Source organism: Nocardioides sp. GCM10023255, assembly GCF_042653125.1.
In the GTDB taxonomy this organism is placed as follows: Bacteria; Actinomycetota; Actinomycetes; order Propionibacteriales; family Nocardioidaceae; genus Nocardioides.
Genome location: NZ_JBHSHU010000001.1, coordinates 223,388 through 335,801, shown reverse-complemented (window position 1 = coordinate 335,801; position 112,414 = coordinate 223,388). Strand labels below are relative to the sequence as shown.

At 72.2% G+C, this 112,414-nt stretch carries 111 protein-coding genes and 1 tRNA gene (2 of these 112 cut by a window edge); 78 read left to right on the top strand and 34 right to left on the bottom strand.

Going from position 1 to position 112,414, the window contains the following annotated elements; translation table 11 throughout:
- Positions 1–418, bottom strand: the 5' end (the start) of a protein-coding gene (locus ACFO9I_RS01655; protein WP_379177151.1) for an A/G-specific adenine glycosylase. The gene continues 449 nt to the left of window position 1, outside the view; the window shows 418 of its 867 coding nt (coding positions 1–418); its start codon is at positions 416–418; its stop codon lies beyond the left edge, outside the window.
- 103 nt (positions 419–521) lie between these two features.
- On the opposite strand from ACFO9I_RS01655, the gene ACFO9I_RS01650 reads away from it, so the two are divergent.
- Positions 522–1,286 carry a hypothetical protein gene (locus ACFO9I_RS01650; RefSeq protein ID WP_379177149.1) on the top strand — a complete coding sequence of 255 codons (765 nt, stop codon included), beginning with the start codon at positions 522–524 and terminating at the stop codon, positions 1,284–1,286.
- Positions 1,287–1,310: 24 nt separating this feature from the next.
- Here ACFO9I_RS01650 and disA read toward each other — a convergent pair whose 3' ends face one another.
- The gene (gene disA, locus ACFO9I_RS01645; protein WP_379177382.1) at positions 1,311–2,393 is read right to left on the bottom strand and encodes a DNA integrity scanning diadenylate cyclase DisA; all 1,083 of its coding nucleotides are present in this window, start codon (positions 2,391–2,393) and stop codon (positions 1,311–1,313) included.
- Between the two features lie 122 nt (positions 2,394–2,515).
- Positions 2,516–3,937: a DNA repair protein RadA gene (radA, locus tag ACFO9I_RS01640; RefSeq protein ID WP_379177147.1), complete on the bottom strand. Its 1,422-nt coding sequence runs from the start codon at positions 3,935–3,937 to the stop codon at positions 2,516–2,518.
- Positions 3,938–4,069: 132 nt separating this feature from the next.
- On the opposite strand from radA, the gene ACFO9I_RS01635 reads away from it, so the two are divergent.
- Positions 4,070–5,101: a LacI family DNA-binding transcriptional regulator gene (locus ACFO9I_RS01635; protein WP_379177146.1), complete on the top strand. Its 1,032-nt coding sequence runs from the start codon at positions 4,070–4,072 to the stop codon at positions 5,099–5,101.
- Between the two features lie 118 nt (positions 5,102–5,219).
- Here the strand turns inward: ACFO9I_RS01635 and ACFO9I_RS01630 are convergent, their stop codons facing one another.
- The 3 genes from ACFO9I_RS01630 to ACFO9I_RS01620 all read right to left on the bottom strand — a co-directional run bounded on the left by ACFO9I_RS01630 (position 5,220) and on the right by ACFO9I_RS01620 (position 7,469).
- Positions 5,220–5,906, bottom strand: a complete 687-nt coding sequence (locus ACFO9I_RS01630) for a class I SAM-dependent methyltransferase (RefSeq protein WP_379177144.1) — start codon at positions 5,904–5,906, stop codon at positions 5,220–5,222.
- A 17-nt stretch (positions 5,907–5,923) separates the two neighbouring features.
- On the bottom strand, positions 5,924–6,562 hold the full coding sequence (locus ACFO9I_RS01625) for a VOC family protein (RefSeq protein ID WP_379177142.1): 639 nt from the start codon (positions 6,560–6,562) through the stop codon (positions 5,924–5,926).
- A gap of 127 nt (positions 6,563–6,689) precedes the next feature.
- On the bottom strand, positions 6,690–7,469 hold the full coding sequence (locus tag ACFO9I_RS01620) for a hypothetical protein (RefSeq protein ID WP_379177140.1): 780 nt from the start codon (positions 7,467–7,469) through the stop codon (positions 6,690–6,692).
- A 33-nt stretch (positions 7,470–7,502) separates the two neighbouring features.
- Between ACFO9I_RS01620 and ACFO9I_RS01615 the strand changes: the two genes are divergently transcribed.
- From ACFO9I_RS01615 to ACFO9I_RS01580, 8 genes are all read left to right on the top strand, one after another.
- Positions 7,503–8,438 (top strand): Ppx/GppA family phosphatase, encoded by a 936-nt coding sequence (locus ACFO9I_RS01615; protein WP_379177138.1) that lies wholly within the window; start codon positions 7,503–7,505, stop codon positions 8,436–8,438.
- Between the two features lies 1 nt (position 8,439).
- Entirely contained in the window at positions 8,440–9,231 is a 792-nt protein-coding gene (locus ACFO9I_RS01610; protein ID WP_379177136.1) for a sugar phosphate isomerase/epimerase family protein, read from the top strand.
- Between the two features lie 125 nt (positions 9,232–9,356).
- Positions 9,357–10,067 (top strand): ABC transporter ATP-binding protein, encoded by a 711-nt coding sequence (locus ACFO9I_RS01605; RefSeq protein WP_379177134.1) that lies wholly within the window; start codon positions 9,357–9,359, stop codon positions 10,065–10,067.
- Positions 10,064–10,801: an ABC transporter permease gene (locus ACFO9I_RS01600; RefSeq protein ID WP_379177132.1), complete on the top strand. Its 738-nt coding sequence runs from the start codon at positions 10,064–10,066 to the stop codon at positions 10,799–10,801. The genes ACFO9I_RS01605 and ACFO9I_RS01600 overlap by 4 nt, the downstream gene beginning before the upstream one ends.
- 82 nt (positions 10,802–10,883) lie before the next feature.
- Positions 10,884–11,813: a proline dehydrogenase family protein gene (locus tag ACFO9I_RS01595; RefSeq protein ID WP_379177380.1), complete on the top strand. Its 930-nt coding sequence runs from the start codon at positions 10,884–10,886 to the stop codon at positions 11,811–11,813.
- A 19-nt stretch (positions 11,814–11,832) separates the two neighbouring features.
- Entirely contained in the window at positions 11,833–12,645 is an 813-nt protein-coding gene (gene proC, locus ACFO9I_RS01590) for a pyrroline-5-carboxylate reductase (RefSeq protein WP_379177130.1), read from the top strand.
- Between the two features lie 29 nt (positions 12,646–12,674).
- Positions 12,675–13,577: a haloalkane dehalogenase gene (locus ACFO9I_RS01585; protein WP_379177128.1), complete on the top strand. Its 903-nt coding sequence runs from the start codon at positions 12,675–12,677 to the stop codon at positions 13,575–13,577.
- Positions 13,578–13,647: 70 nt separating this feature from the next.
- Positions 13,648–14,397, top strand: a complete 750-nt coding sequence (locus tag ACFO9I_RS01580; protein ID WP_379177126.1) for an alpha/beta fold hydrolase — start codon at positions 13,648–13,650, stop codon at positions 14,395–14,397.
- A 6-nt stretch (positions 14,398–14,403) separates the two neighbouring features.
- On the opposite strand, the gene trpS is transcribed toward ACFO9I_RS01580, so the two are convergent.
- Positions 14,404–15,363: a tryptophan--tRNA ligase gene (gene trpS, locus ACFO9I_RS01575; RefSeq protein ID WP_379177124.1), complete on the bottom strand. Its 960-nt coding sequence runs from the start codon at positions 15,361–15,363 to the stop codon at positions 14,404–14,406.
- A 229-nt stretch (positions 15,364–15,592) separates the two neighbouring features.
- Here trpS and ACFO9I_RS01570 point away from each other — a divergent pair, with 229 nt between their 5' ends.
- The 5 genes from ACFO9I_RS01570 (at position 15,593) to ACFO9I_RS01550 (ending at position 19,603) form a co-directional block, all read left to right on the top strand.
- Positions 15,593–16,780 carry an acetoin utilization protein AcuC gene (locus ACFO9I_RS01570; protein ID WP_379177122.1) on the top strand — a complete coding sequence of 396 codons (1,188 nt, stop codon included), beginning with the start codon at positions 15,593–15,595 and terminating at the stop codon, positions 16,778–16,780.
- Positions 16,781–16,965: 185 nt separating this feature from the next.
- Positions 16,966–17,172, top strand: coding sequence for a helix-turn-helix domain-containing protein (locus ACFO9I_RS01565; RefSeq protein ID WP_344153105.1), 207 nt, complete (start codon positions 16,966–16,968; stop codon positions 17,170–17,172).
- A 138-nt stretch (positions 17,173–17,310) separates the two neighbouring features.
- The gene (locus ACFO9I_RS01560; protein ID WP_008356322.1) at positions 17,311–17,412 is read left to right on the top strand and encodes a 30S ribosomal protein bS22; all 102 of its coding nucleotides are present in this window, start codon (positions 17,311–17,313) and stop codon (positions 17,410–17,412) included.
- A 12-nt stretch (positions 17,413–17,424) separates the two neighbouring features.
- Positions 17,425–18,468: an NAD-dependent epimerase/dehydratase family protein gene (locus ACFO9I_RS01555; protein ID WP_379177120.1), complete on the top strand. Its 1,044-nt coding sequence runs from the start codon at positions 17,425–17,427 to the stop codon at positions 18,466–18,468.
- Positions 18,461–19,603 (top strand): 1-acyl-sn-glycerol-3-phosphate acyltransferase, encoded by a 1,143-nt coding sequence (locus tag ACFO9I_RS01550; RefSeq protein ID WP_379177118.1) that lies wholly within the window; start codon positions 18,461–18,463, stop codon positions 19,601–19,603. Before ACFO9I_RS01555 ends, ACFO9I_RS01550 begins: the two co-directional genes overlap by 8 nt.
- Positions 19,604–19,677: 74 nt before the next feature.
- Here ACFO9I_RS01550 and ACFO9I_RS01545 read toward each other — a convergent pair whose 3' ends face one another.
- From ACFO9I_RS01545 to ACFO9I_RS01535, 3 genes are all read right to left on the bottom strand, one after another.
- A complete protein-coding gene (locus ACFO9I_RS01545) occupies positions 19,678–20,823 on the bottom strand; it encodes a DUF5667 domain-containing protein (protein WP_379177116.1) in 1,146 nt (381 codons plus the stop codon).
- Positions 20,824–20,956: 133 nt separating this feature from the next.
- On the bottom strand, positions 20,957–21,724 hold the full coding sequence (locus tag ACFO9I_RS01540; protein WP_379177114.1) for a sigma-70 family RNA polymerase sigma factor: 768 nt from the start codon (positions 21,722–21,724) through the stop codon (positions 20,957–20,959).
- Positions 21,725–21,856: 132 nt separating this feature from the next.
- Positions 21,857–22,744 carry an HAD family hydrolase gene (locus tag ACFO9I_RS01535; RefSeq protein WP_379177112.1) on the bottom strand — a complete coding sequence of 296 codons (888 nt, stop codon included), beginning with the start codon at positions 22,742–22,744 and terminating at the stop codon, positions 21,857–21,859.
- Between the two features lie 66 nt (positions 22,745–22,810).
- Here ACFO9I_RS01535 and ACFO9I_RS01530 point away from each other — a divergent pair, with 66 nt between their 5' ends.
- The 7 genes from ACFO9I_RS01530 (at position 22,811) to hemB (ending at position 30,491) form a co-directional block, all read left to right on the top strand.
- Positions 22,811–24,424, top strand: coding sequence for a class I adenylate-forming enzyme family protein (locus ACFO9I_RS01530; protein ID WP_379177110.1), 1,614 nt, complete (start codon positions 22,811–22,813; stop codon positions 24,422–24,424).
- Complete coding sequence (locus ACFO9I_RS01525; RefSeq protein WP_379177108.1) at positions 24,421–24,681, top strand: glutaredoxin family protein; 261 nt, start codon at positions 24,421–24,423, stop codon at positions 24,679–24,681. Before ACFO9I_RS01530 ends, ACFO9I_RS01525 begins: the two co-directional genes overlap by 4 nt.
- Before the next feature lie 218 nt (positions 24,682–24,899).
- Complete coding sequence (locus tag ACFO9I_RS01520; protein ID WP_379177106.1) at positions 24,900–25,568, top strand: redox-sensing transcriptional repressor Rex; 669 nt, start codon at positions 24,900–24,902, stop codon at positions 25,566–25,568.
- Entirely contained in the window at positions 25,565–26,857 is a 1,293-nt protein-coding gene (locus ACFO9I_RS01515) for a glutamyl-tRNA reductase (RefSeq protein WP_379177104.1), read from the top strand. Before ACFO9I_RS01520 ends, ACFO9I_RS01515 begins: the two co-directional genes overlap by 4 nt.
- Positions 26,854–27,804: a hydroxymethylbilane synthase gene (hemC, locus tag ACFO9I_RS01510; RefSeq protein WP_379177102.1), complete on the top strand. Its 951-nt coding sequence runs from the start codon at positions 26,854–26,856 to the stop codon at positions 27,802–27,804. The genes ACFO9I_RS01515 and hemC overlap by 4 nt, the downstream gene beginning before the upstream one ends.
- Positions 27,801–29,483, top strand: coding sequence for a uroporphyrinogen-III synthase (locus ACFO9I_RS01505; protein WP_379177100.1), 1,683 nt, complete (start codon positions 27,801–27,803; stop codon positions 29,481–29,483). The genes hemC and ACFO9I_RS01505 overlap by 4 nt, the downstream gene beginning before the upstream one ends.
- A gap of 6 nt (positions 29,484–29,489) precedes the next feature.
- Positions 29,490–30,491, top strand: coding sequence for a porphobilinogen synthase (gene hemB / locus ACFO9I_RS01500; protein WP_379177098.1), 1,002 nt, complete (start codon positions 29,490–29,492; stop codon positions 30,489–30,491).
- Positions 30,492–30,501: 10 nt separating this feature from the next.
- On the opposite strand, the gene ACFO9I_RS01495 is transcribed toward hemB, so the two are convergent.
- A complete protein-coding gene (locus ACFO9I_RS01495; RefSeq protein ID WP_379177096.1) occupies positions 30,502–31,671 on the bottom strand; it encodes a lytic transglycosylase domain-containing protein in 1,170 nt (389 codons plus the stop codon).
- Positions 31,672–31,927: 256 nt separating this feature from the next.
- On the opposite strand from ACFO9I_RS01495, the gene hemL reads away from it, so the two are divergent.
- From hemL to ccsB, 6 genes are read left to right on the top strand one after another with little or no spacing between them, the layout of a single operon-like run.
- Positions 31,928–33,292, top strand: a complete 1,365-nt coding sequence (gene hemL, locus ACFO9I_RS01490) for a glutamate-1-semialdehyde 2,1-aminomutase (RefSeq protein WP_379177094.1) — start codon at positions 31,928–31,930, stop codon at positions 33,290–33,292.
- The gene (locus ACFO9I_RS01485) at positions 33,289–33,969 is read left to right on the top strand and encodes a histidine phosphatase family protein (RefSeq protein WP_379177092.1); all 681 of its coding nucleotides are present in this window, start codon (positions 33,289–33,291) and stop codon (positions 33,967–33,969) included. The genes hemL and ACFO9I_RS01485 overlap by 4 nt, the downstream gene beginning before the upstream one ends.
- 2 nt (positions 33,970–33,971) lie before the next feature.
- Positions 33,972–34,577 (top strand): TlpA family protein disulfide reductase, encoded by a 606-nt coding sequence (locus ACFO9I_RS01480; RefSeq protein WP_379177090.1) that lies wholly within the window; start codon positions 33,972–33,974, stop codon positions 34,575–34,577.
- The gene (locus ACFO9I_RS01475; protein WP_379177088.1) at positions 34,570–35,331 is read left to right on the top strand and encodes a cytochrome c biogenesis CcdA family protein; all 762 of its coding nucleotides are present in this window, start codon (positions 34,570–34,572) and stop codon (positions 35,329–35,331) included. Before ACFO9I_RS01480 ends, ACFO9I_RS01475 begins: the two co-directional genes overlap by 8 nt.
- Positions 35,328–36,938, top strand: a complete 1,611-nt coding sequence (gene resB, locus ACFO9I_RS01470) for a cytochrome c biogenesis protein ResB (protein WP_379177086.1) — start codon at positions 35,328–35,330, stop codon at positions 36,936–36,938. Before ACFO9I_RS01475 ends, resB begins: the two co-directional genes overlap by 4 nt.
- Positions 36,935–37,954: a c-type cytochrome biogenesis protein CcsB gene (ccsB, locus tag ACFO9I_RS01465; RefSeq protein WP_379177084.1), complete on the top strand. Its 1,020-nt coding sequence runs from the start codon at positions 36,935–36,937 to the stop codon at positions 37,952–37,954. Before resB ends, ccsB begins: the two co-directional genes overlap by 4 nt.
- A 27-nt stretch (positions 37,955–37,981) precedes the next feature.
- On the opposite strand, the gene ACFO9I_RS01460 is transcribed toward ccsB, so the two are convergent.
- Entirely contained in the window at positions 37,982–38,179 is a 198-nt protein-coding gene (locus ACFO9I_RS01460; RefSeq protein WP_379177082.1) for a hypothetical protein, read from the bottom strand.
- A 44-nt stretch (positions 38,180–38,223) separates the two neighbouring features.
- Here ACFO9I_RS01460 and ACFO9I_RS01455 point away from each other — a divergent pair, with 44 nt between their 5' ends.
- Positions 38,224–38,490 (top strand): DUF4229 domain-containing protein, encoded by a 267-nt coding sequence (locus ACFO9I_RS01455; RefSeq protein WP_379177080.1) that lies wholly within the window; start codon positions 38,224–38,226, stop codon positions 38,488–38,490.
- A gap of 24 nt (positions 38,491–38,514) precedes the next feature.
- Here ACFO9I_RS01455 and ACFO9I_RS01450 read toward each other — a convergent pair whose 3' ends face one another.
- Positions 38,515–38,643 (bottom strand): hypothetical protein, encoded by a 129-nt coding sequence (locus tag ACFO9I_RS01450; RefSeq protein WP_379177078.1) that lies wholly within the window; start codon positions 38,641–38,643, stop codon positions 38,515–38,517.
- Positions 38,644–38,672: 29 nt separating this feature from the next.
- Positions 38,673–39,563, bottom strand: coding sequence for a 1,4-dihydroxy-2-naphthoate polyprenyltransferase (locus ACFO9I_RS01445; RefSeq protein WP_379177076.1), 891 nt, complete (start codon positions 39,561–39,563; stop codon positions 38,673–38,675).
- An 83-nt stretch (positions 39,564–39,646) separates the two neighbouring features.
- Between ACFO9I_RS01445 and ACFO9I_RS01440 the strand changes: the two genes are divergently transcribed.
- Genes ACFO9I_RS01440 through ACFO9I_RS01415 form a run of 6 tightly spaced genes read left to right on the top strand, consistent with a single transcriptional unit; the run spans position 39,647 to position 46,534 of the window.
- Entirely contained in the window at positions 39,647–40,696 is a 1,050-nt protein-coding gene (locus tag ACFO9I_RS01440) for an AMP-binding protein (protein WP_379177074.1), read from the top strand.
- Entirely contained in the window at positions 40,693–41,673 is a 981-nt protein-coding gene (locus ACFO9I_RS01435) for an o-succinylbenzoate synthase (RefSeq protein ID WP_379177072.1), read from the top strand. Before ACFO9I_RS01440 ends, ACFO9I_RS01435 begins: the two co-directional genes overlap by 4 nt.
- Positions 41,670–43,277, top strand: a complete 1,608-nt coding sequence (menD, locus tag ACFO9I_RS01430) for a 2-succinyl-5-enolpyruvyl-6-hydroxy-3-cyclohexene-1-carboxylic-acid synthase (RefSeq protein ID WP_379177070.1) — start codon at positions 41,670–41,672, stop codon at positions 43,275–43,277. The genes ACFO9I_RS01435 and menD overlap by 4 nt, the downstream gene beginning before the upstream one ends.
- 46 nt (positions 43,278–43,323) lie before the next feature.
- Positions 43,324–43,659, top strand: coding sequence for a hypothetical protein (locus ACFO9I_RS01425; protein WP_379177068.1), 336 nt, complete (start codon positions 43,324–43,326; stop codon positions 43,657–43,659).
- A 37-nt stretch (positions 43,660–43,696) separates the two neighbouring features.
- Positions 43,697–44,617, top strand: a complete 921-nt coding sequence (locus tag ACFO9I_RS01420; protein WP_379177066.1) for a helix-turn-helix transcriptional regulator — start codon at positions 43,697–43,699, stop codon at positions 44,615–44,617.
- A gap of 42 nt (positions 44,618–44,659) precedes the next feature.
- Positions 44,660–46,534 carry a cation:proton antiporter gene (locus ACFO9I_RS01415; RefSeq protein WP_379177064.1) on the top strand — a complete coding sequence of 625 codons (1,875 nt, stop codon included), beginning with the start codon at positions 44,660–44,662 and terminating at the stop codon, positions 46,532–46,534.
- Between the two features lie 22 nt (positions 46,535–46,556).
- Here the strand turns inward: ACFO9I_RS01415 and ACFO9I_RS01410 are convergent, their stop codons facing one another.
- From ACFO9I_RS01410 to ACFO9I_RS01395, 4 genes are all read right to left on the bottom strand, one after another.
- Positions 46,557–47,399, bottom strand: coding sequence for an alpha/beta fold hydrolase (locus tag ACFO9I_RS01410; protein WP_379177062.1), 843 nt, complete (start codon positions 47,397–47,399; stop codon positions 46,557–46,559).
- 78 nt (positions 47,400–47,477) lie between these two features.
- Positions 47,478–48,068, bottom strand: a complete 591-nt coding sequence (locus ACFO9I_RS01405) for a TetR/AcrR family transcriptional regulator (RefSeq protein ID WP_379177060.1) — start codon at positions 48,066–48,068, stop codon at positions 47,478–47,480.
- Positions 48,069–48,145: 77 nt separating this feature from the next.
- On the bottom strand, positions 48,146–48,646 hold the full coding sequence (locus tag ACFO9I_RS01400; protein WP_379177058.1) for a GNAT family N-acetyltransferase: 501 nt from the start codon (positions 48,644–48,646) through the stop codon (positions 48,146–48,148).
- A complete protein-coding gene (locus tag ACFO9I_RS01395; protein WP_379177053.1) occupies positions 48,643–49,251 on the bottom strand; it encodes a LysE family transporter in 609 nt (202 codons plus the stop codon). The genes ACFO9I_RS01400 and ACFO9I_RS01395 overlap by 4 nt, the downstream gene beginning before the upstream one ends.
- Positions 49,252–49,305: 54 nt before the next feature.
- Here ACFO9I_RS01395 and ACFO9I_RS01390 point away from each other — a divergent pair, with 54 nt between their 5' ends.
- The gene (locus ACFO9I_RS01390) at positions 49,306–49,941 is read left to right on the top strand and encodes an MBL fold metallo-hydrolase (protein WP_379177051.1); all 636 of its coding nucleotides are present in this window, start codon (positions 49,306–49,308) and stop codon (positions 49,939–49,941) included.
- A gap of 63 nt (positions 49,942–50,004) precedes the next feature.
- Here the strand turns inward: ACFO9I_RS01390 and ACFO9I_RS01385 are convergent, their stop codons facing one another.
- Positions 50,005–51,273, bottom strand: a complete 1,269-nt coding sequence (locus tag ACFO9I_RS01385) for an isochorismate synthase (RefSeq protein WP_379177049.1) — start codon at positions 51,271–51,273, stop codon at positions 50,005–50,007.
- Positions 51,274–51,331: 58 nt separating this feature from the next.
- The gene (locus ACFO9I_RS01380; RefSeq protein WP_379177047.1) at positions 51,332–52,447 is read right to left on the bottom strand and encodes a L,D-transpeptidase family protein; all 1,116 of its coding nucleotides are present in this window, start codon (positions 52,445–52,447) and stop codon (positions 51,332–51,334) included.
- A gap of 149 nt (positions 52,448–52,596) precedes the next feature.
- Between ACFO9I_RS01380 and ACFO9I_RS01375 the strand changes: the two genes are divergently transcribed.
- From ACFO9I_RS01375 to ACFO9I_RS01300, 16 genes are all read left to right on the top strand, one after another.
- On the top strand, positions 52,597–53,289 hold the full coding sequence (locus ACFO9I_RS01375) for a demethylmenaquinone methyltransferase (RefSeq protein WP_379177045.1): 693 nt from the start codon (positions 52,597–52,599) through the stop codon (positions 53,287–53,289).
- Positions 53,290–53,558: 269 nt separating this feature from the next.
- Complete coding sequence (locus tag ACFO9I_RS01370; protein ID WP_180935403.1) at positions 53,559–53,918, top strand: NADH-quinone oxidoreductase subunit A; 360 nt, start codon at positions 53,559–53,561, stop codon at positions 53,916–53,918.
- A gap of 148 nt (positions 53,919–54,066) precedes the next feature.
- Complete coding sequence (locus tag ACFO9I_RS01365; RefSeq protein WP_379177043.1) at positions 54,067–54,621, top strand: NuoB/complex I 20 kDa subunit family protein; 555 nt, start codon at positions 54,067–54,069, stop codon at positions 54,619–54,621.
- On the top strand, positions 54,618–55,346 hold the full coding sequence (locus ACFO9I_RS01360; protein ID WP_379177041.1) for an NADH-quinone oxidoreductase subunit C: 729 nt from the start codon (positions 54,618–54,620) through the stop codon (positions 55,344–55,346). The genes ACFO9I_RS01365 and ACFO9I_RS01360 overlap by 4 nt, the downstream gene beginning before the upstream one ends.
- A gap of 139 nt (positions 55,347–55,485) precedes the next feature.
- A complete protein-coding gene (locus tag ACFO9I_RS01355) occupies positions 55,486–56,829 on the top strand; it encodes an NADH-quinone oxidoreductase subunit D (protein ID WP_379177039.1) in 1,344 nt (447 codons plus the stop codon).
- The gene (gene nuoE / locus ACFO9I_RS01350; protein WP_379177037.1) at positions 56,826–57,617 is read left to right on the top strand and encodes an NADH-quinone oxidoreductase subunit NuoE; all 792 of its coding nucleotides are present in this window, start codon (positions 56,826–56,828) and stop codon (positions 57,615–57,617) included. The genes ACFO9I_RS01355 and nuoE overlap by 4 nt, the downstream gene beginning before the upstream one ends.
- Positions 57,614–58,924, top strand: coding sequence for an NADH-quinone oxidoreductase subunit NuoF (gene nuoF / locus ACFO9I_RS01345; protein WP_379177035.1), 1,311 nt, complete (start codon positions 57,614–57,616; stop codon positions 58,922–58,924). Before nuoE ends, nuoF begins: the two co-directional genes overlap by 4 nt.
- Positions 58,921–61,374 (top strand): NADH-quinone oxidoreductase subunit G, encoded by a 2,454-nt coding sequence (locus tag ACFO9I_RS01340; RefSeq protein WP_379177033.1) that lies wholly within the window; start codon positions 58,921–58,923, stop codon positions 61,372–61,374. Before nuoF ends, ACFO9I_RS01340 begins: the two co-directional genes overlap by 4 nt.
- Entirely contained in the window at positions 61,374–62,690 is a 1,317-nt protein-coding gene (gene nuoH, locus ACFO9I_RS01335) for an NADH-quinone oxidoreductase subunit NuoH (protein ID WP_379177378.1), read from the top strand. Before ACFO9I_RS01340 ends, nuoH begins: the two co-directional genes overlap by 1 nt.
- On the top strand, positions 62,690–63,265 hold the full coding sequence (gene nuoI, locus ACFO9I_RS01330) for an NADH-quinone oxidoreductase subunit NuoI (RefSeq protein ID WP_379177031.1): 576 nt from the start codon (positions 62,690–62,692) through the stop codon (positions 63,263–63,265). Before nuoH ends, nuoI begins: the two co-directional genes overlap by 1 nt.
- Entirely contained in the window at positions 63,262–64,062 is an 801-nt protein-coding gene (locus ACFO9I_RS01325) for an NADH-quinone oxidoreductase subunit J (protein ID WP_379177028.1), read from the top strand. The genes nuoI and ACFO9I_RS01325 overlap by 4 nt, the downstream gene beginning before the upstream one ends.
- Positions 64,059–64,358 (top strand): NADH-quinone oxidoreductase subunit NuoK, encoded by a 300-nt coding sequence (nuoK, locus tag ACFO9I_RS01320; RefSeq protein WP_180935411.1) that lies wholly within the window; start codon positions 64,059–64,061, stop codon positions 64,356–64,358. Before ACFO9I_RS01325 ends, nuoK begins: the two co-directional genes overlap by 4 nt.
- 54 nt (positions 64,359–64,412) lie before the next feature.
- Positions 64,413–66,311: an NADH-quinone oxidoreductase subunit L gene (gene nuoL / locus ACFO9I_RS01315; protein ID WP_379177376.1), complete on the top strand. Its 1,899-nt coding sequence runs from the start codon at positions 64,413–64,415 to the stop codon at positions 66,309–66,311.
- Entirely contained in the window at positions 66,308–67,849 is a 1,542-nt protein-coding gene (locus ACFO9I_RS01310; protein WP_379177026.1) for an NADH-quinone oxidoreductase subunit M, read from the top strand. The genes nuoL and ACFO9I_RS01310 overlap by 4 nt, the downstream gene beginning before the upstream one ends.
- A 92-nt stretch (positions 67,850–67,941) precedes the next feature.
- Positions 67,942–69,498, top strand: coding sequence for an NADH-quinone oxidoreductase subunit NuoN (gene nuoN / locus ACFO9I_RS01305; RefSeq protein ID WP_379177374.1), 1,557 nt, complete (start codon positions 67,942–67,944; stop codon positions 69,496–69,498).
- 74 nt (positions 69,499–69,572) lie between these two features.
- Positions 69,573–70,505: a polyprenyl synthetase family protein gene (locus ACFO9I_RS01300; protein ID WP_379177372.1), complete on the top strand. Its 933-nt coding sequence runs from the start codon at positions 69,573–69,575 to the stop codon at positions 70,503–70,505.
- A gap of 20 nt (positions 70,506–70,525) precedes the next feature.
- On the opposite strand, the gene rarD is transcribed toward ACFO9I_RS01300, so the two are convergent.
- Positions 70,526–71,434 (bottom strand): EamA family transporter RarD, encoded by a 909-nt coding sequence (gene rarD / locus ACFO9I_RS01295; RefSeq protein WP_379177024.1) that lies wholly within the window; start codon positions 71,432–71,434, stop codon positions 70,526–70,528.
- A gap of 126 nt (positions 71,435–71,560) precedes the next feature.
- On the opposite strand from rarD, the gene ACFO9I_RS01290 reads away from it, so the two are divergent.
- A complete protein-coding gene (locus ACFO9I_RS01290; RefSeq protein ID WP_379177022.1) occupies positions 71,561–72,004 on the top strand; it encodes a hypothetical protein in 444 nt (147 codons plus the stop codon).
- A gap of 78 nt (positions 72,005–72,082) precedes the next feature.
- Here the strand turns inward: ACFO9I_RS01290 and ACFO9I_RS01285 are convergent, their stop codons facing one another.
- Together ACFO9I_RS01285 and ACFO9I_RS01280 are read right to left on the bottom strand one after the other, a co-directional pair.
- Positions 72,083–73,177, bottom strand: a complete 1,095-nt coding sequence (locus ACFO9I_RS01285; protein WP_379177020.1) for a 2-oxoacid:ferredoxin oxidoreductase subunit beta — start codon at positions 73,175–73,177, stop codon at positions 72,083–72,085.
- A complete protein-coding gene (locus ACFO9I_RS01280; RefSeq protein WP_379177370.1) occupies positions 73,174–75,078 on the bottom strand; it encodes a 2-oxoacid:acceptor oxidoreductase subunit alpha in 1,905 nt (634 codons plus the stop codon). Before ACFO9I_RS01280 ends, ACFO9I_RS01285 begins: the two co-directional genes overlap by 4 nt.
- Positions 75,079–75,301: 223 nt before the next feature.
- Here ACFO9I_RS01280 and ACFO9I_RS01275 point away from each other — a divergent pair, with 223 nt between their 5' ends.
- The 4 genes from ACFO9I_RS01275 (at position 75,302) to ACFO9I_RS01260 (ending at position 78,982) form a co-directional block, all read left to right on the top strand.
- A complete protein-coding gene (locus ACFO9I_RS01275; protein WP_379177018.1) occupies positions 75,302–76,324 on the top strand; it encodes a sulfate ABC transporter substrate-binding protein in 1,023 nt (340 codons plus the stop codon).
- Between the two features lie 108 nt (positions 76,325–76,432).
- The gene (gene cysT / locus ACFO9I_RS01270) at positions 76,433–77,176 is read left to right on the top strand and encodes a sulfate ABC transporter permease subunit CysT (protein ID WP_379177017.1); all 744 of its coding nucleotides are present in this window, start codon (positions 76,433–76,435) and stop codon (positions 77,174–77,176) included.
- Positions 77,169–78,002, top strand: a complete 834-nt coding sequence (locus tag ACFO9I_RS01265) for a sulfate ABC transporter permease (RefSeq protein WP_379177015.1) — start codon at positions 77,169–77,171, stop codon at positions 78,000–78,002. Before cysT ends, ACFO9I_RS01265 begins: the two co-directional genes overlap by 8 nt.
- Positions 77,999–78,982 carry a sulfate/molybdate ABC transporter ATP-binding protein gene (locus ACFO9I_RS01260; RefSeq protein ID WP_379177013.1) on the top strand — a complete coding sequence of 328 codons (984 nt, stop codon included), beginning with the start codon at positions 77,999–78,001 and terminating at the stop codon, positions 78,980–78,982. The genes ACFO9I_RS01265 and ACFO9I_RS01260 overlap by 4 nt, the downstream gene beginning before the upstream one ends.
- Before the next feature lie 33 nt (positions 78,983–79,015).
- On the opposite strand, the gene ACFO9I_RS01255 is transcribed toward ACFO9I_RS01260, so the two are convergent.
- Both ACFO9I_RS01255 and ACFO9I_RS01250 read right to left on the bottom strand, forming a co-directional pair.
- Complete coding sequence (locus tag ACFO9I_RS01255; protein ID WP_379177011.1) at positions 79,016–80,095, bottom strand: hypothetical protein; 1,080 nt, start codon at positions 80,093–80,095, stop codon at positions 79,016–79,018.
- Positions 80,096–80,099: 4 nt separating this feature from the next.
- Entirely contained in the window at positions 80,100–80,591 is a 492-nt protein-coding gene (locus ACFO9I_RS01250; protein ID WP_379177009.1) for a YajQ family cyclic di-GMP-binding protein, read from the bottom strand.
- Positions 80,592–80,713: 122 nt separating this feature from the next.
- Here ACFO9I_RS01250 and ACFO9I_RS01245 point away from each other — a divergent pair.
- Positions 80,714–80,795: transfer RNA gene (locus ACFO9I_RS01245), tRNA-Tyr, on the top strand.
- 45 nt (positions 80,796–80,840) lie between these two features.
- Here ACFO9I_RS01245 and ACFO9I_RS01240 read toward each other — a convergent pair.
- Positions 80,841–81,950 (bottom strand): CapA family protein, encoded by a 1,110-nt coding sequence (locus ACFO9I_RS01240; protein ID WP_379177007.1) that lies wholly within the window; start codon positions 81,948–81,950, stop codon positions 80,841–80,843.
- A gap of 145 nt (positions 81,951–82,095) precedes the next feature.
- Here ACFO9I_RS01240 and ACFO9I_RS01235 point away from each other — a divergent pair, with 145 nt between their 5' ends.
- Positions 82,096–82,866 carry a ribosome hibernation promotion factor gene (locus tag ACFO9I_RS01235; protein WP_379177005.1) on the top strand — a complete coding sequence of 257 codons (771 nt, stop codon included), beginning with the start codon at positions 82,096–82,098 and terminating at the stop codon, positions 82,864–82,866.
- A 9-nt stretch (positions 82,867–82,875) separates the two neighbouring features.
- Here the strand turns inward: ACFO9I_RS01235 and ACFO9I_RS01230 are convergent, their stop codons facing one another.
- Together ACFO9I_RS01230 and ACFO9I_RS01225 are read right to left on the bottom strand one after the other, a co-directional pair.
- Positions 82,876–83,202, bottom strand: a complete 327-nt coding sequence (locus ACFO9I_RS01230; RefSeq protein WP_379177003.1) for a hypothetical protein — start codon at positions 83,200–83,202, stop codon at positions 82,876–82,878.
- Positions 83,105–84,031 (bottom strand): phosphodiesterase, encoded by a 927-nt coding sequence (locus ACFO9I_RS01225; RefSeq protein ID WP_379177001.1) that lies wholly within the window; start codon positions 84,029–84,031, stop codon positions 83,105–83,107. The genes ACFO9I_RS01230 and ACFO9I_RS01225 overlap by 98 nt, the downstream gene beginning before the upstream one ends.
- A gap of 79 nt (positions 84,032–84,110) precedes the next feature.
- On the opposite strand from ACFO9I_RS01225, the gene ACFO9I_RS01220 reads away from it, so the two are divergent.
- The gene (locus tag ACFO9I_RS01220) at positions 84,111–85,385 is read left to right on the top strand and encodes a hydroxyacid-oxoacid transhydrogenase (protein ID WP_379176999.1); all 1,275 of its coding nucleotides are present in this window, start codon (positions 84,111–84,113) and stop codon (positions 85,383–85,385) included.
- A 19-nt stretch (positions 85,386–85,404) separates the two neighbouring features.
- Here the strand turns inward: ACFO9I_RS01220 and ACFO9I_RS01215 are convergent, their stop codons facing one another.
- Positions 85,405–86,274 carry a TetR family transcriptional regulator gene (locus tag ACFO9I_RS01215; RefSeq protein WP_379176997.1) on the bottom strand — a complete coding sequence of 290 codons (870 nt, stop codon included), beginning with the start codon at positions 86,272–86,274 and terminating at the stop codon, positions 85,405–85,407.
- A gap of 168 nt (positions 86,275–86,442) precedes the next feature.
- On the opposite strand from ACFO9I_RS01215, the gene ACFO9I_RS01210 reads away from it, so the two are divergent.
- From ACFO9I_RS01210 to ACFO9I_RS01160, 11 genes are all read left to right on the top strand, one after another.
- Positions 86,443–87,396 carry a cyclase family protein gene (locus tag ACFO9I_RS01210; RefSeq protein WP_379176995.1) on the top strand — a complete coding sequence of 318 codons (954 nt, stop codon included), beginning with the start codon at positions 86,443–86,445 and terminating at the stop codon, positions 87,394–87,396.
- Positions 87,397–87,416: 20 nt separating this feature from the next.
- On the top strand, positions 87,417–89,081 hold the full coding sequence (locus tag ACFO9I_RS01205) for a class I adenylate-forming enzyme family protein (RefSeq protein ID WP_379176993.1): 1,665 nt from the start codon (positions 87,417–87,419) through the stop codon (positions 89,079–89,081).
- The gene (locus ACFO9I_RS01200) at positions 89,078–90,160 is read left to right on the top strand and encodes a phosphotransferase family protein (RefSeq protein ID WP_379176991.1); all 1,083 of its coding nucleotides are present in this window, start codon (positions 89,078–89,080) and stop codon (positions 90,158–90,160) included. Before ACFO9I_RS01205 ends, ACFO9I_RS01200 begins: the two co-directional genes overlap by 4 nt.
- A gap of 2 nt (positions 90,161–90,162) precedes the next feature.
- Positions 90,163–91,368, top strand: a complete 1,206-nt coding sequence (locus tag ACFO9I_RS01195) for an acyl-CoA dehydrogenase family protein (protein ID WP_379176989.1) — start codon at positions 90,163–90,165, stop codon at positions 91,366–91,368.
- A gap of 200 nt (positions 91,369–91,568) precedes the next feature.
- On the top strand, positions 91,569–93,755 hold the full coding sequence (locus tag ACFO9I_RS01190) for a malate synthase G (protein WP_379176987.1): 2,187 nt from the start codon (positions 91,569–91,571) through the stop codon (positions 93,753–93,755).
- The gene (locus ACFO9I_RS01185; protein ID WP_379176985.1) at positions 93,752–94,180 is read left to right on the top strand and encodes a GlcG/HbpS family heme-binding protein; all 429 of its coding nucleotides are present in this window, start codon (positions 93,752–93,754) and stop codon (positions 94,178–94,180) included. Before ACFO9I_RS01190 ends, ACFO9I_RS01185 begins: the two co-directional genes overlap by 4 nt.
- A 14-nt stretch (positions 94,181–94,194) precedes the next feature.
- Positions 94,195–95,709: an FAD-linked oxidase C-terminal domain-containing protein gene (locus tag ACFO9I_RS01180; protein WP_379176983.1), complete on the top strand. Its 1,515-nt coding sequence runs from the start codon at positions 94,195–94,197 to the stop codon at positions 95,707–95,709.
- A gap of 16 nt (positions 95,710–95,725) precedes the next feature.
- Positions 95,726–96,973: an FAD-binding oxidoreductase gene (locus tag ACFO9I_RS01175; RefSeq protein ID WP_379176981.1), complete on the top strand. Its 1,248-nt coding sequence runs from the start codon at positions 95,726–95,728 to the stop codon at positions 96,971–96,973.
- The gene (glcF, locus tag ACFO9I_RS01170) at positions 96,973–98,361 is read left to right on the top strand and encodes a glycolate oxidase subunit GlcF (RefSeq protein ID WP_379176979.1); all 1,389 of its coding nucleotides are present in this window, start codon (positions 96,973–96,975) and stop codon (positions 98,359–98,361) included. Before ACFO9I_RS01175 ends, glcF begins: the two co-directional genes overlap by 1 nt.
- A 29-nt stretch (positions 98,362–98,390) precedes the next feature.
- Complete coding sequence (locus ACFO9I_RS01165; protein WP_379176977.1) at positions 98,391–100,157, top strand: L-lactate permease; 1,767 nt, start codon at positions 98,391–98,393, stop codon at positions 100,155–100,157.
- Between the two features lie 31 nt (positions 100,158–100,188).
- Entirely contained in the window at positions 100,189–100,938 is a 750-nt protein-coding gene (locus tag ACFO9I_RS01160; protein ID WP_379176975.1) for an IclR family transcriptional regulator, read from the top strand.
- A 135-nt stretch (positions 100,939–101,073) separates the two neighbouring features.
- On the opposite strand, the gene fahA is transcribed toward ACFO9I_RS01160, so the two are convergent.
- Together fahA and ACFO9I_RS01150 are read right to left on the bottom strand one after the other, a co-directional pair.
- Positions 101,074–102,297, bottom strand: coding sequence for a fumarylacetoacetase (fahA, locus tag ACFO9I_RS01155; RefSeq protein ID WP_379176973.1), 1,224 nt, complete (start codon positions 102,295–102,297; stop codon positions 101,074–101,076).
- Positions 102,294–103,181 (bottom strand): hypothetical protein, encoded by an 888-nt coding sequence (locus tag ACFO9I_RS01150; protein ID WP_379176971.1) that lies wholly within the window; start codon positions 103,179–103,181, stop codon positions 102,294–102,296. The genes fahA and ACFO9I_RS01150 overlap by 4 nt, the downstream gene beginning before the upstream one ends.
- Positions 103,182–103,248: 67 nt before the next feature.
- On the opposite strand from ACFO9I_RS01150, the gene ACFO9I_RS01145 reads away from it, so the two are divergent.
- The 6 genes from ACFO9I_RS01145 to ACFO9I_RS01120 all read left to right on the top strand — a co-directional run bounded on the left by ACFO9I_RS01145 (position 103,249) and on the right by ACFO9I_RS01120 (position 109,794).
- Positions 103,249–104,490: a homogentisate 1,2-dioxygenase gene (locus ACFO9I_RS01145; RefSeq protein WP_379176969.1), complete on the top strand. Its 1,242-nt coding sequence runs from the start codon at positions 103,249–103,251 to the stop codon at positions 104,488–104,490.
- A 34-nt stretch (positions 104,491–104,524) separates the two neighbouring features.
- Entirely contained in the window at positions 104,525–104,818 is a 294-nt protein-coding gene (locus ACFO9I_RS01140; protein ID WP_379176967.1) for a DUF1905 domain-containing protein, read from the top strand.
- A gap of 97 nt (positions 104,819–104,915) precedes the next feature.
- Positions 104,916–107,300, top strand: a complete 2,385-nt coding sequence (locus ACFO9I_RS01135) for an FdhF/YdeP family oxidoreductase (protein WP_379176965.1) — start codon at positions 104,916–104,918, stop codon at positions 107,298–107,300.
- Positions 107,301–107,323: 23 nt separating this feature from the next.
- Complete coding sequence (locus ACFO9I_RS01130) at positions 107,324–108,319, top strand: pirin family protein (protein ID WP_379176963.1); 996 nt, start codon at positions 107,324–107,326, stop codon at positions 108,317–108,319.
- 64 nt (positions 108,320–108,383) lie between these two features.
- On the top strand, positions 108,384–109,112 hold the full coding sequence (locus ACFO9I_RS01125) for a flavodoxin family protein (RefSeq protein WP_379176961.1): 729 nt from the start codon (positions 108,384–108,386) through the stop codon (positions 109,110–109,112).
- Positions 109,113–109,212: 100 nt separating this feature from the next.
- Positions 109,213–109,794, top strand: coding sequence for a DNA-3-methyladenine glycosylase I (locus tag ACFO9I_RS01120; RefSeq protein ID WP_379176959.1), 582 nt, complete (start codon positions 109,213–109,215; stop codon positions 109,792–109,794).
- Between the two features lie 3 nt (positions 109,795–109,797).
- Here the strand turns inward: ACFO9I_RS01120 and ACFO9I_RS01115 are convergent, their stop codons facing one another.
- Entirely contained in the window at positions 109,798–110,247 is a 450-nt protein-coding gene (locus ACFO9I_RS01115; RefSeq protein WP_379176957.1) for a MarR family winged helix-turn-helix transcriptional regulator, read from the bottom strand.
- A 78-nt stretch (positions 110,248–110,325) separates the two neighbouring features.
- On the opposite strand from ACFO9I_RS01115, the gene ACFO9I_RS01110 reads away from it, so the two are divergent.
- Positions 110,326–110,673, top strand: a complete 348-nt coding sequence (locus ACFO9I_RS01110; protein ID WP_379176955.1) for a hypothetical protein — start codon at positions 110,326–110,328, stop codon at positions 110,671–110,673.
- Between the two features lie 62 nt (positions 110,674–110,735).
- Here ACFO9I_RS01110 and eda read toward each other — a convergent pair whose 3' ends face one another.
- Both eda and edd read right to left on the bottom strand, forming a co-directional pair.
- On the bottom strand, positions 110,736–111,368 hold the full coding sequence (gene eda, locus ACFO9I_RS01105) for a bifunctional 4-hydroxy-2-oxoglutarate aldolase/2-dehydro-3-deoxy-phosphogluconate aldolase (protein WP_379176953.1): 633 nt from the start codon (positions 111,366–111,368) through the stop codon (positions 110,736–110,738).
- Positions 111,355–112,414: the 3' portion of a phosphogluconate dehydratase gene (gene edd, locus ACFO9I_RS01100; protein WP_379176951.1), read on the bottom strand. Its footprint extends 809 nt past the window's final position; 1,060 of the gene's 1,869 nt are visible here — the last part of the coding sequence; its start codon lies off the right edge, out of view — the gene reads right to left on this strand; the stop codon is at positions 111,355–111,357. Before edd ends, eda begins: the two co-directional genes overlap by 14 nt.

The window sequence follows — 112,414 nt, the reverse complement described above, 5'->3', positions numbered from 1 at the left end:
GGACGTTGGTGTCGAGCACGACGTGCCGGCGGCCGTGCGCGAACGTCGCGATGGCGGCCGCCGTGTAGTCCCCGATACCGGGCAGCGCGCGCAGGGCGTCGTAGTCCGCCGGGACCGCGCCCTCGTGGTGCTCGACGATGGCGGTGGCGGCGGCGTGCAGCCGCAGCGCTCGGCGCGGGTACCCCAGCCGGCCCCAGGCCCGCACCGCCTCACCGGTGGGCTCCGACGCGAGCGCGGCGGGTGTGGGCCAGCGCTCCAGCCAGGCCTGGTGGACCGGCAGCACCCGGGCCACGGGCGTCTGCTGGAGCATGAACTCCGAGACCATCACCGACCACGGCGACGCGGTGGCCTCACGCCAGGGCAGCTCGCGGGCGTGGTGGTCGTACCAGTCGAGGATCGGTTCGTGCAGCGCGCTCATCGCCGCCATTGTGAGCGGTCCGCGACCCGTCGCGTGGGGCGGGTCCGGGTGACCTCGGTGTGGCACCGTGAAGCGGGGCCGCGCGCCGCATAGCGTTGCGCCCATGTCCTTCACCCGTGGTCCGCTCCCGGCCCGCGTGTACTGGCGGCGCCGCCTCCTCGTGCTCGGCACGGCCCTGCTGCTGGTGTTCGCGTTCGCGAGGCTGCTGGGTGCCGGGAGCGACGCGTCCTCCGACGCCGACGAGGCCGCCCAGGTCGCCGCCGACCGGACGACCGCGGCCACCGACCCGACCGGGACGGCCACCTCGACCGCCTCGGACGGCAGCACCGGCGGCAGCACGGGCAAGCCCGGCAAGCACCACAGCTCGAAGGCGCCGGTGCTCGCCGAGCCCGACGGGCCCTGCGCCGACTCCGACATCGCGGTGACCCCCGACGTGGAGGACGCGGTCGCCGGACGCGACGTGACCATCGTCCTCGAGCTGCGCACCATCGAGTCCGAGGCCTGCACGTGGCAGGCGTCGCGGAACTCGCTGACCCTCAAGATCTGGTCCGGCAAGGACGACATCTGGACCAGCCGCCAGTGCCCGCGTGCGATCCCCACCAACGACCTGGTGGTCCGGCGGGACACCTCGGCCCGCGTCGCGGTGACCTGGAACGGCAAGCGGTCCGACGACGAGTGCTCCCGGCTCACCGAGTGGGCGCTGCCCGGCTTCTACCACGTCGAGGCCGCGGCGCTGGCCGGTGAGCCCGACGAGGTGCAGTTCGAGCTCGAGACGCCGACGGCGCCCGTCATCACCCGGACGCCCACCCCGCACCAGGCCAAGAACTCGGGCCGCCCCGTGGCCTCGCCGTCGGGCTCGGCGCACTGACGCGCTGTTGCTCGCGGTGAGCGGTCAGACGTAGCGCTCGAGGATGGTCGACTCCGCGAGCCGGGAGAGTCCCTCGCGGACGCTGCGGGCGCGCAGCTCGCCGACGCCCTCGACCGCCTGCAGGTCGTCGATGCCCGCCGAGAGCAGCTTCTGCAGCGTCCCGAAGTGGTCGACGAGGCGGTCGACGACCGACGAGGGCAGCCGCGGCACCTTGGCCAGCAGCCGGTAGCCACGCGGTGCGACCGCGCCGTCGAGGTGCTCGCCGGTGCCGAGGCCGAGGGCCTTCGCGGCAGCCGCCGGGTCGACCAGCTCGGTGGGGGAGAGCGACTCGAGCCGGGTCAGCAGCGCCTCGGGGGTCTTGGTGCGCCGGCCGGCCGGCAGGTAGTCGCGGATGACCAGCTCGCGCTCGGCGTCGACGCCGGTGATCAGCTCCTCCAGCTGCAGCGACAGCAGGCGTCCGTCGGTGCCGAGCTCGAGGACGTAGTCCTCGATCTCGCGGGCGATCCGGGTGACCATCTCCAGGCGCTGGGCGACGACGGCGACGTCCCGGACCGTGACCAGGTCCTCGATCTCGAGGGCGGAGAGGGTGCTGGCCACCTCGTCGAGCCGCAGCTTGTAGCGCTCCAGGGTGGCCAGCGCCTGGTTGGCACGCGACAGGATCTGGCCGGAGTCCTCGAGGACGTGGCGGGTCTCCCCGACGTACGCCGCGATGATCTGCATCGACTGCGACACCGAGATGACGGGGTAGCCGGTCTGCCGCGCGACCCGGTCGGCGGTGCGGTGCCGGGTGCCGGTCTCCTCGGAGGGGATCGTGTGGTCGGGCATCAGGTGCACCGCGGCCCGGAAGATGCGGGTGACGTCCTTGTCGAGGATGATCGCGCCGTCCATCTTGGCCAGCTCGCGCAGGCCGGTGGCGGTGAACGGCACGTCGAGGGTGAACCCACCGGTGGAGATCGACTCCACGGTCTTGTCGTGGCCGAGCACGATCAGGGCGCCGGTGCGGCCGCGCAGGATCCGCTCGAGACCGTCGCGCAGGGCGGTGCCGGGGGCGATGGATGCGAGCGCTGCGCGCAGGCGCAACGTGTCGTCCGAGCGGTCGGTGCCCACCACGCCGTTCCCTCCGTTTCCGGCTGCGGCGTACGTCGGCCGCGTGGCCAGTCTAGGGCGTCCGGGCGTGTCGCCGGACCGGGGCGCGTGGTCGACGCGCCGAGGGCGGCCTCGGACCGGCCTCAGACCCGACGGGGGCCGGTCGCGTTCGTGGCGTTGTCGAGGAGCCGGAGCGCGGCCGCGATGTCGGGCACGGAGACCACGCGCAGCCCGTCGACCACCCGGGTGGCGATCCGGGCCTCCGCGATCCGGGGGATGCCGTCCGCGGGCGGCTCCTCGGGCACCACCGCCACCCGGAACCCGAGCCGGGCCGCCTCGGCGATGCGCTGCGGCAGGTCGCGGACCCGTCGCAGCTCCCCGGCCAGGCCGATCTCGCCCATGGCGACCATCCCCTTCGGGGCCGCTTGACCGCTGGTCGCGGAGGCGATGGCGATCGCGACCGCCAGGTCGCTGGCCGGCTCGGCGATCCGGGCCCCGCCCACGGTGGAGGCGAACACGTCGTGCGAGTGCAGCCGGATCCCGCAGTGCTGCTGCAGCACCGCGAGCACCATCGCCACCCGGGACCCGTCCAGACCCGAGGTGGTGCGGCGCGGTCGCTCGCTGGCGGTGGGGGTGACGAGGGCCTGGACCTCGGCGAGCATCGGGCGGCGCCCCTCCATCGACACGGCGACGCAGGTCCCGGGCACGCGGGCGTGGTGGTTCTCCACGAAGAGCCCGGTGGGGTCGGTGACCGCGCTGATGCCGTCGTTGGACAGGTCGAAGCAGCCGACCTCGTCGACCGGGCCGAAGCGGTTCTTCATGGCGCGGACCATCCGGAGCCGGGAGTTGCGGTCGCCCTCGAAGTGGAGCACGACGTCGACGACGTGCTCGAGCACCCGCGGCCCGGCGATGGAGCCGTCCTTGGTCACGTGGCCCACGATGACGGTCGTGATGTTGCGGGTCTTGGCCACCCGCACCAGGGCGGCGGCCACCTCCTTGACCTGGGTGACCCCGCCGGGGACCCCGTCGACCCCGGGTGCGCCGATGGTCTGGATGGAGTCGACGACCAGCAGGGTCGGGCGCACCTGCTCGATGTGGGTGAGCACGGCCCCGAGGTCGGTCTCGGCGGCCAGGAACAGCTCGTCGTGGACGCCGCCCGTGCGGTCGGCGCGGAGCCGGACCTGCGAGGCGGACTCCTCGCCGGTGACGTAGAGGGTGCGACGCTGGTAGCGCGCGGTCTGGGCGGCCACCTCCAGCAGCAGCGTGCTCTTGCCGACGCCGGGCTCGCCGGCGAGCAGGATCGCGGCACCCGGGACCAGGCCGCCGCCGAGGACCCGGTCGAGCTCGGGCACCCCGCTGGAGCGGAACGTGGAGTCCTCCACCGAGACCTGCCCGATGGGCACTGCCGGACGGGTCACCGGGGTCGCGGCCGCGCGGGTCGAGGGGACGGCGGCGGCCTCCGCCACCGACCCCCAGGCCTGGCACTCGCCGCAGCGGCCGACCCACTTCGAGGTCTCCCACCCGCACTCGGTGCAACGGAAGGTCGGACGCGGCGGCTTCGGCATGGCGGGAACGCTAGGGCACGGCACCGACAGGGCTGCTGCACACGTACGGGTGAACCGGCGGCCGGTCTGGTTATGATCCGCTTGGAACGTTCCAGTCCGGGGGGCGGACGCGACGTGCGGGAGGACGGTCGGATGACGAGGAGCCTGGGGCGCATCCCTGCGCCGCCGCCGACGCTCGCCGACGTGGCCGAGCGCGCTGGGGTCTCGCGCCAGACCGTCTCGAACGCCGTCAACAACCCCGACCTGCTGCGCAGCGACACCCTCGTCCGGGTCCAGGAGGCGATCGACGAGCTGGGCTACTCGCCCAACCGCGCCGCCCGGAACCTGCGGACCAGGGCTTCGCACCTGATCGGGATGCGGATCAACCCCGCGCAGGAGGGCACCGCCAACGCCACCATGGACCGCTTCGTCCACTCGCTGGTGGAGACCTCGGGCGAGGCGGGCTACCACGTGCTGCTGTTCGCCGGCAGCCACCGCGACCCGCTCGACGGGTACGACGACCTGCTGCGCTCGACCGCGGTCGACGCCTTCGTGGTCACCGACACCTACCTGGGCAACCCCCAGGCGGCCTGGCTGGAGTCCCGGCGGGCGCCCTTCGTCGCGTTCGGCCGTCCGTGGGACAACCCCGACGCCACCCACCCGTGGGTGGACGTCGACGGTGCGGCGGGCGCCGACCTGGCCACCACCCACCTGCTCGACCGGGGACACCGGCGGATCGCGTGGATCGGGTGGCGCAAGGACTCGCGGATCGGCGAGGACCGGCGCTCGGGGTGGAGCCGGGCCCTGCGCTCGCGGGACCTGCCCACCACGGGTCTGGCGTCGCGGGTGGAGGACACCGTGGCCAGCGGCCGGGAGGCGAGCGCGGTGCTCCTCGACGAGGCGCAGCCCAGCGCCTTCGTGTGCGCCTCGGACACCCTGGCGATGGGGGTGCTGCACACGCTGGCCGAGCGGGGCCTGGTCCCCGGGCGCGACATCGCCGTCGTCGGGTTCGACGACTCCCAGGTGGCCCAGGTGGTGCCGCCGGGGCTGACCTCGGTGCGCCAGCCGCTGGAGGACGTGGCCGTCGAGGTCGTCAAGGCCCTCGAAGGGCTGCTCGTGCACTCGCACCGCACCAGCTCGGGAGTGCTGCTGACGCCGACGCTCGCGGTGCGCGGGTCGAGCTGAGGACTCACCGCCTGGCAGGAGTCACCGCCTGGCAGGGGTCACCGGCTGGCCGGTGACTCCTGTGCTTGTCGGCCGTTGCACTGCCTGACAAGCACAGGAAGTGGCTGACAACCCTTGGTCAGAAGCGCTTCCACCACAGGTTGACCGCGTAGTCGACCTCGGTGCCCTCGTGCCCGGCCAGCACCTCGTCGGCGACCTCGCGCGCGAACTCGATGCGGACGACGCTCTCCAGGTCCGCCCTCGAGCCGAACGACCAGCGGATGTCCACCGGGACCCGGGTCCAGCCCCGCGTCGACCAGAACCGCTCGACCACCTCGGGGGAGGGCAGGTGGGGGTAGCCGCGCCGGAACCACGCCCCGAACGTCGAGCGGGTGGGGTCGTTGTCGATCACGAACGCCGTGCCGCCGCGGCGTACGACCCGGTCCAGCTCGGCGAGCCCGGGCTCGCAGCCCGGGCCGAAGAAGTAGGCCCACCGGGCGTGCACCACGTCCACCGAGGCGTCCGGCAGGGGCACCGCCTGCGCCGTGCCCTGCAGGACGGACACGGAGGTCAGCCGACGCGTACGCCGGCGCGCCAGGGCGAGCAGGTCGGGGTGCGGCTCGACCCCGACGACCGCCGCGGCGGTCTCGGCGAAGCGCGGCAGGTGGAAGCCCGTCCCGCAGCCGAGGTCGAGCACCGTGCGCCCGGACCAGCCGGGGCCGCCCAGCACGGAGGCCATGGCGGCCTCGAGCCGGCGCTCGGGATCGACCGCGCGGTTCTCGGTCTCGTAGGTGGCGGTGTGCTGCCAGATGTTCGGGCTCGGCACCGCCCCCGACGGGAGGGTCAGAGACGCACCAGGCCGCGCGGCGTCTGCACCTGCGCGGCGATGATGCCGGGCGTGCCGTGCGGCGCGACCCACTCGACCTTGACGTCCTCGAGCGGCGCCTCGACGGTCTCGCCGAGCCACTCGCTCACCCGCTGCGGGTCGCCGGCGATCTCCAGGCAGGCCAAGGAGTACGCCGGGTCCGCGCCGTTGCTCGGGTGCAGCTCCTGCGGGGAGTCCCACTCGATGAAGAACGGCAGCTGGGGGTCGGCGATCAGCCCGTTGATGCCGATCTGCTGCCAGCGCAGCTCGGTGCCGTCGGGGCGGTGCCGGCTGCCGACGGCCGCCTCGCGGCCGAGGCGCTTCTCGACGGTGGTGATGTCGTCGACCGCGACGACCCAGCCGAGCCAGCCGCCACCGAGGGCGGAGCGGGCGCGCACGGCCTGGCCGAACGGGGCCTTGTCGGACGCCGGGTGGTCGAGCACCTCGACGATCTCGATGTAGGTCCCGTCAGCCAGCGGCATGATCATGTTGCGGGTCCCGAAGCGTGGGTGCACGCCTCCGTCGATGAACTCCCGGCCGAGCAGTCCCCCGATGCGCTGGGCGGTGCCGGCGAGGCCATCCGGTCCTGCTGCGTAAGAAAGATGGTCCAGGCGCATGTCAAGCATTCTCGACAACGCGTCCGGGACGCTGCGCAGCGGGGTCGTGGTCTCTTGACGTCGAGACTTCCTGAGACGTTCCTGAGCGGCCCCGGCGACACGCGTCAACGAGGGGCGGCCGCTCGCGTCAGCGAGGATCCGCAGGGTGCAGGGCGAGCGCCGAGCGAGAGCGCACGTGCGCCTCGCAGTGCCGCACCAGCTCGTCGTACGCCGCCTTGCCCATGAGCTCGGTCAGCTCCGGCTCGTGGGTGACGTAGACCGGCTCCACCGCGACGTGCGCCTCGGTGTTCCCGGAGCAGTACCAGTCCAGGTCGTGCCCGCCCGGGCCCCAGCCGCGGCGGTCGTACTCGCCGATCGACACCTCGGTGTAGGTCGTGCCGTCCTGCCGCTCGACCTCCCGGAAGGTGCGCCGGATCGGCAGCTGCCAGCACACGTCGGGCTTGGTCTCCAGCGGGTTGCGACCCTGCTGGAGCGCGAGACCGTGCAGCGCGCACCCGGCGCCGCCCGGGCCGTCCGGCGGGGCGAAGTCGGCCCGGTTGTGGAACACGCAGGCCTGCTGCCCGTCGACCTCGATCGTCAGCGTCTTGCGCTCGCCGTCCTCGTCGGTCTCGATCCAGTCCGACTTCCTGACCTTGCGGCCGGCGGGCTTGAACTGCCACTGGGTCTCGTCGAGCTGGTCGACGTACGCCGCGACCCGCTGCTCGTCGTCCCGGTCGGCGAAGTGCGCGCCGAGCGTGCAGCAGCCGGTGTCGGGGGCGGACTCGTAGATCCCCTGGCAGCCCTGGCCGAAGATGCACATGTAGCTGGAGGTGAGCCAGGTCAGGTCGCAGCGCATGACCTCGGACTCGTCGGCGGGGTTGACGAACTCGACGTACGCACGGGGGAAAACGAGGTCGACTTCTGGCACGCGGCCACACTACGTGCCGGGTAGCGTGGTGCCATGCGTCTGGGCGTCCTCGACATCGGTTCCAACACCGGTCACCTGCTCGTGGTGGACGCCCACGGCGGTGCGGCGCCGCTGCCTGCGTTCTCCTACAAGGAGCCGCTGCGGCTGGCCGAGCACCTCGACGAGTCGGGCGCCGTCACGCAGACCGGCATCGACGCGCTCGCGGCGTTCACCAGCGAGGCGCTGGTGGTCGCCGAGGACAAGGGCTGCGAGGACATGCTGGCCTTCGCGACGTCCGCGGTCCGTGACTCTGTCAACTCCGACGCGGTGCTCGACCACGTGCACGACACCACCGGGGTGCGCATCGAGGTGCTCTCGGGGGAGGACGAGGCGCGGCTGACCTTCCTCGCCGTACGCCGCTGGTTCGGCTGGTCGGCGGGGCGGCTGGCGGTCTTCGACATCGGCGGCGGCTCGCTCGAGATCGCGGGCGGCTCCGACGAGTCACCCGACGTCGCCTGGTCGCTGCCGCTGGGCGCTGCCCGGCTGGCCCGGCAGTTCTTCGGCGGCGGCGCGCCGGACGACGAGGCGATCCGCGGGCTGCGCAAGCAGATCCGCGCGGAGATCGCCCGTGACGCCGGCCACCTGCTCCGGGCGGGCGCCCCCGACCACGCGGCGGCCACCTCGAAGACGTTCCGGTCCCTGGCCCGGATCTGCGGCGCGGCGCCGTCCGGCGACGGTCCGCTGGTGCCGCGCAGCCTCCCGCGCGACGCGATGACGGAGTGGATCCCCAAGCTGGTCGCGATGTCGCCGGACGAGCTCGCGGACCTGCCCGGGGTCTCCCCGAGCCGCACCCACCAGATCGTCCCGGGCGCCCTGGTCGCCGACGCCGTGATGGACATCTTCGGCCTCGACGCGCTCGAGATCTGCCCTTGGGCGCTGCGCGAGGGCGTGATCCTCGAGCGGCTCGACCAGCTCAGCGTGCTGGGCTGACATGGCGCCCCGGATCGGACTCTCCACGGCCTCGGTCTATCCCGAGTCGTCCGCGCACGCGTTCGGCTACGCCGCCCAGCTCGGGTACGACGCCGTCGAGGTCATGGTCGGCATCGACGCCCTGAGCCAGCAGACCTCGGCGGTCAAGCAGCTCTCCGAGCACCACGACATGCCGGTGTGCGCGATCCACGCGCCGTGCCTGCTGTTCACGCAGCGGGTGTGGGGCACCGAGCCGTGGGGGAAGCTCGAGCGCTCGGCCGAGATGGCGGTGGCCGTGGGTGCCGCGGTGGTCGTGGTGCACCCACCCTTCCGCTGGCAGAAGGAGTACGCCCGCGACTTCGTCAACGGGATCGCGGCCCTCGAGGAGTCCACGGGGATCGCCTTCGCCGTCGAGAACATGTACCCCTGGCGGGCCACGACGCGCCGGGGCATGGAGATGTACCTGCCCGGCTGGGACCCCTCGGCCGAGCCGTACGCCAACACCACCATCGACCTCTCGCACGCCGCGATCGCCCGCTCGGACCCGGTCGCGATGGCCGGGCGGCTGGGGGAGCGGCTGCGCCACATCCACCTCACCGACGGCACCGGGTCGGCCAAGGACGAGCACCTCGTCCCCGGGCGCGGCTCGACGGGCGCCGCGGCGTTCCTCGCGCACCTGGCCCGGACGGAGTTCGGCGGGGAGATCGTGGTCGAGATCAACACCCGCAAGTGCAGCAGCCGCGAGGAGCGTGAGCGCGACCTGCTGGAGTCACTGGAGTTCGCCCGCGAGCACTCGGTGGTGCCGACGCCCTGAGGCGGTGGCGGAGTCACCGGTGCACCGGTGACTCCTGAGGTTCTCAGCCGTTGCAACGCCTGAGAACGTCAGGAACCGCCTGGGAAGTGCTGGGCACCACGCCGCCTGCAGAGCATGATCGGCGCATGACGAACCCTGCGGTCGAGGTGCGCGACCTGACGGTCGTGCGCGGCGGCCGCGAGGTGCTGGGTCACCTCGACCTCACCATCGGGGGCGGGGTGACCGGCCTGCTCGGCCCGTCGGGCTGCGGCAAGTCGACGCTGATGCGCTCGCTGGTGGGGGTGCAGGAGCTCGCGTCCGGCACGGTGACGGTCTTCGGCGCCGAGGCCGGCGGCCGCGGGCTGCGCGACCGGGTCGGCTACGTCACCCAGGCCGCGAGCGTGTACGACGACCTCACGGTCGCGGAGAACCTCCTCTTCTTCGCCCGGGTGCTCGGGGCGGGGCGGGCCGCGGTCGACGCCTGCCTCGACGCGGTCGACCTGGGGCCGCAGCGTGGCCAGGTCGTGAGCAGGCTGTCGGGGGGCCAGCGCTCGCGGGTGAGCCTCGCGGTCGCCCTGCTCGGAAGGCCCGACCTGCTCGTGCTCGACGAGCCCACCGTCGGCCTGGACCCGGTGCTGCGCCGGGACCTGTGGGCGCTGTTCCACCGGCTCGCCGACGACGGGGCGGCGGTCTTCGTGTCCAGCCACGTGATGGACGAGGCCGACCGGTGCGACCGGCTGCTGCTGATGCGCGAGGGGCGGATCATCGCCGACGGCACGCCCGCGGAGATCCGCGAGCGGACCGGCACGGCCGACATCGAGTCGGCGTTCCTCGCGCTGGTCGAGGACCCGGCGTGAGGCCCCGGGTCACGCTGGCCGTGGCCGCGCGGGTGCTGACGCAGCTGCGCCGGGACCACCGCACGCTGGCCATGCTGCTGGTGCTGCCGTGCCTGCTCATGTCGCTGCTCTGGTGGATGTACGACGCGTCCGCCCCCGCGACCTTCGACCGCATCGGCCCGGCGCTGCTCGCCATCTTCCCGGTCATCGTGATGTTCCTGGTCACCAGCGTCACCACGCTGCGCGAGCGCTCCAGCGGCACCCTGGAGCGACTGCTCTCCATGCCGATGGGCAAGCTCGACTTCCTGGTCGGCTACGCCCTCGCGTTCGGGCTCGCCGCCGCGGTCCAGTCGGTGCTCGCCGTCTCGGTGAGCGTGGGCCTGCTCGGGCTCGAAGTCCTCGGTCCGGTCTGGCTGCTCACCCTCGTCGCCGTCGCGGACGCCGTGCTCGGCACCGCGCTGGGGCTGTTCGTCTCCGCGTTCGCGCAGACCGAGTTCCAGGCGGTCCAGTTCATGCCGGCCCTGCTGATCCCGCAGCTGCTGCTGTGCGGCCTGATCATCCCGCGCGACCTGCTGCCGGCTTTCCTCGAGCGGGTGAGCGACCTGCTCCCTCTGTCCTACGCCGTCGACGCGATGCAGCACCTCACCACCAGCACGAGCACGGCCGACGTCTGGCAGGACGTCGCCGTGGTCGCCGGCTTCGCGCTGGCCGGGCTGGCCCTGGGCGCGGTCACCCTGCGCCGGCGTACCGCCTGAGAGCGGCCCCGGCGACGCCGGCGGGAGCGCCTCGCCGCTTCGTCGGGAGCGCGAACCACGGCGTAACCTGTGCCGCATGTCCCTGCTCCGTCAGCCGATCCTTCTGCTCGCCCGCAGCGAGAAGGTCAAGAACCTCGTCAGCACCATGCCCGTCTCCTCGGGCATCGTCACCAGCTACGTCCCCGGCGAGACCGCCGAGTCCGCCGTCGACGCCACCGCCCGGCTCGCCGACGACGGGCTGCGGGTGACGCTGGACTTCCTCGGCGAGGACACCCTCGACGTGGAGCAGGCGGAGAAGACGGTCGCGGCCTACCTCGAGGTGCTCCAGGAGCTCTCGACCCGCGGCCTGACCCGCGGCGCCGAGGTCTCGGTCAAGCTCTCGGCGATCGGCCAGGCGCTGCCCGAGGTCGGCGACAAGGTCGCGCTCGAGAACGCCCGCACCATCTGCCGGGCCGCCCGCAACTCCGGCACCACGGTCACCCTCGACATGGAGGACCACACCACCACCGACCGCACGCTGGCCACGCTGCGCGAGCTGCGCAAGGACTTCCCCGAGACCGGCGCGGTGCTGCAGGCCTACCTGCACCGCACCGAGGCCGACTGCCGGGCGCTGGCCTACGAGGGCTCGCGGGTGCGGCTGTGCAAGGGCGCGTACTCCGAGCCGGAGACGGTCGCCTTCCAGGACCGGCTCGACGTGGACAAGTCCTACGTCCGCTGCCTCAAGGTGCTGCTGGCCGGTCAGGGCTACCCGATGATCGCGACGCACGACCCCCGGATGGTCGAGATCGCGTCCTCGCTCGCCAGCCGCTACGGCCGCGCGCAGGGCTCCTACGAGTTCCAGATGCTATACGGCATCCGTCCCGAGGAGCAGAAGCGCCTCGCCGACGCCGGGGAGACCGTGCGGGTCTACATCCCCTACGGCCTCGAGTGGTACGGCTACCTCATGAGACGCCTCGCCGAGCGTCCGCAGAACCTGTCATTCTTCCTGAAGTCCCTGATCTCCAAGAAGTAGCCCAGGAGCGGCCGCAGACATGACGCAGCAGGCGCAGACCGCCATCCTCGGCGCAGGCGTGATGGGGGAGACGCTGCTCTCGGGCCTGGTCCGCGCCGGGCGCCGGGTCGACAACCTGCTGGTCGGTGAGAAACGCCCCGAGCGGGCCCGGGAGCTCGAGGAGCGGTACGGCGTCGCCGTCGTCTCCAACGTCGAGGCGGCCCGCAAGGCCGACACCCTCGCCCTGGTCGTCAAGCCCCAGGACATGGGCGACCTGCTCGCCGAGATCGCCGGCGAGCTGCGCCCCGGGCAGCTCGTGGTCTCGCTCGCTGCCGGCATCACGACCGGCTTCATCGAGGCCCGGGTGCCCGAGGGTGTCGCGGTGGTCCGGGTCATGCCCAACACGCCTGCGCTGGTCGACGAGGGCATGGCGGCGATCTCGCCCGGCTCGCACTGCGACGACAGCCACCTCGCGGAGGCCGAGGCGCTGATGGCCTCCGTCGGCCGCGTGCTGCGGATCCCCGAGCGGCAGCAGGACGCGGTCACCGCGATCTCCGGCTCGGGTCCGGCCTACATCTTCTTCGTGGTCGAGTCGATGATCGAGGCGGGCGTCCACCTCGGGCTGCCCCGCGCCACCGCCACCGACCTGGTCGTCCAGACCGTCGTCGGCTCGGCGAAGATGCTGCGCGAGACCGGCACCCACCCCGTGGTGCTCCGCGAGCAGGTCACCTCGCCGGCCGGCACCACCGCGGCGGCGCTGCGCGAGCTCGAGATCCACAAGGTCCGTGCGGCGTTCCTCGCTGCGATGGAGGCCGCACGCGACCGCTCGCGGGCCCTCGCCGAGGGGTCCTGACCCCGGCCGAGCCTGCGAGACTGGCGGCCATGGAGACGTTCCGCACGCCCGAGGACCGCTTCGCCGACCTGCCCGGCTTCCCGTGGGAGCCGCGGTATGCCGAGGTCCCCGACGGCGACGGCGGCACCCTGCGGATGGCGTACGTCGCTGCCGGCCCCGCCGACGGGCCGGTGGCGCTGCTGCTGCACGGAGAGCCCACCTGGTCCTTCCTGTACCGCCACGTGATGGCCGTCCTGGCCGACGCAGGCGTCCGGGTGGTCGCACCGGACCTGGTCGGCTTCGGACGCTCGGACAAGCCGACCCGCGCCGAGGACCACTCGTTCGCCCGCCACGTCGAGTGGGTCCGGGCCCTCGCCCTCGACCACCTCGACCTGCGCGACGTGACCCTGGTCGGGCAGGACTGGGGCGGCCTGATCGGGCTGCGCCTGGTCGCCGAGCACCCGGACCGGTTCGCCAGCGTCGTCGCCGCCAACACCGGCCTCCCCACGGGCGACTTCGACATGCCCGAGGTCTGGTGGATGTTCCGCAAGGCCGTGGAGAGGGCCGAGGTGCTCGACATCGGGCGGCTGGTCGCCGCCGGCTGCGTGCGCGGCCTCGACGCCGCGACCCGGGCGGCCTACGACGCGCCGTTCCCCGACGAGGCGTCCAAGGTGGGCCCGCGGGTGATGCCCACGCTGGTGCCCACCCGGCCCGACGATCCCGCGACCGAGGCCAACCGTGCCGCGTGGGAGGTGCTGACCCGGTGGGACCGGCCGTTCCTGACCGCGTTCAGCGACGGCGACCCGATCACCGGCGCGATGGCGCCGGTCCTGCGCAAGCTCGTGCCCGGCACCCGCGGGCTCGACCACCCGGTGATCGCGGACGCCGGCCACTTCCTCCAGGAGGACGCCGGGGAGGAGCTCGGTCGCGTCGTCGCCGGCTTCATGGCGTGAGCCCCCGCCGATCCAGGTGCACCCGCCAATCCAGGTGCAGCTGGATCGGCCCTGCTGGAAGGATCGCCGCATGACGAGCCTCCACCACCGGGTCGAGGGATCCGGCCCCACCGTCCTCCTGCTGCACGCGGGCGTCGCCGACCTGCGCATGTGGGACACCCAGGTCGACGAGCTGGTGCCCGGCCACTCGGTGGTCCGTTGCGACCTGCGCGGCTACGGCCACACCCCTCTCGAGGCGGGCACCTCCTACTCCGACGCCGGGGACGTCCTGGCCCTGCTCGACGAGCTCGGCGTCGAGCGCTGCACGGTGGTGGCCGCGTCGTACGGCGGCTGGGTCGCGCTCCAGGTCGCCTCCGCCGCCCCGGACCGGGTGGAGCGGCTCGTCCTGCTCGATGCGCTCGCCGAGGTCGCCGAGCCCGACGAGCGGCTGCGGTCGTTCTGGCAGGAGGAGGGCGCGCTCGTGAACGCCGGCGACCTCGAGGCCGCCACCGACCTGAACGTCGCCACCTTCCTGGGGCCGGACGCCCCCGACGACGCCCGTGAGCTGCTGTGGAAGATGCAGCGCGGGATCCTCGGCAACCAGGTCGCCGCCGGCGAGGTCGAGAACGCCGAGCTCCCCGTCGACCTCGCGCGGCTGACGATGCCGGTCACCGTGGTCGCCGGTGCGCACGACCTGCCGTTCTTCGTCGAGACCGCGCGCGAGCTGGCCCGGGTGCTGCCCGACGCCGAGCTGGTCGAGCTGCCCTGGGCCGGTCACCTGCCCTCGCTCGAACGGCCGCTCGAGACCGCCCACCTGGTCCGCGCGGCGCTGCTGGACTGACCGGGCTCAGCCGAGCCCGATCGCGGCCTCGGCGGCGGCGAGCACCGGCGCGGTGACCTCCCGGCAGCGTGCCGCGCCGGCGGCGTACACCCCGGTGACGTAGGCCGGGTCCGCGGCCAGGTCGGCGTACCTCTTCTGCAGGGGCTCGAGCTCGGCCACGACCGCATCGGTCACCGCCTTCTTCAGCGCGCCGTACGTCGTGATCCCCGCCGCCGAGCCGCCGCAGGCCGTCAGGATCTCGAGCAGGTTGGTCACGCCGGGCTTGGCGTCCCGGTCCGCGCGCACCGCGGACGCGCCGGTGTCGGAGTCGGTGACCGCGCGCGACACCTTGCGGCGGACCACGTCGGGCGGGTCGAGCAGGAAGACCGAGCCGGCGGCGTCGGCCGACTTGCTCATCTTCCGGGTGGGGTCGGCGAGGTCCATGACCCGGGCGCCGACCGCCGGTGTGGCGATCTCGGGGACCGTGAACACCTCCCCGTAGGCCCGGTTGAAGCGCAGCGCGAGGTCACGGGTCAGCTCGACGTGCTGGCGCTGGTCGTCACCCACCGGCACCACGGCCGGCCGGTAGAGCAGGATGTCGGCGGCCATGAGCACCGGGTAGGTGTAGAGCGACACCCGGCTGGAGGCGGTGCTCTTCTCCTTGAACTGGATCATCCGGCCGAGCTCGCCGGTGTAGGCCGTGCACTCCAGCAGGTAGGCGAGGGACGTGTGGGCCGGCACCTGGCTCTGCCGGAACAGCGTCGCCCGGTCCAGCCCGACGGCCAGCAGCAGCGTCGCCATCTCGAGGGTCCGCGACCGGAGCCGGCCCGGGTCGTGGGCGGTGGTCATCGCGTGCAGGTCCGAGAGGCCGTAGTAGGCGTCGTCCTGGTCCTGCGCCATCGGCCGCAGCGCGCCGAGCAGGTTGCCGAGGGTCAGCCGGCCGGACGGGGTCAGCAGCGAGAGGCGGCGGGTGGGGGCAGTGGTCATGGTCGTTCTCCTGGGGTGAGGGCCCCGGGGCGACCAACGGTCCGCACGGACCTGGAGATGGGAACGGCCGCCTCGAGGGCGGCCGGTGAAGTGCGTGCTTCGAACGGGGTCCGCCGTCAGGCGGGCCACCACTGGTGGGTCGGGTTCGTCAGCACGCCCCCAGTCTGGCACGGGCCCACCGTGTGGCGCGACCCTCGTGGGTGCCCTGGTGGCGGGTAGCGTGCCCCCCATGCCCGAGTGCTCCGGCCCCGCGACGGTCGTGTTCGACAAGTCGCTCACCGAGTACGACTTCGGACCCGCGCACCCGATGTCCCCGATCCGGGTCGACCTGACGATGCGGCTCGCCGAGGAGCTCGGCGTCCTCGACCACGGCCTGCGGCTGGTGCCCGCGCCGATGGCCGACGAAGCCCTGATCGCCACGGTCCACGACCCGCGCCTGATCGAGGCGGTGACCCGGGCCGGCACCGTCCCGGGCGTGCTCGACGAGGAGTTCGGGCTCGGCACCGAGGACAACCCGGCCTTCCGCGACATGCACCACGCCGCGGCCCACATCGTCGGCGCGACCGTCGAGGCGTGCCGACAGGTCTGGACCGGTGAGAGCCTGCACTCGGTCAGCATCACCGGCGGGCTCCACCACGCGATGCGGGACCGGGCCAGCGGGTTCTGCATCTACAACGACGTCGCGGTCGGCATCCAGCACCTCCTCGACCACGGGGCGGAACGGGTCGCGTACGTCGACATCGACGTCCACCACGGGGACGGCGTCGAGCGGATCTTCTGGGACGACCCTCGGGTGCTGACGATCAGCCTGCACGAGACCGGCCAGATGCTCTTCCCCGGGACCGGGTTCCCCACCGACGTGGGCGGCGAGGAGGCCCGGGGCAGCGCCGTCAACGTGGCCCTGCCCCCGGGGACGGGCGACGCCGGCTGGCTGCGCGCCTTCCACGCGGTCGTCCCGCCGCTGGTGCGCGAGTTCGCCCCGGACGTGCTGGTCACCCAGCACGGGTGCGACTCGCACATCGAGGACCCGCTGGCGCACCTGATGCTGACCGTCGACGGTCAGCGCGCGGCGTACCTGGCGCTGCACGACCTCGCGCACGAGGTGACCGGCGGCCGGTGGGTCGTGACCGGGGGTGGCGGGTACGCCCTGGTCGAGGTCGTGCCGCGCGCCTGGACCCACCTGCTGGCGGTCGTCGCCGGGCGCCCCCTGGACCCCGCGACCGACACCCCGGACGGTTGGCGGGCCTACGTCCGCGACGGCCTGGGCCGGACGCCGCCGTACCGGATGACCGACGGCCGGACCATCGCCTACCGGGACTGGTCGGAGGGGTACGACCCCGAGACCTGGCTGGACCGCGCCATCCACGCCACCCGGATGGAGATCTTCCCCTGGCATGGGCTCGATCCGCTGCCCTGAACGTGCAACAGTGAGACTCAAGTAAAGAATCGGTGGGGGAAGCAAGGGGACACGCCGGGGCAACGCAAGTTGCTTTAGGCAACCCCTTCCCCACGAGTCACATCAGGCTCTATTCTCACCGTGCGCGACGCGTGCATTCACCGGTGGGGAAGCCGGTGGCGGGTCGCAAAGAAAGTCGGTGCACGATGGCTACCAACTCGTCCGGGGACATCTCCGAAGCGAAGTTCCTGACCGTTGCCGAGGTTGCCGCGATGATGCGCGTCTCCAAGATGACCGTCTACCGCCTGGTCCACAACGGCGACCTGCCCGCCGTCCGCGTGGGCCGCTCGTTCCGCGTCCGCGAGGAGGACGCGAACGAGTACCTCCGCAAGAGCTTCTACAGCGCCGGCTGACCTCGTCGTCGTCGATCGATCCAGACCCACATGGTGGACTCGGGCCGCCGGATTCTGCCTGTTCCGGACGGGCCTATAGGCTGTCCGGGTCCTTCGGGTGTTCTCCCGGGGTGACGAACAGTCTTTGAAAGGTGTCCCGTGGGTTCTGTCATCAAGAAGCGGCGCAAGCGCATGGCCAAGAAGAAGCACCGCAAGCTGCTGAAGAAGACGCGCGTCCAGCGCCGCAAGCTCGGCAAGTAAGCCCCCCGTGCGATGGGCAGGGTCGGCAGAGTAGTCCTGGTCACCGGGGTCTCGCGCGACCTCGGCAGACGGTTCGCACGAGCCGTCGCGACCGACCCTGCCGTCGAGCGTGTCATCGGTGTGGACGTGGTCCCGCCGCGCGGCGACGTCGGTGACGTCTCGTTCGTGCGGGCCGACATCCGCAACCCTGTCATCGCCAAGGTCATCGCCAAGGAGGACGTCGACACCGTCGTCCACATGAGCGTGATCTCGACCCCCGGCAGCGCCGGGGGTCGGAACACGATGAAAGAGCTCAACGTCATCGGGACGATGCAGCTCCTGGCGGCCTGCCAGAAGGCACCCGGCCTCCAGCACCTCGTGGTGAAGTCGACGACGACGATGTACGGCGCGAGCAGCCGCGACCCGGCGATGTTCACCGAGGACATGGAGCCGCGCCGGGCGCCGCGCTCGGGCTACGCCAAGGACGTCGCCGAGATCGAGGGCTACGTCCGCGGCTTCGCGCGCCGCCGACCCGACGTCCGGGTCACGCTGCTGCGCGCGGCCAACGTGCTCGGGCCGCACGTCTCGAGCCCGTTGACGTCGTACTTCCGGCTGCCGGTGATCCCGACCGTGCTCGGCCACGACCCCCGGCTGCAGTTCCTGCACGAGCAGGACCTGCTCGCGGTGCTCGGCCACGCGGTCGCCCACGAGGTCCCGGGCACCTTCAACGTGGCCGGTGACGGCGTGCTGATGCTCTCCCAGGCGATCCGCCGTCTGCAGCGGCCGGCGGTGCCCATGCCCGCCTTCGCGGTCGGTGGCGTCGGCTCCGCGCTCCGCTCCGCCCGGCTGGCCGACTTCTCGCCGGAGCAGATCGCGTTCCTGACCTACGGTCGTGGCGTGGACACCCGCGCGATGCGCGAGGTGCTGGGCTTCGAGCCCGCGTTCACCACCGCCGAGGCCTTCGCCGACTTCGCGTCCGCGCTGCCACCGACCGGCGGCCTGTCCGAGAGGGCGCTGGCCGGCCTGGCCCGCGCCCTGCCTCCCGTCGACGAGCCGATCGGAGCCGGCCGTGGGTGACGCCGAGATCATCCCTATCGGGACGCGTGGTCGTCCGGGCCGCGGGACGGGCACGCAGCCGTCCTCCGCCGCCCGCAACCTCGCGCCCGGTGCCCGGCCTGCCGCCCGCAAGGCCGTGCGGCCACCGGACCCCCGGCCCGACGACTCCCTCGATGACACCGTCGAGGACATCGCCGAGGACGCCGCACCACCGGCCACCGGGCGCGGCCCGGTCACCACCGAGGAGCGGGCGCCGTTGGCCGGCATCCCCACCGCCGACTGGCTGGCGGCCTTCCAGCACGCCGCCCGCGAGGTCTTCGGCGAGCAGTGGGAGCCGCAGCTCGCCCGCTTCCTGGCCTTCCTGCGCCGTCGGGTGACCGGCGACTACGTGGTCGACGAGTACGGCTTCGACCAGGAGATCGCGCAGCGGTTCTTCATGGCGGCGCTCCGACCGATCGCCGAGAAGTGGTTCCGCATCGAGGTCCGCGGCGCGGAGAACATCCCCACCGACGGCGGCGCGCTGGTGGTCTCCAACCACTCCGGCACGGTCCCGGTCGACGGGTTGATGACGATGGTCTCGATCCACGACCACACCGGCCGGTTCCTGCGGCCGCTCGGCGCCGACCTGGTCTTCAAGCTCCCGTTCGTCAGCACGATGGCCCGCAAGGGCGGGGCGACCCTGGCCTGCAACGAGGACGCCGAGCGGATGCTGCGCGGCGGTGAGCTCGTGGGCGTGTGGCCCGAGGGCTTCAAGGGCATCGGGAAGCCGTACTCCGAGCGGTACAAGCTGCAGCGGTTCGGCCGGGGCGGATTCGTCTCCGCGGCGCTGCGCACCGGCGTGCCGATCGTGCCGCTGGCCGTGGTGGGTGCGGAGGAGATCTACCCGCTGGTCGGGAACATCCCCTCGCTGGCCCGGCTGCTGGGCGTGCCCTACATCCCGATCACGCCGCTGTTCCCGATGCTCGGCCCCCTGGGGCTGGTGCCGCTGCCGTCGAAGTGGCTGCTGGAGTTCGGGGAGCCGATCCGCACCGACGAGTACGACGCCGGCGCCGCCGACGACCCGATGCTGGTGTTCAACGTGACAGACCAGGTGCGCGAGACGATCCAGCAGACGCTCTACACGCTGCTGATGAAGCGGCAGTCGGTCTTCCGCTGACCCGTTGACCGCTGCGGGTCCGGACGGCGCCCGGCGGCTGCGAGCCGGGGGCCCAGGTCAGGGCAAGGCGCAGGTCAGGGCAGTGTGCCGTTGAGCGTGTCGCCGGTGGTGTCGAGCAGCTCGCCCACCCCGTCGGTGACGTCGTCGACCGTGTCGTCGAGACCGGGCAGGCTCGGGTCGTCCGTCGGCTGTGACCCACCGCCGGTGATCCCGTCGGTCAGCGTGGTGATCGGGTCCTTGGTCGGGTCCGTGGGGCTCGGGCCCGTCGACCCGCCGCCGGTGCCCGGGTCGAGCACGCTGCCGGGCGGCAGCGCGTCGGCGCCCACCGGGGGCAGGTGCGGGGAGCCGTTCCGGTGCCCGTGCTCGCCGCGCCGCCCGTGGTGTGCGGAGCCCTGGGGGGCAGCGGTGGGGAGCTGGGACGACGAGGCGGCGAAGACGGGCGGGATCTGGGTGATGCCACCGCCTCCGCAGGTCGGGCAGGCCTGCTGGGCCGCCGTGTCGATCGTGATGAGCACCTGGGCGGCGTGCATCAGCTCGTCGCGCGCCGGCTCCGGGACGAGCGACTCCAGCTCGGTGAGCTGGCCCAGGCTGGTGGCGGTGAAGTCGCGCAGCTTGTCGATCGAGGCCTCGGTGCCGTGCTGGGAGTAGTCGGCCAGCAGCAGGTCGGAGGCCTCGGAGGCCTGGTCGGTGAAGTCGCCGAGGGTGTCCGCGATGGCCTGGTCGTCGCCGAGGTCGCCACCGCGGCTGAGCTCGGTCGCCTCGTCGAGGCGGTCGCCGGCGTTGGCGAGCATGGTCGAGCCCTTCTGGCCCTCACCCACGCTGATGCCGGTGTGGACGTCCTCGATCGCCCGCTTGATCGGGTAGAGGGTGTCGCCCGGCAGGGCGCTCTGGGCCGCCATCGCCATCGAGGTGGTCGCGCCCACGAGCGCGAGTCCGCCGATGGCGGCGGCGACCCGACGCTCGCGCCTGGGCTGCCGGGGCGGGAGGGCGAGTCGCGAGGTGTCCGCGGCTGCGAGCGCGGCCGGTGCCTCGGCCATCAGCCTCTCGCGCAGCGCGCTCACGAACTCCGGTCGGGGCTCGGGGGCCGGCGTCGCGCGCATCGCGGTCACCAGGTCGAGCAGGGGGGCGTACCGTGCGTCGTCGCCACCGGCGGTCGAGGACCCCTCGACCCGGGCCGCGAACTCCTCGGCGCGCCGTCGCGCCGCGAACACGGGTGTCATCGCTTCTGTCCTGTCATCACGTCGGTCGTCGGGCTCCGGAAGTGGAGGCTCGACACCGCCGTCAACGAGGCGTGGGGGCGGGAGGTTACGGCCCGCCCGGACCGGGGGGCAACGAGTGCTGACGTGGCGTTCATCACTCCCGGATCCCTTCGGGCATCAGCTTGGCGAGGTTGCGGACCCCGCGGAGCTGCAGCTGCTTGACGGCGCCGTCGCTGCGGTCGAGGACGGCGGCGGTCTCGGCGATGCTCATGCCCTGCAGGAAGCGCATCACCAGGCAGTCGCGCTGCTCGTCCGGCAGCTGCTGGAGCGCGTCGAGCAGGATCTCGTTGGTGAGCCCAGCGAGGACCGTCTCCTCGGGCCCCTCGGTCGCGTCGTCGTGGAGCCCCATGTCCTCGGTGGTGAGCTCGAGGCGGGTCCGTCCGGCCTTGAAGTGGTCGGTGGCGAGGTTGCGGGCGATCGTCATCAGCCAGGCACCGAAGTCCTTGCCCTGCCAGCGGAAGCTGGTCATGCTCCGCAGCGCCCGGAAGAAGGTCTCGGAGGTCAGGTCCTCGGCCAGCGTCGTGGAGCGGGTCCGGTAGAAGAGGAAGCGGTGCACGGCCGGCTGGTAGTGGTCGTAGAGAAGACCGAAGGCGTCGGCGTCGCCCCCGCGGGCGAGCTCCACCAGGGCGATCAGGCGGGTGCGCTCGGTCTCCGACTCCTCCGAGGACGCTGCGAGCTCCTCGTCGCCGAAGCCGCCCGGACCGCCCGCCGTGGCGCCGACCTCGCCGTCGGTGAGGGACTCGGACAGGAGCACCTGGACGCCGCCGGCAGCCAGCGCGACGTCCGCGCCGAGCAGCGCTCGGCAGACGGCCGCGCGCAGGGCATCGAGGCCCTGCGCTCGATCCAGTCCATCCCAAGACATCGTGACGAGACCCTCCCGGTCAGCTTTCCCCCAAGCCCCGGTCATGGTAGGTCGGCCTCACCCGCTCTGTGAACAGTTGAACACCAAAACGTGGGCCAGGCCACGTGGGTAAAGGAATCGCCCGGGCCGGGCTCAGTGCCGGCGGCCGCGCAGCGCCACCCCGGCCGCCACGGTGCCGCTGGCCGCGCCGGCCACGGCCCCGATCAGCAGGCCCGCCCGGGCGGCCTTGCGACCGGTCCGGTAGTCGCGCACCCGCCAGCCCATCTCGCGGGCGTGGGCGCGCAGCCTCGCGTCGGGGTTGATGGCGCAGGGGTCGCCGACCAGGCTCAGCATCGGCAGGTCGTTGTAGGAGTCGGAGTACGCCGAGCAGGCGGCCAGGTCGAGGTTCTCCCGGGCGGCGAGCGCCTTGACGGCCTCGCCCTTGGCCGGACCGTGCAGGAGGTCACCCACCAGGCGACCGGTGTAGACCCCGTCGACGTGCTCGGCGACCGTGCCCATGGCCCCGGTCAGCCCGAGCCTGCGGGCGATGATCTGTGCGATCTCGATGGGGGCGGCGGTGACCAGCCAGACCCGCTGGCCCTGGTCGAGGTGCAGCTGGGCCAGGGCCCGGGTGCCCGGCCAGATCCGGTGCGCCATCGCCTCGTCGAAGATCTCCTCGCCGAGCTCCTCGAGCTCGCTCACCGTGTGGCCGGCGATGAAGCCGAGGGCGGAGGTGCGGGCGTCGGCCACGTGGTCGGGGTCCTCGACGCCCACCATCCGGAAGTAGGCCTGCTTCCAGGCGGCACCCAGGATCTCGCGCGTGGTGAAGAAGTGGCGACGGTGCAGGCCGCGGGCGAGGTGGAAGATGCTCGCCCCCTGCATCACGGTGTTGTCCACGTCGAAGAACGCCGCCGCCGTGGGGTCGGCGGGCGTCAGCAGCGCGGACTCCACCTCGGCGGCCGACGCGGCCGCCTCGCCCGCCAGCGTCGAGCGCAGCTGGAGGTTCAGCGGCCGTCGGCTCCTGTCGGGGGGTGGGTTCACACCCGCAGCGTAGACCCCGGGGCGAACGCCCCGACGCCGCTCATGGGCGTGTGGAAGTATCCCCCCATGCCTGCGGATGCCCCGGCCCTGCACGACGTCGCCGACCTCGTCGCCGCCGCCGCGGCCGAGAGTCCCGGCAAGCTGGCGATGGTCGAGGCCGGCGGCCGGAGCCTCACCTGGGAGGCGCTGGACGACGAGGTCGACAGGGTCGCCGGTGGTCTCGGTGAGGCGGGCATCGTCGCCGGCTACCGCGTGATGCTGGTGCTCGGCAACCGGCTGGAGTTCGTGACGGCGTACCTCGGGGTGCTCCGCGCCCAGGTCGTGGCCGTCCCCGTCAACCCCCGGGCCACCTCCGGCGAGCTCGCCCGCATGCTGGCCGACTCCGGCTGCCGGATGGTCATCGCCGAGCCGGAGACCGTCGGCGCGGTCCGCGAGGCGGTGGCGCTCGTGCAGCGGGCGCTCGCCGGCGAGGTCGAGGACGTCGACCCCGAGCTGGTGGCGCGGGCGGTCGTGCCGCGACTGGTCCTGGTCGGGGGCGACCCGCAGCCCGGCGAGAAGTCGTTCGACGAGCTGCGCTCCGGGACGCGTCGGCAGCTCCCGCCGCTGCAGGACCCCGAGAAGCTCGCGGCGCTCCTCTACACCAGCGGCACGTCCGGCCGCCCGCGGGCCGCGATGCTCACCCACCGCGCGCTGCTCGCCAACATCGAGCAGGTGGCGAGGGTGCAGCCCCCGATGATCCACGGCGACGACGTGGTCCTCGGCGTGCTGCCGCTGTTCCACGTCTACGGGCTCAACGCCGTCCTCGGCGGCGTGCTCCGGCACCGCGCCAAGCTCGTGCTGGCCGAGCGGTTCGACCCCCAGGGGACCCTCGACCTGATCGAGGACGAGGCCTGCAGCGTGGTCCCGGTGGCCCCGCCGGTCTTCGCGCACTGGCAGGACGTCGAGCACCTCGAGGAGCGCCTCGGCCCGGTGCGGCTGCTGCTGTCCGGGTCCGCTCCGCTGTCGGCGGAGCTGGTCGAGCGGTTCGGGAAGCGCACCGGCATCCCGGTCCACCAGGGCTACGGGCTCACCGAGGCCTCCCCGGTCGTGACCAGCACCCTGTGCAGCGAGCGCCTGCAGCCGGGGTCCGTCGGTGCCGCGCTGCCCGGCATCGGGCTGCGGCTCGTCGACGACGCGGGACGCCCGGCCGAGGGGGAGGACCCCGGCGAGATCCAGATCGCCGGGGACAACCTGTTCAGCGGGTACTGGCCCGACGGGGCGGGCGGTCCCGATGCCGAGGGCTGGTGGTCGACGGGCGACGTCGGCCTCCTCGACGCGTCCGGTGACCTCTTCCTGGTCGACCGGGTCAAGGACCTCGTCATCGTGTCCGGGTTCAACGTCTACCCGGTCGAGGTCGAGGAGGTCATCCGCGAGGTCCCGGGCGTCACCGAGGCCGCGGTGATCGGCGTCGCGGACGGGACGACCGGCGAGGCCGTGGTCGCCTACGTGCGGGCGCCCGGTGCGGACCCCGCCGCGACGGTCGACGCCGTACGCCTCCACTGCGGGCAACGGCTCGCCCGCTTCAAGCAGCCGAGCCGGGTCGAGGTCGTCGACGAGCTGCCGCTCACGGCGACCGGCAAGGTGCAGAAGGGTCGGCTGCGCGGGCTGGAGCGGCGACGCAGCCTGGGGCTGCTCGAATGAGCGGCGGACCGGCCCGGGTCACCCTCTACGGCCGCCCCGGCTGCCACCTGTGCGAGACCGCCCGCGAGGTGGTCGCGCGGGTGTGCGCAGAGCTGGGTGAGGAGTTCGTCGAGGTGTCGATCGACGACGACCCGGAGCTGCTCGACCGGTTCGGCGAGGAGATCCCGGTGACCTTCGTCGACGGGCGCCAGCACGACTTCTGGCGGGTCGACGAGGCCCGCCTCCGGGCGGCCCTCTCGTCCCCGGATCGGCCGTGAACCCACCCGCCGGCACCCCGCGCGGCGTGTGACTTCTCACATGTGCTAGCCCGCGTGCCGGGTGGCCCCGGGGCGCGGTCCGTCTCGGTTTGTTCTCGCGTTCACAAACTCCTACAGTGAACAGGCCGCACGGATGAGCAGGAGTCCTGCCAGGCAGTCACAGCCCTGGCAGGGAGGACGACCCGTCCGGCCCGATCCACGGCCTGGAGACGAGAGCAGTGACTGCACGGACTTCCCCCGAGAGTGCCCGGGACATCCCCGAGGCGACCGTCGCGCGACTGCCGGTGTACCTCCGGGCGCTCACCACGCTGTCCGAGCAGGGCACGGCCACCTGCTCCAGCGAGGACCTCGCCGCGGCCGCCGGCGTCAACAGCGCCAAGCTCCGCAAGGACCTCTCCTACCTCGGCAGCTACGGCACCCGTGGGGTCGGGTACGACGTCGACTACCTGCGCTACCAGATCGCCCGCGAGATCGGCGTGACCCAGGACTGGCCCGTGGTCATCGTGGGCATCGGAAACCTCGGCCACGCCCTCGCCAACTACTCCGGCTTCCGCAGCCGCGGCTTCCGCGTCGTGGCGCTGCTCGACGCCGACCCCCGCCGCCACGACGAGCTCGTCGCCGGTGTGGAGGTGCGTCCCTTCGACAACCTCGAGCAGATCGTCCACGACCACGGCGTCGCGATCGGCGTGATCGCCACGCCGGCGCTCGCCGCCCAGGACGTCGCCGACCGGATGGTGGCCTGCGGGATCACCTCGATCCTCAACTTCGCGCCGACCGTGCTGTCGGTGCCCGCCGGGGTCGACGTCCGCAAGGTCGACCTCTCCATCGAGCTGCAGATCCTCGCCTACCACGAGCAGCGCAAGGCCCACGGGGAGGTGACCGCGTGAGCGTCCTGGTCGTGGGCATCTCCCACAACTCCGCGCCGGTGCACCTGCTGGAGAAGGTCGCGCTGGACCGCGACGGCCTGCACAAGCTGCTCCAGGACGCGGCGGCGTGCGAGCACGTCACCGAGGCGACCGTGATCGCCACCTGCAACCGGCTCGAGATCTACACCGAGGTCGACCGGTTCCACGGCAGCGTGGAGGAGGTGTCCCGGCTGCTCGTCGACCGGGCCGGGGCCGCGACCGAGGCGATGCTGCCGCACCTCTACGTCCACTACGACGACGGCGCCGTGTCGCACCTGTTCCAGGTCGCGGCCGGCCTCGACTCGATGGCCGTGGGCGAGGGCCAGATCCTCGGGCAGACGCGCGAGGCGCTGCGGGTCGGCCAGGAGCTCGGCACCGTCGGCCCCGCGCTCAACACGCTCTTCCAGCAGGCGCTGCGGGTCGGCAAGCGCTCGCGCGCCGAGACCGACATCGACAGCGCTGCGCCGACCCTGGTCAGCGCCGCCCTCGACCGCGCCGGCGCGACGACCGGTGACCTCGCCGGCAAGCGGGTCCTGGTCGTCGGGGCCGGGGCGATGGCCGGGCTGGCCACGGCGACCGTGGCCAGGCTCGGCGCCGGCGACATCACGGTGGCCAACCGCAGCGCCGACCGGGCCGCCCGCCTCGCCGCCGAGTACGACGCCCGCCCGGCGCCGCTGGCCGACCTCGCCGCCGAGCTGGCGCTCGCCGACGTGGTCATCGCCTGCGCGGGCGCGACCGGCCTGCTGGTGACCCGGGAGATGGTCGAGACGGCGCGGCCCGACGGCCACCCGATCGCCGTCATCGACCTCGCCCTGCCCCACGACGTGGAACCCGAGGTGGCCACGCTGCCCGGCGTCACCCTGGTCAACCTCGCCGAGCTCGCCGCCGAGCTGCACGAGTCCGAGGCCGGCCGCGAGGTCCTCGAGGTGCGCCGGATCGTGACCCAGGAGGTCGCGGCGTTCCTCTCCGCCCGCCGCCAGGCCAGCGTCACCCCGACGGTCGTCGCGCTGCGCTCGATGGCGACCTCGGTCGTCGAGTCGGAGATGGAGCGGCTGGTCGGCCGCCTCCCCGACCTCGACGACGCCGCCCGCGCCGAGGTGCTGCAGACCGTGCGCCGGGTCGCCGACAAGCTGCTGCACCAGCCCACCGTCCGGGTCAAGGAGCTCGCGAACGAGACCGGGGCGGTGTCCTACGCGGCCGCCCTCGCCGAGCTCTTCGCCCTCGACCCCGACGCGGTCGACGCCGTCACCCGACCGGAGGGACTGGCATGACGAGCCCCGTCCGCGTCGGCACCCGGCGCTCGCTCCTCGCCACCACCCAGGCGGGCACGGTCGCGGAGATGATCCGCACCCGGCTCGGCCGCGAGGTCGTGATGGTCGAGGTCACCACCGAGGGCGACCGCTCACAGGCCGACGGCACGCCGCTGGCGAGCGTCGGCGGCACCGGCGTCTTCGTGGGTGCGCTGCGCGACGCGCTGCTGCGTGGCGAGGTCGACGTGGCGGTGCACTCCCTCAAGGACCTCCCGACGTACCCGCAGGAGGGCATCGCGCTGGCCGCGGTGCCCGGCCGCGAGGACCCGCGCGACGTCGTGGTCGCCCGCGACGGCCTCACCCTCGGCGAGCTGCCCGTCGGCAGCCGCGTCGGGACCGGGTCGCCGCGCCGGGCCGCCCAGCTGCGCGCGCTCGGCCTCGGTTTGGAGATCTCGGAGATTCGCGGCAACGTGGACACCCGGATCGGCAAGGTGCGCACGGGGGAGTACGACGCCGTCGTGCTCGCTCGTGCCGGTCTGGCGCGGATCGGTCGTCTCGACGAGGCGACCGAGGTGCTCGACCCCCTCCAGATGCTCCCGGCCCCCGGCCAGGGTGCGCTGGGGGTGGAGTGCCGTTCGGACGACGCCCAGCTGCTGGCCGAGCTGGTCACGTTGGACGACGACCACGCCCGCGCGGCGGTCACCGCCGAACGGGCCGTGCTGGCCACGCTCGAGGGCGGCTGCACGGCTCCGATCGGCGCACTGGCCGAGGTCGCGGAAGGTGAGGACGGGAACGAGATCTGGGTCAGGGCGGTCGCCCTGTCCCCGGATGGGGCGCTCTCGGTGCGGATGTCCGCCACCGGGTCCCCGGCCGACGCCGTTGGCGTGGGCAGCCGGCTGGCGAGCGAGATGCTCGCCGACGGTGCAGCACGGTTGGCAGAACCACCAGACAAGAGGCAGAACGCATGACGCGAGGCAAGTCCACCCCGACCACTGGCACCGCCACGACGCAGGCTCCGAGCCGGGGCTGGGTGTCGTTCGTGGGCAGCGGCCCCGGTGACCCGGGTCTGCTCACCGTCCGCGCCGTCGACCTGCTCCGGCGGGCCGAGGTCGTCGTGACCGAGGTGCCCGAGCACGAGGCCCTGGTGCGCACCCTGCTGGGGCTCCCGGAGCCGACCGCGACCGAGGACGGCGCCGCCGCCGAGGTCGCCGGGCCGCTCGTCGTCGACGGCGGCTTCGGCGAGGACGGGCAGCCCCTGACGCACGCCGCCCGGGCCAAGGTCGTCGTCAAGCACGCCAAGAAGGGCGCCCGGGTCGTCCGGCTGATGACCGGCGACCCGTTCATCTACGCCTCCGGCCCCGAGGAGGCCCAGGCCTGCGTCAAGGCCGGCCTCGGCTTCGAGATCGTCCCCGGCGTGTCGTCGGTGAGCGCGGTCCCGGCGTACGCCGGCATCCCGCTGACGACCAAGGACAACCGCGAGGTGGCGGTGGTCACCTGCGGCGAGAAGGTCGACTGGTCGCAGTACGCCGACAACCGCACGCTCGTGCTGCTCTCGGCGGTCGGCATGATCGGCGACATCAGCAAGGCGCTGCTCGACGCCGGTCGCTCCCCGAAGACCCCGGTCGCGATGACCCGGGTCGGCACCACCACCGAGCAGGCGACGGTGACCTCCACGCTCGAGCACATCGCCGCCGACGCCCGCACCGCGCGGATGGCGCCGCCGGCGATCACCGTCATCGGTGACGTCGTCGACCTGCGCGAGACCCTGTCGTGGTTCGAGACCAAGCCGCTGTTCGGCTGGCGGGTCCTGGTGCCCCGCACCAAGGAGCAGGCCGGGGCCCTGTCGGAGCGCCTGCGTGGCTACGGCGCGGTGCCCGAGGAGGTGCCGACCATCTCGGTGGAGCCGCCGCGCAACCCGCTGCAGATGGACAAGGCGATCCGCGGCCTCGTCGAGGGCCGCTACGAGTGGATCGCGTTCACCTCGGTCAACGCGGTCAAGGCGGTCCGGGAGAAGTTCGAGGAGTACGGCCTCGACGCCCGCGCCTTCTCCGGCCTGAAGATCGCCGCGGTCGGCGACAAGACCGCCCAGGCCATCGCGGCCTGGGGCCTGCGCGCCGACCTGGTGCCCTCCGGGGAGCAGTCGGCGGCCGGGCTGCTGGCCGACTGGCCGGAGTACGACGAGGTCCTCGACCCGATCAACCGGGTCTTCCTCCCTCGTGCGGACATCGCCACCGAGAACCTCGTCGCGGGCCTGATCGACCTGGGCTGGGAGTGCGACGACGTCACGGCGTACCGCACCGTGCGGGCCACGCCGCCGCCGGCGCCGACCCGCGACGCGATCAAGACCGGCAAGTTCGACGCGGTCGTCTTCACCTCCTCCTCGACCGTGCGGAACCTCGTCGGCATCGCCGGCAAGCCGCACCCGTCGACGATCATCGCGGTCATCGGCCCCGCCACGGCCAAGACCGCCGAGGAGCACGGGCTGCGGGTCGACGTGCTGTCGCCCAAGCCCGACGTCGAGGAGCTCGTGGACGCGCTCGCCGACTTCGGCGCCACCCGCCGGATCTCCCTGCTGGAGGCCGGGCAGCCGGTCACCAGGCCGTCGGAGCGCAAGCCCTCGGCCCGCCGCAAGGTCCGGGCCGAGTGACGAGCCATGGCTGACGAGTCGACCGCCCTGTCGGTGACCGGCCCCTCGGTCCGGCCGCGTCGTCTGCGCACCACGCCGGCCCTGCGCCGGATGGTGGCCGAGACCTCGCTCGAGGCACGGCAGCTGGTGCTGCCGGTGTTCGTCCGCGAGGGCCTCTCCGAGCCGCAGCCGATCGGCTCGATGCCGGGCGTGGTCCAGCACACCCGGTCCTCGCTGCTGAAGGCGGTGGCCGAGGCGGCCGAGCTCGGGCTGGGCGGCGTGATGCTCTTCGGGATCCCGGAGCACAAGGACGCCACCGGCTCCGGTGCGGTGGACCCCGCCGGCGTGCTCAACCTGGCGATCACCGACGTGGTGGCCGAGGTGGGCGACGCGCTCACGGTGATGAGCGACCTGTGCCTCGACGAGTTCACCGACCACGGCCACTGCGGCCTGCTCACGCCCGACGGTCGCGTCGACAACGACCGCACGCTCGCGGCGTACGCCGAGATGGCGCTCGCGCAGGCCGCGGCCGGCGTCGACATGGTCGGCCCGAGCGGCATGATGGACGGCCAGGTCGCGGTGATCCGCGCCGCGCTCGACGTCGCCGAGCACACCGACGTCTCGATCCTGGCCTACTCCGCGAAGTACGCCTCCGCTTTCTTCGGCCCGTTCCGCGAGGCCGTGGACTCCTCGCTGCAGGGAGACCGGCGCACCTACCAGCAGGACTCCCCGAACGCCCGTGAGGGCGTCCGGGAGGCGCTCCTCGACATCGAGGAGGGCGCCGACATCGTGATGGTCAAGCCGGCCCTGGCCTACCTCGACGTGGTGCGTCGGGTGCGCGACGCCGTCGACGTGCCGGTGGCGGCGTACAACGTCTCGGGGGAGTACTCCATGCTCGAGGCCGCCGCGGCCCAGGGCTGGATCGACCGCGAGCCGGCGATCCTCGAGACGCTCACCGCGATCCGGCGTGCCGGCGCGGACGTCGTGCTGACCTACTGGGCCAGCGAGGTCGCGCGCCTGCTGCGCTGACGGGTCGAGGTCAGTGCGTGTAGTCGTACACGCACTTGTCGAACGGGTCGTTGTCGACGAGCGGGTTGTCGACGTAGCCCTCGGTGGTGCACTGCAGGATCGCCTCGGCCGTCGTCAGGATGTCGTCGACCGGGGGCAGCGACGGGGTCGGCAGTGGCGGCAGCGGGTTGTCCGGCACCGGGTCGTTGCCGCCACCGCCACCACCCGGGTTGCTCGGCGTGGACGGCGGCTGCGTCGGCGTGGGCGTCTGGGGGTCGCTGGGCGTCGTCGGGTTGCCGCCGGCGGGGCCGGAGGCGGGACCCTGCGGCTGCTGGGGGTGGTGCGGCTGCGCCGGTTGGGTCGGCGCGCTCGTGTCGGGCACGAAGTAGCCGGCCGACGTGGTGCCGTTGGGCACCGAGGTGAAGTCGCCGTCGAGGTAGGCGTTCATGATCGAGAGCACCAGGTCGACGTACGACGCGCTGTGGTTGTAGCGGTAGACCGCTGCGCGCTGGCCCTTGGTCGTCGACAGGTCGTCGTTGCCGGAGCAGAGGTAGACGGCCGTGGCGAGTGCGGCGTCGTCGATGTCCTGGGGGTTGCGCTGGGCGTCGCCGTCGGCGTCCACGCCCACGACCGACCAGGTCGACGGGATGAACTGCATGGGGCCGACCGCCCGGTCGAACTTCGCGTCGGCGTCGTACTGACCGGCGTCGGTGTCGGTGATGCGCTGGGTCTTGTGGGTGCCGTCCAGGGCGATGCCGAAGATGCCGGGGGTGGCCACGCCCTTGTCGTCGAGGTGGTTGCCGTTGGTGCGGCCGTGGTCGGACTCGACGCGCCCGATGGCGGCGACCAGCTGCCACGGGAGGTTGCAGCCCTTGTCGGCGGCGTTGATGACCGTCTCGGCCCGCTGGTAGGCGGACAGGGCCGCGGAGGGGATGCCGGAGGTCGACGCGGTCGAGACCGCGCGGCGGGTGTCGCCGGTGATGCCGGGCGCGACGCGGCCGGGCGTCGAGACGCTGGCGGGGGCCTCGAGGGCCTCGGTGGGGACGCTCGTGCCGTCGGGGAGGGTCGTGGGGACGGTCTCGCCCGCGGAGGCGGTCTGCACGCCGACTCCTGCGATGCTGGCCGTCCAGGCTGCCGAGAGCAGCGCCAGTGGCACGAGCGCCGTCGCCTTCTGGATACGGCCGAACCGCGGTGTGGACATCAACATCTCCCCTGAGGCCAAACTACCTGCCGTGCTCCCTCAAGCACAGGTGACCGATTCAACGAACTGTGTCACACCGAGTTACGCCAGCGACCGTGCGCTGAGACGCAGGTCACGTCCCGTGGACGAGACGATGCTTCCCGCCGGCCATGACGGTGAAACCCATTGTCCCCCGGGAGTGGTCTGGCGCACCCCCGAGATGGTGTAGGAGCGGGCTGCCGGTCGCCCCATTTCCCCGCTCGGGGACAATCGCAGGGTGACTCCTGTCGGACCCCCCAGCAACCCGTCCGGAAATGCCCCCGGCACGGCCCGGTCGGCGTCCCTGTTCGACCGTGCCCGGGCCGTCACGCCCGGGGGCGTGAACTCGCCGGTGCGCGCCTTCAACGCGGTCGGCGGCACCCCCCGGTTCATGCGCTCGGCGCAGGGCGCGTGGTTGACCGACGTGGACGGCAACGAGTACGTCGACCTGATCTGCTCCTGGGGCCCGATGCTGCTCGGGCACGCGCATCCCGAGGTGCAGGCGGCCGTGCAGGCGGCGGTGGCCCGCGGCACGTCGTACGGCACCCCGACCGAGCCGGAGGTCGAGCTCGCGGAGGAGATCGTCGCGCGCACCCCCGTGGACCGGGTGCGGTTCGTGTCGTCCGGCACCGAGGCGACGATGTCGGCCATCCGCCTCGCCCGCGGCTTCACCGGCCGCGACGTCGTCGTGAAGTTCGCCGGCTGCTACCACGGCCACGTCGACTCGCTGCTGGCCTCGGCCGGGTCCGGCCTGGCGACCTTCGCGGTGCCCGGCACCCCCGGCGTCCCCGCGTCCTCGACGGCGCTGACGCTGGTGCTGCCCTACAACGACCGGGCCGCCGTCGAGAAGGCCTTCGCCGAGCACGGCGACGAGATCGCCTGCCTGATCACCGAGGCCGCCCCCGGCAACATGGGCGTCGTCCCGCCCGAGCCGGGCTTCAACGCCTTCCTGGCCGAGACCTGCGCGCGGCACGGTGCGCTGTTCATCAGCGACGAGGTGATGACCGGCTTCCGGGCCAGCAGGCTCGGGCAGTGGGGCCTCGACGGTGCGCAGGAGGGCTGGCGACCCGACCTGGTGACCTTCGGCAAGGTGATGGGGGGAGGCTTCCCTGCGGCCGCCTTCGGCGGGCGTGAGGACGTCATGTCCCGGCTCGCGCCCGAGGGGCCGGTCTACCAGGCGGGCACGCTCTCCGGGAACCCCATCGCCACCACCGCCGGGCTGACCACGCTCCGGCTCGCGACCGACGAGGTCTACGCCCACATCGACGCTGCCGCCGACACGATCCGGTCCGCGGCCGCCGCGGCGCTGGCCGCGGCCGGCGTCCCGCACGTCGTCCAGTCGACCGGGACCATGTTCTCGGTCTTCTTCACCGACCCCGCCGACGGGCCGGTCCGCGACTTCGACGACGCCTCGCGGACCGACTCGATTGCGTTCGGAGCCTTCTTCCACGCCATGCTGGACCGGGGGGTCTACCTCCCACCGTCGGCGTACGAGGCCTGGTTCCTGTCCTCCGCGCACGACGACCGCGCCGTGCAGACCGTGCTCGACGCCCTGCCCGAGGCCGCCCAGGCCGCCGCCCGTGCCCGCGAGGACCGCTCATGAGCCAGACGCCCGACACGATCGTCCACCTGCTGCGCCACGGTGAGGTCCACAACCCCCGAGGCGTGCTGTACGGCCGCATGGACGGCTTCCACCTCTCCGAGCTGGGCCGGGCGATGGCCGAGAAGGTCGCCGGCGCGATCGGCGACCGCGACATCACGCACCTGCGCGTGTCGCCGCTGGAGCGGGCCCAGGAGACCGCCCAGCCCCTCGCCTCGGCCCGCGGGCTGGACATCGTCACCGACGCCCGGGTGATCGAGTCGACCAACGTCTTCGAGGGCAGGCGCTTCGGGCCGGACGACAAGGCGTTCCGCAAGCCGAGCACCTGGGTGCACCTGTGGAACCCCGTCAAGCCCTCGTGGGGCGAGCCCTACAAGCTGGTCGCCGCCCGGATGATGGCGGCCGTCGAGGACGCCCGTGACGCCGCCCGCGGCCACGAGGCCGTCATCGTCTCCCACCAGCTCCCGATCTGGATCACCCGGCTGCACGTGGAGAAGCGCTCCTTCCTCCACGACCCGCGCAAGCGGCAGTGCACCCTCTGCTCGCTGACCTCCCTGCACTTCGTGGGCGACCGGCTCACGCAGGTGTCCTACTCCGAGCCCGCGGGTGACCTGATCCCTGCCCGCGACAAGCGCGCCCCGTTCTCGGCGGGCGGGGCGCCGGAGGAGCACAGGCCCTGACCATGCGCCTCGCCGGACCTCCCCGGACCCACGCCCCCCGACGTGCGGCCGCCGCGGTCGCCCTCGCCTGCCTGCTGGCGGTGACGGGCTGCTCGTCGCTGTCCGGGACCGGGGACCAGGGTTTCGTGACCAGCGACGGCTCGGTCGAGGAGGTCGCCGTCGCCGACCGGGGCGACCCCGTCACCCTGAGCGGCACCGACCTCGACGGCAAGGATCTCGACCTCGAGTCCTTCCGGGGCACGCCGGTCGTCGCGGTGGTGTGGGGCTCGTGGTGCACCCCCTGCCGGGCGGAGGCGCCCGACGTCGTGGCCGCGGCCGACGAGCTCGGCGACAAGGCGCAGTTCGTCGGCATCAACATCCGCGACGGCTCGACCGAGCAGGCCAAGAGCTTCGTGCGCCGGTTCGACGTGCCGTACCCCTCGTTCTCCTCGCCCGACGGCAAGGCGCTGCTGGCCTTCCAGGGCACCCTGACGCCCAACTCGATCCCGAGCTTCGTGGTGCTGGACCAGGAGGGGCGGGTGGCCGCCAGCATCATCGGCCAGCTGCCGTCGAAGACGACCCTGGTCGAGGTCGTGAAGGACGTGTCCGAGGAGTCCGTCGATGGGTGAGTGGTTCCACGACACCGCCGCGTCCGGCTCCCTGGTCCTCGCCGTGCCGGTGGCGCTGGTCGCCGGGCTGGTGTCGTTCTTCTCGCCCTGCGTGATCCCGCTGCTGCCCGGCTACCTCTCCTACGCCACCGGCCTGTCGGGCGCGGACCTGGCCAGCGGCGCCGCGGAGGCGCGGCGCGGCCGGATGCTGCTCGGCTCGCTGCTGTTCGTGCTCGGCTTCACCGTCGTCTTCGTCGCCCTCGGCACCCTGTCCGGCGCCGTCGGTGCGTGGCTGGTGACCTGGCGGGAGACCCTCACCGTCGTGCTGGGCGTGCTGACCATCGCCCTCGGCCTCGTCTTCGCCGGCTGGTTGCCGTTCCTGCAGCGGGAGTGGCGGGTGCACAAGGTGCCGGCCGTGGGCCTGGCCGCCGCTCCGGTCCTCGGGTTCCTCTTCGGCCTCGGCTGGGTGCCGTGCATCGGTCCCACGCTCGCCGCGATCACCTCCCTCTCGCTCAACGAGGCCACCGCCGGCCGCGGTGCGCTGCTCTCCGCGGTGTACGCCGTGGGGCTGGGCGTGCCGTTCGTCGCCGCCGGGCTGGCCTACCGCCGGGCGCTGGGCGCGTTCGGGTTCATCCGGCGCCACCAGCTCTGGGTCACCCGCGCCGGCGGCCTGATGCTGGTCGCGGTCGGTGTGCTGCTGATCAGCGGCTGGTGGGACCAGGCCGTCACCTGGCTCCAGGTGCACCTGGTGAGCTCGTCCGAGGTGTCGGTGTGAGCAGCTCGGTGCGGGACCAGCGGCCGGAGGGCCACGTCGACAACGCGCCGTCCGGCGACCGTCGGCCGGGTGAGCTCACCCTGCGCGAGTTGCTGCGCTGGACCTGGCGCCAGCTCACCTCCATGCGCACCGCCCTGGTGCTGCTCCTGCTGCTGGCGCTGGCCGCGATCCCCGGCTCGATCATCCCGCAGCAGGGCGTCGACTCCCTCAAGACCTCGCGGTGGCAGGACGCCCACCCCGAGCTGACGCCGGTCTACGAGAAGCTGGGCCTGTTCTCGGTCTACGACTCCCCGTGGTTCTCGGCCATCTACATCCTGCTGATGGTCTCGCTGGTCGGGTGCATCGTGCCGCGCACGTTCGTCTACTGGCGTGCGTTGCGCGCGAGGCCGCCCGCCGCGCCCCGCAACCTCGGCCGCCTGCCCGACCACGCGTCGTACACCACCGACCTCGCGCCGGACGAGGTGCTCGCCGGCGCCCGCGGGCTGCTGCGCCGGCGCCGCTACCGGCTCCTGGACGGCGAGGACGCCGTCTCCGCCGAGCGCGGCTACCTGCGCGAGGCCGGCAACCTGCTGTTCCACCTCTCGGTGCTGGTGGTGCTGGTCGGCTTCGCCATCGGCGGGATGTTCGGCTACAAGGGCGGGGTCATCCTCGTCGTCGGCAACGGGTTCTCCAACAACCTCACCCAGTACGACGACTTCGTGCCGGGCAGCCTGTTCCGGGCCGAGGACATGGAGCCGTTCTCCTTCGACGTCAACGACTTCTCCGTCGACTGGCTGACGTCGGGACCGCGCAAGGGCATGGCACGGGAGTTCGACGCGAGCCTGACCTACCGGGAGACCCCGGACTCGCCCGAGAAGAAGTACGACCTGAAGGTGAACCACCCGCTGACCATCGGCGACAGCGAGGTCTTCCTGATCGGGCACGGCTACGCCCCGGTGATCACGGTGCGCGACGGCAAGGGGGACGTGGTCTACAGCGGCCCGACGATCTTCCTGCCCACCGACCAGACCTTCCGGTCCTTCGGCGTGGTCAAGGCCCCCGACGCGGAGCCGACCCAGATCGGGCTGGAGGGCGAGTTCTACCCGACCTACGCGTTCACCGACAAGACCGGCCCCTTCTCGGTGTTCGGCAACGACCTCAACCCCGCCATCTCGATGCTCGTCTACACCGGCGACCTCGGCATGGACGACGGGACGCCGCAGTCGGTCTACGCGCTGGACAAGGCGAAGACCACGATGCTGAAGAAGCCCGACGGCTCGATGTTCCGCGTCGACCTGCAGCCGGGCCAGACGACCAAGCTCCCGAACGGGCTGGGTTCGGTGAGCTTCGACGGCGTCAAGCGCTGGACCAAGATCCAGATCAGCCAGACGCCCGGCAAGCGGATCGCGCTGGCCGGCGTGGTCCTGGCCCTGATCGGGCTGCTCGGCTCGCTGTTCATCCGGCCCCGGCGGGTGTGGGTTCGTGCCCGCCGGGAGGATGGGGTCACACTGGTGGAGGTGGCCGCGCTGGACCGCTCGGGCGGCGGTGACGTGGCCACCGTGCTCGCCGACATCGTGGCCGCCCTGCCGGGCGCGCCGCGCAAGGACGCAGGAGAGGACAAGTCGTGACCGACGCCGCATGGGAGACCCTCAGCAACCAGGCCGTGGCGGCCTGTGGAGTCGTCTACTTCCTGGCGCTGCTCGCCCACCTCGTGGAGTGGAGCTCGCTGCGGCACGTCCCGGCCGAGGCCACGTCCACCGCCACGAGCACCACCGCGGCCGAGGGTGGCGCGGTGGCGGTGGCCACCGGCGGCCCGGAGCCCGACGCGGATGGCGCCGCAGCGCGTCGTACCGCCCTGTTCGGACGGCTCGGGCTGATGCTGACCGGTATCGCGGTGGCCGTGCACTTCGTGGCCCTCCTGGGACGCGGCATGGCCGCGGACCCGAACCGGGTCCCGTGGGGCAACATGTACGAGTTCACGCTCTCGGGCACCTTCGTGGTCGCGCTGCTCTACCTGGTGCTGAACCGGAAGTTCGCGCTGGCCTGGATGGCCCCGATCGTCGTCGGCTTCGTGCTCGCCCTGCTCATGGTCGCGGTGCTGTGGCTCTACGACCCGGTCGCACCGCTGACCGAGGCGCTCGACTCCTACTGGCTGGTGATCCACGTCGTCTCGGCGATCATCGCCACCGGCGCCTTCACCCTCGGCGGCATCACCTCGGTGATCTTCCTGGTCAAGGAGCGCCGCCCCGGGCCGGCCACGGGTCCGCTCGCGCGGATCCCCAGCCCCGAGGTGCTCGACCGGATCTCCTACCGGATCCACTCCTTCGGCTTCCCGGTGTGGACCTTCGCGGTCCTCATCACCGGCCCGATCTGGGCGCACCAGGCCTGGAGCAGCTACTGGAACTGGGATCCCAAGGAGGTCTGGGCCTTCATCACCTGGGTCGTGTACGCCGCATACCTCCACGCGCGCTCGACCGCGGGCTGGAAGGGGCGCAAGGCCGCCTGGCTGGCGCTGCTGGGCATGGCGACGCTGTGGTTCAACTTCATCGGGATCAACTACTTCTCGAGCACCAGCCAGCACTCGTACGCCTCGGCGCCGGTCGTCTCCGAGACGGTCGAGCCGGTTCAGACGACCAGCCTCTGACCGCCGCCCGGGCGGGCACCCGGGCCGCTAGGCCTCCGGGTCCTTCGGGTGCTTGCGCTTCCGGTCCAGGTCGCGCAGGAAGTCGGGATCGTCGTCGGGCCCGAGCGGGCGGCTGGGTCGTGAGGGCGGCTGGTGTCGGGGCAGCACGCCCCGCCGCTGGATCGCGCGCACGATGAGGTAGACCGCCACCGCGACGAGGATCACGACAAGCAGGAACTTCAGCACACCTCAAGGGTAGGCGCCCGGTGGTCACCGCCTACCCTGAAGGCGTGAAGGAGTTCGTGGTCTACACCGCCCTGCGCATCGTGCTGTTCTTCGCCTCGCTGGCCGTGGTCATCGGGGTGTGGATGCTCCTCAGCGACAGCGTCCCCCTGCTGTGGGCGGTCGTCATCGCCTTCGTGATGAGCGGCATCGCGTCGTACTTCCTGCTGAACCGGCAGCGGGCGGCGTTCGCCCGCCGGGTCGACGAGCGCGCCAACCGGGCCCGGGCCCGCTACGAGGAGATGCGGGCGCGCGAGGACGCCGACGACTCCTGATCGTCCACCCCGCGCGGTCCGTGCTCAGTGCTTGCGACGGTTGAGCTGGCGCTCGACGCGTCCGCGGTCCTGGCCGAGGACCTTGGCGAGGATCGGGACGCGGAACTTGTAGAGCACGACGGCGGCGACCACGATCAGCAGGATCCAGAGCATGGCCCGAGCCTACGTCGGGGCCCGCAGGATCAGGCCGCGACGACGAGCGGGGCGGCCACCAGGGCCGCCCAGAGCAGCTCGGCGACGCCGGTCTGCTGGAGCACCGGGATAAGCCCCGGCCCGGTCGCACCGCCGCGCACGGTCCGCACGGCGCGGGCCGCGACGACGAGGAAGCCCAGGCCCAGCAGCGCCCACCAGGTGGTGGCCACGGCCACCGCCACGACCGCCGCGGCCGCGGCCAGCACCAGGAGCAGGTAGAGCGCCCGGGTCCGGCCGTCACCGAGACGCACCGCCAGGGTCCGCTTGCCGGCCACCACGTCGGTGGGGATGTCGCGCAGGTTGTTGGCGACCAGGATCGCGCAGGCGAGCGAGCCGATCCCGACGGCGGCGTACAGGGCCGCCCACTCCCAGGTCTCGGTCTGGACGTACGTCGTGCCGACGACGGCCACCAGCCCGAAGAAGACGAACACCATGACCTCGCCAAGGCCCAGGTAGCCGTAGGGCGTCGAGCCTCCGGTGTAGTACCAGGCCGCCACCACGCACAGCAGCCCGACCGCGACCAGCCACCAGGCGGTCGTCGCGGCGAGCGCGAGGCCGGCCACCCCGGCCACGCCGAACGCCAGGAACGCCGCCCGCTTGACCGCGCCCGGGCTCGCCGCGCCCGAGCCGACCAGCCGCATCGGGCCGACCCGGTCGTCGTCGGTGCCGCGGACGCCGTCGGAGTAGTCGTTGGCGTAGTTGACGCCCACCTGGAGGGCCAGGCTCACGACCAGCGCGAGGAGGGCCTTCCACCACACGCCCTGCCAGTCGTCCCAGGCGCCGGCGTACACCGCGACACCGGTGCCGGCGAGGACGGGGGAGACGGCGGCAGGGAGGGTGCGGGGTCGCGCTCCGGCGAGCCATTCGGCGGGGGTTGCCACCCGAGGATTCAACCAGCAGGTCCGCCGTGCCGACCCAGTGGTCGGCCCGTCGGGCTCGGCGGCTCGGTGCGAGGATGCCTCGCATGGATCTGCTCCGACCTGTGGGGGGCCCGACCCGAGACGTCGTGGCCGCGCTGGCGGCCTGGCTGGACGAGCCCGGGGAGCCCGAGCCGCTGGTCGTCGAGACGTCCGGCTCAACCGGACGGCCCAAGCGGGTGGTGCTGTCCCGGCGGGCGGTGCTGGCGTCCGTGACGGCCACCGAGCGACGTCTCGGGGCCGCGGGCCGCTGGCTGCTGACGCTGCCCGCGTCGTACGTCGCGGGGCTGCAGGTGGTCTGCCGCTCGCTGGTCGCCGGGCTCCCGCCGCTGCTGCAGGAGGAGCACGGATCCTTCGCCGAGGCCACCGCCGCGCTCGTCTCGTCCGGGCCCGCCGACCGGGCCCGCTTCGTCTCCCTGGTGCCGACCCAGCTGCACCGGATGCTCGAGACCCCGGCCGAGGTGGAGGCGCTGCGCTCCTTCCACACGGTGCTGCTCGGCGGGGGCCCGGTGGACGCCACGCTGCGGGACCGGGCCGCGGCCGAGGGAGTCCGCGTCGTGGCGACGTACGGCTCGTCCGAGACCGCGGGGGGCTGCGTCTACGACGGCTACGCGCTGGACGGGGTGGCGCTGGCCATCGGTCGGGGCGGTCGGATCCGGATCGGCGGACCGACGCTGTTCGAGCGCTACGAGGACGACCCCGAGCTGACGGCGTCGGTGCTCGAGGACGGCTGGTTCCTGACCTCCGACGCCGGTCGTCTCGACGAGGACGGGCGCCTGCACGTGCTGGGTCGCCTCGACGACGTCGTGGTCAGCGGGGGCGTGAACGTCCCCGCCCCGGCCGTCGCCGCGCGGCTGCGCGAGCACCCGGGGGTGGTGGCCGCGGAGGTGCTCGGCGTGCCCGACGAGGAGTGGGGCAACCGGGTGGTGGCCTTCGTGGTCGCGCCGGGCGGCCTCGCGCTGGACGAGGCGCGGGCGTGGGTCGGCGAGACGCACCCGCGGTCGTGGGCGCCGCGCCAGCTGGTGCCGCTCGACGAGGTGCCGCTGCTGGACAACGGGAAGCCGGACCGGCTGCGGCTGCGGGGGATGCTCCGGTGACCGGGGAGGTCCGCGTCTGGTCGGTCCCGATGCGCACCCGCTTCCGCGGGATCACCGTCCGTGAGGGGGTCCTGGTCCGCGGCTCCGGCGGCCGCTGGGGCGAGTGGAGCCCCTTCCTGGAGTACGACGCGGCGGTCGCCGCGCCGTGGCTGCGCTGCGCCGAGGAGGCCGCCGCGGGCGACTGGCCGGAACCGCTCCGCGAGTCGGTGCCGGTGAACGTGACCGTGCCGGCGGTGGGTCCGGAGCGCGCCCGGGAGATCGTGCTGGCCGGCGGCTGCACGACCGCCAAGGTCAAGGTCGCCGAGCCCGGCCAGACCCTCGGCGACGACGAGGCCCGGCTGGAGGCGGTCCGCGACGCGCTCGGTCCGGCGGGTCGGGTGCGGGTGGACGCCAACGGGGGCTGGGACGTCGACGAGGCGGTCGGGGCGGTCCGGTTGCTGGACCGCGCGGCCGGCGGGCTGGAGTACGTCGAGCAGCCCTGCGCGAGCGTCGAGGAGCTGGCCGCCGTCCGCCGTGCCGTCGACGTGCCGGTGGCGGCCGACGAGTCGATCCGTCGGGCCGCGGACCCCTACCGGGTGCGCGACCTCGAGGCGGCCGACGTGGCGGTGCTGAAGGTGCAGCCGCTGGGCGGGGTGCGGGCGTGCCTGCGGATCGCCGAGGACATCGGGCTGCCGGTCGTCGTGTCGTCCGCCCTCGAGACCAGCGTGGGGATCGCCGCCGGGGTGGCGCTGGCGGCGGCGCTGCCCGAGCTGCCGTACGCCTGCGGGCTGGCGACCGTGCAGCTGCTCACGGCCGACGTCGTGACCGCGCCGCTGCTGCCGGTGGACGGCGCGCTCCCGTTCTCGCGGCCGGTCGTCGACGAGGCGGCCCTGGCGGCCCTGGCGGCGGCGCCGGAGCGGGTGGCCCACTGGCAGGCCCGGCTCGCCGAGGTGCGCGATCTCGCGGACCGCGGCCTGGGGCAGGATGGTCGCTCGTGACGAACCCTGCCACCGGCCTCGCCCGGGCCGTCGTCTCCGCGCTGGTCGAGGCGGGGGTCACCGACGTGGTCATCGCCCCCGGCTCCCGCAACGCACCCCTCTCCTTCGCCGCGTACGACGCCGCCTCGGCCGGGCTGCTGCGGCTGCACACCCGGATCGACGAGCGGACCGCGGGCTTCCTCGCGCTCGGGCTCACCAAGGTCGGCACCCGTGCCGCGGTGATGTGCACCTCCGGCACCGCCGTCGCCAACCTGCACCCCGCGGCTCTCGAGGCCGCCCACGCCGGGCTCCCGCTGGCGGTCGTGACGGCCGACCGGCCGGCCCGGCTGCGGGGCTCCAACGCCAACCAGACCACCGACCAGGTCGGCATCTTCGGAGCGCTGGTCACCGGCCTCGACGTCGCCGGGCCCGACGGCGGCTGGGCGGCGTCGCTCGCGGACGGACGAGGACCCGTCCACCTCAACGTCCAGCTCGACGAGCCGCTGGTCCCGGACGACTCCTGGCGTCCCGGACCGTCACCGAACGGGCAGGAACACCGTGATGACGCCCCGGGAGCACGCGGTGGGGGACCACGTCGCATCTCCCAGGGCCCGCGGACGGTCGTGGTCGCGGGCGACGACGCCGGCCCGCCCGCGCGGGTCCTGGCCGAGCGCGCGGGCTGGCCGCTGCTCGCCGAGCCGACCAGCGGGTCGCGCACGGGGGAGAACGCGATCCGCTGCTACCGGCTGCTGCTCGACACGGACCTCGGACGCAGCATCGAGCGGGTCGTCGTCCTCGGCCACCCGACGCTGTCGCGTCCGGTGACCCGGCTGCTGGGTCGCGACGACGTCGAGGTGCTCGCCGCCCCGGCGCGCGGGGTCTGGCACGACCGGCCCTTCCCGGTCGCGGTGTCCCTGCCCACGGACCGGCTCGACGTGGACTCGCCCGCCGACCCGGCCTGGCTCGAGGCCTGGCGCGAGGCCGACCGGTCGGTGGGCCGGCAGCTCGACGCGCTGCTCGCGGCCGAGCCCGAGCTCACCCCGCACGAGGTGGCCGGCGCGGTCAGCCGGTCGTTGCCGCCCGAGGGCCTGCTGTTCGTGGGCGCCTCCAGCCCGGTCCGGGACCTCGACCTGATGGTGGCGAGGTACGCCGTCGGCGACCGCCGCAAGGTGGTCGCCAACCGTGGCCTGTCCGGGATCGACGGGACCGTCTCCTCCGCGATCGGTGCCGCCCTGGGCCGGCCCCGCACCTCGCGGGCGATCGCGCTGATGGGCGACGTGACGTTCCTGCACGACGCCGGCGGCCTGGTCCTGGGGCCACGCGAGGCACGCCCCGACCTCACGATCGTGGTGGTCAACGACGACGGTGGCTCGATCTTCTCGATGCTCGAGCAGGGCGCCGAGGAGTACGCCGCGCCCTTCGACACGCTCTTCGGGACTCCCCACGGCGTCGACCTGGCCAGCCTCTGCGCGGCCACCCGGACGCCGCACTGGAAGGTCGGCTCACGCGCGGAGCTCGAGCACGCCCTGGCCAACCCGAACGGCGGGATCGAGGTCGTGGAGGCGGTCGTGCGACGCGACAACCGGCGCGACCTCGACGCCAGGATCCGCGCGCTGCGCCCGTGACGGGCTCCCGGGTTTGGCGCGGTCGCCCCGGCGGGAGACTCGTGCCATGACCCAGCAGCCGCTCCCCGGGGTGATCCCGTACGTCGAGTTCCACCAGGGGCCCCGGCGGGTGCTGACCCTGCAGCTGACCACCGGCAACGCGATGGCGGTCTCCAAGCACCGTCCGATCGTGAGCATCGACGGCCGTCAGTACCTCGTGGTCTGGGGCGGGGTGCCCTTCGAGGTGCCCGCCGACCGCAACGTCCACGTGAGCGTCCACGTCGAGGTCGACCGGGTCTCGCAGGTGGCATCGATGCTGCTTCCGCCCGGTGAGCAGCCGCTGGTGTTCCGCTACGAGACCAACTACGGCTCCGGCGTGGGCAGCCTGACCCAGCAAGCGTGATCAAGGCGGTGCCGGCCAGCGCGGTCAGGATGGGGCCATGACCACGTCAGCCGACACCTTCGCGGAGTTCGTCGACCACCTCGCCGAGGCGCTCGACGACCCCCGCATCACCGAGGCGTCGGGCGAGGAGTGGGCCGCCCGGCTGCACTTCTCGCGGTACCACTTCGACCGGATGATCAGGTCGGTCGCCGGCGAGCCGCCCAGCTCGCTGCGCCGACGCATCCTCCTCGAGCGGGCGGCGTACCGCATGATCACCACCACAGCGCCGCTCATCGACGTCGCGGTGGAGGCCGGCTACGGCTCCCACGAGGCGTTCACCCGGGCCTTCACCAGGGCGTACGGCGTGCCGCCGGCGACCTGGCGGCGCAGGCCGGGGCACATCCAGATCGAGGCACCCAGCGACGTGCACTTCCACCCACCCGGCAGCCTGCGGCTGCCCGCACGAGACAAGGTGAGCTCCATGGAACTCCTGACCAAGATGGTCGAGCACCACGTCTGGCTGACCGGCGAGATGGTCCGCCTGGCCGAGCGCCTCACCGACGAGCAGCTCGACCAGCCGATCGAGCTCGACGTCGACGACGACCGCCAGACCATCCGGTCGCTGCTGTCGCGCCTGGTCGGTCAGATGGGCATGTGGAACGCCGCGATGGCGACCCGCGACTACGACTGGTCGGTGGAGGAGCACGAGTCGCTGAGCTCGCTGCGCGAGAGGCTGGCGACCGAGGGGTCGACGTACCTCGCCCACGTCCGCGAGGTCGTCGCGGCCGGTCGTCTGGACGACACCTTCGTCGACGCGCTGTGCGAGCCGGCCGAGGTGTTCACCTACGGCGGGATGATCGCGCACGTGCTCACGTTCGCCGCGCACCGACGGACGCTGGTGGTGCTGGCCTTCGGCAGGCACGGGATCTCCGAGCTGGGATGGGGCGATCCCATGACCTGGGTGGCGCAGCCGGCCTGAGACCCGCGGACCCGCTCAGGGCGGGTCCGCCACAATGTCGGGGTGGAGATCGCCCTGTTCCTCGTCGGACTCGCAGTGGCGGTCCTCGCGTTCACTGCGCTCGCGGAGCGGGTCGGCTTCCCGGCGCCCCTGCTGCTGATCGCGGTCGGAGTGGGCGCGAGCTACCTGCCGGGCATGCCCGAGGTGCACCTCGAGCCCGAGATCGTGCTGCTGGGGCTGCTGCCGCCCCTGCTCTACGCCACGGCCATCCAGAGCTCCCTGGTGGATTTCAACGCCAACCGGCGCGCGATCCTGCTGCTGTCCGTCGGCCTGGTCATCTTCACGACGCTGGGCATCGGGGTGATCGTGCACGAGATCCTGCCGAGCATCTCGTGGGGCGCCTCGTTCGCCATCGGCGCCGTCGTCGCACCCCCCGACGCGGTGGCTGCGACCGCCATCGGACGCCGGATCGGGCTGCCCCGGCGGGTGGTGACGATCCTCGAGGGCGAGTCGCTGCTCAACGACGCGACCGCGCTGGTGGCGTTGCGCACCGCCGTGGCGATCATCGCGGTGGGCTCGGAGAACGTCGTGGCCTGGCGCGTCGGCGCCGACTTCGTGTGGGCGGCCGTCGGTGGCGTGCTGGTCGGTGCGGTCGTCTTCGCCGTGGTGGCCTGGATGCGCACCAGGATCACCGACCCCGTGCTCGACACCGGCATCTCGTTCGTGATCCCGTTCGCGGCCTACATGGCAGCCGAGGAGATCCACGCCTCGGGCGTCATCGGGGTGGTGATCGCCGGCCTGCTGCTCGGCCACAAGGCGCCCATCCTGCAGACCGCGCAGTCACGGATCGCCGAACGGATGAACTGGCGGACCATCGCCTTCGTCCTCGAGAACACCGTCTTCCTGCTGATCGGGCTGCAGGCCCAGTGGCTCTTCGCCGACGTCGCCGACAGCGAGCTGTCGGCCGGTCGCATCGTCGCGGTCTGCGTGGCCACCCTGGTCGGGGTCGTGGTGCTGCGCATGGCGTGGGTCTTCCTCGCCCGCTACGCCCTGGTCCGTCCCGGCCCGGACCCCGACGTCGGCTACAAGCCGCCGTGGACGTTCACGTTCGTGCTCGGCTGGGCGGGCATGCGCGGCGTGGTCACGCTGGCCGCGGCGTTCGTGATCCCCGAGGAGGCCGAGCACCGTGAGGTCCTGCTGTTCGTGGCCTTCACGGTCGTGGCAGGGACCCTGTTCCTCCAGGGGCTGTCGCTGGGCTGGGTGGCCCGCCGCCTCGACGTGCCTGCCCCCGACCCGATGGACGACGCCCTGGCGCGGGCGACGATCCTGCAGCAGGCCTCCAAGGCCGGGTACGCCGAGCTGGACGGGATGGAGTTCGAGGACCCGCACGGCGTGGCCGACCTGATCCGCGACCGCACCGACCAGCGCAACTTCGCAGCCTGGGAGCGGCTCGGCACCACCGCCGACCAGGAGACGCCCAGCGAGCTCTACTCCCGCCTGCGGCGCGCGATGATCGACGCGGAGCGCCGCCGGGTCCTCGAGATCCGCCGTTCGGGCACGGTCGCCTCGGAGGTGATCAGCGAGGTGCTCTCGATGCTCGACGTCGAGGAGTCGATGCTCGAGATCGCCCACCAGGAGCACGACGAGCTGCGCTCGGTCAACGCCGTACGCCGACCGCACGGCGAGGTCTGCGACGACCTCGAGCGGCACCCCGCGGTCGACGAGGAGCCGCCGGACGCCTGCGAGGAGTGCCTCGAGGAGGGCACGCAGTGGGTCGCCCTGCGGCGGTGCCTCGAGTGCGGCCACATCGCCTGCTGCGACTCCTCACCGCGCCAGCACGCCACCGCCCACTTCCGCGAGGCCCAGCACCCGGTGATGCAGTCGGCGGAGCCCGGCGAGGACTGGCGCTGGTGCTACGTGCACCACCTGACGGCCTGACCGCCCACCTGCGGGCACCTGCTCAGGCCGCCTGCGCCCGCTGGCCGCCTCCGATGAACGCGACCACCCGGGCGATCACGTCCGGGTCTCGCAGGATCCGTCGGTGCCCGAGGCCCTCGGTGGTCACCAGCGACGCGTCGGGGAGCCCGTCGACGAGCCGCTGCGCGTCGGCGTACGCCGTCTGCCGGTCTCCGACGTCGTGGACCACCAGCGTCGGCACCGGGTCGACGTGCGCCGCCTGGTGCCGGGCGTCGAACTCGGCCACCGGGACGCCCACGAAGGCGTGGACCTCCCGGTCGAAGGCCCGTCGGGTCCGCTCGCCGAAGCCGAGCGCGCCCTGGAACTGGTCGAACAGGCTCCCGACCTCCACCAGCGGCGCCAGCAGCACCAGTCGCCTGGTGCCGAGCCAGCCGAACCGCAGGGAGAGGTACGTCGCCACGGCGCCGAGGGAGTGCGCGACGACGGCCTCGGCCGGTCCGAACCGCGCGAAGACCGCGTCCAGCGCTTTCCCGAGCTCCACGCCGTGTGAGCGGCGGGGGCCCGCCGGTCCGGGGTCGGAGTCGCCGTGCGCCGGGCCGTCGAACAGGACCACCCGGTGCCCGGCCGCCACCAGTGGCTCGACGAAGCCGGCCAGCTGGCTGCCGCGGCCGCCCCAGCCGTGCACGAGGTAGACCGTCGGGCCCTGGCCGAAGACGTGGCCGCGGACCCGGGCCCCCTGCGCGGTGACGACGAACGGCTCGCCTCCCGGGGGCAGCGGGGCGGCCGGCACCGTGGGCGGCACCGCGAACCACAGGTCGCGCGCCCGGCGCCCGGCGGCCCGGGGCGCGAGCACCTCCGCCGAGCGGAAGAAGGCGCGCAGCGTCATTCGGCGGGCACGAACGATCGTGCTTTTCTGAAGCGATGAAGCGGTCATGGGAAGGCCTCTCGGTGCGGGATGGGTGGGTCAGCGAGCCCTGGCTCGCTCGATGATCGACTCGAACGCGGCGCGGGCGCGGTCGAGGGCGTGCTCGTCGCCGAGCAGGCGGGCTGCGTGGTGGTAGCCCATGATCAGCCCCTGGATCTCGAAGGCGACCTGGCGCGGGTCGACGTCGGGCCGGAAGTCGCCCTCGGAGATCGCGGTCTCGGCGACCGCGGCGATGGTGTCCTGCCAGTCGCGCTGGTCGGCGACCAGCGCGTCGCGCATCGGCCCGGGCTGGTCGTCGAACTCGATGGACCCGGTCACGAAGATGCAGCCCCCGGGCAGCACCTCGGACTCCCAGGTGAGCCAGCGGTCGAACAGCTCGCGCAGCCGTCGCTCGCCCCGGGGTGCGGCCAGTGTCGGGCGCACGGTGGTGTCGATGAACCGGCGACGAGCGTGCGCCAGGGTCTGGAGCTGGAGCTGCTCCTTGGACCGGAAGTGCGCGAACAGGCCGCTCTTGCTCATGTCGGTCTGCTCCGCGAGCTGGCCGATGGTGAGCCCGGTGAAGCCGACGCGGGACGCGAGTGTGAGCGCCTCGTCCAGGATCGCGGTCCTGGTCTCCTCGCCCTTGGTCATGGACCGAGAATAGAACGATCGTGCTTTTTGCTGCAAGGTGGTGCAGTCCAGCGGTCCGACGGCTCGGCCGGGAGCGGTCAGGTCCCCGCGCGGACCATCCGCACGTGCAGGCCCTCGTCGTGCTCGTCACGGGTGCCGTCGAGCCGGAACCCCTGCCGCTCGTAGAACCGGATCCCCCGGTCGTTGCCGTGGAGCACCCACAGGTACGCCGCCCGGTCGCCGATCGCCTCCTCGAGCAGCGCGTAGCCCACGCCCGTGCCCCAGTGGTCGGCCCGGACGTAGAGCGCCATCAGCTCGAGGTCGGTGTCGACGTCGTTGTCGCGCCCGGGCCCGGCGCTGACGAAGCCGACGAGCCCGTCGTCGGACTCGGCGACGAGCGTGTTGTCGCTCTGCTCGAGGATCTGCCGCCACCTCTCGACCCGGGACGGCACGTCGACACGGCGCTCGTCGAGCACCCGCTGGTCCATCAGCCCCGTGTAGGCGTCGTCCCAGCAGTCGAGGTGCAGGTGGGTGAGGGGCTCGGCGTCCTCCGGCACGGCCGGACGGATCGTGATGCGGTCGGTCCCCGGGGCGCTCATGCCAGCATCGTACGAACGGCCAGGGCGGCGATCACGGCCGCCGACACGAGCCCGGTGACGAGGTGGCTGCGGTGTCCGGTGGCGACCCGGCCCAGGGCCGCCCCGCCGCCGGCGAGCGTGAGCTGCCACGACGCGGAGGCCAGGAACGCCGCGGCCACGAACACCACCCCCTCCAGCGGCGTCGAGACCAGGTGCCGGTTCCCGAGCACGACCGCCGCGAAGTAGACCACCGTGGTCGGGTTGACCGCCGTGATGCCGACGAAGACCGCGTACGCCCGCGCGGGCGCCAGGGGAGCGGCCTCGCGGGTCCGCCCGCTCGTGGCCAGGGCGTGAGCGGCGGTGAGCGCGGCGATGACCAGGAGGACCACGCCCGAGGCGATCCGCAGCGGGGTGGCGACGGGGGCCAGCAGCGTCGAGAGCGCGGCCCCGGCGACCACCGCCAGTGCGGCGTACACCCCGTCGACGGTGGCGATGCCCAGGGCCCCGGCGGCGCCGACGCGGAACGACGTACGCGCCGTGAGCGTGACCAGGAACGCCCCGACCGCGCCGATCGGGATCGCGATCGCCCAGCCGGTGACGAGACCGGAGACGACCACCTCGAGCACGCGCCGATTCTCTCCACCGCCGGATCGCGACCGCCACGTGATTACGGTGTGCACATGCGCATCACCAAGTTCGGCCACGCCTGCGTCCGGATCGAGCACGACGGCAGGACGGTCGTGCTCGACCCCGGCATGTTCACCGACCCCGAAGCCGTCGCCGGCGCCGATGCGGTGCTGATCACCCACGAGCACCCCGACCACTACCTGCCCGACCACCTGCGCGCCACGGACGCCCGGATCTACACCATCGAGGACGTCGCGGCACGGATCCGCGAGGACGCTCCGGACGTCGCGGAGCGGGTGACCGTGGTCTCGCCGGGGGAGGAGTTCGACCCCGGCATCCCGACCCGCGCGGTGGGCGAGCTGCACGCCGTCATCCACCCGGAGTTCCCGCGGTTCCACAACAGCGGCTACGTCCTCACGGCCGGGGCGGAGAAGGTCTTCCACCCCGGCGACGCGCTCACCCATCCCGGGGAGCGCGTCGACGTGCTCCTGGTCCCCGTGTCGGCGCCGTGGATGCGGGCCGCCGAGGCGATCGAGTTCGCCCGCGAGGTCCGGGCGCCCCGCAACCTCGCCATCCACGACCGGGTCTACTCCGAGGCGGGGCTGAAGATCGTGGACGGCCACATGGCCGCGTTCCTGCCGAAGTCCGACCAGGAGTACGTCCGGCTCGCCGACGGCCAGGACCTCTGACCGCCGCGTGCGGCCAGGAGTGCGCTCAGGCGGCGCACCCCGCGCCGCGCGAGGCGGGGCAGGTCAGGGGGAGAGGGCGTCGCGGACCGGCACGAACTTCGCCTGCGACTCGGCCAGCTCGGCCTCCGGGTCGGAGTCGGCGACGATGCCGCAGCCGGCGAAGAGCCGGACCGTCGGGCCGTCGACGGAGGCCGAGCGCAGCGCGATGCCCCACTCGCCGTCGCCGCTGGCGTCCATCCAGCCGACCGGCCCGGCGTAGCGGCCCCGGTCCATCCCCTCGATCTCGGAGATCAGCGCGGTCGCGACGGGCGTGGGGGTGCCGCCGACCGCTGCGGAGGGGTGCAGCGCCTCCGCGAGCTGGAGCGAGGTGACGGTGGCGGCGTCGTGCACGACACCGGCCACGTCGGTGGCCAGGTGCATGACGTTGGGCAGGTGGAGGACGAACGGCGCTTCGGGCACGTTCATCGACGAGCAGTGCGGGTCGAGGGCGTCGGCGACCGAGCGGACGGCGTACTCGTGCTCCTCGAGGTCCTTCGACGAGCGGGCGAGCGTCGCGGCGAGCGCGAGGTCGCGGTCGTCGTCGCCGGTGCGCCGGATGGTGCCGGCCAGCACCCGCGAGGTCACCAGGCCACGCTCGCGGCGCACCAGCATCTCCGGGGTGGCGCCGAACATGCCGTCCACGTGGAAGGTCCAGCACATCGGGTAGGAGTCCGCGAGCCGGCGCAGCGGCCAGCGCACGTCGACCGGGGCGGTGGCGGTCGCGACCAGGTCGCGGGCCAGGACGACCTTCTCCAGGTCGCCGGCGCTGATCCGGGCGACCGCGTCGGCGACCACCGACATCCAGTGCTCGCCGTCCAGCGCGCCGTCGGCGAAGCTCACCTCGACCGGGGCCGGCGGCTCGTCGGCCACGCCGAGCACCGGCGCGGCGATGCTGTCGTGGCCGATGGTCGTGAGCCAGGTGGTGTCGCCGCGCCGGCCGACGACGACCTCGGGCACGACGAGCACGGAGTCGCCGGGCTCGTCGGCGAACGCGAAGGTGCCGAAGCAGACCAGGCCGGTGCCGGGCTCGTTGACCTCGTCGCGCACGACCGTGCGCGCCGTGGTCTCGGCCCACCACTTGACCGCGTCGGCGAACCGGGTCGCGCCGCTGGTGCGCACCTCGGCGGCGACGCCCCAGCCGACCAATCCGTCGCCCCGGCGCAGCCAGGTGACGGGGCGGTCCGTGGGCAGCAGGTCGAGCAGGGAGTCGACGGAGCCGTCGAGGCGGACCGTGCGTGCGACGAGGGTGCCGCGGGTCGCCGACTGCTCGTCGGGGGTCGCGCTGGTCGTCACGAGGGTGAAGCGTACGCCGGTGACCGAGGCCACTCCTCCGGCGGCGGGGGCAGTCGGATCAGGACCAGTAGATGACGACGGCGTCGCCCACCTGCACCTGCGCATACAGCCAGGCCAGCCCGTTGTAGTCGCGGACGTTGACGCAGCCGTGCGAGGCGCCGGCGTACCCGCGCGAGGCGAAGTCGGAGGAATAGTGCACCGCCTGGCCGCCGGAGAAGAACATCGAGAACGGCATCTCCGAGCCGTACAGGTGCGACACGTGGTCCTCGTCCTTGGTGTAGACGTGGAAGACGCCTTCGCGGGTCGGGCTGTACGACGCCCCGAAGCGCACGTCCAGCGTCTTGAGGACCTTGCCGTCGACCACCCAGCGCAGCGTCTGGCTGGTCTTGTCGATGCACAGCACGCGACCGGTCAGGCACCGCGCGTCCAGCGCGCCCGGCTGGTTGCTGCCGGTGGCCGGGAGCTCGTTGTACATCGCCGCGTGCGTGGGCGTTCCGGTCATGGCGTGCAGCCGGTCCAGCGTGCGCTGGTCGACCTCGCCGGTGACCGGGATCTGCCGCTTGGCCTGGAAGCCCTTGACCGCGGCCACCGTGTCGGCGTCGTAGCGGCCCGTCACGTCGCCGAACAGCCACTGGATCGACAACAGCCGGGCCTGCAGGTCGCGCACCTGGTCGCCGCTGGCGCCGGTCGCGAGGATCGCCGGGCCGGGGTGCAGCACGTTGAAGAGCTGGTCGTGGGTGGGCTGGTCGGTCATCGAGACCAGGCGCTTCCAGGTCCGCTGGTCGACGACGCCGGTGGCCTTCAGGCCTCGCTTGGCCTGGAAGCCCGCGACCGCCTCACGGGTGGCGGCGTCGTACTTGCCCGTGGTGGTCTCGGGGAACCAGGCGAGCTGGAACAGGCGGTGCTGGAGCTCGCGCACCTGCTCACCCGTCGCTCCGGGGTCGAGCACGTTCGTCGGCTCGGGATCGGGCTCGGGCTCCGGCGTCTCCGTGGCCTCCGGGGTCGGGGACGGCGTCGAGGACGTCGTCGGGGCGACCGGGGCCGCCGAGCCGTCGGAGGCCGCGGCCTCGTGCTGACCGTCGTAGTGGCGGACGGCGACGCCGGCGCCGTACGCCGTCACGCCCAGCACCGCGACCGTCAACACGGCCACGACCAGTGCACGCAGTGCTCTCATCTCTTGCTCCCGGATCAGGGAAGTCCAGCACGAACTTCCAGTGTCAGCAGGGAGACGCCCGAACCGGGCATTTGGTTGCGCGGCGTGGCGGCCGTGACCGTTTCGTTGCCGAGTGCCGACCGGCACCGCGGCCCCCGTAGTCTCTGCGCGTGGCCCGCGCAGAACTCGACAAGCAGCCGTCCGACGTCCGTCGCATGTTCGACGCGGTCGCCCGCCGCTACGACGTCACCAACGACGTGCTCTCGCTGGGTCAGGACCGCCGCTGGCGGCGCGACGTGATCGACGCGGTGGACCCCCGTCGGGGCGAGCTGGTGCTCGACCTCGCCGCCGGCACCGGCACCTCAAGCCAGCCGTTCGCCGACCGCGGCGCGACCGTGGTCCCCTGCGACTTCTCGCTCGGCATGCTCCAGGTGGGCAAGAAGGCCAAGCCGCACCTGCCGTTCACCGCCGGTGACGGGACCCGGCTCCCGTTCGCCGACGACACCTTCGACGCCGTCACGATCTCCTTCGGGCTGCGCAACATCGTCGACCCGCTCGCCGGCCTGCGCGAGCTGCGCCGGGTGACCCGGCCCGGCGGTCGCCTGGTGGTCTGCGAGTTCAGCCACCCCACCTGGGCGCCGTTCCGCACCGTCTACATCGAGTACCTGATGAAGGCGCTGCCCCCGATCGCCCGCGCCGTCTCGTCGTCGCCCGACGCCTACGTCTACCTCGCCGAGTCGATCCGGGCCTGGCCCGACCAGGAGGGCCTCGCGGCCCTGATCGGCGAGGCCGGCTGGCACGCGCCCGAGTGGCGCAACCTCTCCGGGGGCATCGTGGCCCTGCACAGGGCGACAGCCCGGTAGCAGCGGACCCGGCGGAGACGTCGGACGAGCGCAGTGGGGGAGGCGACCTGCACGGTCGCGTGCGTCCACCCCTGCCTCAAATACCCAACGCCTCCGTGCGCTAAATGCGCCGACGAGGCGGCGTTCCCGACACCCCCCACCCCCTCGTGCGGGCGGGGTGCAGGAGTGGCAGTATGTGTTCCGCGCCACTTAGTGATTCAGTTCACAAAGCCACAATCCGGCGGCGCAGGCCTGCCGGTCCGGGCGCGGGACAAGGAGGAACGCGAGGCATGGAGCTCTACACGCCGGTCCTGGCGTTGGCACTCCTCGCGGCGCTGTTCGCGGTGGGATCCGTGATCATGAGCGCCGTCGTGGGGCCGAAGCGGTACAACCGCGCCAAGCTCGACTCCTACGAGTGCGGCATCGAGCCCACGCCGCAGCCGGTCGGGGGCGGCCGCTTCCCGGTGAAGTACTACATCACCGCGATGCTCTTCATCGTCTTCGACATCGAGATCATCTTCCTCTACCCGTGGGCGGTCTACTTCGACTCGATGAAGTTCTTCGGCCTCGTCGAGATGGTCCTGTTCATCGCCACGGTCTTCGTCGCCTATGCCTACGTGTGGCGACGCGGCGGCCTCGAATGGGACTGAGAGCTGCGATGCACTGCACCTGCCTGCGTTCTCCTCGGTCGTCGACCGCTCCGCTGCGCTCCGCACAAAGGTCGACTTCCCTCGTCGGCCTTGGCATGCACAGCGCCTCGCAGCTCTCAGCACCGGCACACACGGAAGGGACCCTCTGATGGGTATCGAGGAGAAGCTCCCCAGCGGCGTCCTGCTGACGACCGTCGAGGGCGTCGCCGGCTACATGCGCAAGGCGTCCTTCTGGCCGGCCACCTTCGGCCTGGCCTGCTGCGCCATCGAGATGATGACCACCGGCGGCCCCAAGTACGACCTCGCGCGGTTCGGCATGGAGGTGTTCCGGGCCAGCCCGCGCCAGGCGGACCTGATGATCGTGGCCGGCCGGGTCAGCCAGAAGATGGCCCCGGTCCTGCGCCAGATCTACGACCAGATGCCCGACCCCAAGTGGGTGCTCGCGATGGGTGTGTGCGCGAGCAGCGGCGGCATGTTCAACAACTACGCGATCGTCCAGGGCGTCGACCACGTCGTCCCCGTCGACATGTACCTCCCCGGCTGCCCGCCGCGCCCGGAGATGCTGATCGACGCGATCCTCAAGCTCCACGACCAGGTGCAGCACGCCAAGCTCGGCAGCAACCGCCGGGCCGAGGTCGAGCAGCTCGAGAACGACGCGCTCAAGGCGCTGCCCACCTCCGAGATGAAGGGCCTCCTGCGGTGAGCGAGGAGAAGAAGGTCGAGCAGCCGGCCGTCGAGCAGTCGCCGGAGAACGTGCCCGCCCCCACCGGCGAGGTGCACCAGGTCGGCACCCGGCACGGCATGTTCGGCGTGCACGGCACCGGCGACACCAGCGGGTACGGCGGCCTGGTGCAGCCCATCGTCTACCCCGGCCGGGCCGAGCGCCCCTTCGGTGGCTGGCACGACGAGGTGGCCGACGCGCTCGAGGAGCGGCTCGGCGCCGAGGGGCTGCAGAGCGCGGTCGAGCAGGTCGTCATCCACCGCGGCGAGATCACCTTCCACGTCCGCCGCGAGGACCTGGTGGTCGTCGCCCGGACGCTGCGTGACGACCCGCGGCTGCGCTTCGAGCTCTGCTCGGGGGTCAGCGGCGTGCACTACCCCGACGACACCGGGCGCGAGCTGCACGCGGTCTACCACCTGCTCTCGATGACCCACAACCGCCGGATCCGGCTTGAGGTCGCGGCGTCGGACGCCCACCCGCACATCCCCTCGATCGTGGCGGTCTACCCGACCAACGACTGGCACGAGCGCGAGACGTTCGACATGTTCGGCATCGTCTTCGACGGTCACCCTGCGCTCACCCGCATCCTCATGCCCGACGACTGGCCGGGCCACCCCCAGCGCAAGGACTACCCGCTGGGAGGCATTCCCGTGGAGTACAAGGGCGGCACCATCCCGCCTCCCGACCAGCGGAGGTCCTACAACTGATGAGCAGCCGACTGTTTGATTGCTCGCTTCGCTCGCAGTCCCTGCGCGGCGCAAGGACGCTCTGCCGTTGGGGAGGCATTCCCGTGGAGTACAAGGGCGGCACCATCCCGCCTCCCGACCAGCGGAGGTCCTACAACTGATGACGCAGCACGACATCTACGCAGGCGCCAGCGAGACCACCGAGGGCCGTGTCTTCACGGTCACCGGCCAGGACTGGGACACGATCGCCGAGGGCCTCGCCGACGCAGGTGAGACCGACGAGCGGGTCGTCGTCAACATGGGTCCGCAGCACCCGTCCACCCACGGCGTGCTCCGGCTGATCCTCGAGCTCGAGGGCGAGACGGTCACCGAGGCCCGGTGCGGGATCGGCTACCTGCACACCGGCATCGAGAAGAACATGGAGTTCCGCTCCTGGACGCAGGGCGTCACGTTCTGCACCCGGATGGACTACCTCAGCCCGTTCTACAACGAGATGACCTACGTGCTCGGGGTCGAGCGGCTGCTCGACATCGAGGACGACATCCCCGAGAAGGCCCAGGTCATGCGGGTCCTGCTCATGGAGCTCAACCGCATCTCCTCCCACCTGGTCTGCATCGCCACCGGCGGCATGGAGATCGGCGCGCTCACGGTGATGACCATCGGCTTCCGCGAGCGCGAGCTGCTCCTCGACCTGTTCGAGCTGATCACAGGGCTGCGCATGAACCACGCGTTCATCCGCCCCGGCGGCGTGGCGCAGGACCTGCCGCCCGGTGCCCTCGACGAGATCCGCGACTTCATCGCCCTGATGAAGAAGCGCCTGCCCGAGTACGCCGCGCTCTGCAACGCGAACCCGATCTTCAAGGCACGCCTCGAGGGCGTCGGTCACCTCGACCTCTCCGGTTGCCTGGCGCTCGGTCTCACCGGCCCCGTGCTGCGCTCGACCGGCTACCCGTGGGACCTGCGCAAGACCCAGCCCTACAGCGGCTACGAGGACTACGACTTCGAGGTCCAGACCTGGGACACCTGCGACTCCTACGGGCGCTTCCGGATCCGTCTCGCCGAGATGTGGGAGTCGCTGAAGATCGTCGAGCAGGCCGCGGACCGCCTCGCGAAGCTCGAGGGGGCGCCGGTCATGGTCGGCGACAAGAAGATCGCCTGGCCCAGCCAGCTCGCCGTCGGCAGCGACGGGATGGGCAACAGCCTCGACCACATCCGCCACATCATGGGCGAGTCGATGGAGGCGCTGATCCATCACTTCAAGCTGGTCACCGAGGGCTTCCGGGTGCCGGCCGGCCAGGCCTACGTGCCGATCGAGTCACCCCGCGGGGAGCTGGGCGCCCACGTCGTCTCCGACGGCGGCACCCGCCCGTTCCGTGCGCACTTCCGCGACCCGTCGTTCACCAACCTGCAGGCGACGAGCGTGATGAGCGAGGGCGGCATGGTCGCCGACGTCATCGTCGCGATCGCCTCGATCGACCCCGTCATGGGAGGCGTCGACAGATGACCATCGACCAGACGACCCTCGCCGAGCTCGGGCAGATCGCCGCCCGCTACCCCGAGGCGCGTTCCGGCCTGCTCCCGATGCTGCACCTGGTGCAGTCCACGGAGGGGCGGATCACCCCGGAGGGGATCGAGGCCTGCGCGGAGATCCTCGGCATCACCGCCGCGGAGGTCAGCGGCGTCGCGACGTTCTACACGATGTACAAGCGCAAGCCGGTCGGCGACTACCACGTCGGCGTCTGCACCAACACGCTGTGCGCGGTGATGGGCGGCGACGCGATCTTCGAGCGGCTCAAGGACCACCTCGACGTCGGCAACGACGAGACCACCGCTGACGGCAGGATCACCCTCGAGCACATCGAGTGCAACGCGGCCTGCGACTACGCGCCGGTGATGACCGTCAACTGGGAGTTCATGGACAACATGACCCCCGAGTCGGCCACCCAGCTGGTCGACGACCTGCGCACGGGTGCGGAGGTCAGCTCGACCCGGGGCGCGCGGCTCTGCACCTGGCGCGAGGCCGAGCGGGTGCTGGCCGGGTTCCCCGACGACCGTGCCGACGAGGGCCCCTCGGCCGGGCCTGCGTCCCTGGTCGGCCTGGGCATCGCGCGCGAGCGCGGCTGGACGGCACCCGAGGCCGCCGCGGCCGGCAGCGCGGCGTCACTCGGCAGCCGACAGGGCGCGGCCGAGCAGGCCGACACCTCCCGCGCCGAGACCGAGACCAGGCTCGACGAGTCGCCCGCGGACGCGAAGCACGAGGACAACCCTGCGAAGGGGGATGACGCCCGGTGACCGACACACTGACCCCGGTCCTGACCGACAACTGGGGCGAGGACCGCAGCTGGACGCTGGAGGCCTACGAGGCACGCGGCGGCTACCGCGCCCTGGACAAGGCCTTCGCGATGGCCCCCGACGCCGTGATCGAGGAGGTCAAGGAGTCGGGCCTGCGCGGCCGCGGCGGCGCCGGCTTCCCGACCGGCATGAAGTGGGGCTTCATCCCGCAGGACAACCCCCGCCCGAAGTACCTCGTGGTCAACGCCGACGAGTCCGAGCCGGGCACCTGCAAGGACGTCCCGCTGATGATGGCCAGCCCGCACACGCTGGTCGAGGGCGTCATCATCAGCTCCTACGCGATCCGCGCCAACCGGGCCTTCATCTACGTGCGCGGCGAGGTCCTGCACGTCGTACGCCGCCTGCAGCGCGCCGTCCAGGAGGCCTACCTGGCCGGCCACCTCGGCAAGGACATCCACGGCTCGGGCTACGACCTCGAGCTGGTCGTCCACGCCGGTGCCGGCGCCTACATCTGCGGCGAGGAGACCGCGCTCCTCGACTCGCTCGAGGGTCGGCGCGGCCAGCCCCGCCTGCGCCCGCCGTTCCCGGCCGTCGCCGGCCTGTACGCCAGCCCGACGGTCATCAACAACGTCGAGTCGATCGCGTCCGTGCCCAGCATCATCGCCAACGGCCACGAGTGGTTCGCCTCGATGGGGACCGAGAAGTCCAAGGGCTTCGGCATCTTCTCCCTCTCCGGCCACGTCAACCGCCCCGGGCAGTACGAGGCACCGCTCGGCATCACGCTGCGCCAGCTGATCGAGCTCGCCGGTGGCATCCGCGCGGGGCACGAGCTGAAGTTCTGGACGCCCGGAGGGTCCAGCACCCCCATGCTGACCGCCGAGCACCTCGACGTCCCGCTCGACTTCGAGGGCGTCGGTGCGGCCGGTTCCATGCTGGGCACGCGAGCGCTGCAGATCTTCGACGACACCACCTGCGTGGTGCGGGCCGTGCTGCGCTGGACGGAGTTCTACAAACACGAGTCCTGCGGCAAGTGCACGCCCTGCCGCGAGGGCACGTGGTGGCTCGTCCAGACCCTGGCGGCGCTGGAGAAGGGGCAGGGCAGCGAGGCCGACCTCGAGCTGCTGCTCGACCAGTGCGACAACATCCTCGGCCGCTCGTTCTGCGCGCTCGCCGACGGCGCGGTCAGCCCGATCACCAGCTCGATCAAGTTCTTCCGGGACGAGTACCTCGCCCACCTCACCCACGGCGGGTGCCCCTTCGACCCGACCGCGTCCACCCTCTTCGCGACCGCGGGAGCGACAGCATGACGACCACGCCGGAGAAGGCCGGGGCGCACACCCCGGTCGCCGAGGACCTCGTCACCCTGACCATCGACGGCGTCGAGGTCAGCGTCCCGAAGGACACGCTGGTGATCCGGGCCGCCGAGCAGGTGGGCGTCCAGATCCCGCGGTTCTGCGACCACCCGCTGCTGGCGCCGGTGGGCGCCTGCCGCCAGTGCCTGGTCGACGTCCCCGACGCCGGCAACGGCCGCGGCTTCCCCAAGCCGCAGGCCTCCTGCACCATCACGGTCGCCGAGGGCATGGTCGTCAACACCCAGGCCACCAGCCCGGTCGCCGACAAGGCGCAGCAGGGGATCATGGAGTTCCTGCTGATCAACCACCCGCTGGACTGCCCCGTCTGCGACAAGGGCGGCGAGTGCCCCCTGCAGAACCAGGCCATGTCCAACGGCCGCGGCGAGTCCCGCTTCTCCGCCTCCGGCGGCGTGAAGCGCACTTACCCCAAGCCGATCAACATCTCCGCACAGGTGCTGCTCGACCGCGAGCGCTGCGTGCTGTGCGCCCGCTGCACCCGCTTCTCCGAGCAGATCGCCGGCGACCCGTTCATCGCGCTGATCGAGCGCGGCGCCCTGCAGCAGGTCGGCATCTACGAGCGCGAGCCCTTCGAGTCGTACTTCTCGGGCAACACCATCCAGATCTGCCCGGTGGGTGCGCTGACCAGCGCCGAGTACCGCTTCCGCTCGCGCCCCTTCGACCTCGTCTCGACCCCGTCGGTCGCCGAGCACGACGCCTGCGGCTCGGCCATCCGGGTCGACCACCGGCGCGGCAAGGTGATGCGTCGGCTCGCGGGCAACGACCCGGAGGTCAACGAGGAGTGGATCACCGACAAGGACCGCTTCGCGTTCACCTACGCGGCCATGCCCGACCGGCTCACCTACCCCCAGGTCCGCGACCGCGTGGAGGACGGGGGAGACGGCTCGCTGCGCCCGGCCTCCTGGCCGGAGGCCTTCGCGGTCGCGGCGCGGGGGCTGCGTGCCTCCGGCCCTGCCGCGGTGCTGACCGGTGGTCGGGTGACGGCCGAGGACGCGTACGCCTACAGCAAGTTCGCCCGGGTCTCGCTCGGCACCAACGACGTCGACTTCCGGGCCCGCCCGCTCTCCTCCGAGGAGGCCGACTTCCTCGCCTCCGAGGTGGTGCTGACCGCCGCGGTGACCTACACCGACCTCGAGACGGCCACGACCGTCGTGCTGGCCGGGCTCGAGCCCGAGGACGAGGCCGGCGCGATCTTCCTGCGGCTGCGCAAGGCCGCCCAGCACCACCGCACCCGCGTGGTCTCGATCGCGCCGTACGCCTCCCGCGGGCTGCGCAAGATGGCCGGCCAGCTGGTGGCCACGGCCCCCGGCGAGGAGGCCGCCGCCCTGGAGCAGCTGGTCTCGCACGCCGACTTCGGCCTCGACGCGACCGGCGTGATCCTCGTCGGCGAGCGCCTCGCCACCTCGCCCGGCGCGCTCGCGGCAGCGGCCCGGCTTGCCCGCACCACCGGCGCCCGGCTCGCCTGGGTCCCGCGTCGTGCCGGTGACCGCGGCGCGGTCGAGACCGGCTGCCTGCCGAACCTGCTGCCCGGTGGCCGCCCGGTGGCCGACGCGACCGCCCGCGTCGACGTCGCGACGGCCTGGGGCGTCGACGGGCTGCCCGAGACCGTGGGCCGCGACGCCGACGCCATCGTGGCCGCGCTGCGGGCCGGCGAGCTCGGTGGCCTGGTCATCGGCGGCGTGGACCCCGACGACACCGCGGACCCGGCCGCCACCCGGGCCGCGATCGAGGCGGCGGCGTTCGTCGTCGCCCTGGAGCTGCGCGAGACCGACGTGACCCGAGCCGCCGACGTCGTCTTCCCGGTGGCCCCGGTCTCCGACAAGGCCGGGATGTTCGTGACCTGGGAGGGCCGCCCGCGCCCGTTCCCCGCGGTCTTCGAGGACCCCCGCTCGCTGCCCGACCTGCGCGTGCTCGCCGGCATCGCCGAGGAGCTGGCCCAGCTCGGTCAGGGGAGCCCGCTCGGGTTCCGGACGGTCGCCGAGGCGCGCGCCCAGATGGAGGAGCTCGGCCCCTGGGACGGCGAGCGTGCGGCGACGGTCGAGGCGGCCTCCGTCCCGGCTGCCACCACCGACGGCGGGCTCCGGCTCGCCACCTGGAAGCAGATGATCGACAACGGCTCGATGCAGGACGGCGACCCGGCGTTGCGGGCCACGGCCCGACGGCCGGTCGCCCGCGTCAGCCCCGCGACGTACGCCACCCTCCACGAGTCGGTCCGCGACGGCGGCGTGCTCGTCGGCGACCGCGGCACCCTGTCGCTGCCGGTCGAGCCCACCGAGGGCATGGTCGACGGCGTCGTGTGGGTGCCCGCCTGCTCGGTGGGCAACGGCGTCCTGGCCGACCTGGCCTCGCCCGGCAGCACGGTCACCCTGAAGGGAGCAGCGCAGTGATCTCGACAGGCTCGATCACCGTCCTCGCGGCCGACGACCTCTCGGCGTTCGGCCACGACCCGTGGTGGGTCATCCTGCTCAAGACCGTGCTGATCTTCCTGGTGCTGGTCCTGCTGACGCTCTTCAACATCTGGTGGGAGCGCCGCGTCGTCGCGCGCATGCAGCACCGGATCGGCCCCAACGTGCACGGACCCTTCGGTCTGCTCCAGTCGCTCGCCGACGGCGTGAAGCTGGCGTTGAAGGAGGACATCATCCCCAAGGCGGCGGACAGGGCGGTCTTCCTGATCGCCCCCGTGCTGGCGGTGATCCCCGCGTTCGTGACGTTCAGCGTGATCCCGTTCGGGCCGGTGGTGAGGATCCCGTTCACCGACACCTACACCGCGCTGCAGCTGACCGACATGCCGGTCGCGGTCCTCTTCGTGATGGCGATCGCCTCGATCGGCATCTACGGCATCGTGCTGGGCGGCTGGTCGAGCGGGTCGACGTACTCCCTGCTCGGCGGCCTGCGCTCGAGCGCGCAGATGATCTCCTACGAGGTCGCGATGGGCCTCGCGCTGGTCGCGGTGTTCCTGTACGCCGGCTCGATGTCGACCTCGCAGATCGTGGCCGAGCAGGACAAGTTCTGGTTCGGGCTGATCCTGGTGCCGTCCTTCGTGATCTACACGATCTCGATGGTGGGCGAGACCAACCGCGCGCCGTTCGACCTGCCGGAGGCCGAGGGCGAGCTGGTCGGCGGCTTCCACACCGAGTACTCCTCGCTGAAGTTCGCCCTGTTCTTCCTCGCCGAGTACATCAACATGGCGACGGTCTCCGCGCTCGCGACCACGTTGTTCCTCGGCGGCTGGCACGCGCCGTGGGGGATCGAGAAGATCAACGACGGGATGTTCAACGAGGGCTACTGGCCGCTGCTGTGGTTCTTCGGCAAGGTGCTCTTCTTCATCTTCGTCTTCATCTGGCTGCGCGGGTCGCTGCCACGGCTGCGCTACGACCAGTTCATGGCGTTCGGCTGGAAGCGGCTGATCCCCATCTCGCTGGTGTGGATCGTGGCCGTGGCCACCATCCGCTCCATCTCGCTGGAGGGTGGGCTGGACCGCCAGTACCTCCTGATCGGGATCGGCGTGCTGGCGGTCCTCTTCCTGGCGCTCTTCTTCATGGGCGAGTCCGAGGAGGAGCCCGAGCCCGCCGAGCAGCCGGCCGACGCCCACGCCGGCGGCTTCCCGGTCCCGCCGATGCCCGCCGGGGGCGCGGTGCGAGGCGCCGCCGCTCCGCTCACGTTCGACGCCCATAGCTCCACCGTCGCGGGGAAGGAAGCCTGATGGCTGAGTCCAAGTCGCTCAAGGAACAGTTCTGGGACCCGGTGGCGGGTTTCGGCGTCACCTTCCGGACCATGTTCAAGAAGGTCGTCACCGAGCAGTACCCGTTCGAGAAGATGCCCACCGCGCCCCGCTTCCACGGCCGCCACCAGCTCAACCGCTGGCCCGACGGCCTGGAGAAGTGCATCGGCTGCGAGCTGTGCGCCTGGGCCTGCCCGGCGGACGCGATCTACGTCGAGGGCGCCTCGAACACCGAGGAGGAGCGCTTCAGCCCCGGCGAGCGCTACGGCCGCGTCTACCAGATCAACTACCTGCGCTGCATCCTGTGCGGCCTCTGCATCGAGGCCTGCCCGACGCGCGCGCTCACGATGACCAACGAGTACGAGCTCGCCGACGACAACCGCGCCGACCTCATCTACGAGAAGTCCGACCTGCTCGCGCCGCTGCTGCCGGGCATGGAGCAGCCTCCTCACCCGATGCGGCTCGGTGACGACGAGGGCGACTACTACCGCGGGACCTACTCGGCGCCCGCCCCCGGCGCGGGCGCACCCGCCGAGACGCAGGAGGCCGCGAAGTGACCGCCTTCTGGATCCTCGCGCCGATCATGGTGGTCGCGGCCCTCGGCATCCTGTTCGTCCGCAAGGCCGTGCACGCCGCGCTGCTGCTCGCGGTGGTGATGATGAGCCTCGCGGTGCTGTACGCCGTGCTGGACGCGCCGTTCCTGTTCGCGGTGCAGATCATCGTCTACACCGGCGCGATCCTGATGCTGTTCCTGTTCGTGCTGATGCTGGTCGGCGTCGACGCGTCCGACTCCGTCGTCGAGACGATCAAGGGCCAGCGGGTGCTGGCGATCATCGGCGGCCTGCTCCTCGGACTGACGCTCGTGCTCGGGCTCGGTCAGATCTCGCTGGGCACCGGGGCGGGTCTCGGCGACGCCAACGGCGAGGGCAACATCCAGGCGCTCGCACAGATCCTGTTCTCCCGCTACGTCTTCGCCTTCGAGGTCACCAGCGCCCTGCTGATCACGGCAGCCGTCGGCGCCATGGTGCTCGCGCACCGCGAGCGGCTGACTCCGAAGCCCAGCCAGGCCTCGCTGGCGGCCCAGCGGATGCGCGACTACGCCGACAAGGGCACCCACCCCGGCCCGCTGCCGCCCCCGGGTGTCTTCGCCCGGCACAACGCGGTGGACACCCCGGCGCTCCTGCCCGACGGCACCGCCGCCGAGGCCTCGATCAGCCGGGTGCTCGCGGCCCGCGGCACGGTCCGCTCGGCCCCCGCGCTCGCCGACGACATCGCGGAGGTCCAGCGCCAGCTCGGCGACGCCCCGCACGCCGGGCGCACCAGCCCCGCCCCCGCCGAGGAGGACACGCTGTGAGCGTCACGCCCTACATCGTCTTGTCGTCGATCCTGTTCACGATCGGCTGCGTGGGCGTGCTCACCCGGCGCAACGCCATCGTGGTCTTCATGTGCGTCGAGCTGATGCTCAACGCCTCGAACCTCGCCCTGGTCGCCTTCGCGCGCCAGCACGGCAACCTCGACGGACAGATCGCGGCGTTCTTCGTGATGGTCGTCGCGGCGGCCGAGGTCGTCGTCGGGCTCGCGATCATCATGACCATCTTCCGGACCCGTCGCTCGGCCTCGGTCGACGACGCGAGCCTGCTGAAGTACTAAGGAGTGCAGGTGACTGCCCAGATCCTCGCGCTGCACGAGGCTGTCCACATCCCGGTGGTGGACCCCACGGCCACCAGCGGCGTCTTCGACCTGCTCTGGCTGGTGATCGCCCTGCCCCTGGCCGGTGCGGCGGTCCTGCTGCTCGGCGGCCGGGCCACGGACCGGTGGGGGCACCTGCTCGGCACCGCGCTGCCGATCGGCTCGTTCGTGATCAGCCTGCTGATGTTCGTCGAGCTTCTCGGCCGCGAGGAGAACGACCGCCAGGTCGCCCAGCACGTCTACGACTGGATGCAGGTCGGTCACCTCGACGTGGGCATGGACCTGCTCTACGACCCGCTGTCGTCGCTGTTCCTGCTCCTGATCACCGGGGTGGGGTCGCTGATCCACATCTACTCGATCGGCTACATGGAGCACGACCCGCGGCGTCGCCGGTTCTTCGGCTACCTGAACCTCTTCATCGCCGCGATGTTGATGCTGGTGCTCTCCGAGAACTACCTCGGCCTGTTCCTCGGCTGGGAGGGCGTTGGCCTCGCCTCCTACCTCCTGATCGGCTTCTGGCAGCACAAGCCGTCGGCGGCCGCCGCTGCCAAGAAGGCCTTCGTGATCAACCGCGTCGGCGACATCGGGATGTCGCTGGCGATCATGCTGTTCTTCGTCACCTTCGGCTCCACCAGCTTCACCGTGATCAGCGCGCACGCGGGGGAGGCGTCGGAGAACACCCTGACCGCGCTGGGGCTGCTCCTGCTGCTCGGTGCGTGCGGCAAGTCCGCCCAGGTGCCGTTGCAGGCCTGGCTCCTCGACGCGATGGAGGGCCCGACCCCGGTGTCCGCGCTCATCCACGCCGCGACCATGGTGACCGCGGGCGTCTACCTCATCGTCCGCTCGAACTTCGTCTTCGATCGCGCGCCGAACGCACAGACGGTCGTGGTCATCGTCGCCGTGGTCACGCTCCTGTGGGGTGCGGTCATCGGGTGCGCCAAGGACGACATCAAGAAGGTGCTGGCCGGCTCGACGATGAGCCAGATCGGCTACATGATGCTGGGCGCCGGCCTCGGTGTCGCCGGCTACGCGTTCGCGATCTTCCACCTGCTCACGCACGGCTTCTTCAAGGCCAACATGTTCCTCGGCGCCGGCTCGGTGATGCACGGCATGGAGGACGACGTCGACATGCGGCACTACGGCGCGCTGCGCAAGGCCATGCCGGTCACGTTCCTGACGTTCACGATGGGCTACCTGGCCATCATCGGGTTCCCGGGCTTCTCGGGTTTCTGGTCCAAGGACAAGATCATCGAGACCGCGCTGGCCGACAACTGGGTCGTCGGGCTGTGCGCCCTGCTCGGTGCGGGCGTCACCGGCTTCTACATGACCCGGCTGATGCTGCTCACCTTCTTCACCGACAAGCGCTGGGAGAAGGGGGTGCACCCCCACGAGTCGCCCGCGGTGATGACCGGCCCGCTGGTGGTGCTCGCCGCCCTCTCCGTGCTCGGTGGCGTGATGCTCATCGGCGACTGGATCGTGGACTTCCTCGCGCCGGTGGTCGGGACCCCCGTCCACGAGGACCCGCCGCTGCCCGCCCTGGCGGTCACCACGCTCGCGGTGCTCGTCGTGGCCGTCGGCGTCGCGCTGGCCTGGTTCCTGGTCGGCAAGCGCGACGTGCCCCGCACGGCTCCCCAGGACGTCTCGTTCGTCACCCGGGCGGCCCGTGAGGAGCTGTACGGCAACCAGATCAACGATGCACTGGTGGTCAACCCCGGCCGGCACACCGTCAGCGGCCTGCTGGCCTTCGACCGGTACGCCGTCGACGGCACCCTCACCGGCGGACCGGTGGCCGTCGGGGTCGTCGCCGGTCAGGCCCGCAAGGTCCAGAACGGTTTCGTCCGCTCCTACGCCCTGTCCCTGCTCGGCGGCGTCCTGCTCGTCGTCCTGGCCCTCCTGGCGGTGAACCTCGCATGAACCAGCTCCCCTGGCTCACGATCCTGGTCCTGGTGCCGCTGGTCGGTGCCCTGGTCGTGGCGTTCGCGCCGAGGGCACCGGGCTCCGCGCTGCCCAAGCAGCTCGCCCTGGCCGTCTCGGTGCTCACCCTCGCCGTCGGCGTGGCGATCGCCGCGCAGTACGACACCGGCGGCGGCATGCAGCTCACCGAGGACCACGAGTGGATCAGCGCCCTGGGCGTCCACTACGCGCTCGGCGTCGACGGCCTCGGCCTGCTGCTGATCCTGCTCACCGTCGTGCTCGTGCCGATCGTGGTCGTCGGGTCGTGGCACGAAGCAGACGACCGCAACCCGGCCGCGTTCTTCGCCTGGGCCCTGGCCCTGGAGTCGTTCTCGCTCCTGGTCTTCGCGGCGACCGACGTCTTCCTCTTCTACGTCTTCTTCGAGGCGACGCTGATCCCGGCGTACTTCCTCATCGGCGGCTTCGGCCGCGAGGGCCGGGCCGTCGCCGCCCTGAAGTTCCTGATGTACCAGCTCGGCGGCGGTCTGGTGATGCTCGCCTCGGTCATCGGGCTGTACGTCGTCTCGGCGCAGGCCGGCGCGCCGTCGTACCTCCTCTCCGAACTGGCCGACCTCGACATGGGCACCAGCGCCGAGCGCTGGCTGTTCGCCGGGTTCTTCATCGCCTTCGCCGTCAAGGCCCCGCTGTTCCCCCTGCACACCTGGCTGGCCGACACGACCGAGCGGGCCACGCCCGGCACCAGCGTGCTGCTGGTCTGCGTGCTGGACAAGATCGGCACTTTCGGGATGCTGCGCTTCTGCCTGGGGCTGTTCCCGGACGCCTCGCAGTGGGCGACTCCCGTGGTGGTCACGCTGGCGCTGATCTCGATCGTCTACGGCGCGCTGATCGCGATCGGGCAGGACGACATCCTGCGCCTGATCGGCCTGACGTCGCTGAGCCACTTCGGCTTCATCACCCTGGGCATCTTCGCGTTCAGCTCGCAGGGCGCGTCCGGGTCGATCCTCTACATGGTCAACCACGGCATCGGCACGGCCGCGCTGTTCCTGCTCGCGGGCTACCTGATCCGCCGCCGCGGCACCTCGCTGATCAGCCGGATGACCGGTGTGGAGAAGTCGGCGCCCGTCCTCGCCGGACTGTTCCTGGTCGCCGGTCTCGCGACCCTCGGCCTGCCCGGCCTGAGCCAGTTCGTCTCCGAGATCCTCGTGCTGATCTCGGCGTTCGACTACCACTGGTGGGTCGGTGCGGTGGCGGTCACCGGCATCGTGCTCGCCGCGATCTACGTGCTGTGGATGTACCAGCGCACCATGACCGGCCCGGGCGTCCCCGGCATCGAGGACACCCCCGACCTGAACCGGCGCGAGATCGGCTCGGTCGCGCCCCTGGTGCTCGCGCTGGTGCTGTTCGGCTTCTACCCGATGCCCCTGCTCGACGTCAGCAACCCCACGGTCGACGCCCTGCTCGAGCACGTCGGGGTGAGTGACCAAGCACCTGTCGTCCCCGCTGCGGGTGACGACCAGGCTGAGGAAGGCCAGCAGTGAACGTCTCCGTGATCAGTGCCCTCGCGGGCGCCGCGTCCGACCCGGCAGTCGCGTTCGACAAGCCGCACATCGAGTACGCCCAGCTCTGGCCGATGCTCGTCGTCTTCGGCGCCGCGTGCCTCGGTGTCGTGGTCGAGGCGTTCCTGCCCCGCGAGCGGCGGTACGTCGTCCAGACGGTGCTGACGCTGGTCGGCCTGGTGGCCGCGCTGGTCGGCACCTGCCTCGTGGCCGCCGACCTCACCTCCCGAGGCGGCGGGATCGCCCGTGGCCTGATCGCCGCCGAGGGCACGATCGTGGTCGACGGGCCGACCGTCTTCTTCTGGGGCCTCATCCTGGTCTTCGCCGTCGGCGGCGTGCTGCTGTTCGCCGAGCGCCGCCTCGAGGGAGGGCTGTCCGCCTTCGCCGGCCAGGCCGCGGCGCTGCCCGGCTCCGAGGCGGAGCGCCGGGCGTCGTCCCAGGGTCTGGACCACACCGAGGTCTACCCGCTGCTGCTGTTCGCGGTCGGCGGCATGATGCTCTTCCCGGCTGCCAACGACCTGCTGACGATGTTCGTGGCGCTCGAGGTGCTCTCACTGCCGCTCTACCTGCTCTGCGGCCTGGCGCGCCGGCGCCGGCTGCTGAGCCAGGAGGCGGCGATGAAGTACTTCCTGCTCGGCGCGTTCTCCTCCGGCTTCTTCCTGTACGGCGTCGCGCTCGTCTACGGCTTCGCCGGCTCGATGCAGCTCTCGGAGATCAACGAGGCGGTGCGCAACGACACCGACAACCAGGTCCTGCTGCTGATCGGGCTCGGCATGCTCGCCGTCGGGCTGCTGTTCAAGGTGGGTGCGGCCCCCTTCCAGGCCTGGACCCCCGACGTCTACCAGGGTGCCCCGACCGCGGTCACCGCCTTCATGGCGGCCTGCACCAAGGTCGCGGCGTTCGGCGCGATGCTGCGCCTGCTGTACGTCGCCTTCGGCTCGGACCGCTGGACCTGGCAGCCGATGCTCTGGATCATCGCGGTCCTCACCATGCTCGTCGGCGCCGTGCTCGCGGTCGTCCAGACCGACGTGAAGCGGATGCTCGCCTACTCCTCGGTGGCGCACACGGGCTTCCTGCTCACCGGGGTCCTCGGTGTCCAGAGCGCCTCGGAGCTCTCCGACGGCCAGGTGACCTCCATGCAGGCGGTCCTGTTCTACCTCGCGACGTACGGCTTCGCGATGATCGGTGCGTTCGCGGTGGTCACCCTGGTGCGGGACTCGGGCGGCGAGGCCACCCAGTTCTCCCGCTGGGCCGGCATCGGGCGACGCTCGCCCCTCACCGGAGGGCTGTTCGCGTTCTTCCTGCTCTCCATGGCCGGCATCCCGCTGACCGCCGGCTTCATCGGCAAGTGGGCGGTCTTCACGGTCGCGCTGGCGGCCGGCGCCTGGCCGGTCGTCATCGCGGCGGTGCTGTGCAGCATCGTGGCGGTCTTCTTCTACGTCCGGGTCATCGTGCTGATGTTCTTCGTCGAGGGCGGCGACGCCGGCACCGGCGAGGTCGCGGCGGTCGTGAAGCCCTCGCTGCTGACCTCCGGCACCATCGGCGTGGGCGTCCTCGCGACCCTCGTCCTGGGCGTGGTGCCCGGCCCGGTTCTCACGCTCGCGGCCCATGCGGGACAATTCGTCAGGTGACGACAGGATCTGCCGCGGCCGGACTCGCGCTGCCCGTGACCGACGAGGCGCTGGCGACGAGGCTGCGCGCCCGGATGGCCGTGGTCGAGGAGGCCCTCCAGGAGCATGTCCGCAGCCGTGCGGGCTTCGTGACCGAGGCCGCCAGCCACCTGATGGAGGCCGGCGGCAAGCGCTTCCGGCCGCTGCTGGTGCTGCTCGCCGCCGAGGCGGGTGAGCACCCGGACGCCGACGAGGTGGTCACCGCGGCGTGCGTCGTGGAGCTGACCCACCTGGCCTCGCTCTACCACGACGACGTCATGGACGAGGCCGACCTGCGCCGCGGCGCGGTCACGGCGCACTCGCGGTGGGGCAACCACGTCGCGATCCTCACCGGCGACTTCCTGTTCTCGAAGTCCTCGGAGCTGACCGCCGAGCTGGGTGCGGACGCGGTGCGCATCCAGGCCCAGACGTTCACCCAGCTCGTCGAGGGGCAGATCCTCGAGACCGTGAAGCCGGGTCCGGACGAGGACCCGCTCGCCCACTACCTCGAGGTGGTGGCCGGCAAGACCGGCTCGCTGATCGCCACCTCCGCCCGGTACGGCGCCCGCTTCGGTGGCGCCGGCCGCGAGGTCGAGGAGGCGCTCACGTCGTACGGTGAGATCGTCGGCAGCGCCTTCCAGCTCTCCGACGACATCCTCGACATCGCCTCGGAGTCCGGGGAGTCCGGCAAGACCCCGGGCACCGACCTGCGCGAGGGCGTGCCGACCCTGCCGGTGCTGATGGCCCGGGCGTCGCAGGACCCGGCCGACGACCGGCTCCACGAGCTGCTCGACTCCGACCTGAGCGACGACGACCTGCACGCCGAGACCCTCGACCTGCTGCGCAAGCACCCGGCGATGGACGAGGCGCGCGCCTACGTCGTCGCCCGTGCCCAGGAGGCCAAGGCGCTGCTCCGTGCCCTGCCCGAGGGACCGGTGCGCGACGCGCTGGAGGCATTCGCCGACATCGTCGCGGTCCGCTCCGCCTGATCCGGGCTGCGCCCGACGGGTCAGATCGCGCTGGCCTCGACGGTCAGCCGCAGCTGACGGCGTCGGTGGGTCACCGCCTCGACGGTGAAGACGACCAGCGCCACCCACACCAGCGCGAAGCCGATCCACCGGCCGGCGGGCATGTCCTCGTGGAACCAGAGGACGCCGAGCGCGAACTGGAACACCGGGGCGAGGTACTGCAGCAGCCCGAGCGTCACCATCGGGACCCTCGTCGCGGCCGCGCCGAAGCAGATCAGCGGGACCGCGGTCACGATGCCGGTGGTCATGAACAGCAGGGCGTGCCCGGCACCGTGGGTCCCGAAGCCGGACTCGCCGCCCGCGACCAGCGAGCCGACGTACACCGCGGCCAGCGGGGCGATCACGGACGTCTCCAGCGCCAGGCTCTCGACGGCGCCCGCGTCGGCGGTCTTCTTCGCCAGCCCGTAGGTGCCGAACGAGAACGCGAGCACCAGGGCGACCCACGGCAGCCGGCCGTAGTCGAGCGTGAGGACCACGACGGCACCCGCGGCCACGGCCAGCGCTCCCCACTGCAGCGGCCGCAGCCGTTCGCGGAGGATGAGCACGCCCATCAGCACCGTGACCAGGGGGTTGATGAAGTAGCCGAGCGACGTCTCGACCACCCGGCCGTTGTTGACGCCCCAGATGTAGGTGGCCCAGTTGACGGTCACCACCCCGGCGGCCACGGTCAGCAGCGCCAGCTTGCGTCGGTCCCGCACCAGCGCCGCGAGATGCCGACGTCGGCCGAGCGCGACCACGAGCACGCCCATGGTGACGCCGGACCAGAGGATCCTGTGGGCGAGGATCTCGAGCGCCCCGGCGGGCTCCAGGAGCGGCCAGTAGAGGGGGAACGCGCCCCAGATGGAGTACGCCGCCACTCCCAGCAGCAGGCCACGTCGGGAGTCCGGCACCGAGCCAGCATAGACACCGCGCAGGTGGTGCCCGAGATCGGTGGGCGGACCCGTGTTTCGGATGTGACCGGAGTGGGGAGGAAGCGGGAGCACCACACCCGAACTTTGAGAACCCGAGGGGGAACCATGCGGATGAACCGCATCACGACCGGCCTGATCAGCTTCGCCCTGGTCGGCCTCGCACCGCTTGCGGTGTCGACGTCCGCCGACGCAGCAACGAGCGGGAAGGCGGCCCACGCCGCGACCGCGCCGTCGGCCACGGAGCGCCAGGCGTTGCCGAAGCGCGAGATCACGTCGAAGATCGTCCAGAAGGGCACGCGCAAGCTGGTCTTCAAGGGCAAGGTGAAGGGCGAGCCGAAGTACGCCGACAAGATCGTCAAGATCCAGCGCCGGGTCGGCAAGAACGGCAGCTGGAAGTTCTACGCCAAGGACCGCACCGACAACCTGGGCTACTGGAAGCACGCCGTGGGCGCGCCCCGCAACGGCCGCTGGTACTTCCGGGCGATGACCCCGAAGACCGGTCAGTACTCCCGTTCCTACAGCGACGTCTGGTACACCTACTCGATCTGATCGGGCACCGACAGCCGGACGACGAAGGGCCCACCGTGGACGACACGGTGGGGCCCTTCGTCGTCCTGAGCCGGTGGGTCAGACGACGGTCCAGGTGTCGCCGCCGCCGATCAGGCCCGCGAGACGCTCCTCGGGGGCTCCGGGCGCGGCGTCGCGCGCCGAGCTGATCTGGGCGCGGGCCTGGTCGTCGTACGCCGGGCGCTCGACCTGGCGGAAGATGCCGATCGGCGACTGGTTGAGGTAGCCGGCGTCGGTCAGCCGCGAGATCGCGAACGCGGTCGAGGGGTCGGGGCTGTGGGCGTCGTGCACCAGCAGCCGGTCCTCGGCCGCGTCTCCCAGGTCGGCCACCTCGACGACCTTCACGCCGCCGGTGCGGGAGTCCCGGATCAGGCCCTTGTCGCCGCCCGCGCCGAACCGGATCGGCTCGCCGTGCACGAGCGGGATGATCGCGTCGGCCTTCGTGTCGTTGTTCTTGATCGCGTCGAAGGCGCCGTCGTTGAAGATCGGGCAGTTCTGGTAGATCTCGACGAACGACGTGCCGCGGTGGGCGGCCGCCGCGGAGAGCACCGAGGTGAGGTGCTTGCGGTCGGAGTCGATGGTGCGGGCCACGAACGTGCCCTCGGCGCCCAGGGCCAGCGATACCGGGTTGAACGGGTGGTCGAGCGACCCCATCGGTGTGGACTTGGTGATCTTGCCGGCCTCGGAGGTGGGGGAGTACTGCCCCTTGGTCAGGCCGTAGATGCGGTTGTTGAACAGCAGGATCGTCATGTTGACGTTGCGGCGCAGCGCGTGGATCAGGTGGTTGCCCCCGATCGAGAGCGCGTCGCCGTCACCGGTGACGACCCAGACCGAGAGGTCCTCGCGGGCCGTGGCGATGCCGGTCGCGATCGACGGCGCGCGGCCGTGGATCGAGTGCATGCCGTAGGTGTCGAGGTAGTAGGGGAAGCGGCTCGAGCAGCCGATGCCGGAGACGAACACGATGTTCTCGCGGCGCAGGCCGAGGTCGGGCAGGAAGCCCTGGACGGCCTTGAGGACGGCGTAGTCGCCGCAGCCGGGGCACCAGCGGACCTCCTGGTCGGAGGTGTACTCCTTGCCGGTCTGGGGCTGGTCGCTGGTGGGGACGAGCTCGACGCCCGAGCGGAGCCCCGGGAAGGGGAGTTCGGTGCTGGTCACTTGCCTGCCTCCTGCGCGGTCAGGTTGACGTCCACGCCCTCGGCCTGGGAGACCAGCTCGCCGATCGCCTCGGCGAGCTCGGCCGCCTTGAGGGGAAGGCCGCGGACGTGGTTGTAGCCGATGGCGTCCACGAGGTACCTCGCGCGCAGCAGCATCGAGAGCTGGCCGAGGTTCATCTCGGGGACGAGGACCTTGTCGTAGCGCTTCAGCACCTCGCCGAGGTCCTTCGGGAAGGGGTTCAGGTGGCGCAGGTGCGCCTGGGCGACGTTGTAGCCGGCCTTGCGCACGCGGCGCACGCCCGCGCCGATGGGGCCGTACGTCGAGCCCCAGCCGAGCACGAGCACCCTGGCCTGGCCGGACGGGTCGTCGACCTCCATCGGCGGGATCGTCTCGGCGATCCGGTCCACCTTGGCCTGGCGGGTGCGGACCATGAAGTCGTGGTTGGCCGGGTCGTAGGAGATGTTGCCGTGCCCGTCGCCCTTCTCCAGGCCACCGATGCGGTGCTCGAGGCCGGGGGTGCCCGGCACGGCCCAGGGCCGGGCCAGCGTCTCCTCGTCGCGCAGGTAGGGCCAGAAGTCGGACTCACCGTCCTCCAGCGGGTGGTTGCCCGCCGTGGCGAAGTCGGGGTCGATGCTGGGCAGGTCGTCGATCTCCGGGATCCGCCAGGGCTCGGAGCCGTTGGCGAGGTAGCCGTCGGAGAGCAGCATCACGGGGGTGCGGTAGGTGACCGCGATGCGGGCGGCCTCGAGCGCGGCGTCGAAGCAGTCGCCGGGGGACTGGGGAGCGACGATCGGCACCGGAGCCTCGCCGTTGCGTCCGAACATCGCCTGCAGCAGGTCGGCCTGCTCGGTCTTGGTGGGCAGGCCGGTGGACGGGCCGCCGCGCTGGACGTCGACGACGAGCAGGGGCAGCTCGGTCATCACGGCCAGGCCGATCGCCTCCGACTTCAGCGCGATGCCGGGGCCCGAGGTGGTCGTCACGCCGAGGCTGCCGGCGAAGGAGGCACCGATCGCCGCACCAATGCCGGCGATCTCGTCCTCGGCCTGGAAGGTCGTCACTCCGAACGCCTTGTGCTTGCTCAGCTCGTGGAGGATGTCGGAGGCCGGCGTGATGGGGTAGGACCCGAGGAAGACCGGCAGGCCCGAGCGGACCCCGCTGGCCACCAGGCCGTAGGCGAGCGCGAGGTTGCCGGTGATGTTGCGATAGGTGCCCGCGGCCATGGGGGCTGGCTTGATCTCGTAGGAGACCGCGAACGCCTCGGTGGTCTCGCCGAAGTTCCAGCCCATCTTGAACGCCGTGATGTTGGCGTCGCGGATGTCGGCCACCTTGGCGAACCGGCGCTCGAGGAAGCTGATGGTCGAGTCGACCGGGCGGCCGTACATCCACGAGAGCAGCCCGAGCGCGAACATGTTCTTCGCGCGGGCGGCGTCCTTGCGGGACAGGCCGAACTCCTTGACCGCCGCGACCGTGAGCCCGGTGAGGTCGACGGGGTGCAGGGCGTACTCCGCCAGCGAGTCGTCCTCGAGCGGGTTGGCGGTGTAGCCGGCCTTGGTGAGGTTGCGCGTGGTGAAGTCGTGGGTGTCGACGATGATCGTGGCGCCCTTGGGCAGGTCGGCGAGGTTGGCCCGCAACGCCGCCGGGTTCATCGCGACCAGCACGTCGGGTGCGTCGCCCGGGGTCAGGATGTCGTGGTCGGCGAAGTGGACCTGGAACGACGAGACGCCCGGCAGCGTGCCCTGGGGGGCGCGGATCTCGGCGGGGAAGTTGGGCAGCGTCGACAGGTCGTTGCCGAACGCGGCCGACTCCTGGGTGAACCGGTCGCCGGTGAGCTGCATGCCGTCACCGGAGTCCCCGGCGAAGCGGATGATCACCCGATCCAGCTGCTTGACCTGCTTGGACACCACGCGCACTTCCCTCGCTGTTCTGCCGCCTGAGCGGTGGCGGCACGACCTCCCACGATAGTCGGGCCCCTCAGCGCACCGAACCCGTCTCCCGGAGTGGACCCGTGATCCCCAACACGCGGTATCAAGTGTGTCCATATTTCGTACAGACACGGTTAAGTCGACTAGTCTTGCCGACATAACCGAGAAAGCCCCGGGTGCGCCGGGGCGGGAAAGAGATGCGATGAAGACAACGATCAAGGTTGCGGCGGCCCTGTCCGTCGGGGTGCTGGCCTTGACCGGATGCTCCAGCGACGCCTCCGGCAGCGACTCCAAGACACTGAACCTCGTGGGCTACTCGGTCCTCGAGCAGGCGAACGCCGGTGTCATCAAGGCATTCCAGGACTCCGACGCCGGCAAGGACGTCGACTTCAAGGAGTCCTACGGTGCGTCGGGCGACCAGAGTCGCGCCGTGACTGCGGGCCAGGATGCCGACGAGGTCCACCTCTCCCTCGAACCCGACGTGACTCGGCTCGTCGACGAGGGCATCGTGGCCAAGGACTGGAAGGACAACGACACGCAGGGGATCTGCACGCAGTCCATCGTCGTGATGGTCGTCCAGTCCGGGAACCCCAAGAACATCACCAGCTGGTCCGACCTGACCAAGCCCGGCGTCGGGATCGTGACCCCGAACCCGGCCTCCTCCGGGTCCGCCAAGTGGAACCTGCTGGCGGCGTACGGCTCGGTCCTGGCCGACGGCGGCAGCGATGCGGACGCCCAGCAGTACATGAAGGACTTCTTCGCCAACGTCGTCGCCCTGCCCGACAGCGGTCGTGACGCAACCACCGCCTTCACCGGTGGCACCGGCGACGTCCTCCTCTCCTACGAGAACGAGGCCATCCTCGCCCGCCAGAGCGGGACCGACTTCGACTACGTCGTCCCCGACTCCTCGCTGCTCATCCAGAACCCGTGCGCGCTGACCGACGGTGCTGCCGACGGCGCCCAGGAGTTCATGGACTTCCAGAAGAGCGAGGCCGGCCAGAAGCTGTACGCCGAGACCGGTTACCGCCCGTTGACGGACGTCGGCGACGTGACGGTCAAGGGCGCCAACGACGAGAGCGACCCGTTCCCGGAGCCCGCCACCCTGCTCACGATCGACAAGGACTTCGAGGGCTGGTCCGTGGCCAACGACAAGTTCTTCGGTGACGGTGAGGACGGTGCGCCGCTCGGCATCATCACGAAGATCCAGGGCGACTCGGGCCAGTAGGCGATGGCCACCGCATCTGTTGCGGTCGAGAGCCGATCGGCGCGCAGGCGCCGGTCGGCTTCGGCCGGTTCTCTGACTGCCGGCTCGAGCCTCGGGCTCGGGGTGGCGATGATCTGGTTCAGCCTGCTGGTCCTGATCCCGCTCTCCGCCGTCATCGTCAAGGCCGCCGGTGGCGGTTGGTCGACGTTCGAGCACGTGCTGAGCAACGAGCAGACCCGCTCGGCGCTCCAGCTCACTGTGCTCTCCTCGCTGGGCATCACCGCGCTCAACATGGTGATGGGCACGGTCATCGCCTGGGTGCTGGTGCGTGACCGGTTCCCGGGCAAGGCGATCATCGACCTCGTCATCGACATCCCGTTCGCGATGCCGACGATCGTCGCGGGGCTGGTCCTGCTCTCCCTGTACGGCCCTCAGAGCCCGATCGGCGTCCAGGTGAACGGAACTCGGTGGTCGGTCCTGCTGGCCATCGCGTTCGTGACCCTCCCGTTCGTCGTCCGCACGGTCCAGCCGGTGCTCGAGGAGCTCGACACCGACGTCGAGGACGCGGCTGCGTCGCTCGGGGCCGGACGGTTCACGACCTTCCGGCGCGTGGTGCTCCCCTCCCTGGTGCCGGCGATCTTCGCCGGCGCCGCACTCTCCTTCGCCCGAGGGATCAGTGAGTACGGCGCGCTGGTGCTGATCAGCGGCAACCTGGCCGGTCGCACCGAGGTCGTGTCCGTCCGCCTGTTCTCGTTCCTCGAGGGCGGGAACACGGAGGCCGCGGCCGCGGTCGCGACGATCATGCTGCTGGTGGCCCTGCTGGCGATCGTCGCCCTCGACGTGCTCCAGCGACGGGTGGCCCGACGTGGCTAGCACGAGCGCGGCCGTCGGCAACGGGTCGCCGGTCGTCAGGTGGGTGCTGCGGCTGCTCGTCGTGGGCTACCTGGTCATGCTCGTGGCCTGGCCGACGGCGTTCGTCGTCCAGCACACCTTCGCCAACGGCCTCGAGGGCATCCGGTCCGCCCTGGCGGACCCTGACGTCGTCCACGCGCTCAAGCTCACCCTGCAGGTCGCCGTGATCTCCGTCGCGATCAACACCGTCTTCGGTGTCGGCATCTCCCTGCTGCTGGTCCGCTACCGGTTCGTCGGTCGTCGCACGCTGTCCGTGCTCATCGACCTCCCGCTGTCGGTCTCACCGGTCGTGGTGGGTCTCGCGCTGGTCCTCGTCTACAACGGGCGCTTCGGCTGGTTCGGCCCCTGGCTGGAGTCGCACGGCGTCCAGATCGTCTTCGCCGAGCCCGGGATGGTCATGGCCACCTGCTTCGTGATCCTGCCGCTGGTGGTGCGCGAGGTCGTGCCGGTGCTGGAGGAGCTCGGCGACGACCAGGAGCAGGCCGCCCGGAGCCTCGGCGCCAACAGCTGGCAGACCTTCCGTCGGATCACCCTGCCGGGCATCCGCTGGGCCGTCGTCTACGGCGTGGTGCTGAGCCTGGCGCGCGCACTCGGTGAGTTCGGCGCCATCAAGGTGGTCGCAGGCAATGTCGGCGGTGACACCCAGGTCGCCACCGTCCTCGTCCAGCAGAAGTACCAGAACTTCCAGCAGGAGACGGCCTACTCAGTGGCCTTCATGCTCGTCCTCGCGGCCGTGATGTGCCTCGTCGTCGTCGCCCTGCTGCGCCCGAAGGAGGGCAAGAAATGAGCATCGAGATCAAGGGAGTCAGCAAGCGGTTCGGTGACTTCGTCGCGCTCGACGACGTCACCGTCTCGCTGCCCACCGGACAGCTCACGGCGCTGCTCGGGCCGTCGGGCGGAGGCAAGTCCACGCTGCTGCGCATCATCGCCGGGCTGGACTCGGCCGACGAGGGCACGGTCAGCATCGAGGGGACCGAGGCGACCCACCTGCCGCCACAGCGGCGCAACGTCGGCTTCGTCTTCCAGCACTATGCCGTCTTCAAGCACATGACGGTGGCCAAGAACGTCGCGTTCGGCCTGGAGATCCGCAAGCGTCCCAAGGACGAGATCGCCCACCGGGTCGACGAGCTGCTGCGCCTCGTGCACCTGCAGCAGTTCGCGCACCGGCTGCCCTCACAGCTCTCCGGCGGCCAGCGCCAGCGCATGGCGCTGGCCCGTGCGCTCGCCGTCGAGCCGAAGGTGCTGCTGCTCGACGAGCCGTTCGGCGCGCTCGACGCCAAGGTCCGCAAGGAGCTGCGTGACTGGCTGCGCCGGCTGCACGACGAGGTGCACGTCACCACCGTGTTCGTGACCCACGACCAGGAGGAGGCCCTCGAGGTCGCCGACGAGATCGTGGTCGTCAACGAGGGCCGCGTCGAGCAGATCGGGACGCCGGACACGCTCTACGACGAGCCGGCGAACGACTTCGTCATGGGCTTCCTGGGCGAGGTCACCCAGCTGGGCGGGGTCACCCTGCGCCCGCACGACATCAACGTGGCGACCGCGCCGACCCTCGCCGGTGCCACCGCGGGGACCGTCGTCCGGCTGCTCCGCGTCGGTTTCGAGGTCCGCGCCACCGTGGCGACCGACACCGGCGAGGAGGTGACGGTCGTGATGACCCGCACTCACGCGCGGTCCCTGGGCCTGGAGCAGGGGAGCAAGGTCTGGCTGACGCCGGAGCAGGGCGCCACGATGGTCCCCTCGATGCGGTCGGTGGCCGTCAGCTGAGCCCCGGGGGCGCCCGGACCCCGCGCCGCCTGGTCACCGCGGCAGGAGGTGGACGGACCCGACGAAGCGTCGGACGTCGGCCGCCTCCTGCCGCCACTGGCGGGGAGTGCCGCCCCACGTGACCTGCAGGTCCGGGGTGCTCACCGTGACGAGCCGCCAGGTGCCGGCCGGCCCGCCGTAGGTCGCCGCGCGCTCGCGGGTGAACAGCCAGGTCAGCCGGTCCGCGGGCCGGCCGTCGAGCCTGGCCACGCCCTGCTCGAGGCGTACGCCGTGGACGTGCCGGTGCTTGCGGCGCAGTGTGTCGGCGAGCTGCGCGAGCGTCCGCCGCGGCGCGGGCACCACCTCGGCCCGACGCTGGAGCGACCCGCGACCGGGCTGGAGGTAGATCCAGCAGAGCCCGCCGAAGGAGTCGATCGACTCGGTCTGGGGGATCGGGGCACGGAAGACCGCCGTCCGACCGTGGCCGGCGCAGGTGCGCACCCGGGTGTGCACGAGCGAGACGCTGGCGGTGACCCTCGCGTAGTCGCCCTCGCGGGTGCTGCGGCCGTGCGGTGTCGTCCACGCCAGCCGCACCCCACGGGCCAGGGCGGTCCGCTCCTGGAGGTTCTGGCCGTCGCAGTAGCAGAAGTAGTCCAGCTGCTCACCTCGGTGGCCGCCGAACACCGGCACGTCCTCGGCGTACACCACCTCGCCCAGCTGCCCGTCGCCCTGACCGGGTGCGGTGTAGGGGTCGACGTCGCGCTCCTTCACCGACCGAAGCGTCGGCCCGCGGCCGAAGGAGACCGTGAGCACGCGGGTGAACGGGCCGGGGCTGAACGAGCACGAGCGCCCCCGGCTCTCGGTCGGGACGAAGCCGGGTGGCAGGGCGAGGCGTACGGCGAGGCCGCTGTTGCCGCGCGCCCGCAGGTCGGTGCAGGTCGACCGTGACCAGCCCGCCGGAAGTGCTGCGCGCTCGGCCGGGAACGGCTGCGGCGGGCCGGACAGCTCGACCGGCGGCCGCGCCCTTGCGGAGCCGCCGGGTGGTCCCTGCGGCTCGGGCGACCCACCGGTGCAGCCGGCCAGCGCCAGTGCGGACGCGACGGTGACGGAGACCAGGAGCGCCCGAGCCGTCATGACCTCAACGGTAGTTCGTGAACTGCACCGCGAAGTCGTAGTCCTGCTGCTTCACCAGGGCGATGACGGCCTGGAGGTCGTCGCGCTTCTTGGACGAGACGCGGAGCTCGTCGCCCTGGATCTGGGCCTTGACGCCCTTGGGGCCCTCGTCGCGGATCAGCTTGGAGATCTTCTTCGCGTCCTCGGAGCTGATCCCCTCCTTGAGCGTGATCGAGATCTTGCTGAGCTGGCCCGACTGGCGGGGCTCGGAGGCGTCGAGGACCTTCAGGCTCACGTCCCGCTTGACCAGCTTGCCCTTGAACACGTCGAGCACCGCGTTGGCGCGGTCGTCGGCCGACGCGCTGATCTCGATGGCGTGCTCTCCCTGCCACTCGATCGTGGCGCCGGTGCCCTTGAAGTCGAAGCGGGTCGCGATCTCCCGGGCGGTCTGGCCGAGGGCGTTGTCGACCTCCTGGCGGTCGATCTTGCTGACGATGTCGAACGACGAGTCGGCCATGGTGTCCTCCAGAGGTGCGGTGCGGCGTCGTGGAACCCCCGGCATTTTCTTCCGCCGACGGGGCTGCGCTATTCTTTCGCCTTGTTGTCGGGCGGGCCAATCGGCCTCCGGCAGCGCCCTGAGGCAGGTTGCCCGAGCGGCCAATGGGAGCGGACTGTAAATCCGTCGGCTTTGCCTTCGAAGGTTCGAATCCTTCACCTGCCACTGACGCCCCGGTCATCGACCGGGGCGTCAGACATTTCAGGGCCGTCAGCGCCGGCCCAGCTCGATCCGGTCCCCGGCGACCTGCAGACGGGTCCGGTGCGCGCCGCTGGCGCGGTCCAGCGTCCGGGCGAGCCAGGCCACGTCGGCGGGTCCGGCACGCTCGAGCCGGAGCCGGCGCGAGCGGAACGGGAGCAGCGCGAGGGAGTCCAGCGCCCCGCGGCGGTCCACGGTGACGCGGAAGAGCAGCCTCAGGTCGCCGCGGTACTCCTCGTGGCCGCTGATGCCCTCGTAGTCGTTGACGAGGTCCCCGCAGCCGTAGAGGATCAGCCGCCCGCCGTGCACCTCGACCGGTCGTGGGTGGTGCGACGAGTGCCCGTGGACGATGTCGGCCCCCGCGTCGACCAGGCGGTGCGCGAAGCGGACCTGCTCGGACGGGACGGCGTGGCCCCAGTTCGACCCCCAGTGGAGGGAGACGACCACCACCGCCCCCCGGTCCTTCTCGCGGCGGACCCGCTCGGCCACGGCGTCGGCGGTCGCCCCGGACAGGTCGGGGAGCACGGCCAGGCCCGGCCGGTCCGGCGTCGCTGCCCAGGCCGCCGGCACGCCGCTGCTGCCGTGTCCGAACGCCAGCACCGCCACCCGGCCCCCGTTCACGCCCACGATCGCGGGCGCGCCCGCCTGCGTGAGGTCGGCACCGGCCCCGACCGGGGTGAGGCCCGCCGAGCGCAGGACGTCGAGCGTCTCGACCAGGCCGCGCGGCCCGAAGTCGAGGGTGTGGTTGTTCGCCAGCACGCAGGCATCCGGGCGGGCGAGGCGCAGGCAGCCCACGTTGGCCGGGCTCATCCGGTAGTTCACCGCCTTGTGGGGCGCGAAGTCGCTCGAGCGGGTGATGGCGGTCTCGAGGTTGACGACCCGGACAGCCACGCCCGGATCGAGCATCTCGCCCAGCGCGTCGCCCCAGGGCCAGGCGTCCTCGACGGGAGCCGGGACCGGGCCCGAGACCGCCTCCGCGAGCTCGACGTACCGTCGCGCGTTCCGCACGCTCGCCTCCTGCAGCCGCGGGTCACCCGGGTGCGCGAGGACCTGGTCGACACCGCGGCCCAGCATCACGTCGCCGCAGAGGACGATCGTCATCCGGTCCCCGGATCGCGCCATGGTCCCAACATCCGCCCGCCGAGCGGTCGACGTACCGGGCCGTCTGCCGCGCTCGAGCGGGACCTTGGCCACTGCCCGGGCGCGGCCGGGGGGCGTTGCATCGAGTCGAGGCCGGCCCGATCGGGCCGGGGGAGCGAGGATGTCGGTGTCTGCTGGGTCGGCCGAGGTGCAGGTGACGTTGCGGGAGCACGCAGGTGCGCGGGATCGGGACTACGCGCGGGCCAAGGTCGAGCAGGCGCTCGAGGCGACGGCGAGCGGCGTCCTGAGCGCCCACGTCGTCCTGGAGCGGCGTGCCGACCCCGCGGTGAAGCGGCCGGCCCGGGCCGAGGCGACGGTCGAGCTCGGGGGCGTGACGCTGCGGGCGCACGCCGTGTCACCCACGATGACCGAGGCGGTCGACGAGATGGAGTCCCGGCTACGCCGCCAGCTCGTGCAGGCCCGCGACCGCAGCCGGACCCGGCACCGGTGGACGGGGGTGGCCTCGGAGCACGAGTGGCGCCACGGTGACCTGCGCCGTGAGCCGGTGCCGTGGTTCCCGCGTCCCGCCGAGTCCCGCGAGGTGGTGCGGCACAAGTCGTTCGCGGTCACGCCGATGACCGTCGACGAGGCGGCCTTCGAGATGGACCTGCTGGACCACGACTTCTACCTCTTCACCGAGCTCGAGTCGGGGGAGCCCGCACTCGTGCACCGGCACCCGAGCGGCGGGTACGGCGTCTCCGGCGGGGGCGGCACCCCCACGGTGGCGACGGTGACGCACGAGCCCGGGCCGCCGACACTGACCGACGCCGAGGCCCGCACCCGCATGGACGCGGGGGAGGAGACGTTCGTCTTCTACCGCGAGCCGGAGGGCGGCGAGGGACGCGTGCTCTACCGCAGGTACGACGGCCACTACGGCCTGATCACCTGCGCCGCCTGAGCCCGGCGGCTACTCGCAGGCGGTGGCGTACTCCACCGTGCAGCTGTCCGTGCCGGGTCCCCCGTCCGCGATGTCGGTGCCGTCCCCGCCGTCGGCCACGTCGTCCCCGCCGCGCAGGTCGATGACGTCGTCGCCGGCACCGGCGCGCACGACGTTGTCGGTATCGTCGCCGCGAAGGGTGTCGTCGAACGCGGATCCGATGATGTCCTCGATGCCGAGGGCGGCCCTGTCCGCTGGACTACACCTGCAGCTCGCCGGTGTTGAGCGGCGAGTCCTTGCGCGAGACCAGGTCAAGGCGCTCCTCGGGAGACATCGCCTCCACCGCGGCGGCCACATCGGCGGGGAAGCCGGTCACCTCGGGCGCCTCGGCCAGTGGGACGACCGTGTGCACCACGCGGTCGTCGTACAGGTGCATGAGCGTGACCGCCTGGTGCCCGTCGACACCGGAGACGAAACGGTCCAGCGGCGCAGGATCCATGGTGTAGCAGGTCGCCGCAGCGACCGAGACCGGGACGCCGGCGAAGGTGGAGTACGACGAGAAGTGGAAGTGGCCGCCGATGATGGCGCGCACGTCGGTGCCGGCCACGACCTCGGCCAGCCGGTGCTGGTCGAGCAGCTCGATGATCTGGGCGGCGGGCACGGTCGGCACCGGGATCGGCGGGTGGTGCAGCGCCAGCAGGGTGCCGTGCGGCGCCGGCGTCGCCAGCTCCTCGCGCAGCCAGTCCAGCTGGCCGTCGGTCAGCTCGCCGTGGTGGTAGCCCGGGACGCTGGTGTCCAGGGACACGATGCGCAGGCCGTCGACCTCGTGCACCCGGTCCTGCGGTGCGTCACGGTCCGCGGGGCCCGCCCCGAAGAGGACCTCGGCGTACGGCGCCCGCTCGTCGTGGTTGCCCATCACCCACACCACCGCGGCGCCCATCCGCGCCGCCGCCGGCTCGACGATCTCGCGGAGCCGGCTGTAGGCCGCCGGCTCCGCACGGTCGGCGAGGTCGCCGGTGAACACCAGGGCCTGCGGGGGCGGGTCCAGCCGGGCGAGCCGGTCTAGGGCGCGCTCCAGACCGGCCGCGGTGTCGACCACGCCGTACTGCAGCCGGTCGGCGAGCAGGTGCGGGTCGCTGACGTGGGCGATCGTGTGGCGCGGGGCGGGGTACTGACCGAGCTGCACGCGGCCAGCCTAGGCGGCGGTCGTCCTGTCCGCGGGTCTATAGGGTGGCGAGACGGTCACGCTCTCGAGGAGGACGACGATGTCGCAGCAGTCCGAGACGGTCTTCACCTACGGCGCCCCCCAGCTGAAGTTCGGGTCCGGTGCGTCCGACGAGGTCGGCTACGACCTGTCCCAGTACGGCGTGTCCCGCGCGCTCGTCGTGACCGACCCGGGGGTGGCAGCGACCGGGCTCCCGCAGCGCGTCGCCGACCAGATGGGCCGGTTCGGGATCGAGGCCCGGGTCTTCGACGGCTCCCACGTGGAGCCGACCGACGAGAGCATGCAGGAGGCGGTCGACTTCGCCCGCGACGCCGGCCCCTTCGACGCCTACGTCGCCGTGGGCGGCGGCTCCAGCATCGACACCGCCAAGGCCGTCAACCTGATGATGACCAACGACGGCGAGCTGATGGACTACATCAACGTCCCTGTCGGGAAGGGCGCGAACCCCGCCAGGCCGCTCAAGCCCCTCGTCGCGGTGCCCACCACGGCCGGCACCGGCAGCGAGAGCACCACCGTGTGCGTGCTCGACGTCCTGAGCCTCAAGGTCAAGACCGGCATCAGCCACCCGCGGCTGCGACCCACGCTGGCGGTCATCGACCCCGACCTGACCCTCACCCAGCCGCCCGGCGTGACCGCGTCGTCCGGCATGGACATCCTCTGCCACGCGCTGGAGAGCTACACCGCGCGCTGGTACACGACGTACGACAAGAAGCAGCCCGAGCAGCGGGTGCCCTACTGCGGGTCCAACCCGATCGCGGACATGTGGTCGGAGAAGGCGATGTCGCTGCTCGGTGCGTCGTTCCGTCGCGCGGTGCACCACGGCGACGACCACGAGGCCCGCCACGACATGGCGCTGGCGGCGACCTTCGCCGGGATGGGCTTCGGCAACGCCGGCGTGCACATCCCGCACGCCAACGGCTACCCGATCGCCGGGCGGGTGCGCGACTTCCACCCCAAGGACTACCCGGCCGACCACGCGATGGTGCCGCACGGCATGTCCGTGGCGCTGACCGCGCCCGAGGCCTTCCGCTTCACCTTCGACGCCGCGCCGGAGCGGCACCTGCGCGCGGCGGCGCTCCTCGACCCGTCGCTCCCGCCCGGCGGCGACGCCGACACGCTGCCGGGCGTGATCACCGACCTGATGCGCGACATCGACATCCCCAACGGCATCGGCGCCGTCGGGTACGCCGAGGGCGACGTCGACGACCTGGTCGAGGGGACGCTCAAGCAGCAGCGGCTGCTCGCCACCTGCCCCAAGGACGTGACGGCGGAGGACGTCGCCGGGATCTTCCGGCGCTCGCTCGAGCTCTGGTGACACCGCCGGGGCGGCGCGCTCACCCGGCGCGGTGGCCCAGCAGGCCGAGCGCGAAGCGGCTGTACTCCGACGCGATCTGCTCGGGCGTGGTCGGCCCGTCGGGGTGGAACCACTGTGCGAGCGAGGTGCACATCGTCGCGATCGCCTTGCCGGCGTCGTCCGGGTGGCCGACCCGCAAACCGCCCTGCGCGATCGCGTCCGCGATCTGGCCGTCCAGCACCTCCTGCACGTAGCTGCGCAGCTGCGCGATCCGCCTGTAGCTCGCGGGCTCCAGGCTGCGCATCTCGCTGGCCCCGATGAAGGCCAGGTCGTTGCGGCGCGCGTGGTAGAGCGCGAGCGCCTCGACGACGAGGGCGACCCGGGAGACGGGGTCGTCGCCCTCGTCGCGAGCCTGCTCGACCCGCCAGATCAGGTCGGTCATGGTCAGGTCGAAGACGCGGACCAGCAGGTCCTGCTTGCTCGGGTAGTGGTGGTAGACGCCCGGGACGCTCATGTTCGCCAGCGCCGCGATCGAGCGCATGCTCGCGCCGTGGTAGCCGATCGCCACGAAGGCCCGGATGGCCCCGGCCAGCACCCCGTCGATCGGGAGCGGCGCGAAGTCGCGCCAGTGGCCGGTCGGCGACGGAACGGTCGGCTCGGCCGGGTGCGCCGGCGCGGGGTGCGCGACGGCCGGAGTCCCGCCCGCGAGCAGGGCGGCGACGGGCACGTCGAGGATCTCCGAGACCCGGCGCAGCCGCTCCACCGACAGGCGGGTCCGGTCGTTCTCGATCGCGCTCAGGGTGGCGGCGCTGACCCCCAGCCGCGCGGCGAGGTCGCGCAGCGTCAGGCCGTGCAGCAGCCGCTGACGGCGCACGGCGGCTCCGGGGGTGACTCGTTCCTCGGGCTCCATGAGTTCAGGTTATCCAAACAAAGTGCGAATGCCCGGATGGCGCGCGCTCACCGGGTTCTCAGGCACTGTTCAGGCTCGGAGTCGTTGACTTCCGCAAGAAGCGCGTGTGACGCTGCTCTCATCCTGTTCAGTTTGCCGAGCGATCGCTCCGTCTGCCTGGAGGTTCAGATGACTGCAGTGCCCACCATGGATGAGCTCCTCAAGGACGCCCCGAGGAACTGGGGGAAGTGGGGACCCGACGACGAGATCGGCGCCCTGAACTACCTCACCGCCGAGGAGGTCCTGCGCGGGGTCCAGCACATCCGCTCGGGCACGGTCTTCACGCTCCAGCGGCTCATCGGGGACCCGAAGGGTGACCCGGTCTGGCCCGGTCGCAAGCCCGCCGAGCGCACGATGATCCTCGACGAGTCCTCGTGGGACGGTGAGGACGCCCCGCAGTTCCCGGGCGGCCTGCACTACGCCGACGACAAGATCGACGCGTTCCTCCAGGGCTCCACGCAGTACGACGCCCTCGGTCACGTCTGGTACGGCGGGCAGATCTGGAACGGGTACGACGCCCGCTCGACCGTGGGCGGCCTCGACAAGGCCAGCGTGGCCCCGATCGCGGAGCGCGGCGTCGTCGGTCGCGGCATCCTGCTCGACATGGCCCGCTACCGGGGCAAGGAGAACCTCGACAAGGCCGAGACCTTCACCCACGAGGACCTGATGGCCTGCGCGAAGGCGCAGGGCACCGAGATCGAGAAGCACGACATCGTCATCATCCGCACCAACTTCCTGCGGCTCTTCTTCGAGCAGGGTGACGCCTTCTACGAGGGATTCTGCGAGCCCGGCCTGACCTACAGCCCCGAGCTCGTGTCGTGGTTCCAGGACATGGAGATCCCCAACCTCGTCACCGACACGATCGCCAACGAGGTCACGACCGACCCCGAGAACGGCACGGCGCTGCCGCTGCACTGCGCGCTGATGCGCAACCTCGGCGTGACGCTGACCGAGATCTGCGACCTGGAGAAGCTGGCCGCGTCGTGCGCCGAGGACGGGCAGTACACCTTCCTCTACGCCGCCGCGCCGCTGAAGGTGAACCAGGCCAGCGGCTCGCCGGTCAACCCGCTCGCCATCAAGTGACGAGCGCGCAGGGAGGCGCCGTGACGACGTACACCGAGAGGCCCTGGCTGTCGCTCTACCGCGACGGCACCCCCGGAGACATCGTGCAGGAGCACGACACGATGCTCGACCTGTTCCGGGCCACCGTGTCCCGGGCGCCCGACGCGGTCGCGATCCGCTACTTCGACGGCGTCCTCACGTTCGCCGACCTCGACGCCCGCTCGGACTCCCTGGCGGTGGCGCTCGCCGACCACGGCTTCGCCGCCGGCGACCGGCTCGCGGTCTACACCCAGAACAACCCGGCGTTCGTCGTCGGCCTCCTGGGTGCCTGGAAGGCCGGCGGTGCCGCGGTGGCGATCAACCCGATGAACAAGGCCCGCGAGCTGACCTACCTGCTCGCGGACTCGGGCGCGACGGCGCTGCTGTGCCTCGAGGAGCTCTACACCGCGGTGGCCCGCGACGTCATCGCCGCCGGGGAGGTGCGGGTGCGGACCGTGCTCACCTGCTCCCCGCTCGACGGTCAGGCCCGCGACGACGAGCGGCTCTTCTCCGGCGCCCGGCGGCAGACCCCGGAGGGGGCGATCGACCTCGAGCAGGTCTTCGCGGAGAACGCCGGCCGCCGGCCCGAGCCGGTCTCTCCGAAGGGTGAGGACGTCGCGATCCTGACCTACACGTCCGGCACCACCGGCGTGCCCAAGGGGGCGATGAACACCCACGCGAACATGGCCTTCAACGCCCAGACCTACCGCGACTGGATGGGCCTCGGCCCGGACGACGCCGTGCTGGGCGTCGCGCCGCTGTTCCACATCACCGGGCTGGTCGGCCACGTCGGCATCGCGCTGCTGGCCGGGTGCCCGCTGGTGCTGGCGCACCGGTTCGAGCCGCACGTCGTGATGGACGCGATCCGCGAGCACCGCCCGACGTTCACCGTCGGCTCGATCACCGTCTTCATCAGCCTGTCCGGCCTCGAGGGGGTGACGAAGGACGACTGGTCGTCGTTCCGGATGCTCTACTCGGGCGGCGCCCCGATCGCCCCGGCGGTCACCGACCAGTTCCAGGAGAAGACCGGTCTCTACATCCACAACATCTACGGCCTGACCGAGACCAACAGCCCCTCGCACGCCGTGCCGCTCGGGGTGAAGGCGCCCGTGGACCCGAGCTCCGGTGCCCTGTCCGTCGGCGTCCCCGTCTTCAACACCGTGGTGCGGATCCTCGACGAGGACGGCAAGGAGGCGCCGGTCGGCGAGGTCGGCGAGATCGTCACCGCCGGACCGCAGGTGGTGCCGGGCTACTGGCAGAAGCCCGAGGCGACCGAGCAGTCACTGCCCGGTGGCGAGCTGCGCACCGGCGACGTCGGGTTCATGGACGAGCACGGCTGGTTCTACCTGGTCGACCGGAAGAAGGACATGATCAACGCCGCCGGCTACAAGGTGTGGCCGCGCGAGGTGGAGGACGTGCTGTACGGCCACCCCGCGGTGCGCGAGGTCGCGGTGGTCGGCGTCCCCGACGAGTACCGCGGCGAGAGCGTCAAGGCGTACGTCTCGCTCAAGCCCGGTGTCGCCGCGACCGAGCAGGAGCTGATCGACTTCGCCAGGGAGCAGATGGCCGCCTACAAGTACCCCCGCTCGGTGGAGTTCCTCGACGAGCTGCCGAAGACCACCACGGGCAAGATCCTCCGTCGCGAGCTGCGCGCGACGACTGCGTGAGCGCCGCGGACCCGGGGGTCACCTCCGGGCCGGGTGCCCCCGGAGCGGCAGCGTGGGCGGACCTCGTCCGGCTCGACCGGCTGGGGCCGGCCCTCGCCGAGGCGCTCGGCGACGAGGGCTGGCGGGCGCCGTCGGCCGCCCTCGTCAGCGGTGGCAAGTCCAACCTGACCTTCGAGGTCTCGAGCCCGGCCGGCGTGGTGATCCTGCGCCGGCCGCCGTCGGGCGAGCTGCTGCCCAGCGCCCACGACATGGGGCGTGAGGCCCGGGCCCAGCGGGCCCTGCGCGGCACCGCGGTGCCGGTCGCGGAGGTCCTCCTCGAGGACCCGACCGGGGAGCTGATCGGTGCGCCGTTCTACGTGATGGAGAAGGTCGAGGGCCACGTCGTCCGCGCCTCGCTGCCGGCGGGGTACGCCGCCTCGGCGGCCGACAAGGTGGCCATGGCCGACGCCCTGGTCGACACCCTGGTCGCCCTGCACGCGGTCGACCCGGCCTCGGCCGGGTTGGCGGACCACGGGCGGCCGACGGGCTTCCTCGAGCGCCAGGTCCGGCGGTGGAACGGCCAGTGGGAGAAGTCGCGCACCCGCGACGTACCGGCCGTCGACGAGCTCGGGCGCCGGTTGGCGGCAGCCCTGCCGACGAGCCAGGGGGCCGCGATCGTGCACGGCGACTACCGGCTGGACAACTGCCTGATGCACCCGACCGACCCCGGACGGGTGGCGGCCGTCCTGGACTGGGAGCTCTCGACGCTCGGGGATCCGCTCACCGACGTGGGCCTGCTGCTGTTCTACTGGCGGGAGCCGGGAGAGGCCGAGCCGGCCCTGACGCCGGCGGTGACCGGGACGCCGGGGTTCCCGGGCCGGGCCCACCTCGCGGAGCGGTACGTTGCCGCCACCGGCGCGGACCTCGGGGACCTCGCGTTCTACGAGGCCTTCGCCCACTACAAGTTCGCCGTCATCGCCCAGGGCATCGCCGCCCGGGCGGCGGCCGGCGTGATGGCAGGCCAGGAGTTCGGCGACCTCGACAGCGAGGTCGCGCGGATCGCCGAGGACGGCCTGCACCGACTCGCTCAGGAAGGCTGACCATGGACTTCGCACTCTCTCCCCGGGCCGAGGAGACCTGCGCCCGGATGTGGGACTTCATGCGCGAGGAGGTGTTCCCCGCCGAGCGGTCGTACGCCGCGCACATCGCCGAGCACGGGGACCACGCCTACCCGCCGGTGATGGAGGAGCTCAAGGCCTCTGCCCGCGAGCGCGGGCTGTGGAACCTCTTCCTCCCGCACGTCTCCGGGATGAGCAACCTGGAGTACGCCGCGGTCGCGGAGGTCTCCGGCTGGTCGCCGGTGATCGCGCCCGAGGCGATCAACTGCCAGGCGCCCGACAGCGGGAACATGGAGACCCTGGACCTGTTCGGGACGGACGAGCAGAAGAAGCGATGGCTCGAGCCGCTGCTGGCGGGGGAGGTGCGTTCGGCGTTCGCGATGACCGAGCCCGACGTGGCCTCCTCCGACGCCACGAACATCACCACGATGATCGCCCGCGACGGCGACGACTACGTCATCAACGGCCGCAAGTGGTGGATCAGCGGAGTCGCCGACGAGCGCTGCGAGATCTTCATCGTGATGGGCAAGACCGATCCCGAGGCCGCCACGCACCGGCAGCAGTCGATGATCCTCGTCCCGCGCGACACCCCCGGCCTCTCGATCGAGCGGCACCTGCCGATCTTCGGCTACCAGGACCAGCACGGCCACTCCGAGCTGGTCTTCCGCGACGTGCGGGTGCCGGCGGCGAACCTGCTCGCCGGTGAGGGCGACGGCTTCATGATCGCGCAGGCGCGGCTCGGTCCCGGCCGCATCCACCACGCGATGCGGGCGATCGGCATGGCCGAGCGGGCCCTGGCCCTGATGGTCGACCGGGCCAGGTCCCGGGTGGCCTTCGGCAAGCACCTCGCCGAGCAGGGCGTCGTGCAGGACCTGATCGCGCGCTCGCGCATCGAGATCGACCAGGCCCGGCTGCTGGTCTACAAGACGGCCTGGCTCATCGACACCGTCGGCGCGAAGGGCGCCCGCACCGAGATCGCCGCGATCAAGGTGGCCGCACCCGCGATGGCGACCGCGGTCATCGACCGCGCGATCGAGGTCTTCGGTGCGGCCGGCGTCAGCGACGACACCCCGCTGGCCTACTTCTACGCCTGGGCACGGGTGCTGCGCATCGTCGACGGCCCCGACGCCGTGCACCGACGCTCCATCGCCCGCGAGGAGCTGGGCCGGGAGCGCCCCTTCGTCGGCTGACCACCCGGGACCCACGCCGAGTCGGCGTTGCCTGACGCCTGCCCGGGCGTCAAGCAACGCCGACTCGGCATTTGTGGTCGGGGCGCATGAAGAAGCGTGACTGCGGTCACGTACAGACGTTGTCAGACCAGGCAGTTCGACCTAAGGTTCCGACAAGCGAAATATTCATTCCACGATGCGGAACAAGTGGAGGCTCGGAGATGGCACGACGCGTACAGGTCGGTGGGCTCGAGGTCGCAGAGGTGCTGCACCGCTTCGTCGCCGAGGAGGCGCTGCCGGGCTCCGGCGTGGACCCGGACGCGTTCTGGGCGGGCCTGGACGCGATCGTCCACGACCTCGCGCCGCGCAACCGCGAGCTGCTCGCCCGGCGCGAGGAGCTGCAGGCCCGGATCGACGACTGGCACCGCGAGCACCCGGGCGCCCCCGACGCGCAGGCCTACACCGCGTTCCTGCGGGAGATCGGCTACCTCCTCGACGAGCCCGCCGAGGTCAGCGTGACCACGGAGGGCGTCGACGACGAGGTGGCGCGCATCGCCGGTCCCCAGCTCGTGGTGCCGCTGCTCAACGCGCGCTTCGCGACCAACGCCGTGAACGCCCGGTGGGGCTCGCTCTACGACGCCCTCTACGGCACGGACGTGGTCCCGCAGGACGGCGACCTCGCCCCGGGGGACGGCTACAACAAGGTCCGGGGCGACGAGGTCATCCGGCGCGGTCGGGCATTCCTCGACGAGCACTTCCCGCTCAGCGCCGGCTCCCACGCCGACGCCGAGGCGTACGCCGTGGACGACGCGGGCGTGGCCGTCACGGTCAAGGGTGACGTGGTCCGGCTCGCCGACCCGGCCCAGCTGGTCGGGTTCCGTGGCGCCGCCGAGTCGCCCGAGGCGGTGCTGCTGGTCCACCACGGGCTGCACGTCGAGATCCAGGTCGACCGCGAGGACCCGATCGGGGCCACCGACGCCGCGGGCGTCAAGGACCTTCTCCTGGAGGCCGCGGTCTCCACGATCATGGACCTCGAGGACTCGGTGGCGGCCGTCGACGCCGACGACAAGGTGCTGGGCTACCGCAACTGGAAGCGGCTCATGGAGGGCACCCTCGCCGAGGAGGTCACCAAGAACGGCACGACGTTCACCCGGTCGATGAACCCCGACCGCACCTACGCCACGACCTCCGGCGACGAGGTCACGCTGCGCGGCCGCGCGTTGCTGTTCATCCGCCAGGTCGGCCACCTGATGACCACCGACGCGGTGCTCGACCGCGACGGCAACGAGGTGCCCGAGGGCATCCTCGACGCGGTCATGACCGCCCTCGGCAGCCTCCGGGACCTGCGCGGCGAGTCGGAGCTGGCCAACTCCCGCCACGGCTCGATGTACGTCGTGAAGCCCAAGATGCACGGCCCGGACGAGGTGGCGTTCGCCGTCGAGCTCTTCGGCCGGGTCGAGGAGCTGCTCGGCCTCCCGCGGCTGACCATCAAGGTCGGGATCATGGACGAGGAGCGGCGTACGACCCTCAACCTCAAGGCCTGCATCGCCGAGGCGCGAGAGCGGGTCGCCTTCATCAACACCGGGTTCCTGGACCGCACCGGCGACGAGATCCACACCTCCATGCAGGCGGGGCCGATGGTCCGCAAGAACGACATGAAGGGCGAGACCTGGATCAAGGCCTACGAGGACCTCAACGTCGACATCGGCCTCGAGTGCGGACTGCTCGGCCGGGCCCAGATCGGCAAGGGCATGTGGGCGGCGCCCGACAGCCTCGCCGCGATGTACGACACCAAGGTGGGCCACCCGCAGGCCGGCGCGAGCTGCGCGTGGGTGCCGTCGCCGACCGCCGCCACCGTGCACGCGCTGCACTACCACCAGGTCGACGTCCGGGCCCGCCAGGAGGAGCTGCGGCAGGGCGGCCGCCGCCGCGAGCGCGAGCAGCTGCTCCAGGTCCCGCTCGGCGACCCCGCCTCGTGGTCCGACGAGGACCGCCAGGCCGAGATCGACAACAACCTCCAGAGCCTGCTCGGGTACGTCGTCCGCTGGGTCGACGCCGGCGTGGGCTGCTCCAAGGTCCCCGACATCACCGGCGAGCCGCTGATGGAGGACCGCGCCACCTGCCGGATCTCCGCGCAGCACGTCGCCAACTGGATGCACCACGGCGTCGTGAGCGCCGACCAGGTCGACGAGACGCTGCGCCGGATGGCGAAGGTCGTCGACGAGCAGAACGCCGGCGACCCGGCGTACACGCCCATGGCGCCGGGCTTCGACGGCCAGGCGTTCGCCGCCGCCCGCGAGCTCGTGTTCGAGGGGCTCGCGCAACCGAGCGGCTACACCGAGCCGATCCTGCACCGCCGCCGTGCCCTGGAGAAGCAGGCCCTGGAGAAGAAGGAGACCACCGCGTGAGCCTGGACCTGGAGACCGCCCGGCGGATCATCGCCGGCGCCCGTGCGCACGCGAGCGGGGCCGGCTTCAAGCCGCTGACCGTGGTCGTGCTCGACGACGGCGGCCACGTGGTGGCCGTGGAGCGCGAGGACGGGTCCTCGATGAAGCGCTTCGAGATCGGCTTCGGCAAGGCGCACGGCGCGCTCTCGCTCGGCATGGGCTCCCGCTCGATCATGGGCCGGGCCGAGCAGCAGCCCTACTTCATCGCCGCGGTCACCTCGGCGGTCGGTGGTGCGCTCGTGCCGGTGCCCGGCGGGGTGCTCGTCCGCGACGCCGACGGCACGCTCCTCGGGGCGGTCGGCGTCACCGGGGACACCTCGGACAACGACGAGGCCGCGGCGGTCGCGGGCATCGAGGGCGCCGGACTCACCGCCCAGGTCGACTGAGGGAGGAACGGCCGATGACGGGGACGGCAGCGAGCACGGGCACGGGAACGACGCGCGGTGCGGACGCCGCGTCCGGCATCGCGGCGGTCGCCCGCCGGGCGGCCGAGCTGCTGCCCGGGGCCGGGGTGATCACCGACCGGGCCCGGCTGCGGACCTACGAGTGCGACGGGCTCGCCCACTACCGGGTCACGCCGGCCCTCGTGGTGATCCCCGAGACCGCCGAGCAGCTCGCCGCGATCGTCGCGGCCTGCGCCGAGCACCGGATCCCCTTCGTGGCCCGCGGGGCCGGCACCGGCCTGTCGGGTGGGGCGCTCCCGCACGCGGACGGCGTCCTCGTGGTGACCTCCCGGATGCGCGCCATCCGCGAGGTGCGGCGCGAGGACCAGCGGGCCGTGGTCGAGCCGGGCGTGATCAACCTCGACGTCACCCGGGCCGCCACCCCGCTCGGTTACTACTACGCGCCCGACCCCTCCAGCCAGCAGATCTGCTCGGTCGGCGGCAACCTCGCGGAGAACTCCGGAGGCGCGCACTGCCTGAAGTACGGCTTCACCACCAACCACGTCGTGGCCGCCGAGCTCGTCACCCCCGACGGCGACCTCGTGCAGCTGGGCAGCGCGGCCCCGGACAGCCCCGGCTACGACCTGCTCGGCGCGGTGGTCGGCTCCGAGGGGACGCTCGGTGTCGCGACCTCGATCACGGTGCGCCTGACCCGGCTCCCCGAGGAGGTGCGCACGATCCTGGTCGGCTTCGAGTCCACCGACCAGGCCGGCGCCGCGACCTCGGCGATCATCGCCGCCGGCGTCGTGCCGGCCGCCATCGAGATGATGGACGCCCTGGCCATCGAGGCCGCCGAGGCCGCCGTCCAGTGCAACTACCCCGCCGGCGCCGGAGCGGTCCTGGTGATCGAGCTCGACGGGGCGGCCGACGACGTCGAGCAGGAGTACGCCGCGGTCGAGCGGCTCTGCGCCGAGAACGGCGCCTTCGAGCAGCGGCTGGCCACCGACCCCGCCGACCGGGCCCTGATCTGGAAGGGCCGCAAGTCGGCGTTCGCCGCGGTCGGCCGGATCAGCCCGGACTACATCGTCCAGGACGGGGTCATCCCGCGCACCGCCCTGCCCGAGGTGCTGCGCGCGATCGCTGAGGTCTCCGCCTCCTCCGGCGTCCGTGTCGCCAACGTCTTCCACGCCGGCGACGGCAACCTCCACCCGCTGGTGCTCTTCGACGACGCCGTCGAGGGGGCCGGCGACGCGGCCGAGCAGGTCAGCGGGGCGATCCTCGACCTGTGCATCGGGCACGGTGGCTCGATCACCGGCGAGCACGGCGTCGGCGTCGACAAGGCGGCGTACATGCCGAAGATGTTCACCGAGGAGGACCTCGACACCATGCAGCTGGTGCGCTGCGCGTTCGACCCGCACGGCATCTCCAACCCCGGCAAGGTCTTCCCGACCCCGCGGCTGTGCGGCGAGGTTCCCGGCCGGCACAAGGCCCCGCACCCGCTGCGGCAGGCCGGCGTGGCGGAGGTCTTCTGATGAGGGAGGTCTTCTGATGACCACCGCGACGGACGTGCTGCAGACGGCCTGCGCCGAGGTGCGCGAGCCCGGCCCGGAGGACCTCGTCGACGGCGTCGCCCCCGGCGTGGTCGCCCGGCCCACCTCGACCGACGAGGTCGCGGAGGTGATGCGGGTGGCCGCCGAGCACCGGCTGACGGTGGTGCCGCGCGGCCGCGGCACCAAGCTCACCTGGGGTCTCCCGCCGACCAGCGCCGACGTGCTGCTCGACCTCGGCGCGATGGACCGCGTGCTCGACCATGCCGCCGGCGACCTGATCGTGCAGACCCAGGCCGGCGCCACCCTCGACGCCGTGCAGTCGGTCGTCGGGCAGGCGCGACAGCGGGTCACCATCGACGCGACCGTTCCGGGCGGCACCGTCGGCGGCACCCTCGCGACCAACACCAGCGGGCCGCGCCGGATGGTCGGCGGCACCATGCGCGACCTGCTCATCGGCCTGACCGTGGTGCGCGCCGACGGCGTGGTCGCCAAGGCGGGCGGCCGGGTCGTGAAGAACGTCGCCGGCTACGACCTCGGCAAGCTCATGGTCGGCTCGTACGGCACGCTCGCCGTCGTCACCGAGGCCCTGTTCCGGCTGCACCCCGAGCCCGAGGCGCAGCGCTGGATCAGCGTCCCCGTCACCTCGCCCGCCCAGGCGCAGCGGCTGGCCCAGGACGCGGTGCACTCGCAGGTCGTCCCTGCAGCGGTCGAGGTCGGCTGGGCCCCCACCGGCAGCGGCGTGCTCACGGTGCTGCTCGAGGGTCGCGAGCACGGCGTCGAGGGCCGGGCCGCCACCGTGCGCGGGCTGCTCGGCGACGAGTCGAGCGAGACCGACCAGGCTCCCGCCGGCTGGGCGGCGTACCCCTGGGAGCACGCCGCGACCGGTGAGGAGCGCGCCACTGCGCTGAAGCTGACGTTCCTGCTGTCCGGGCTGGCCGACGTGCTCGCCGCCGCGGACGACACCGGCGTCCCCGTCGCGGTGAGCGGCTCCGCCGGCACCGGCGTGGTGTACGCCGCGGTCCCGGCCGGGGTTCCCGTCGACGACGCGGCCCGGGTGCTGGCCCGGCTCCGGGACGTGTGCGGACGCCACGGCGGCAGCGCCGTGGTGCTCGACGCCGCCGCGTCGGTGAAGTCCGGCCTCGACTGCTGGGGCCCGGTCCCCGCGATCGACCTGATGCGCCGCGTGAAGGACCAGTTCGACCCCGACCACCGGCTCGCGCCGGGCCGATTCGTGGGAGGAATCTGATGACTGTCGAGTCTGACACCGGCGGGGCCCTCGGCGAGACGGGGTCGATCGTCGACCTCGGGATGCCGGCACCCGGCGGCGCTTTCGACGAGCACCACCCGCCGGACGCCGCGCTCATCGGTGACTGCGTCCACTGCGGCTTCTGCCTGCCCACCTGCCCGACCTACGTCCTGTGGGGAGAGGAGATGGACTCGCCGCGGGGCCGGATCTACCTGATGAAGGAAGGCCTGGAGGGCGAGCCGATGAGCGACGCGATGGTGTCGCACTGGGACGCCTGCCTGGGCTGCATGTCGTGCGTGACCGCGTGCCCGTCCGGCGTGCAGTACGACACCCTCATCGAGCAGACGCGAGCCCAGGTCGAGCGGAACCACCAGCGGTCGGCGTCCGAGCGGGCCCTGCGCGCCCTGATCTTCGCGATCTTCCCGCACCCGCGACGGCTGCGCCTGCTGCGCGGTCCCCTGCGTGGGCTGCAGCGCACCGGGCTGGACCGCGCCCTGCGGCGCACCGGCCTGCTCGAGCGGATGGCACCGCACCTGGCGGCCATGGAGAGCCTCGCGCCCCGGCTGGGCAAGCCGCAGCCACTGCCCGGGCGGATCTCGGCGACGGGGGAGCGGCGGGCCGTGGTCGGCCTGCTCACCGGCTGCGTGCAGGGCGCGTTCTTCCCCGGCGTCAACGCTGCCACCGCACGGGTGCTGCAGGCCGAGGGCTGCGACGTCGTGGTGCCGTCCGGCCAGGGCTGCTGCGGTGCCCTCTCGGTCCACAACGGCCGCGAGGAGGAGGCCCAGCGCTACGCCCGCGGGATCGTGGACGCCTTCGAGGCGGCCGGCGTCGAGCGGGTCGTCGTCAACGCCGCCGGCTGCGGCTCCACGATGAAGGACTACGCGCGGCTGCTGGCCGACGACCCGGCGTACGCCGCCCGGGCGCGGGCGTTCGCCGAGAAGGTCAGGGACGTCTCGGAGGTCCTCGACGAGCTCGGACCCGTCGCCCCGCGGCACCCCCTCGAGGTGACCGTGGCCTACCACGACGCGTGCCACCTCGCCCACGCCCAGGGCGTGCGCGCCCAGCCGCGCAGCCTGCTGCGCGGGATCCCGGGCCTGGAGCTGCGCGAGATCGCCGAGCCCGAGCTGTGCTGCGGATCGGCGGGGATCTACAACATCCTCAACCCCGAGCCGGCCCGCGAGCTCGGCGACCGCAAGGCCGCGAACATCGTCGCGACCGGCGCCGAGCTGCTGGTCACCGCCAACCCCGGGTGCCTGATGCAGGTGTCCTCGGCCATCGACAGGTCGGGCCACCCGATGGGGATGGCCCACACGATCGAGGTCCTCGACGCCTCCCTGCGCGGCGCGCCCGCCTCCAGCCTCCGTGAGGGGACCCGCCCCTCCGCCTGACCCACCACCCACCTTTCGGGAGACCCGTCATGTTCCAGCAAGATCCGCGAGCCGTCGCCGACTCGCTCACCCTGAGCGCCCTGTGCGCGATGATCCCGCTCGCCGTGCTGTTCCTCCTGCTGGGCGGCCTCAAGGTGCGCGCCTGGATCTCGGGCCTGGTGTCGCTGCTGGTGGCCCTGGTGGTCGCGGTCGTGCTGTTCGGGATGCCCGCCGGACAGGCGGTCAGCGCCGCGATCGACGGCGGACTGTTCGGCTTCTTCCCGATCCTGTGGATCGTCATCAACGCCGTCTGGATCTACAACCTGACGGTCGCGTCCGGGCACTTCGACGTGCTGCGGCACTCCTTCGAGAAGGTGAGTCCCGACCAGCGGATCCAGGCCATCATCATCGCCTTCTGCTTCGGTGCGCTCCTCGAGGCACTGGCCGGCTTCGGCACCCCGGTCGCGATCTCCGTGGTGATGCTGATGTCGCTGGGCTTCCGGCCCGTCAAGGCCGCGACGGTCGCACTGGTCGCCAACACCGCGCCCGTCGCGTTCGGCGCCCTGGCCATCCCGATCGTCACCCTCGCCCCCATCGCGGCCGGCGTGAGCAACGACCCGCGGCTCTCCGACGCCAACGCGCTGGACACGCTCGGGTCGATGGTCGGCCGCCAGACGCCGATCCTGGCGCTGGTGGTGCCCCTGATCCTGGTGCTGATCGTCGACGGCAAGCGCGGCCTGCGCCAGACCTGGCTGCCGGCGCTGCTCGCCGGCGGGGTCTTCGCGGTCGCCCAGTTCGTGACCGCCAACTACATCTCCGTGCAGCTCACCGACATCGTGGCCTCGCTGCTCGCCGCCGGCGCCCTCGTGCTGCTGGTCCGGGTCTGGCAGCCGGTCGAGGTGCTCACCGCGGACCGGGCCGCGGCGGAGGAGGAGGACGTGGCGGCGACCCCCGCCGCGACCGGCTCCGGCCGTCGTGGTGGCACCGCCACGGCGGCGCGCGGCTCGGCCGGGTCGGGGACCACCGCCGGTGGCGCGACTGCGGCCGGCGGGGCGTCGCGGCCGTCGCCCGATGACCGCACCGAGGTGCTGCGCGCCTACGCGCCGTACCTCGTCATCATCGCGATCTTCTCGATCACCAACATCCCCGCGGTGGTGGACTTCCTGGCCAAGGAGCCGTGGACCTACGTCTTCGACTGGCCGGGGCTCGACATCGTCAACAGCGCCGGCGACCCGGTGCTCACGCAGTTCAAGCTCAACTGGCTGCCCGCGGCCGGCACGCTGCTGGTGATCGCCGGGCTGATCAGCATGGTGATCCTGAAGATCGACCCGACCCGCGGGCTGCGCACCTACCTGGCGACGTACGTCGAGCTGCGGCACGCGATCGTCACCGTGATGGCGGTGCTGGCCCTGGCCTACGTCATGAACCTCTCGGGGCAGACCGGCTCCCTGGGTGTCTGGCTGGCCGGCACCGGAGCGCTGTTCGCGATCATCTCCCCGGTGCTCGGCTGGATCGGCGTCGCCGTCACCGGCTCGGACACCTCGTCGAACTCGCTCTTCGGTGCGCTCCAGGTCCAGGCCGCCGCCAAGGCCGGTCTCGACCCGGTGCTGATGGCGGCCGCGAACTCCTCGGGCGGCGTGCTCGGCAAGATGGTCAGCCCGCAGAACCTCGCCATCGCCGCGGCGGCCGTCGGCATGTCCGGCCGCGAGGGGGAGATCTTCCGCAAGGTGATCGGCTGGAGCCTGGTCATGCTGCTGCTGATGTGCGTGATCGTCGGCCTGCAGGCGACGCCGGTGCTGGACTGGATGGTGCCCTAGGCTCGGCCTTCCCAGTCAGGAAGAGGGAGGCATGGCGGAGGAGGTCCGGGCCGCGTCGGTGCAGTCGGTCGACCGCGCCCTCGACCTCCTCGAGACCATGGCCGAGCAGGGCCGCCCGGTGGGCGTGGCAGACCTCGTCGAGCTGACCGGGCTGCCGCAGGGGACGGTGCACCGGCTGCTGCAGAGCCTGCAGCAGCGCGGGTACGCCCGCCGGGACGCCTCCCGCAAGTACTCCCTCGGCACGTCGGCCGTGCGGCTGGCCGACGCCGCCCAGCGGTCGCTCGCGCGCAGCGCCCGGCCCCACCTCGCCGAGCTGGTGACCGCCTCGGGGGAGACCGCCAACCTCGCGGTGCTGGAGGGGGACGACGTCGTGTACGTCGCCCAGGTGCCCTCGCCGCACACGCTGCGGATGTTCGCGGAGGTCGGCCGGCACGTGCCGCCGCACTCCACCGCGGTCGGCAAGGTGCTGCTCGCCGCCCTGCCGCGCGAGCGCGCGGTCGCCGTGCTCCGGCGCACCGGCCTCCCGGCGCGCACGCCGGAGACGATCACCGACCTCGACGACTTCCTCAGCGAGCTCGACCTGGTCACCGTGCAGGGCTGGGCCGCCGACGAGGAGGAGCAGGAGCTGGGTGTGCGCTGCCTGGCCGTGCCGGTCGGCGCCGCCGGCGCCACCGTGGCCGCGCTCTCGCTGTCCGGCCCGGCGGACCGGTTCGCGGGCTCCCGCACCCCCGGCCTGGTCGAGCTGATGCAGCAGGTGGCCCGCACCTTCGCCGACGGTTAGCAGGTCGAGTCGGCGCAGGCTCGTCGTGAAAACGGGTCGAGTCGGCGCGGGCTCGTCGTGAAAACGGGTCGAGTCGGCGCAGGCTCGTCGTGAAAACGGGTCGAGTCGGCGCAGGCTCGTCGCGAGAGCAGCGGGTCAGGGGCGAGCGGGCTCGATCCGGCCGGTGACCTCGCCGAGCGCGATGCGCCCGCCGCCCGTGCCGGGCGCGGTGTAGCGCAGCGTGACCTCGTCGCCGTCCTCGAGGAAGGTGCGACCGCCGTCCCAGAGGTCGGTGCCGAAGGGCTCCTTGCCGCCCCAGCTGAGCTCGAGGAAGGAGCCGCGCTGGCCGGGCTCCGCGCCGCTGACGGTCCCGGAGCCGTAGAGGTCCCCGGTGCGCAGCGACGCCCCGTTCACGGTCGTGTGCGCCAGCATCTGCGCCGGGGACCAGTACATCGTTCGGTACGGCGGCCGGCTGACGACCTGACCGTCGAGCACCACCTCGACGTCGATGTCCAGGCCACGGGCGGTGTCGGGGGAGAGGTAGTCGAGCGGCCGCGGGTCCTGGCCCGGGAGATCGACCCAGGCGGCGTCGAGGGCCTCGAGCGGCGTGACCCACTGGGAGATGGTCGTCGCGAAGGACTTGCCGAGGAACGGGCCGAGCGGGACGTACTCCCAGGCCTGGATGTCACGCGCCGACCAGTCGTTCAGGCCGACCACGCCGAACACGTGGTCGGCGAACGCGTCGACGGGGACGCGCTCGCCCAGGGGAGTACCGGTGCCGACCACGAACCCGAGCTCCGCCTCGATGTCGAGCCGCCGGCTCGGCCCGTAGCTCGGGGCCTCCTCGGTCGGCGCCTTGCGCTGGCCGCACGGACGTACGACGGGGGTGCCGGACGCGATGACGGTGCCGGAGCGGCCGTGGTAGCCGACCGGAAGGTGCTTCCAGTTGGGCAGCAGCGGCTCTTGGTCGGGCCGGAAGATCCGACCGACGTTCGAGGCGTGGTGCTCCGATGCGTAGAAGTCGACGTAGTCGGCGACCTCGACCGGCAGGTGCAGGGTCACCTCGGCGACGGGGAGGAGGTGCGGTGCGGTGCGCTCAAGGTGCACGTCGTTCCCGAGCACCTCGGCGATCCACCAGCGGGCGGTCCGCCACGCCTCGCGCCCCATCGCCATGAAGGCGTTCAGGGTGGGCGTGCGCCAGGCGGCGGCCAGTGCGGACGCGGGGTCGCCGATCTCCGCCACCGGCGCGAGGTCGAGCACGTGGTCGCCGATCCGGGTGCCCACCCGCGGCTGCTCGCCGGGCCGGGAGAACACGCCGTACGGCAGGTTGTCGACGTCGAAGAGGGAGCCGGCGGCGCCCTCGACCCAGGTGGTGGTCATCGGTTCCCTTCGGTGGAGATCAGGCCCAGGGTGAGCAGGTCGTCGAGCGGATCGCTGACCGAGCACGACCCGAAGGACGTGAACCAGCGGCGCGCGCCGGCCAGGTCGGCCGCGCGCGCGCCGGTCGCCAGCGCCGTGCCGTCGCGCTGCTCGAGCGTCTCGACGACCTCCGCGGTCGGGGCGCCGTCGAACGCCTTCCGGGTCGCGAGCAGCACGTTGACGAAGCCGTGGTGCTCGAAGCCGTCGTCACCGGTGTGCCGCACGGCGTTGTGCAGCCCGGCCGTGCACTTGAACGGCGTCTCGCGGTCGAGCGCGGCATCGATCCAGCCGGCGAGGGCGTCAGCGGTCGGGAAGAGGCGGGCGTCCAGCCCGCCGGTGCGGAACTTGAGGCGCAGCTCGGCGGCGGCGACCTCGTCGGCGGCGGCCAGCCACTGGTGGGTCGGCTCACCGGCCGGGAGCTCGACGAAGACCGGCACGTCGTCGGGCAGGTCGCCCGATGCGCGGGCCGCGTCGACCGCTGCGACCACGCGCCGGGCGTTCCCGGCGAGGTCGTCGAGGTCGCGGAGCGCGATCTCGAGCCCGGCCAGCTCGATGCCGAGCCGGCCGCAGAGCGCGGCGGGACCGGCCACCTGCCCTGCTCCGCCGGACACGACGACGGAGAGCCGGGCAGGTGTGCCGCGCAGCAGGGGGACATCGGTGTCGCGGACCACGAACGACCCGACGAGGTCCGCCCATGCTTCGGTGCGGCGCGCGACGTGCGCGGCTGCCGCGTCGTGGAGGGGGGCGTCGCCCGGCGGGAAGATCGCAGCATCGTCGACGAGTCCGGCCCATGCGGGACTCAGGGGAGCGGGATCCAGGGGAGCGGGTTCCACGGACGGCGGCACGCGGCTACTCTAACCACCAGACGCATAACGGACGACAGTGTCCGTTTATCGGACTCATGGAGCGGTCATGGCGCACTACCGGCAGGTCGGCGAGGTCCCCCCGAAGCGGCACACCCAGTTCCGCGACCCCGAGGGCCACCTCTACTACGAGGAGCTGATGGGGGAGGAGGGCTTCTCCAGCGACTCCTCGCTGCTCTACCACCGGGGCGTCCCGTCGGCGATCGTCGGCGCGGAGGCCTGGGAGCTGCCCGACCAGACCCGCACCCCCAACCACCCGCTCAAGCCGCGGCACCTCAAGCTCCACACCCTCTTCCCCGCACCCGGCGAGGGCGCCGGCGCGGACGCGGTCACCGGTCGCCGGCTGGTCCTCGGCAACAACGACGTCCGGATCCAGTACGTCGTCACCGGGACCGAGCCGTCGCCCTACTACCGCAACGCGATCGGCGACGAGTGCGTGTACGTCGAGTCCGGCAGCGGCACCGTCGAGACGGTCTTCGGGGTGCTGTCCTACCGGCAGGGCGACTACGTGCTGGTCCCGAGGGCCACCACGCACCGGTGGGTCCCGTCCGAGCCGAGCCGCCTCTACCCGATCGAGGCCAACAGTCACGTCGCGCCGCCCAAGCGCTATCTGTCCCGCTACGGGCAGCTGCTCGAGCACGCGCCGTACTGCGAGCGCGACCTGCACGGCCCGAGCGGCCCGTTCCTGGTCGAGGGCGAGGACGTCGACGTGCTGGTCAAGCACCGCAGCAGCGCCGGCATCGTGGGCACGCGCATGACGTACGCGACCCACCCCTTCGACGTGGTCGGCTGGGACGGCTGCCTCTACCCCTACACCTTCAACATCGACGACTACATGCCCATCACCGGCAAGATCCATCAGCCGCCGCCGGTGCACCAGGTCTTCGAGGGCCACAACTTCGTGATCTGCAACTTCCTGCCGCGCAAGGTGGACTACCACCCGCTGGCCGTGCCGGTGCCCTACTACCACTCGAACGTCGACAGCGACGAGGTCATGTTCTACGTCGGCGGCGACTACGAGGCGCGCAAGGGGTCGGGCATCAACATCGGCTCGATCTCCCTGCACCCGGGCGGCCACGCGCACGGCCCGCAGCCGGCGGCGATCGAGGCGTCGCTCGGAGCCGAGAGCTTCGACGAGTCGGCCGTCATGGTCGACACCTTCGCGCCGCTCGACCTGGGCGAGGCCGGGATCGCGGCGGAGGACTCGGCGTACGCCTGGACCTGGGCCGGGCGCGGACCCCAGGGACCGGCAGACGGCGGCGACGACCCGGCGGTGTTCACCAACTCCTGAGGACATGTCCGTGGGGGACGGCAGGATCGAGCCCATGGAGACGCTCGTGTTCGCGGCCGAGATCTGGCTCTCGGAGTCGGTCGGGTCGTGGGCGTTCGTGACCCTGCCCGCCGACGTGGGCGAGGAGGTGCGCCTGCGCTCCGGCCCGCCGACGGCCTTCGGCTCCGTGCGTGTCGAGGTCGGCGTCGGCCCGTCCACGTGGCGCACCTCGGTCTTCCCGGACAAGGCGCGCGGCTACGTGCTGCCGGTGAAGGCCGCGGTACGCCGTGCCCACGGGCTCGAGGTCGGCGACGACGTGGAGGTGTCCCTGCGCGTCCTCGGTGGGTGAGTGCCAGCCGGGTCCGCGTCCGCCCGGGGCACGCGTGTGCCCCGGTCGTGGACGGGGTACGTCTCACTGGGTTGACCACTGGGGACAGGATGGGCACATGAGTCGCAAGGCGCCGAGCAGGGACATCGACGAGCGGGACCTCGAGGTGGAGGGCTCGGCCCACGCCGCCGCGGGCGTCACGGCCGTCGCCGTGAGCATGAAACGTTCGATCGAGCAGATGGGTGCCCGGCGCACGGCGCAGACGCTGCTGAAGCTGAACCAGGTCGACGGCTTCGACTGCCAGGGCTGCGCCTGGCCCGACCCCGACCCGGAGCACCGGCACACCGCCGAGTTCTGCGAGAACGGTGCCAAGGCCGTCACGGAGGAGGCCACCCTGCGCCGGGTGGGTCCGGAGTTCTTCCGTGAGCACTCGCTGGCCGACCTCGAGGACAAGACCGACTACTGGCTGGGCCAGCAGGGCCGGATCACCGAGCCGATGGTGCTGCGCGAGGGCGGGACGCACTACGAGCCGATCTCCTGGGACGGCGCCTTCGAGCTGATCGGGCGTCACCTCAACGGCCTGTCGAGCCCCGACGAGGCGGTGTTCTACACCTCGGGCAAGACCTCCAACGAGGCCGCCTTCGCCTACCAGCTGTTCGCCCGCGCCTACGGCACCAACAACCTGCCGGACTGCTCCAACATGTGCCACGAGTCGACATCGGTGGGGCTCGCCGAGGTCATCGGCATCGGCAAGGCGTCGGTCACGTTCGACGACGTCCACGAGGCCGAGCTCATCGTCATCGCCGGCCAGAACCCCGGCACCAACCACCCGCGGATGCTCACCGCGCTCGAGGTCGCCAAGAAGAACGGCGCGAAGATCATCGCCGTGAACCCGCTGAAGGAAGCGGGGCTGGTCCGGTTCAAGAACCCCCAGAAGGTCCGGGGCGTCGCCGGCCCCGGCACCGGGATGGCCGACCTGCACCTCGCGGTGCGCATCAACGGCGACCTCGCGCTGTTCCAGGCCCTCTCGGCGCTGCTGCTCGAGGGCGGTCACCTCGACCGCGACTTCATCGACCAGCACACCTGGGGCTTCGAGGCCTGGGCCGAGCACCTGCGCAACCTCGACTGGGACCTGGTGCTGCGCTCCACCGGCCTGACCCGCGCCGAGATCGAGGAGGCCGCCGCGATGCTGGCCGCCTCGAAGAAGACCGTCATCTGCTGGGCGATGGGCATCACCCAGCACCGCAACGGGGTCGCCACCGTCAAGGAGATCTCGAACCTCGCGTTCCTGCAGGGCAACATCGGCAAGCCCGGCGCCGGCCTCTTCCCCGTGCGCGGGCACTCGAACGTCCAGGGTGACCGCACGATGGGCATCTGGGAGCGGCCCCCGGGCCACTTCCTCGACGCCCTGCGCGACGAGTTCGGCTTCGAGCCGCCCCGCGAGCACGGCTTCGACGCGGTCGCCGCGGTCAAGGCGTTCCGTGACGGGAAGGCCAAGGTCTTCTTCGGGATGGGCGGCAACTTCGTCTCCGCGATGTCCGACACCGCCGTGACCGAGGACGCGCTGCGCCGGGCCGACCTCACCGTGCACGTCTCGACCAAGCCGAACCGCTCCCACGTCGTCCACGGCCGGGAGGCGCTGATCCTCCCGGCCCTCGGCCGCAGCGAGAAGGACCTGACCGGCGGGCGACCGCAGCGGGTCACGGTCGAGGACTCCCTCTGCTCGGTCCACGCCTCCCAGGGGCCGCTCAAGCCGGCGTCGCCGCACCTGAGGTCCGAGGTCGACATCGTCTGCTCGATGGCGCTGGCCACCATCGGCGACCGCGCGGGCATCCCGTGGCGGGCCTTCCGCGACGACTACACCGAGATCCGGCGCCGGATCGCCAGGGTGGTCCCCGGCTGCGCGGGGTACGACGAGAAGGTCGACCACCCGGGCGGGTTCGTCCTGCCGCACCCGCCGCGCGACACCCGCACCTTCCCCACCGAGAAGGACAAGGCGATCTTCACCGTCAGCCCGACCGAGGTGCTGGAGGTCCCCGCGGGGCGGCTGCTGCTGCAGACCATGCGGTCGCACGACCAGTTCAACACCACGATCTACGGCCTCGACGACCGCTACCGCGGCATCAAGAACGGCCGCCGCGTGGTGTTCGTCAACCCCGACGACATCGTCGCGCTGGGCCTCGAGGAGGGCCAGATGGTCGACATCGTCAGCGAGTGGACGGACGGGGCGGAGCGCCTCGCCCCGAAGTTCCGGGTCGTCTCCTACGACACCCCGCGCGGCTGCACCGGCGCCTACTACCCGGAGACGAACGCACTGGTGCCGCTCGACTCCAAGGCCGAGGGCAGCAACCAGCCGGCGTTCAAGTCCGTGGTGGTGCGGCTCGTGCCGCACGACGCGGAGCGACCGGCGGTCGGGCGGGCCGACGTCGAGAGCGGCGACGGCGCGGACGGCGGTCGCGGCGACGAGCAGAAGCGGCACGTGGAGCCGCACCACCTGAGCTGACGCCACGGGGCAGACTGGGGTCCATGAGCAACCCGGAGCGCGACCCCGACGAGATCACCTGCACGGCCGCGCCGGCCGGTGGCGTGGAGATCATGACCCCGCGCGACGTCCCGCTCGGTGGCCCGCGGGCGATGCAGGTGCGACGCACCCTGCCGCAGCGGCACCGGTCGCTGATCGGTGCCTGGTGCTTCGTCGACCACTACGGCCCCGACGACGTCGCCGACACCGGTGGCATGCGCGTCGCACCGCACCCGCACACCGGGCTGCAGACCGTCAGCTGGCTGTTCACTGGCGAGATCGAGCACCGCGACAGCGCCGGCCACCACGCCATGGTGCGCCCCGGGGAGGTCAACCTGATGACCGCCGGCCGCGGGATCAGCCACTCCGAGGTCTCGACGGCCGGCACCCGCACCCTGCACGGGGCCCAGCTCTGGGTCGCGCTGCCCGACTCCGCCCGTCACGTCGACCCCGGCTTCGCCCACCACGCGCCCGACCCCGTCACCGGGCCCGGCTGGGAGGCGCGCGTGTTCCTCGGGACGCTGCTCGGGGACAGCTCGCCGGTGCCGACGTACACCCCCCTCCTCGGCGCCGAGATCCTGCTCGAGCCCGGCGCCACGCTCGGGCTCGACGTGGACCCGTCCTTCGAGCACGGCGTCCTCGTCGACACCGGCGTGGTCGCGGTGGCGGGCACCGAGACCAAGCAGCACGACCTCGCCCACGTGCCGCCCGGGGCCGACCGGCTCGAGCTCGCGGCGTACGACGCCCCCGCCCGGCTGCTGCTCCTCGGCGGCCCGCCGTTCGGGGAGTCGATCGTGATGTGGTGGAACTTCGTGGGCCGCAGCCACGAGGAGATCGCGGCGTTCCGGGCGGAGTGGCAGGAGCAGATCACCGCGGACGGAACGGTGGTCGGCGACTCCCAGGAGGTGGCCGACGGGCGCTTCGGCGTCGTCGTTGGCGACCACCTGCCGCCGATCCCCGCGCCGGTGCTGCCCAACGCACGGCTCAAGGAGCGGCGCTGAGGTCGCGCGGATGACCACGTTTCGGTGATGTGCCGCCGGCGCCCGGGGCGGAACAGTGGGGCCCATGACCCAGACGCCGGACATCTCCCTCGACTTCAGCGGCCTCAAGGCGACGTTCGTCAACTGCACCCTCAAGCGCAGTCCGGAGCGCAGCCACACGCAGGGGCTGGTGGACGCGAGCGCCGCGATCATGCGCAAGCACGGCGTGGAGGTCGACGAGCTGCGGTTCGTCGACCACGACGTGGCGACGGGGGTCTATCCCGACATGACCGAGCACGGCTGGGAGACCGACACCTGGCCGGAGCTCTACCCGGGGATCCTGGCCAGCGACATCCTGGTGGTCGCCGGGCCGATCTGGCTGGGTGACAACTCCAGCATGACCAAGAAGCTGATCGAGCGGCTGTACTCGCTGAGCGGGGAGCTCAACGACAAGGGGCAGTACCTCTTCTACGGGCGGGTCGCGGGCTGCCTGATCACCGGCAACGAGGACGGCATCAAGCACTGCGCGCAGAACGTCCTCTACAGCCTGCAGCACATCGGTTACACGATCCCGCCGAACGCCGACGCCGGCTGGATCGGCGAGGCCGGACCCGGACCGTCGTACCTCGACCCCGGCAGCGGTGGCCCGGACAACGACTTCACCAACCGCAACACGACCTTCATGACCTGGAACCTGCTGCACCTGGCCCGGATGCTGCGCGACGCCGGTGGTGTCCCCGGCTACGGAAACCAGCGCTCGGAGTGGAACGCCGGCAACCGCTTCGACTGGGAGAACCCGGAGTACCGCGCCTGAGTCCGCGGCAACGTCATGCGGATCGAGGGCCAGGGACCACCACCTGCCTGACGTTCCGCTGGGTCCCGGGCTGTCGGCACCGGGTGACAGGATGCCGCGCATGGGACCCGTGACCGGTGAGGACGGCATCGACCGCTGCCCGTGGGCGGGCGGCCCCGGCGTGATGCGCGACTACCACGACACCGAGTGGGGCAACCGCGTCCACGGCGAGGCGGCCTACCTCGAGCGGCTCACGCTCGAGGCGTTCCAGTCCGGGCTGTCGTGGTCGACCATCCTCAACAAGCGGGAGGCCTTCCGGGAGGTCTTCGCGGGCTTCGACGCGGACACCGTCGCGGCGTACGGGGACAGCGACGCCGCCCGGCTGATGGCGGACCCGCGGATCGTGCGCAACCGGCTCAAGATCGCGGCGGCGATCACCAACGCGCGGGCCACCGTGGCGCTGCGCGAGCAGGAGGGGCTCGAGGCGCTGGTGCTCTCGTTCCGGCCCGAGGAGCCGCCGGCGGTCGCGACCACCGAGGAGATGGTCACGACCTCGCCGGAGTCCAGGGCGCTCTCGAAGGAGCTCAAGAAGCGCGGCTTCGCGTTCGTCGGACCGACGACGATGTTCGCCCTCATGGAGGCGATCGGCGTGTTCGACCCGCACCTGCTCGGCTGCCACCGCCGGGGTGCCGCGTCCGCGTGACCGTCAGGAGGTGCGGGCCGCCGCGATGACCCGGGTCAGCATGCGGTGCAGCCGCTGCAGCTCGGTGACCTCGATGCCGAGGGCGTCGACGACCTGGCCGGGGATCTGCTCGGCGCGACGGCGCAGGTCGCGGCCCTGCTCGGTCAGGCGCACGGCGAGCGCGCGTTCGTCCCGCGGGTCGCGCTCGCGACGCACCAGCTCCGACTCCTCGAGTCGCTTGAGCAACGGGGACAGGGTCGCCGGCTCGAGCTGCAGCAGTCGGCTCAGCTCCCGGACCGACAGGGGTTCGTGCTCCCACAGGGCGAGCATGACGAGGTACTGCGGATGGGTGAGTCCCATCGGCTCCAGCAGCGGCCGGTAGACCGCCACCACGCTCCGGGCGGCCACGGACAGGGCGAAGCAGACCTGCTCCTCGAGGGCCAGGGGGTTCGCGGGTCGGGCAGCGGCCGTCACATTGGAGAGTATACAAATGATTAGTACACTCACCAATAGCCCCGCGAGGGGATCCCATCCAGCGTGGAGACGGCGTCCATGAGCCAGTCCGACCCCCGCCCGGCCCCGCCGCGGCGCAAGCACCTGATGGACCCGAACGCGCCGCGACCCCCGGCGCGCCAGTCCATGAGCATGACCAGCGTGCAGCGGTGGGTGATGTCGGTGCTGGCCGTGACCACCATCGGCCACTTCTCGGCCGGCCTGGTGATCGCGGCGGTCTTCCTGGACCGGGGCACCGCGTCCCAGGTCGGCCTGGACGTGATCGCCGCGGTGGTGGGGGTGCTCGGCGTCGCCGCCGGCTTCATGATCCACCAGAAGAAGCCGCTCACCCCGTGGCTGCTGGTGGGGCTGCTTCCTGCCGCGGTCGGGCTCTACGTCATCCTCTGACGCTCGATCCCGGGGACGTCATCCGGTCCGGTCTGACGACCGGAACGAACGACGTCCCGGGTTCAGCTGAGCGCGGCGGCCGCCCGTGCGAGCCGCTCGACCCGCGACCAGTCGCCGGAGGCGAGCGCGTCCTTCGGCGTGAGCCAGGAACCCCCGACACAGCCCACGTTGGGCAGGGCGAGGTACGACGTCGCGGTCGCCGCGGTGATCCCGCCCGTCGGGCAGAAGCGCGCGGCCGGGACCGGCGAGGCGACCGAGGCGAGGAACGTCGCGCCCCCGGAGGCCTCGGCGGGGAAGAACTTCATCTCGGTCCAGCCGGCCTCGAGCACGGCGAGCACCTCGGAGGCCGTGGCGGTGCCGGGCAGGAACGGCAGCCCGGTGTCGGCCATCCCGTGCAGCAGGGACGGCGTGGCGCCCGGGGAGACCAGGAACTGCGCCCCGGCGTCGCGGGCCTCCTTGGCCTGGCCGGGGGTCAGCACGGTGCCGGCGCCGACCAGGATCTCGGGCACCTCGTCGGCGATGGCCCGGATGGCGTCGAGCGCGACCGGAGTGCGCAGGGTGAGCTCGATGACCGGCAGCCCGCCGGCCACGAGGGCCCGAGCGACCGGGACCGCCTGCGCGAGCTCGTCGACGACGACCACCGGCACGACCGGGACCCGGTCGAGCAGGGCGGGGGTGTTCTCAGACGCGGACAACGGAGACCTCTTCCGGGGGGACGGGGACGCCGGGGAACACGCTGGCCCCCGTGTCGGCGGATCCGACGGTGGCGCGGAACGCCGCGAACAGCTCGCGTCCGGTGCCCATCCACTCCGGGCCCTGAGGAGCCCGGCCGGTGACGGGGCGCGCGGCCAGCTCGGCGCGGTCCACGTGCAGGTCGAGGGTGCCCGTGGTGGCGTCGACGGTGATCTCGTCACCGTCCTGCACCCGCGCGAGCGGGCCGCCGAGGGCGGCCTCGGGGGTGACGTGGATGGCGGCCGGGACCTTGCCCGACGCGCCGGACATGCGGCCGTCGGTCACGATCGCGACCTTCTGGCCGCGGTCCTGCAGCACCCCGAGCGCGGGGGTGAGCTTGTGGAGCTCGGGCATCCCGTTGGCCGCTGGGCCCTGGTAGCGGATCACGGCCACGAAGTCCCGGCCGTCGAGCTCGCCCTCGCCGAAGGCGGTCAGGAACTCGTCCTGGTGGTCGAAGACCATCGCCGGGGCGGTGACGACGCGGTGCTCGGGCTTGACCGCGGAGGTCTTGATGACCGCACGGCCCAGCGGGCCGGAGAGCAGCTTGAGGCCGCCGTCGGGGGTGAACGGGTCGTCGGCGGGCCGGAGGACGTCGAGGTCGAGGGAGGACTTGGGGCCCTCCTCCCAGCTCAGCTCGTCGCCGCGCAGTCGCGGCTCGGTCGTGTAGCGCCACAGCCCGTGACCGGCGATGGTGCGCACGTCCTCGTGGAGGAGGCCCGCGCGCAGCAGGGTGTGCACGAGGAACGCGATGCCGCCGGCGGCGTGGAAGTGGTTCACGTCCGCCTCGCCGTTCGGGTAGATCCGGGCCAGGCTCGGCACCACCGCGGACAGGTCCGACAGGTCGTCCCAGGTCAGGGTGATCCCCGCCGCGCGGGCGATCGCGACCAGGTGCAGCGTGTGGTTGGTCGAGCCGCCGCTGGCGAGCAGGGCGACGCAGGCGTTGACGATCGCCTTCTCGTCCACGACCTCGCCGATCGGGGTGTTCTCGCCGCCCTGCCGGGTGAGCTCG

Coding starts and splice junctions, on each gene's coding strand:
- ACFO9I_RS01650 (WP_379177149.1), top strand. CDS start 522: ATGTCCTTCACCCGTGGTCCGCTCCCGGCCCGCGTGTACTGGCGGCGC.
- radA (WP_379177147.1), bottom strand. CDS start 3,937: ATGCCGAAGCCGCCGCGTCCGACCTTCCGTTGCACCGAGTGCGGGTGG.
- ACFO9I_RS01635 (WP_379177146.1), top strand. CDS start 4,070: ATGACGAGGAGCCTGGGGCGCATCCCTGCGCCGCCGCCGACGCTCGCC.
- ACFO9I_RS01625 (WP_379177142.1), bottom strand. CDS start 6,562: ATGCGCCTGGACCATCTTTCTTACGCAGCAGGACCGGATGGCCTCGCC.
- ACFO9I_RS01615 (WP_379177138.1), top strand. CDS start 7,503: ATGCGTCTGGGCGTCCTCGACATCGGTTCCAACACCGGTCACCTGCTC.
- ACFO9I_RS01610 (WP_379177136.1), top strand. CDS start 8,440: ATGGCGCCCCGGATCGGACTCTCCACGGCCTCGGTCTATCCCGAGTCG.
- ACFO9I_RS01605 (WP_379177134.1), top strand. CDS start 9,357: ATGACGAACCCTGCGGTCGAGGTGCGCGACCTGACGGTCGTGCGCGGC.
- proC (WP_379177130.1), top strand. CDS start 11,833: ATGACGCAGCAGGCGCAGACCGCCATCCTCGGCGCAGGCGTGATGGGG.
- ACFO9I_RS01585 (WP_379177128.1), top strand. CDS start 12,675: ATGGAGACGTTCCGCACGCCCGAGGACCGCTTCGCCGACCTGCCCGGC.
- ACFO9I_RS01580 (WP_379177126.1), top strand. CDS start 13,648: ATGACGAGCCTCCACCACCGGGTCGAGGGATCCGGCCCCACCGTCCTC.
- trpS (WP_379177124.1), bottom strand. CDS start 15,363: ATGACCACTGCCCCCACCCGCCGCCTCTCGCTGCTGACCCCGTCCGGC.
- ACFO9I_RS01570 (WP_379177122.1), top strand. CDS start 15,593: ATGCCCGAGTGCTCCGGCCCCGCGACGGTCGTGTTCGACAAGTCGCTC.
- ACFO9I_RS01565 (WP_344153105.1), top strand. CDS start 16,966: ATGGCTACCAACTCGTCCGGGGACATCTCCGAAGCGAAGTTCCTGACC.
- ACFO9I_RS01555 (WP_379177120.1), top strand. CDS start 17,425: ATGGGCAGGGTCGGCAGAGTAGTCCTGGTCACCGGGGTCTCGCGCGAC.
- ACFO9I_RS01545 (WP_379177116.1), bottom strand. CDS start 20,823: ATGACACCCGTGTTCGCGGCGCGACGGCGCGCCGAGGAGTTCGCGGCC.
- ACFO9I_RS01540 (WP_379177114.1), bottom strand. CDS start 21,724: ATGTCTTGGGATGGACTGGATCGAGCGCAGGGCCTCGATGCCCTGCGC.
- ACFO9I_RS01530 (WP_379177110.1), top strand. CDS start 22,811: ATGCCTGCGGATGCCCCGGCCCTGCACGACGTCGCCGACCTCGTCGCC.
- ACFO9I_RS01525 (WP_379177108.1), top strand. CDS start 24,421: ATGAGCGGCGGACCGGCCCGGGTCACCCTCTACGGCCGCCCCGGCTGC.
- hemC (WP_379177102.1), top strand. CDS start 26,854: ATGACGAGCCCCGTCCGCGTCGGCACCCGGCGCTCGCTCCTCGCCACC.
- ACFO9I_RS01505 (WP_379177100.1), top strand. CDS start 27,801: ATGACGCGAGGCAAGTCCACCCCGACCACTGGCACCGCCACGACGCAG.
- hemB (WP_379177098.1), top strand. CDS start 29,490: ATGGCTGACGAGTCGACCGCCCTGTCGGTGACCGGCCCCTCGGTCCGG.
- ACFO9I_RS01495 (WP_379177096.1), bottom strand. CDS start 31,671: ATGTCCACACCGCGGTTCGGCCGTATCCAGAAGGCGACGGCGCTCGTG.
- ACFO9I_RS01485 (WP_379177092.1), top strand. CDS start 33,289: ATGAGCCAGACGCCCGACACGATCGTCCACCTGCTGCGCCACGGTGAG.
- ACFO9I_RS01480 (WP_379177090.1), top strand. CDS start 33,972: ATGCGCCTCGCCGGACCTCCCCGGACCCACGCCCCCCGACGTGCGGCC.
- ACFO9I_RS01475 (WP_379177088.1), top strand. CDS start 34,570: ATGGGTGAGTGGTTCCACGACACCGCCGCGTCCGGCTCCCTGGTCCTC.
- ACFO9I_RS01450 (WP_379177078.1), bottom strand. CDS start 38,643: ATGCTCTGGATCCTGCTGATCGTGGTCGCCGCCGTCGTGCTCTACAAG.
- ACFO9I_RS01440 (WP_379177074.1), top strand. CDS start 39,647: ATGGATCTGCTCCGACCTGTGGGGGGCCCGACCCGAGACGTCGTGGCC.
- ACFO9I_RS01425 (WP_379177068.1), top strand. CDS start 43,324: ATGACCCAGCAGCCGCTCCCCGGGGTGATCCCGTACGTCGAGTTCCAC.
- ACFO9I_RS01420 (WP_379177066.1), top strand. CDS start 43,697: ATGACCACGTCAGCCGACACCTTCGCGGAGTTCGTCGACCACCTCGCC.
- ACFO9I_RS01410 (WP_379177062.1), bottom strand. CDS start 47,399: ATGACGCTGCGCGCCTTCTTCCGCTCGGCGGAGGTGCTCGCGCCCCGG.
- ACFO9I_RS01405 (WP_379177060.1), bottom strand. CDS start 48,068: ATGACCAAGGGCGAGGAGACCAGGACCGCGATCCTGGACGAGGCGCTC.
- ACFO9I_RS01400 (WP_379177058.1), bottom strand. CDS start 48,646: ATGAGCGCCCCGGGGACCGACCGCATCACGATCCGTCCGGCCGTGCCG.
- ACFO9I_RS01390 (WP_379177051.1), top strand. CDS start 49,306: ATGCGCATCACCAAGTTCGGCCACGCCTGCGTCCGGATCGAGCACGAC.
- ACFO9I_RS01380 (WP_379177047.1), bottom strand. CDS start 52,447: ATGAGAGCACTGCGTGCACTGGTCGTGGCCGTGTTGACGGTCGCGGTG.
- ACFO9I_RS01370 (WP_180935403.1), top strand. CDS start 53,559: ATGGAGCTCTACACGCCGGTCCTGGCGTTGGCACTCCTCGCGGCGCTG.
- ACFO9I_RS01365 (WP_379177043.1), top strand. CDS start 54,067: ATGGGTATCGAGGAGAAGCTCCCCAGCGGCGTCCTGCTGACGACCGTC.
- ACFO9I_RS01355 (WP_379177039.1), top strand. CDS start 55,486: ATGACGCAGCACGACATCTACGCAGGCGCCAGCGAGACCACCGAGGGC.
- nuoE (WP_379177037.1), top strand. CDS start 56,826: ATGACCATCGACCAGACGACCCTCGCCGAGCTCGGGCAGATCGCCGCC.
- ACFO9I_RS01340 (WP_379177033.1), top strand. CDS start 58,921: ATGACGACCACGCCGGAGAAGGCCGGGGCGCACACCCCGGTCGCCGAG.
- nuoI (WP_379177031.1), top strand. CDS start 62,690: ATGGCTGAGTCCAAGTCGCTCAAGGAACAGTTCTGGGACCCGGTGGCG.
- ACFO9I_RS01310 (WP_379177026.1), top strand. CDS start 66,308: ATGAACCAGCTCCCCTGGCTCACGATCCTGGTCCTGGTGCCGCTGGTC.
- nuoN (WP_379177374.1), top strand. CDS start 67,942: ATGCTCGTCGTCTTCGGCGCCGCGTGCCTCGGTGTCGTGGTCGAGGCG.
- ACFO9I_RS01300 (WP_379177372.1), top strand. CDS start 69,573: ATGGCCGTGGTCGAGGAGGCCCTCCAGGAGCATGTCCGCAGCCGTGCG.
- ACFO9I_RS01290 (WP_379177022.1), top strand. CDS start 71,561: ATGCGGATGAACCGCATCACGACCGGCCTGATCAGCTTCGCCCTGGTC.
- ACFO9I_RS01275 (WP_379177018.1), top strand. CDS start 75,302: ATGAAGACAACGATCAAGGTTGCGGCGGCCCTGTCCGTCGGGGTGCTG.
- cysT (WP_379177017.1), top strand. CDS start 76,433: ATGATCTGGTTCAGCCTGCTGGTCCTGATCCCGCTCTCCGCCGTCATC.
- ACFO9I_RS01260 (WP_379177013.1), top strand. CDS start 77,999: ATGAGCATCGAGATCAAGGGAGTCAGCAAGCGGTTCGGTGACTTCGTC.
- ACFO9I_RS01255 (WP_379177011.1), bottom strand. CDS start 80,095: ATGACGGCTCGGGCGCTCCTGGTCTCCGTCACCGTCGCGTCCGCACTG.
- ACFO9I_RS01250 (WP_379177009.1), bottom strand. CDS start 80,591: ATGGCCGACTCGTCGTTCGACATCGTCAGCAAGATCGACCGCCAGGAG.
- ACFO9I_RS01240 (WP_379177007.1), bottom strand. CDS start 81,950: ATGGCGCGATCCGGGGACCGGATGACGATCGTCCTCTGCGGCGACGTG.
- ACFO9I_RS01230 (WP_379177003.1), bottom strand. CDS start 83,202: ATGTGGCCGCCGCGGTGGAGGCGATGTCTCCCGAGGAGCGCCTTGACC.
- ACFO9I_RS01220 (WP_379176999.1), top strand. CDS start 84,111: ATGTCGCAGCAGTCCGAGACGGTCTTCACCTACGGCGCCCCCCAGCTG.
- ACFO9I_RS01215 (WP_379176997.1), bottom strand. CDS start 86,274: ATGGAGCCCGAGGAACGAGTCACCCCCGGAGCCGCCGTGCGCCGTCAG.
- ACFO9I_RS01210 (WP_379176995.1), top strand. CDS start 86,443: ATGACTGCAGTGCCCACCATGGATGAGCTCCTCAAGGACGCCCCGAGG.
- ACFO9I_RS01195 (WP_379176989.1), top strand. CDS start 90,163: ATGGACTTCGCACTCTCTCCCCGGGCCGAGGAGACCTGCGCCCGGATG.
- ACFO9I_RS01190 (WP_379176987.1), top strand. CDS start 91,569: ATGGCACGACGCGTACAGGTCGGTGGGCTCGAGGTCGCAGAGGTGCTG.
- ACFO9I_RS01180 (WP_379176983.1), top strand. CDS start 94,195: ATGACGGGGACGGCAGCGAGCACGGGCACGGGAACGACGCGCGGTGCG.
- ACFO9I_RS01175 (WP_379176981.1), top strand. CDS start 95,726: ATGACCACCGCGACGGACGTGCTGCAGACGGCCTGCGCCGAGGTGCGC.
- glcF (WP_379176979.1), top strand. CDS start 96,973: ATGACTGTCGAGTCTGACACCGGCGGGGCCCTCGGCGAGACGGGGTCG.
- ACFO9I_RS01165 (WP_379176977.1), top strand. CDS start 98,391: ATGTTCCAGCAAGATCCGCGAGCCGTCGCCGACTCGCTCACCCTGAGC.
- ACFO9I_RS01160 (WP_379176975.1), top strand. CDS start 100,189: ATGGCGGAGGAGGTCCGGGCCGCGTCGGTGCAGTCGGTCGACCGCGCC.
- fahA (WP_379176973.1), bottom strand. CDS start 102,297: ATGACCACCACCTGGGTCGAGGGCGCCGCCGGCTCCCTCTTCGACGTC.
- ACFO9I_RS01145 (WP_379176969.1), top strand. CDS start 103,249: ATGGCGCACTACCGGCAGGTCGGCGAGGTCCCCCCGAAGCGGCACACC.
- ACFO9I_RS01140 (WP_379176967.1), top strand. CDS start 104,525: ATGGAGACGCTCGTGTTCGCGGCCGAGATCTGGCTCTCGGAGTCGGTC.
- ACFO9I_RS01135 (WP_379176965.1), top strand. CDS start 104,916: ATGAGTCGCAAGGCGCCGAGCAGGGACATCGACGAGCGGGACCTCGAG.
- ACFO9I_RS01130 (WP_379176963.1), top strand. CDS start 107,324: ATGAGCAACCCGGAGCGCGACCCCGACGAGATCACCTGCACGGCCGCG.
- ACFO9I_RS01125 (WP_379176961.1), top strand. CDS start 108,384: ATGACCCAGACGCCGGACATCTCCCTCGACTTCAGCGGCCTCAAGGCG.
- ACFO9I_RS01120 (WP_379176959.1), top strand. CDS start 109,213: ATGGGACCCGTGACCGGTGAGGACGGCATCGACCGCTGCCCGTGGGCG.
- ACFO9I_RS01110 (WP_379176955.1), top strand. CDS start 110,326: ATGAGCCAGTCCGACCCCCGCCCGGCCCCGCCGCGGCGCAAGCACCTG.